The following is a 115,343-nucleotide window of genomic DNA, read 5'->3' as shown; positions in this document are numbered from 1 at the left end:
TCAAATTTCCCCGGGTTTCGCGATGCTTCACCCGGGCTACACGTTCTATTTATGTATGTATCGTTTGAACTTCATCGGTGACATTTCTTCATAGCCTTTGATTGCTACTGCAAATAAATTCGGATCGCCAGTCTCGTAGATACAAACTAAATCATCATCGTCTTTACCTGACTCAGGAATCCCAGGGGATGTTAAGTCAGCTAAAATATCATTGGTTATATCGATTGTATCTTCTTCAGACTCTGCTTCTACCGGTCCAATAGCAAACCCCCAGCTGGAAGAGGTATTGTAATTATTGACTGCATAGCCAATATAATAATTGTAAGCCAGTTGAGAAGCCATTGTGATTCCTACAGCTTGAATGTCACTTAGTTTAGGGCAGACTGATTCATCTGCAAAAGCAGATCCTGTAAGAGCCATCGCAGCTGCAAAAGAAATTAATTTGGTTTTTAAAGACATAGTATAACTCCTTGTTTAATCTAATTATTCCAACTTGATTCCGGGATAAATTTTTTTATCTAAACCGGGTAAATATCAATTTTTACTTATGAGCTTTTAGCAAGTATTGTTTTAATTTCATTGGGCTAATTGCATAATCTCTGACAGCAATAGAATAAACGTAAGGATTACCGGTGTCATACAAACAAATCAATGTGTCATGATCCAGTTCCAAAGGAAATCCAGGAGTTGTCATATTATTTAAAATTTCATTTGAAGCATCTAACGCATCATCTTCTGCATCTGCTTTTACTGGTCCGATAGCAAAGCCCCAGGTAGCTGAATTGAATTGACTGATGGAGAAACCAATGAAATAGTTATTACCAAGCTGTTGAACCTCTGAGATTCCTTCTGCTTGAAGATCACTCAAATCGGGACACGCATTATTTGCTAGGGCAGAACCAGAAAGAATCAACGCTGCTGTAAAAGTAGATAATTTTACTCCTAAAGACATTTACATACTCCTTTGTTTTTTTGTAAAAATCGGCAAAAGAGTATCATTTGATTTACTAATTTACAATGGACAATTTTAGATTTAATAGTATTTATTATGTAAATAATTCGAGACTATTGGGTTGTCTTATTTCTTATATGCCCAATAATAATTTAGTTTTATAGCTTAAAATTGAATCTTTTGAATACTGAGAAAAATCATGGCGTATTTGATGATTTTTACGCAAACTTAAGAAAGAGACTTTTTTATCTGAAGCATGCTTTAAAGATAATGTTTCTTCACGAGGGTTATAAATTTTTAATATAAGTTCATACCATAGTTTGTCTTTTTCCAAGCTCAAGGTTTGGGGCAACGAGACTTTTGCAAATTGAGGGAGAGCTAAATCAGCAATTTGGTGCAAGGCGGTACTAACCATGGCAACCGCAGCGTATTTTGCCTCAAAACTATGGCCTGCGATATGGGGAGTACATATTGTGGATTGATCAATAATACGTGCGTCGATATTCGGTTCATTAAGATATACATCGGTGCAATAGATTAATGGTTTTGAGGAATGGAGAAGTGCTTCTTCATTGACAATTCCACCACGAGCGGCATTAATCATGATACAGCCTGATTTTAATCGATCAAGAAAACTCTGATTAATCAAATCAGCACTAGGATAAGGCTGATTATTATGTAATTCAGCATGAATACACAGCAGATCAACCGAATACAACTCCTCGATAGTGCAACTTTGAAAAGCGGGATCACGTTCTGCTTTGAGTGGATCGTAAGTTAAGATTTCAAAACCAGCTGCTTGCAAACGTACAGCAACTTGAGCTCCTACTTTTCCCAGTCCAATAATGCCTGCTTTATTCCCACGTACAAGTTGTTGTTGTTCCAGAAAGGCAAGACAGGCAACAACATAATCAGCAACAGCTCGTGCATTGGAGCCTTTTGCATCAATTATTTGAATATTTTGGGAATTTAACCAGAGGCGATCAAGATGATCAGTGCCGCTGCTTGCAGTAGCAACGTAGTGCAAACAATGATTTTTTAATAAAAATTGATTTACTTTTAAATTGGCGCGACAAAGAAGAACATCTTGCCCAGAAAGTAATCCTGAGATTTCATTGGGATGATGATATACGGTTAGGTGAAAGGGCATAGGGAAAGCCTGCTCTAATCCTGGCAGAGAGGCATCAGCAAGAATATTCATAGTATTTGTATTGAGAGATTAAATTGCTGGCGTTCATATTCTAAAAATGGCACTGAGTGTAATGAGCCCCAGATTAATTATCGGGGTTAATATCATGCCTAAAACTCCGGTAAATAATAAAAGAATGAGAATAAAAAATCCATAAGGTTCAATTTTAGCATAAGCCATGGCTTGTTTGGGAGGTAAAAGGCTACTGACTACACGACTACCATCCAAAGGTGGAATAGGAAGTAAATTTAATGCAGCCAAAATTAAATTGATAAATACTCCTGCCTGGGACATGGCATAAAGAAAAAGTACAGCCATCGATGTGCGCGGATTAAGTATGAGCGCGATTTTGTTACAAGCAGCCCATAAAAATGCCATGAAAAGATTCGCAAATGGCCCTGCAAGAGTTACCATGATTATATCTCGCCGAGGATGACGAAATCGGTTCGGGCTAATTGGGACAGGTTTTGCATAACCAATAACAAAATTAAATTGTGTTAATATACCAACCAACAAAGGTACAAATACAGTACCCATTGGATCCACATGACGAAGAGGATTCAAACTTAATCGACCCAACATTTTTGCCGTAGTATCGCCACAACGATATGCAACATAAGCATGGGCTGCTTCGTGTAAGGTAATGGCAAATAAAATAGGGATAGCCCAAATACATATTTTTTGGATCAAGGTAAATTCTATCATTAAAAACTGACCGATAATAAAGGTAGTCTGATTCTATCGAATAGTTGTTTCCAATAACAAGTAAAAGGTTACGAAAGTCTTCTCTCCTATTATCAATTTACTTAATTTTTAATTTTAAATGAACATGTTAATCTGTTGATTAAATTGAAATCAGAAAGTTGATTGGTTGGTCTGTGCATGATATATTCTGACCGAAATTTAACGAGTCTAGGAGACAAAATGCCAACATTAAACAAATTAAAGCCCGAGCTTAAAGATGCCTTAGGGAAAATAAACGATTTAGTATCTCGATATGACGCGTTATATGTAAAAAGCCAAAGTGAGTCTCTTAGAGATAATCAAGATGCAACCCAATATGTTGATGACGTTATTAAAAGATATAATGTGATTAAAAAGACATCACCTGGCTCATCAACGTTACAAGATAAAAAAGAATCTTTTTTACCTTTATTGAGAGCGCATGCGGCTGAAGTCTGTATACTCGCTTTTTCTAAGCCGGGCGATCTCGCATCTCGACTCAAAGCATTGGATTTTGAACCCAGTAAAATTGAAGAAATAACTAAGGGATTAGAACAACCAGGAAATGATGATGATTTACTTTCTATTATTGTATCATCAGTAGTAACCAGTGAAACCTTGTTAACATGCTCCGATAGCCATCACCATGGTCATCCTCACGGTCACTGGTAGTTAAATATTGGAGAGTGGCCATGTTGTTGTTAAAGGATTGTGCTATTGATCCAGGCGATATAGTGTTTGTTGTATCAAGTAGTCGCAAACCTTTAGTACGATTAAAGCAGGCCGCTCAATCATTCACAACTGCTGGTAATAAGCACGGGCATATGGAAGTAGTTACAGTCTTTGTTTGCACTGGCAAGAATAAACACGGCATTATCTGCCACAATTATGAGCGACAGCTTTCTTCGTCAATAGATGTATTTATTAAAAATCTTCAAGAAAAGACTGTAGAGGATTTAACAGTCCTGCTTCTCAATTACTGCAGCAAAGAGTTGACATCAGTTCAAATAAAGAAAGCATGTGAAAGTGGTGTTAAATGGATAAAACTTTTGGCTTCCAAAATAACAGGGGATGAGGAGACAGAAGATCTCATCAAACAATTCCTTGTTGCATCGAAAGAAAATAAAAGGAGATTAATTCAATTATTGGTTATGCTTTGGCGTGCTTCAGGACAAGCAGAAACTCTTCCTGCAGTTAATTCAAGTTTGTTGGTTTTTAAACATACTGACAGCAAACAAAGACGACAATTCCTTGAAGCATACCAGGAACAAGTTCGAGTGACTGGAAGGTTGCATGCGCAAAGAAAAAGCCGCACCAGTTTATGGGCTGTACTTAAATCTTTTTTTCAATGGTCAAATAAACAGGATAAAAAAGATAGAGAAAAACGTACCCCTTCTGAGGAAACTTTTTGTTCACATAATGTGATGCAAGTTTTAAATCAAGTTAATCCTAATCTTGTAAATAGAGGAAGACATGTTCTACCCAAATCTTTGGAGGCAGGACTTCGTGAGGCGACAAAAAATATAAGTCAAGTTGAAGATACAGCGAATCAGGAGCAACTCGATGATTTTGAAGCAATGGTTGCAGCTCAAAAACTACCTCCGTTTAAATTACAAATTTTACCCTCATCAGGCAAAGAATTGATGAGCACATTATTAGCAGTGGTAGATAAAGAGATTCAGCGCATTGAGTTTAAATGGTGGTTCAACCAAAAAGATAGGAAAAAAGCATCTGATTTGAAACAACTCCTTTTGCCTTTTCGCGATCCCAAATATCAAAACTATCCCATTGAATTTCAGGTTGATGTCGCTTTAGAGCTTATCGCTACATTACTTCTCGCATTGCAAAGAAAAACAGGGGTCTTGGGCGAATGGTTTCCATCAACTGCTTATGCCAATGTGAGAGCATTTGCTCGTACACAGGGTATTTTTGATGGAGATATCCGCGAAGCAATAGAGAAGCTAAAAAGTAAGCCTGTTATTCAAAACGAGTCTCATGAAGAAGTAGTTGAAGATCTTGAGCCGGTGCCTACTGATCAAATTTATATTTTTTCTGATTGGTCATTTTCCAGTTGGTCAACAAGTAAGCGTGAGTTGATGTTAGCGCATATGATTGAATTGCTTACCGCAGGGCATGCGTTATATACCTGGGAAAATGGACAATTGGTTCAAATGAGCAAAAAGTCCATAAAAAATGCTCTAAATGGGGAAGATTTTGAGGACTTGTTGGCTTCTAAATTAAAACCAGCAACGCGTACTACCGTTCTTTCCCAAGCACAAAAGCAACGATTAGATACAACACAGATTCATTTCCTTGATTATAAAGTCTGCCAAGAGTTAGTAGATGATCATCAACCCATTGAAACACAACTTAATGAGGTAGCACCGATATTCTCGTCCAAACTGGATGAGTATCATTTGAATCAAACGAAACAAGCTATTATTGATGTTGAAATAGCAAATGCTACGCATAATGAAAGAGAACAATTCGCGTTGCAAAATCTAAAAAAGAGTATTATTAACCAAAAAGAAACAAAACAAAAAACGTATCAAAGTGGTATTGATACAAAAGCTTTTGTCGCTCAACCACATTATAGAAAACCCATATTCAAACCAGTTGGTCCACTGACTTTTACTCCGTCTACTAAATATTATCGTGATGAAGTTTATTCTGACCTGGTAATTCATGAAAACCCATCCTCTCCATTCCAATATTTTGAGTTAGTGGGCATGAATGCTACGGAAAACCTGGTTGAGTGTGACTATAAGTTTCATGCTGAGGGAATAACAGATGAGCTGATTGAAAAAAGGAAAGAGGAATCAGATCTTATTCTCTTAAAAGGAAAAAAAAGATTAAGTTTGACAGAAAATTGGCAGGCTTTACCCTCTGTGCACCCTAGTGAAACTATGTTGGACATCGCAAGTAATGGATTAAAAAAGGATGATTTTGAAATAAAGTACTCTAAAAAAAATCATTTGCATTATATTCGCTTAACAAAGCCCACAACAGAGCCTCGAGATGTCTTTATCAATTTATTGTTGCGCATGCCCGAACACTATAGAGCACATCCTGTTTTTAGCACATTAACGGCACAAGATGAGCATCAAGAAATACATTGTTTATTAATGAAATACCTTAAGTTTGGCAGAGATCGTGGCGGATTACGCAACTCCATTGAGGTAACCGTCCATAATGGCAAGGAGTATCTTGATGAGGCGAGAAAGTTAGGTGTTGCAAGTTGCCGTTTAAGAGCGATTGCCTTTAAGGAAGAAATGAGTCGTTTATACCCTGAAGTTCCTGTATCTATTGATATTAATCCGGATCATTGTTTTATTGAAATGGAATTGGATGGTCAATGGCAAAGGTATTGTCTCGGTGGGTATAGGGATACCCCAACTTTGATTGAATCAGTCAAGGAAGATACTGTAAGGTGTCGATTCTTTACCGAAAACACAAAGCAGCAATCTCACGCACCTGTTGAGGAAGTGAGGTTTGTTAACCGTTTTGTGTAGCCAGGGTGCAGCGCAGCGGAACCCGGGGAAACCGATGATAAGTAACCCGGATTCTGTTGCGCTGTACCCTGGCTACAAGGTAGAACAGGGAAATATATAGAAGTAGGGGGCATCATGATTAATCTGTTTGACGCGCATTTACATATTATTGATTACCGCTTCCCCTTGGTTGCAAATCAATCATATTTACCTGATGAATTTACGGTTGTTGATTATTTAAAAATTACAAAACCACTGCACATTCTTGGTGGAGCAGTGGTATCGGGATCTTTTCAAGCATTTGATCAAACCTATTTGGTACATGTGTTACATGTCTTGGGCCCAAATTTTGTTGGGGTGACTCAATTACCTGCTACAGCAAGTAACGAGCAAATTATTAAATTAAATCAGCAAGGAATTCGTGGTATTCGATTTAATCTGAGACGTGGTGGTTCAGAAAAAATTGAACATTTAAGTGACATGGCGCATCGAGTTTATGAGATTGCCAAATGGCATGTAGAATTGTATGTTGATTCTTCTGATCTTTTGGAATTAACCGATTTGATACTCAGTTTACCTGCAGTCAGCATTGACCATCTGGGACTATCAAAAAGCGGACTTCCAGTTTTATTTAAGCTCGTTGAACAAGGGATCAAGGTCAAAGCATCCGGGTTTGGCAGAGTTAATTTTGATGTCACAAGCACTCTAAAAACGATTGCATCGATTAATCCCGATGCATTGATGTTTGGTACGGATCTTCCCTCAACGCGCGCCCCCCAACCTTTTAAGAAAAACGATATTAGCCTTATTTGGGATGTCTTTGATGACCGTATAGCCAATAAAATTTTATTGACAAATGCCGTTGATTTTTATCGTTTACAAATTTAAGTTTTAAAAAAGCCTGAGTGAAGGCCCGCAGCCGTAACCCGGAGACATAGATATAAAACTTCCCGGTTACGGCTGCGCCTTCACTCAGGCTACTTTCTGGAGCTCTTGGCCGTTATATCGAAGCTCGAGAAAATCGAGTTATATCAAAGGATAATAATTTAAAATAATCATAGGACATATAGAATTCACCGTCATCCCCAACAGAGGTGCCCCAAGAGTTTCTTAAGAACAATAGTCCTTTATGTTTCACTCCGTGATTATCTACTGCAACTGCATTATCATCATACCCAGTAATGATCATTTCATGAGCTGCTTCAACATACTCAATATCTGCAATTATCTCTGGTGTTAAGACCCAGGTATCTTTATATATCCATGTTTTATATTTTCCTACTGCTCCTACAGTACCTAAATCAGTACGAGGAAGAAGCACAGCAAAAACTAATCGGTCACCTGTAGATAGAGCTTGCTTCACATCATTTAAGTTTTTTCCTGGGTCGGTTTTTTGAAATACATCAGACCAATTAACGTCTTTGCCAAAGACGAATTCACTTAGCGCACTAAATTTTTCAGGATCCATAAAAGATTCAGGATCATGCTCTGTATATGTTGGGTAGTATTTCATGCCGCCACAACCGAATTTCAGTTGCTTTACTTTATTAACAATTCCATACTGTTCCATCTGGCCAATTACATAACTTGCATAACTTCCATCCCAGCCGCTTAAGCCATAACCGTGTTTTTCCAAATAGCTACCCAACTGCAAATTACACAATTGACTAATATAATCACCTTTAGTCATGGTGGCATCAAGTGCTGCAGTTACTGCAAAAGTGACGCAGGTTCCATGTATTCCTTGATCCAAGACGGGTACATTACCCATACCTAATTTAACATTATTGGGTACAGATAAGGCTGCTGCTTTTGATGAAGCATTAGCAAATTGGTGAGTATGCGCTAAAGCATGTTGGGCGCGGTTGGTCAGAAGGTTTTTTGCTTCGTCAGAAAGATGTACTCGCAGTAATTGAATGCTCTTTTCATCTTTCACAAGATTATCGTGCGACAAATGTGCAGATACTTGCTTTAATGTCTGTTTCAGACTACCAACAACTGAAACGTCTTGGGCATAAGATCCCTTAATTATCATTGCCGCGAAAACAAGTGCTAGCGTTGACTTAACGGAAAATTTTGTTAAATCCATGTTCATTTGTTCCTGTAGCTAAGAATGATGTTGAATTGTTATTCTTCTTGGCCTTATTGTCAACATTGTAAACGATTTGAAATTGATACTTAGATGGCTGATTACACTGGATTTCTTATGATAAACATGTCTTTATTAAGATTTGTTGAATGGTTACAGTAGGCTAAAAATTTCAAAGATTATAGGGAAATGTCATTAAATAGATAAAATTTTTGGAAACTTCCTTCTTTGAGGTATTCAATTTTGTGGATAAAGTAAGAAAAGAGAGGAAAGATAATTTAATTGCTTTTATTATACATGAGTTAGTGGAACTTAAATGGTATGAGCACTTATTATACAATATTCATGCCACAGGATTACGCGCTTTACTGTTGTTATTACCATTCCACGGTATTTACGTGAAAAATGAGGATTTGATCGATGTCGCAATTTGAAAAGTTATTTAATTTTATGAAAAAACCTTGGGTTATTTTTCCCTATGCATTTTTGGTTATTTTAGCCTATTATTTTGTAGACAAGCCTTTGGCAACTTATTTTTACCAGTTGGATCTTAGTGTCAATATTCCTTTTTTGATAATATTGACTGCTTTGGGAAAATGGGTCGCTTATATCATTTTGTTTTTTATTGCTGGATTGTATTTTCGATACATTCAAGTTAATACTGTTTATGAAACTCGATCTTGGTATTTACTAGGTTGTGTATTTTTAGCCAATTTGGTTTGTTTGATTTTAAAAGTTGCGTTGAGTCGTGCTCGACCTGAATTGTTATTTTCCAGTAATGAATTTGGATTTTATTGGTTTAAGTTGAGTTCAAATTATTGGTCGTTGCCTTCAGGACATACGACGACAGTGATTAGTTTAGCAGCAGGATTAGGGATACTTTTTCCTCGATATTTTTATGTGTTACTTGTTGTTGCGCTTTTGGTTGCTGCCTCAAGAATTTTGTTATGCTTTCACTATTTGAGTGATGTGATGAGTGCATTTTATATTAGTCTGTTGGTTATTGGCTTTTATACGGAATACACTAAACGGAAGAATTGGTTCAATAAAATGGATTGTACTATGCGATAACTAGGATTTCAGAAGTTAACGAGTTTTAGCAGTATCGATCCTAAATAGCCAACCTAGGGAGAGGTTATGACTATAGAGACTGAATTAAAAACTCTGGTTAGCATCTATGCCAGTTATGATAAAGAAAAAAATTGTTATACAAGTGATTTGAACAATGAAGCTCTTTTACGACTGGACGCTGATTTTATTAAATTAATTAATAAATTGTTGCTTAAAGATGGTCCGGATAAAACAAAAATAAAAAAGAATTATAAGATTTTATCTTTAAATTTTCATCCGGACCTTATAGGAAAATTCAGTCCGGAAGCAAAATGGATTGAGAGCAATCTGTCTGAAAATCGCAATGATGGGGCTTGTTTTAAAACATTATCGCTATGCTATGGGAAGTTAACTTCACCTCAGGATTTTAAACCAATCAAATTTGATGAAATTACTACGCGAGAAGATCTTAAAAAATGGTTGGAAAACTTAAAAAATACTTCCAGAACATTTACTGAACGTCATTTTTATGCGAGCCTTCTGGGTTTATTTGATCAATCTACCGGGTATTTAGATGAAGTAGGAAAAATAAAACCAAAGGGAATCCGTGCTTTAATTTCATTTCTTCCAATGATTTTTATTAGTTTCAGTACCTTTGTTTTTGTTGAAGAATTATTTGCTGTTTATGCGCTTTATTTTGCTTTATTAAAAGGTGGTCAATTTATGGCGGGCAGTAATTCAACAGAGTTACAAAAGCTTGGTAATACCTTGCAAAAAATCACAATAGTTTCTGCCACAACCACAACTACATTATTAGTTCACTTAATCGAAATGACTTTTTGGGCATCTCGTCAGTGCTATGAACTGAGCTTGCAAATAGGTTCTACACTTTTAACACCATTAATTTGCTCCCCTTCCGAGATGACATCTGGGGATTCTGCAGCAGATGAAAATTTATGCCGTGAATTGATTCTTGCAAGTCAGAGTCAAAGTACCAGCGATAATTTTAAAACACCTGAATTAAAAATGATTGCAGCGCCAATTGAATCCTGTCTGGGAATATTAGAGCAACAATTTTTTAGAAACTGGAGAGCGGGAGGCGGAAAACATCGCTCATTAGATGCATTTTTGCTTAGAATGCGTGTAATCGATAAAGATGATGAATTGAAAGTCGAAGAAAAAGTTGCAAAAGCTTCCGAGGCATTAGAATTAGTTAAAAAAGATCCTGGCGTTTACACTCCAGGAGGAAAAACTGCTTTGGCAGTTGACAGGGCTAAACGTGTGATTAGTCTACTTAAAGATGACTCCGGGATGTCGCTTACCACATTAGGATTTCCTACATAAAGTAGCTTTTAAAGCCAGGTATTCATGTTCAATGTCTAAATTTTAGACGTTATATTCATGGTCTTTACCATTATCAAATTCAGGGTAAAATAGAAATACCCCTTGAATTTGGCAGGGTATCTCTGGCAAGATGCGTTAGTTTTGATTATCCAGTGAGGAATTATGAAAGTTCTCGTGGCAGTGAAGCGTGTAATCGACCCTTATGTCAAAATTCGGGTCAAATCGGATCATTCAGGAGTTGAAACACAAAATATTAAAATGGCAATGAATCCATTTGATGAAATTGCTGTAGAAGAAGCGTTACGTTTACGCGAAAAAAATTGGGCTACAGAAGTGGTAGCAGTAAGCATTGGTGATGAAAGTTATCAGGAAACCTTGCGACATGCTTTGGCCTTAGGAGCTGATAGAGCAATTTTGATTCGCACCCAAGATTCATTAGAAAGCCTTAATATAGCAAAAATCTTAAAAAAGATTATCGATGATGAAAAACCCGATTTAGTATTAATGGGTAAGCAAGCCATTGATGGTGATAATAATCAGACACCCCAGATGTTGGCCTCTTTATTAAATTGGCCTCAGGCAACGTATGCTTCCAAAATCGAAGCAAGCAGCGACTGTCTTCAGGTAACCCGAGAAATTGATGGGGGGCTTGAAACAATTAACGTGCACTTGCCTGCAGTAGTCAGCACGGACTTGCGTTTAAATGAACCACGATACGCCAGCCTTCCCAATATCATGAAAGCAAAAAAGAAACCTTTGGAAAACTTGGAACTGAATAGTCTTGGACTGTCACTTAAAAAACACGTTGAGATATTAAAAGTCACTGAACCTGATGCTCGCAGTGCTGGGGTGAAAGTTGAATCAGTGGCTGAGTTATTGAATAAACTACAGCATGAAGCCAAAGTGCTTTGATAAGGGGACACGTGATGAGCACTTTAGTACTCGTTGAACATGATAACCAAACATTACATCCATCTACTCGTAATGTTTTAGCTGCGGCATTGGAGCTGGGCGGCGAACCGACTTTACTCGTTATAGGAAATCAATGCAAAGCGGTAGCGGAACAAGCCGCAACTCTTGCAGGAGCGCATGCTGTTTGGTGTATTGATAAACCATGTTATGAACATCCATTGGCAGAGCAAATAAGTGATTTAGTTTTCTCATTTGCGCATTCATTTAAAGCCATATTAGTACCTGCAAGTACTTTTGGTAAAAATATCGCACCACGTGTTGCAGCACAATTAGATGTGTCTCAAGTTTCTGATGTGAGCAAGATTATCGATCAAGAGACCTTTGAACATCCAATATATGCTGGTAATGCTATAGAGACTGTACGAGTCCTTGACCCAATAAAGGTTTTGACGATTAGAGTAACGGCTTTTAATCCAGTAACTGCAAGCCAGGCTAGTTGTTGCATTGAACAAATCGATAAAGAATTTATTGCAAAAAGCGGACAATTTGTTAAACATGAGCTAAGTAAGTCTGAACGCCCTGATCTGGGAAGCGCTAAAATTGTTGTTTCTGGGGGAAGAGGACTTCAAAGTGCCGAGAAGTTTAAGTTGATCGAAGAATTAGCTGATGTACTTGGTGCTGCTGTAGGAGCATCCCGTGCTGCCGTAGATGCCGGGTTTGTTCCTAATGATTATCAGGTGGGGCAAACCGGAAGGATAGTTGCACCAATGCTTTATATTGCTGTGGGAATTTCTGGAGCGGTACAGCATTTGGCAGGGATGAAAGACTCCAAGATTATTGTTGCAATTAATAAGGATGAAGATGCCCCTATTTTTCAAATTGCTGACTATGGTTTGGTTGGTGATTTATTTGAACTCGTGCCACAGTTAATAGCACAATTAAAAAACCGTTAGAGGGAGAAAGTATGTTAGTAGGTGTTCCAAAAGAAATTAAACCTCAAGAAAATCGTGTAGGTCTTGTTCCTTCTAGTATTAGGGAAATTATACGAGTAGGTAGCGCTGCTATAGTAGAGAAGGGTGCTGGATTGGGAATTGGGATTTCTGATGATGATTATCGACATGCCGGAGCAGAGGTTGTTGATAGTGCGGATGAAGTATTTTCTAGAGCCGAACTCATTATTAAAGTAAAAGAACCGCAACCCATAGAGTGCAAACGTCTTCGCGAAGGTCAAACTTTATTTACCTATTTGCATTTGGCCCCAGATCCTCACCAAGCACGAATGCTTAAAGAGTCTGGAGTTACTGCTATAGCTTATGAAACGGTAACGGAAGATACTGGTGGTTTGCCTTTATTGGCTCCTATGTCACAAGTTGCTGGGCGTATGTCCATTCAGGCAGGAGCGCATTGCTTAGAGATGGCTCAAGGTGGTAGTGGTGTTTTACTCGGTGGTGTTCCTGGGGTAGCTGCGGCAAATGTCGTGGTCATTGGAGGAGGAGTAGTTGGTACTAATGCAGTACGTATGGCAATGGGTATGGAAGCTCGAGTGACAGTACTTGATCGCTCCTTACAACGTTTAAACGAGTTGGACTTCCAATTTGGTTCTAAGATCAATACGGTTTATTCTACTGCGGATGCCATAGAAAAATATACAGCCAGTGCTGATTTAGTGATTGGTGCGGTATTAGTTCCTGGCGCAGCAGCTCCCAAATTAATGACTCGCGCCATGCTTAAATCAATGCGCCCTGGTTCGGTACTGGTGGATGTAGCTATTGACCAAGGTGGATGTTTCGAAACAAGCCGACCTACAACACATCAAGAGCCTACATATGTTGTCGATAATGTGGTGCACTATTGTGTTGCAAATATGCCGGGCGCTGTGCCAAGAACATCAACCTTTGCTTTGAATAATGCAACCTTACCTTTCATTTTAAGTATCGTAACTAAAGGTGTTAAGCTGGCTTTATTGAATGATAAGCATTTACTTAATGGCTTAAATGTTCATCAGGGTAAAATTACCTTTGATGCAGTTGCCCGTGATTTAGGCTATGAGCATACACCGGCAACAATCGCATTGGCTGGTCGATAAAACTTCATTGTTTGTCTGATTTACTCTATCAATTGTAGCCTGGGTGAAGGCAAAGCCGTAACCCGGGATTGAGAAATCCAGTAACCTGGGGTTTCGCTGTGTGTCCCCCACGCTATAATAAACTTTAGGGACGTTGCCTAGGATTTATTTATAAAAACTCACATTATTTACTATTCGCAATTATTTGAATTTGGATCGATTAGAAATGCAATACTCGAAGTTAGGTAGAGTTGCGTCAGTTTGGAGCGCTTCAGGAGAACCGCATGCTAAAGCATGCTTTGGATTTTTTCTCCAGAGAAAGTCGAACTTCGTAATGTGGAAAGCAGCACCAAATGCTTAGAACTGTTTATGAGTGGATTGGCTGAGAGATCCCAAATTTCTGAAAATGATGTCTGATTCACCTGATTTTTATTTTGATGCAGCGCTCAAAGAGAATTGTAATTTACTTTCTTGGTTACTCGAACAGCTTATGAGAATTGCACCAGGTTATTTAATCAAATTTATTATTAATTGCTTGACTCAGTGTATAAACAAAGCTGCAAATTCAATTACTCTTAAAGATTATTAGTTGGAAACATTGCAATCGTATTTTAAGCTTGTGGCCTGGATAAGGCTTCACCTTTACTCCAGGTTATATTAATTTAAAACAAACTATCTTCGCTCATTGGAATTTGTTGCTGATCATTACTCGCATTAAAGACAGGAGTTGGATCTTCTTCCGCTGGAACTTCTTTATTACGAAAATACTCGATGATGCCATTTTCCTGATTAGGACGCGCCAATAAACCACTGTTTGGATCAATGCGAACTGCAATTACATCCTCAGGTTGTCTCATTTCATTTTCAGGTTTTCCTTTCAAAGCCACTTTCATAAAGTCGATCCATAAAGGCAAAGCGAGTCCCGCAGCATATTCATGTAAGGATTTGGGGTTATCAAAACCTACCCATGTTGTTACAACAAGGTCAGAATTAAACCCAGCAAACCAGGCATCTACTAGATCATTAGTTGTACCGGTCTTACCTGCTATGTCTTGGCGATTAAGTACACGAGCTGCGCGGGCAGTACCATGCTGAATAACATCTTTTAAAGCAGTATATATTAAAAAGTTAAGATCCTCGGGAATAACTCGTGGAGCCAGTGTTGAATGGTCCACACTGTTGTCGCAGTTATTACAAACAACGGTTGGTTTGGCTTGCAATAATATTTTGCCATCTGCGTCAGTAATATGATCAATGAGATAAGGTTCGACCTTATAACCACCATTTGCGAAAACAGCATAAGCAGCAGTCAAGTCCATAGGGCTAATTGATAAACTGCCTAAAGCCAGGGATAGGCCTCTAGGAAGTGTTTTCTTATTAAATCCGAAACGAGCTAGGAAATCGATGGTGTAATTGATACCAATGTCATCAAGGATACGTATAGACACTAGGTTTTTAGATTGAACCAAGGCTTGTTTTAACCGTGTCGGTCCATTGAATTTCAAATTCACATTATGAGGGCGCCATAAATTTGGCTGACTTGGATCATCAACGACAATAGGCGCATCATTAATCAATGTTGCCAAGGTATAACCGTTATTTAAAGCTGCAGCATAGACAAAAGGTTTAAAGCTGGACCCTGGTTGCCTGCTGGATTGAGTTGCCCGGTTAAATTTGCTTTTTTGAAAGTTGAATCCACCAACGAGCACCTCTATGGCACCATTTTTAGGATTAAGTGCTACCATTGCTGATTCAGCTTCAGGAATTTGTGCCAATTCCCAATGATCTTTTATTGAGTGAACATAAATAATATCTCCAACAGCAACAATTTGCATGGCTTTGGATGGAGATTTTCCTACCCAACCATTTTTAAGCGCTGGTCTTGCCCAAGATAAACCGGCCCAAGGGATAAGAATGGTTCGGCCGCTTTGTAATGTAGCTGTTGCCTCTTTGTCACGGACTTCAGTAACAACTGCCGGGAGAAGATGGTTAAGCTCCGGATATTTTTCCAGATTTTTTTGAATTGAGTGCAAGGATTTGCTGTCTTTTTCACCAATTGTGGCAACAGGACCTCGATAACCATGTCGGTGGTCATAAGAGATTAAATTTTTTTCGACTACATCATTGGCTGTATTTTGCAATTTTCCATCAATAGTTGTGTACACTTTATAGCCTTTAGTATACGCATCGGGGCCAAAATTATCGTATAAAGATTGGCGAATCATTTCAGCAACATAAGGTGCTTTTACTTCAATAGGAGTGCCATGATACTTCGCTGTAATTGGTTGGTTTATTGCATTTTGATATTGCTCTTCATCGATGTAATGCTCTTCCAGCAAGCGCTCTAATACATGGTCGCGCCGTTTTTTGGCAGCTAAGGGATTTGCGATGGGGTTTTGAGTTGAAGGTGCTTGAGGAAGGCCCGCAATCATTGCAAGCTCTGCCAGATTTAATTCTTTAAGCGGTTTGCCATAGTAAACCATTGCTGCAGCACCAACACCATAAGCACGATTACCTAAATAGATTCTATTAAGGTAGAGTTCGAGAATTTTTTCCTTACTCAATTCCCTATCTATTTTAATAGCAAGCATAATTTCATTAAATTTGCGTAAAAAGGTTTTTTTACGACTTAAGAAAAAATTACGCGCAACCTGCATGGTAATTGTACTTCCGCCTTGAGATTTTGTTCCCGTTTTAACCATACGAACTGCAGCACGTCCCAGGCCTAAAACATCCACACCAGGATGCTCAAAAAAGCGTTGATCTTCAGTAGCAATCAAAGCATGAATCAGCATGGGTGGTATTTCATCATAAGTAACAGGAATTCGCTTTTTTTCGCCATATTCCTGAATAAGCAAACCTTCTTTGCTGAAAATTTGTAAGGGTACTTGCAATTGTACTGTTTTCAATGAGTCTACGTTGGGGAGTTGGCTTTCAAGATAGAGGTAAAATAGACAGCCCGCCACGATTAAAACAAAAAACAGGCTCATCAGCGCCCATAGACCTTTACGCCAGAAGTATGCCATTTTCATAGAGTCATAATGTTTTAAATGAAATTTGGCGGGTATTATACAGTGATTTTCTGTGCGATTGCGAGTTTTGTGCAAAAAAGAGGGTAACTTTATATTAATTTCGGTGTTTCATTGAATTTTTAAGAGAAAATCCAATGAAACACCGTATCAACCGTATCGTTACTCTATTGACAGATTATATGTGCTCGACTCAGAATCTTCCGGCTTTGGTAAACTTTGTAACGAAGTAAATTGAGTAGATTGCTGTTGAAAAAATCGATTAGCTCCTCCTGGTTGAAGCATATTTAATGCAGCAAGACCTCCATAGTATGGGGTGTAAACAGGGAAACGTCTTCCTCGGGCTTCTGACTTAGCTTCGCATAATTCCTGTTTGGTTTTTTCCAATTCCGCAGTTAATTTTTTATTTTCTTCAATTAACTCCAGTGGCGAGGGGTCTGACTCAGACTTTTGTTTATCTGACGATTTTAATTTTTCTAACTCTGCTTGCAACTCTTCTAATTTTAATTTTTGAGCCGCGTTCTCTAATGTCAAAGCTCCATTTATTGATTGTTGTTCTTCTAATTTTAATTTTTGAGTCTCACTCTCTAATTTCAGGGCTTCTTTTTCTGACTCTTCATTTTCTTCTTTTAATTCGGAGCTTTGATTCTTTAGAAAAATTTGCTGTTCGAAGCAGATGTTTGCAGCAAGTTTTTTGAGTTCACCATTAGTGTCTTCGGCAGTCATATGAAGTACAAAAAGAACTTCTTCGATGAGTAGTTGGCCTGAGTTACAGTATTTGTTACCTACATATCGATCGTTCAATAAACCAGATAATTCCAGAGTTTTAGGATCTTTCGAAGGGACTGGATTTAAAGTGACTGGATACTTAAATCCTTTTTTAATATTTAACAATTGTCGAAAATCAATTAATAATTGAGTTAATTGCTCTTGAAAAGTCTGTAATTCTGCGGGATCGAATGGAGTTTTTCTCTCCAGTTGTTCTTTTAGAAAACGGATTTCATGCAAGAGAAAAGAAAGGAATTCCTCACGACCATGATAACCTTTTGTGCACGCATTGATCCTTCCTTCTAAGTACGGAACAAAATTGGTCTTTGTATCTTGAATTATTTCTATTGCACGGTCATAAGATTTTTTCTTGAGTAACGTTGTTGGTTCATCTGTTGCAACAAGTTTATCTCTAGTGTCGACTTGGCTGTCATGATAACGGACTATAACGGTTGCCAATGCATAAATTAACTCTTCTAACCTAGTCATGAAAATCTCCTTTTTCAATACATAAATGCGAAATCCCCTTACAAGTTGGTCTTTCACTATATTCAATGTTTTTGAGAAGCGCAAGTTGTGGTGGAACTAAAAGGTGAAAATGACAACAGGCAATCACTATGATAAGTTTAATCAGGCAAAAAACATTGTAATTTTTTAAGAGGTTACGTTAACATCAACATATAGCCCTATAGGAGTATTTTTTGAATGCATGGAAGATTCAAAGGAATAGGAAACATGCTCAAATTGTTTCAGCCTAAGCATCGTTCAATTCTCGGAATAGATATTACATCAACAGCAGTTAAAGTCTTGGAAATTTCAGGTCAGGAAGATGCATTTGTTGTTGAAAATTATGGATTTGAGGTATTACCAGCGAATGCAATGGATGGGAACACAATTAAGGATGTTGAAGCGGTTTCTCAGTGCATTAAGAAAGTAATTGACTGCCTGCATACACCATGTAAGCAAGCTGCTTTAGCTGTTCCTGATTCCTCAATAATCAGCAAAGTGATACAAATCAATGAGGGTTTAAATGATGAGGAGATGGAGGAGCTAATTGTTACGGAAGCTGATAAATACATTCCTTATCCAATAGACGAAATTAACCTTGATTTTGAAATTTTGGGGCATTCCGAAAAAAATCCAAGCATGCTAGATGTACTTATTGTTGCATCACGAGCAGAAAATGTGAATCAACGTGTTGAAACTGCGATTCACGCAGGTTTAGAGGCTGTGGTGATTGACGTAGAGTCTTATGCCGTGGAGAGAGCGGCGCAACAACTTGCTAAGGATTTACCTGCATCTGGACAAGATAAAACAATTGCTATTATTGATATTGGTGCCTGCTATACACATTTATTTGTATTACAAGGTATGAAATTGGTTTATTCTAGAGAAGAAAAATTTGGAGGGAAGCAATTAATAGACTCGATTGCTGAGCATTACGAAATGTCTTTGGAGCAAGCTGTCCTTGCTAAAGAAAATGGAGAACTACCTGCAGATTATGAAAAAAAAGTTTTGGAGCCTTTTAAAGAAAATATTTTGTTGCAAATCAAACGTACCTTGCAGTTTTTCTATTCTACAAGCCAGGACGGAGAGGTAGATCATATTTTGTTGTCTGGAGGATTAGCTAAGCTTCCTGGATTGGTAGCTTTGGTTCAGGAGCGATTAGGAATGAGTACCACGATTGCCAATCCTTTTTCGTATATGACTCCAGGAAAAATGGTGAATTTGGATTCTATAAATAATGATGCTCCTGCACTCATGGTGGCCTGTGGTTTGGCATTAAGGGATGTTAAGTGAGACTCTATGACACAAATTAACCTTCTTCCTTGGCGAGAATTAAAGCGGGATCAGGAAAAAAAGCTGTTTACAACTATGCTGCTGGTATGTATTGTGGCCGCTGCATTCATTGTATTTTTAATTAACTCGTACGCCTCAGGCTTGGTGAGTAATCAAGTCACGCGGAATCAAATGCTTCAGAAAGAAATTAATACCATGGACGTGCAAATAAAAGAAATAAAAAATTTGCAAAAAGCCAGAGAAATGATCATTTCCAGAATGTCTGTAGTTCAGCATTTACAATCCACGCGTACATTAATGGTTCATTTATTTGATGAATTGATCAATGTAACCCCTGCCGGGATCTATTTAACCAAGATAGAAGGGAAAAACGATGTTATTACCGTTTCTGGTTATGCTGAATCAAATACTTTTGTTTCCATGTTAATGAGAAACATAGAAAATAATGACTGGCTCCATAATCCTCTTCTTAGTGAAATCAAGAAAGAAGAAAATGAAAAAAAGAAACAGCAATCTGCTGAGAATGAATTTAAATTAACTTTTGTGCTTGCCCCTCAATTCCAGATCGGGATAATGTTATGAATAACATTAACCTGAATGAATTAACTCTGGAAAATGTTGGGCAATGGCCATTACTGGTTAAAATCTGTGTTCTTATGGGAGTGAGCATTTTAATTATTGCTCTGGGTTATTGGCTAATCATACAAGACAATTTTAGTCAATTTAATAAACTAAAAGAGCAGGAGGCTACTTTAAAAGTAGATTTTGAAAACAAGCAACGCCAATTATTTAATTTGCCGGCTTATCGTCTGCAGCTGCAAGTTATGACGGAGCGTTTTACATTAATGCTCAAACAGCTTCCAGAAAAAAATCAGATGCCGGGTTTATTAGAGGATATTTCCAAAACAGGGGTAGCATCGGGCTTGAAGTTTGAGTTGTTTGCGCCGCAACCTGAGGTAGTACATGATTTTTATATTGAGCGACCAATAAAAATCTCAGTAGTAGGAACTTATTTTCAATTAGCAATGTTTATAAGTCGGGTCGCTGAGATGGATCGCATTGTAACCTTACATGACTTTAGTATTGAAGAGGTGTCCTCCAAAGATAACAAAGTGGTTTCGGAGGATGAATTGGTGATGAGCATCACAGCTAAAATATATCGATATCGTACACAATGATAAACCGAAAACAAAGAATTGGTTGTATCTGTTCATTGTCTTTATTACTGGTTGCTTGTTCCGGTAATAATGATGATCTGGTGCGATACATCAAGGAGATAAAACACAGAAAGACCCGAGAGATTGAACCAATCCCTTCCTTTGCGCCTTTACCTACTTTTAAATTTCCTGATAATGGCAACAGGAGACGCAATCCATTTAAGCCTGTAACTCAAAAAAAAGAAGAGGTTGATGTTAATGTTCCTGATAAAAATAGGCCGAAAGAGCCTTTGGAAGCTTATCCTTTAGATGCCTTAAAATTTGTAGGCACTTTAAGGAAAGGAAATGAAATATGGGCATTAATCAAATTACCTAACGGAGACATTACTCATGTGGGAACTGGTAATTATATGGGCCAGAATTATGGCCGTGTTGTATCAATTAAGAATAATTCAATTCAATTAATAGAAACAACACAAACATCAGGAAAGTGGGAAAAACATAAAATCAAGCTTGAATTATATACTGGGAATTAGGAGTAAAAGTGCGGAGAATTGTTGCTTTATTCATTTTAATTAGTATGAGTTTAGGGATGGCTTCTGCCCAGAATAATCCTTTGGTATCAGTCAAGGTAATTCCTTTGCCACAGGGGAAGTTGCGTATAGATTTTGAGTTTGCGCAACCTATAAAGCGAGACCCTGCAAGCTTTGTGACCCAAAATCCGGCACGTATAGTCCTTGATTTTATTGACGCTAATCTGCAGTTACCTTCCAAACAGAAAACAAAAGAAATTAAAGTAGGTTCTCTTGATAAATATACTGTTGTTGCAGTGGGGTCCCGTGTTCGGGCTATATTGGATCTAAACTATCCAGTGCCGTATTTAGGCTCAATTTCTGGAAATGTATATACTCTTATTTTGAATGGCAAAAGTAATGAGTTATTCCACACCCCTAAAGAACTTCTAATCACTCATCGTCCAGTCAGAACAAATTATGAAATCAATCATTTTGATTTTCGAGGAATTGAGAGGCAAGGCGGTCGGGCAATAGTGGATGTTTCCAGTACCAGCGTTCCGATTGAAGTAGAAGAGCATGGTAAATATATTATAGTTAAATTTTTAAATACGAAAGTTCCTCAGAACTTAAGGAAACGTTTTGATGTTTCGGATTTTCGCAGCCCAGTGCAAATCGTTACTTTTCAGCAAAAAGGTAAAAATGCACATATGAGATTAGCGGGTACAGGCGCTTTTGGTCAGTACGTTTATCAAGTTAATAAGCAATTCATGATTGATGTAGTTCCTTTGACGCCAGAAGAGGCACAACAGGAAAAATTGAAAAAGAAGGTTTTTTCTGGAAGAAAAATTTCTTTAAATTTCCAAAATATCAGTATACGTGCTGTATTACAGTTACTGGCTGATTTTACTGGAATTAATATTGTAGTCAGTGATAAAGTTCAGGGTAATATTACCCTTAGATTAAATAATATTCCCTGGGATCAGGCTTTGGATATTATTTTGACAACACAAGGTTTAGCAAAGCGTCAGACAGGGAATGTGATATTGATCGATTATAAAGCTTCTTTTGATAAAGTGGAGGCAGAAGAGCTTAAGACCCAAAGCACTATTCAAAAGCTTGAGCCCATACGTTCAGAGCTTATTCAAATCAATTATGCCAAAGCGACAGATCTTGCGATTTTAATTAAAGATAAACAAAATTCTCTTTTATCGGAGAAAGGTCGCGTAAGTGTTGATACGCGAACAAATACTCTCTGGATTCAAGACAGTGGAACTCGAATAAATGAAGTCAGGGAGTTGATTAAACAGTTGGATGTGCCTGTCAAACAAGTACTTATAGAGGCACGTATTGTCGAAGTGACCAAAGACTTTGCTCAAGATATTGGTATTCGTTGGGGTGTTTCTAAGCCAACTCATTTAAGTGGTACATTGGCTGGTGCTAATCAGTTGGCACAAGGAGTTGCTCCGGCAAATGTCGTACCATTTACAGACAGATTAAACTTGGATTTAGTTGCTGCTCCGGTGACAGGTGTGCCCCCTGCTTCTGTAGGTATCGCATTAGCGCAGCTTGGTGATAATATTTTACTTGATCTTGAACTGTCCGCTTTAGAAAGCGAGGGCCTTGCCGAATTGATATCGAGTCCGAAGCTTATTACAGCAAATCAACAGGCTGCTGTAATTGAATCGGGACAGGAAATCCCCTATCAGGAAGCTACTTCAAGTGGCGCGACAGCAGTAGCATTCAAAAAAGCAGTATTAAGTTTAAATGTAACGCCACAAATTACTCCTGATAGTAAGATACTTATGGAACTGAAAATTAATCAGGATAACGCATTACCTAACCTAACATTTAATGGAGTACCAGTAATTGCAACTAAAGAAATTAAGACGAATGTACTTGTCAGTAATGGACAAACTATAGTACTTGGTGGTATTTATCAGCAAGATAAGAGCAAAACCATTACCAGAGTACCTTTTTTGGGTCAGTTACCGGTAGTTGGGAACTTATTTAAAAATACACAAATTGCCCTTAGAAATGATGAGTTGCTTATTTTTATAACACCAAAAATAATCACAAACTCATTATCGATTACGACAATTGAAGGTAGAAAACCAATTCGTTTTGATGAAAAATAAGATTTATCGGAAATTGAGATGAATTGAAACATTGCGTTTAGGTATAGAGTTTATGGGGCGTGGGATATGATCCTACAGACTTATTTTTTAATGAAGTGATATAATAAAAATGATTAAGAGTAAATAGTTATAAAATATGCTCATTTGTTGTAGAATGATGGGCGGGAATTTCTAACTGCGAAAAATACAGTTAGGATTGAGCCCCAAATATCCCCACTTTGGTAAATTACCATATTTTAGTTTAATGCTAAAATGGGAGGTTATTTGGGACTCGATCTTTAATTAATGACATTTCAGTTAAAGAGGTATGTAATAAAAAATGAGCATAGTTAAAGTACGAAATATTTTTCTCATCGGACCCATGGGTGCAGGTAAAAGCACTATAGGTCGTGCTTTGGCAAAGGAGCTCAAATTAGAATTTTTTGATTCGGATGAAGTGATTGAAGAGCGTGCTGGTGCCGATATATCTTGGATTTTTGATATTGAGGGTGAAGATGGTTTCAGACGCCGTGAACAAAAAGTTATTGAAGAATTAACTCAAAAGACCAATATTGTTTTGGCAACTGGTGGTGGAGTCGTAATCACTCCCGAAAATAGAAATGCATTAGCGGGGCGTGGAACTGTAATCTATCTTAAAACCTCATTACAACAACAATTCGAGAGAACGAAGCGAGATACCAAACGTCCTTTGCTGCAGACTAATGATCTTGAAGGAAGATTGGAATTATTAAGGGATGAGCGCGAGCCATTCTATAATGAGCTGGCTGATGTTAGTTTTGAAACAGATAAATTAACGGTCAAGGCGGTTGCAAATAATATAATAAAATATATTTATGGCGAACTTTGAGGTGTATGAGCAAGTTGATGTCTCTTTAACTGAACATCAATATCCCATTATTATTTGTCGCAATGGTTTGCAAAGCCCGGATTTTTTGCAAGATATTATAACATCTTCACAGATTCTAATTGTTACCAACCAGACAATAGCTCCTCTTTATTTAAAATATGTGCAAGCTGCTTTCGCTAAAACTCAATGTGATGTTTTGATATTAGAAGATGGGGAGTACTATAAAAACCAACAAAGCTTATTTGCTATTTATGATGCATTAATCCAAAACAAACACCATAGAGATACGACACTTATAGCTTTAGGTGGCGGTGTGATTGGTGATCTGACTGGATTTGCAGCATCAACCTATCAACGTGGGGTAAAATTGGTTCAAATTCCTACAACTTTATTAGCACAAATTGATGCTTCTATAGGTGGAAAAACGGGAATTAATCATGCTTTAGGTAAAAATATGATTGGCAGCTTTTATCAACCTCAAGCCGTGATTGTTGATTTGAATACATTAAACACACTTCCAGAAAGAGAGTTTCGTGCCGGTTTGGCAGAAATGATAAAATATGCATTACTTGCTGGAGGCAAGTTTTTCAAATTACTAAGTGATGCGGTTCAACTGGGATTAACCCCCAAAAGTTTGCAGTTGCCCCAATTAATTGCTGAATGTTGCCGTATTAAAGCGCAGTTTGTTGAAGCCGATGAAAAAGAAGCTGGACTGCGGGCCTTACTGAATCTTGGGCATACTTTTGCTCATGCACTGGAAACGTACACACATTATCAACAATGGTTACATGGTGAGGCAGTAGCGATTGGTTTATACTGTGCCGCAGTTTTGTCGCATAAAATGCATTTAGTTGATAAGCAATTGGTGGAACAAATAGAACAAATTCTGCAGCATGCGGGTTTACCACATAAAATTCCAAGAACTATTAATTTAGAAAGACTCAAAGATTTAATGCAAGCGGATAAAAAAATTAAAAATAACTGTTTACGTTTTGTTCTGATTAAAAAGCTCGGTGACTGTTATCTTGAGGCTGGCGTAACAGAGGATTGTTTATATAACGCACTAAATGCGGCTGTAGAGGAGAATAAAAATGAAAGAGGGAGTAATTCAGTCTGAGGTAGCGGCTGTAACTCAACCAAGAGTATTGTTTAAACCCAGATCTTGGCTCGCTAAGATTGATTTCATTAACCATTTAATTCTTTTTAACAATGTGCTTATTACGATTTTATCAGAGAAAAATGGAGGTAAAACTTCTTTTGGTACTTTGCTGCAAAGTAATTTAGATCAACAAATCAAATCTGTTTCTATGACAGTGAAGCCTCCTTGCAATAGAGAAGACATTATTCAGGAAATTGCAAGTCAACTGCATCTTAATTATGATGAAAATACAGATATTAGCTCTTTAGTTGTACAAATTAATGAGCGTAAGGCACATGTGTTGCTATTAATTGATGATGCACAACATTTGCCTGAGTCTCTAATTAAAGAAGCAATGTTAGCAATAAAAAATCAAGAAAGTTTTAGTTTCTTCCATCTTTGCCTCATATCGGATTACTCAATTGTCGCAACACTTAATAATTTAGTCGCTTCGTTTTTTGATAATTTAGTTCATAGCATAGAATTAGGATCATTGAATGAAAACGAAACGAGGACTTATACGTTACAACGTGCTATGGCTGCGCATTTAATCAGTAAACCTTTAACTGATGCTCAGTTTAAGCAGTTTTATCAACTTACCAAAGGGGATGTGGCAAAAATTAATAGTAATTTGGAATCATTTATATTTAAGTGTGCTTCCCAAAAGAAAAAAGAACCACGAAAACTGATAAAAAAATTAGGTATTGCAGCCAGCGTGGCAGTGATTATAGGACTTATTGGTTTTTATTTTACCAGAAATCATGATTTTTCATCTTTCCATCATTTAGTAACGACTCATCCAGTACAAGATAAAAGCACAGAAACTTTGGTAGTGAAGCAGCAAGTGCAGCCTGAAGTATTAGTGAGCCAAATCCCTTCTTGGGAGGATTCTTCAACACGACAATTGGTCTATGCTGCTTTGCCCAAAAAACAAGTTTTGGATGATCTCAATGATGAGATGTCGGGTGATATTGTTGCAATTATTGATAAGGTCGTTGTGATTCCTAAATTACAAATGAAAAATTTAGCGGGGCAAGAGCCTAGAATTCCTGAATCTGAGTTTAAACGGGAAAGTCCAGAATCTGATCTGACGCGAGAATCAAAAACAGTTGAGATTCCAACGGCTAAACAAAATAAAAAAGAACAGTCTTCGAGTTCAAATACAAGCACCCCTCTTTATACCATACAGGTTGCTGCCAGCCATAATAAAAATGATATAGAACGTTTTCAGCAGAATAATAAATTATTTACTCAAAATGCCAAAATAAGACATTTCACTAATGCAAAAGGTGTTTGGTACATACTGACTGTTGGGGAGTTTGAAAGTAGGACTGAAGCACAGCATAATATAACTCAGTTACCAGCAGCTTTAGCTAAGTTACATCCTTGGGTTAGACCCGTATCGAATCTTAGCTAAGTTGCTCTAGGCTTGATTAGCCAATCATAAGGAACGTAGCGCTGCACCCAGGCTACGTTCTACTAGCGTTAAGTGTCGGTATTTAATGACTGCGTTATTTGCTCAATACGTTCTTCTGCGGCTGCATAGACTTGCTTAAAAAGATCAAAAAAGTCAGGAAAAGAAAGTTTTTCCAAAGAATGAGCTGTCACTCCATGAGGGGTACTAACACCCGCTCTTAATTGGGCAAAAGAGCGCCCTGATTTTTTAGCTAATTCTGCAGCACCAAAAACAGATTCTAAGGCAATTTTTTCGGAGAGCTCTTGTGGAATGCCTCTACTGACTGCTGCTTTTTCCAATGCCTCGAGAAAGAGAAAGACATACGCTGGTGCACTACCGATAGGGGCTGTAAGCGTATCAAGCATGGATTCCTTCTCAACCCAAAATGTGCAGCCTAATTCATTAAAAAGGGCCTCAACTAGTAATTTTTGTTCTGATGTTGCAGAAAAATTAGCAAATAAAGCAGATGTTCCTTTGCAAAATTCAGTTGGGGTATTGGTCATAACACGAATAACTCCCAAGTCTTTCTTTTCGAGCCAACGAGTTATGTTATCAATATCAATTACACCCACTAAAGAAACAAAAACAGGTTGTTTTAGTTGTACGGTTGAGCTAATTTCTTGGCATACATTCTGCATAAACTGAGGTTTTACTGCAAGAATAAGGATATCGGCGCTCATGACCGCATGAGTATTGCTTTTGGCTGCCTGCACCCCTAGTTCTTTAACCAAACGTTGTAATTTACTGGGATCTCGAGTGTTCAATATTATTGAACTTGCAGGATGTCCACTTTTAATGAGGCCGCGTGCAACAGCACTTCCTAAATGACCTGCACCGATAATTGAAATGGTTTTATTTTTTAACATATTGTCCTTTATTTTAAATTTCCCTCAAAATATCAAGATGCAAGGGCTTATGTCAAGAACGGATCCAGGTAAGTATATGCAAAATAACTATTTTACATTGAATATCTTATATATCCTGTTACACTAAAAAATTAAAAAAGGATTTAATCCTATATCTGTCATGCCTGCTTTGTACGAAAGGATTTTGATAAAGTCAGTTGGGCATCAATTTATCAATTATTTATGGACAAAGAATAGTAATGATGGGAACAGTGCAGACACAAGAAAAAATCCGTGTAAAATGGCGTGATATTAATGGTTGGAACTATTATTTCTTATTGAAGTTCGCGCTTTTATGGGGTGGATATTTAAATTTCCATTCTTTTGCCAATCTAGTTTTTTTGGCTTTTTTATTATTTCCTTTACCATCAATATTTCTTCATCGCTGCCGTAATTGGATAGCTATTCCTATAGGTATCGCTCTCTTTTATCACGATACGTGGTTACCGGGTTTAAGTACAATTATGAGTCAGGGTACCAATCTTTTTGCTTTCAGTTCTAATTATCTTCTTGAGCTATTAAATCGTTTCATTAATTGGCAATTGATAGGTATGGCTTTCATCCTCTTAGTCGTTTACCTGTTTCTTTCTCAATGGATTCGCATTACTACGCTTACAGTAATTGCTTTAATTTGGTTAAATCTTCTTACTCTAACAGGACCAACTATTAATCTTTTGCCAGTAGAAAGTAAGACCGCTATGACTAACGTACAATCTGGAACAGAGACAAGCGGGTTAGCAGAGTTTAGCAGTAATTTGCCGCCCACTAATGAAAATCTCAATACATACTTGAATCAATTTTATGAACAGCAAAAAGGGTTGCATACCATTTTTCCAAGTTCTCTTTCTGCTGATGCACTGCCTTTTGATATCATGTTTATTCAGGTGTGCTCTCTTGCGTGGGCAGATATAGATGCGGTGCATTTAAGAGATCATCCTATATGGAGTAAATTTGATATTCTCTTTAATCAGTTCAATTCATCTGCTTCATATAGTGGACCTGCTGCAATACGCTTATTACGTGCAAGCTGTGGTGAAACACCCCATACTAGTCTTTATAAGCCTGTAGCTCAAAATTGTTATATTTTGGATAACGTAGCCAAACTTGGTTTTTCTCCCGAGATGATGCTTGACCATGAAGGTGAATTTGGTAATTTTCTCAAAGAGATAAGAGAGTATGGCGGTTTAGATGACGTGCCTTTAATGTCGCGAGCGGGCATACGTCCTGATCTTGTTTCATTTGATGGAAAACTTCTTTCAGATGATGGTCAATTACTGGATAAATGGCTTAAGCAACAGAAGGAGTCAGGAAAAAAGCGTAATGTTACCTATTTTAATGAGATTTCGCTTCATGATGGTAATACATTTATTGGTGAAAATGCGCCCGCACCCTATGAGGCACGGGCAAGAAAACTTTTAGATCAAACAATGAATTTCTTTACCACATTGGAAAATTCAGGCCGTAAAGCAGTTGTAATTTTTATCCCAGAACACGGAGCTAATCTTGTTGGTGATAAATTACAAATGCCAGGGTTACGTGACATTCCTAGTCCAAGCATTACACTTGTACCTGTTGGAATCAAATTTATTGGTTTGAAGGCAAAACCAGATCAAATACAAATAAATGAGCCAAGCAGCTATTTGGCTATATCAGAATTAATTGCGCGTTTAGTAGATGGAAAAATATTTAGTCAGGAAAATGTGAATTTAGATACGCTAACCAAAAATTTACCAAAAACTCCCTTTGTTTCATCCAATGAAGGTGTTACTGTGATGAAATATCAAGATAAATTTTATATTTTATTAAAAGGTGACAATGCTTGGGTTCCTTATCCTCAGTAATTTTCTAAGCGTAGTAATTGTCTTGAAAAAAATTCAAGACAATTACTACGCTTCACCGAGGTTATGATGATCAAAACACTTTATCTAAAATTAGAATAAGGTACTAATGGAACGATTGGCATGTTCATATCTCCTTGCCAGCCTTCAAATGAGTAGCGAAGAAAAAGAGCAGCATGGCTTGGGGTATAGTCTGTTGACTGTTGGATATCTAACCATCCACCGATAACAAAATGTGAACCAAGTCGACGTTCTATCAATGCAAGTACAGAATAACCATAGCCTGTGCCAGGTCCACCCGTTTGGATGAAGTTTTGCGAAGGATCAAAATTTGGAATCAGGTTTGGTAAGGGATAAGCAAGCATGTCTTTGGTAGTGTCGCGTGAATAGGTTATCGAACCACCTAATTCATAAGACCAGTTTGCAGTACGTCGGCGATAATTTATCGGAAGTGAAAATGATATATAAAAATTAGGGCTAAAGTACCCGCCTTGTCCAAGATTATATCCAAATAGATTCTTTTCATAGTGCCAGACCATATTTGTGACTCCAATGGAAAGACGACGGTTCTCTTCATTAATGATTTTGTAATAATAACCATCTAATAAAAGAATACGTGTATTAGATACCACGTTTTTCCCAGTTAGCTTACTGCCAATAATATTAGCCCAGACGCCATGAGCTTCGCCGCGATCGTAACTCAGCGACAAAGTGAGACCTGTAGCAACTACTCCTCCCCATACGATTCCCGTATTGGGATCGACAGTTCCTGAAAAAGAAAGTAGGGAGTTCGTCATAGGACGTTGAGATGCGGTAATTGTCCAACCCACATTTCGTATTTCACCGTTGTAATTGATGCCGCCAATCCAATTTTTTACAGGAAATCCTATAGGTGTTTGTCCAATATCAAACCCCCAGAGGGGGTTTTGCCAGCCGCCATCCCATCCTATACCCTTTGTCGTCTGTTTGATACCAGTTGAACATCCGTTGATAGCACAAGTACCAAAATCATCAAAATAAACTCCATCTATTGGAGAAAAACTTCCAGCACCTAAATTGATCCTGTCCGCTCTAAAAAAAGCACGGCCATTCGAGTATGCCCAATCTGCTTGTGCTATGGTATCCTCGGCACGTAAGTCGGAAATTCCAGCTGAACCCGGCAAACGCCAATAATCTTCATGTACAGTAATGCGCGTTTCTTGTTGCCGATAAAGTAGGGCTGATTCAGAGCGAATACTACGTTTTAGCCAATCATCTTCTATATGATTACGGGTTAACCAGGTATAATAATCGTTGCTGGCAGGCCATACAGAAGTAATATTACTTTTAACCATTGCCTTTTTGTAATCTTCCTGAGCTAATTTAGGCATGCGAAGTTGTGTTTCCAAACGGGCAGCATCGCGAAATATAAGCGCACTATCCTGACTAGGTGCTGCATTAATACTTTCTTTTTTGAGATGGTTGAAAATAGTCAGTGCTTTTTTGGGGCTTCCTACAGCATTCCAGGCATTCGCCAACCTTCTTTGCATGTTAAGATTAAAAGTCAATTTTATCTTTTGCTGCTGTTCCAGCAACTGATGTGCTTCTTTCTTATTTCCCAAAGCGATAAGTGATTCTATAACTCCAAGATTTGCATCAGCATTGAGGGGTTCATGAGTTTTCACATCTTGATAATAATTCAATGCTTTTGCAAATTCGCCATCGAGCAAAGCCCAATCTGCTAAAGTGAGTTTGATAGGTGTGGTTTGTGTTTGACTCATTAAATAAGCTGCTGCGCCTTGTTTATCACCACTGTCGCGTAATTGTTGGGCATGCTGTAAAATCAATTCCGTGGTCAACCGTTGTGCCAATTGACGTATGTCTTCATTCCATTGATTTTGCGGTAAAGTATGAAGATGGGTCAGCGCTTGTTGTAACTGATCCATACTCGATAAATAAAGTGCGTAAGCATATACTTGAGTCGGATTTGTTCTTTGTTTTGCAATCAACCGCTGAAATAAGTCATGTGCCTTTTTTAACTCACCTTCATGATTCAATGCTAAGGCGAAATGATAAGTTAACCAAACATTATCCGGGTCAATTTTTAGTGCTTGCCTGTACTTTTCTATTGCTTGTTTCCATTGGTTTGCTTTTTCAAGACGTTCTGCTTGCTCTTGTAATAAAGCGCTTTCCAAACTACGTTGAGCATCTTTAAATTTGCTTTTTAGATCTTCAGGCAAACTATTGAGGTAATTCAGTGCCTTTTGTAACGATTGACGCTTGTAGATGCCAATGAGCCCAAAGACCGCGGTACCCTTTCCCGGACTAATGATCAATGCTCGTTTAAATGCTTGTTCTGCATTGATAAAATTTTTGCGGGCAAATGCTACTTCTCCTATCCCAACCCAAGCATCATAACTCCTATTATCTAAAAGGAGGGCTTGCTGATATCGTTTTTGCGCCAAATCAATATTACCTGCTTGAAATGCTGTTTCGCCACTGGCAACCCATAATTCTGCAAGCCTATCTTTGAGTGCATAAGACCAATTATCCTGGTTCTTATTATTAGAATAAACGTGATGTGCTTTTAAAAAATTATAAAGCTCTTGCAAATGGTTAAATGCGTTTTGACGCTGAGCGGGTATTCTTGAGACGATGCGCCAATATTCAGTACTTAATTCTGGAGTAGGAAAAATTCCATGAAAAAGAGCATCATATTGAGCTTTAGCTAAATCGAGATGCCCTGACATGGCCATTATTCTTGCTTGTTGCAATTTTAGTTTTGCTTCAGGCTGTGTAAGGAGTACACTCATTTTAGCTTGTTTGTATTCCATTGAATCAGGGGCTTTTTGTTTTAGTTCCTCAAGTAGTTCTTCTGCTAGAATCAGGTTCTTTTGACGTATCGCAAGTCTGATACGTGCTGCAAGAACTTCAGGATCATTAGGGGCTATCAATTGTAAACGCTCAAGAGAGCTTTTTACAAAATCATCTCTATAATAGGTCTCACCCCAAATTACCTGATCCAATAAAATCTGTTTGGGGTTGATATCGATGGCATAAACTTTTAGAGTAATTAAGCTAAACAATAATAATCTGACTATGAACATTAACTAATCCAATTATTCTGTCGAACTATCTCCTTGGAGCTTTCGACTCCGGGTTGATCAAATGAATTTATATTCCAAATTACACCTTGGACAAAAATTTTATGTTCGTATAAAGAAATCAGTGAACCAAGAGTTTTTGGCGAGCATTCAGTCAAAGAGAGAAGATTGATAGGCATTTCTCCGTCAATGTAACTGTGAGGATTTTCTCCGTGATTTCCACCTTTCGTTAATACTTCTTTGTGGGCATGACATATTTTATTAATTACCTTACCATCAAACGTTTTAACACTGATTAAATCAGCAGCTATTTTATGTGTTCCTTGACACAAAAGCTGATAATAACTGTGTTGTGCATGATTACCCAGACCACCCCAGATAATGGGGCCTGTCGCATAATCAACTGTACGACCTTGTCTGGTTATCGATTTACCATTACTTTCCATATCGAGTTGCTGAAGATAGGGAACAAAATACTGTAAGTCTTGAGAGTAAGTCATGACCAGCAAGTTATTAATATTTAAAAAATTAATGTTCCATATACCTAATAATGCCATAAGGACGGGTAAGTTTTTTGCGAAAGGCTCTGTGCAAAAATGCATATCCATCTTGTATGCCCCAACAAGGATTTCTGAAAAATGCTCGAAACCAATGGCGATACAAGAAATTAAATTAATGGCTGAGCAGAAGGAGTAACGCCCTCCAACCCATTCCCAGATAGGGAGAATGGTTTCCAAACCCATTTCTTGAGCTTTTTCAGTATTTGCGGTGACGGCAATAAAATGCTGGTTAAAATGTTGCTCCTGATTTAGCCAAGATAAAGCTTTTTGATAATGAGATAAAGTTTCTGGAGTAGTAAATGACTTCGAGGAAATAATAAATAAGGTAGTTTCTGGGTTTAGTTTTGCAGTACTACGTGAGAACGCGTTTGGATCAATGTCGGAAATAAAATGAAATCCTAATCTGTCTGTTACTAAATCACTTAATGCATTAATACAAAAAAAAGGACCAAGCATAGAGCCTCCGATTCCTATATTCACTACATCAGTAATAGGTTTTCCAGAGTAACCACGCCACTCTCCATTTCTGATTTTTGTGGAAATTAGCTTCATCATATTTCGCACACGAACTATCTCAGGAATAATATTATGTTCATTAACCAATATGACTTTATCTTCTGGAGCACGAAGTGCTGTATGCAAGGCGGGCCGATTTTCTGTATTGTTAATAGGCTTTCCAACCATCATGGCATTAATATGTTCAAGCAGACCACTCTCATGAGCAAGCTCAAGAAGTGAATCTAGAATTTGGGGATTAATATGTTGTTCACTGTAATCCAGAGTAATGCTGTCGCTGGATACACAATAATTTTTTGTTTCCGAATTTTGGTTAATGTATGTTTTTGCGTATTTTTCGAGCTTTTTCCACGAGTTCATTTTCGTTAGATGTTCCATATACATTCTCAATTAATAAATAATCTAAGCTAAAAGCCATTTGGTAAAATTTTTCCCTTCAGTTGGATGCTCCTTCCCTAAATCCACATTCGCTTTAAGAAAACCAAGAACACTTCCGCAATCATAGCGCTGCCCCTCATAGGGAAATGCTAAAATAGTTTCTTCTTTTACCAACCCATTAATTGCATCAGTTAATTGAATTTCTTTATGGTTTTCATGAGGTAATTTCCTGATTTGTGCAAAAATACTTGGGGTTAGGATATAACGTCCCACAATTGCAATATTTGAAGCAGCATTATGAGGTTTAGGTTTCTCCACCAAATGATGTATGCTCAAAAGGTTTTTATCCCAGGGCGCGCCTTGAATAATTCCATAACACTCAGTGAGTTCTTGAGGAATATTTTCTACTGCTACAATGCTATGACCGTATTGCTCATACATTTGGATTAATTGTTGGATAACTGGTGTTGTACTTGTCATTAAGTCATCAGCAAGTATTACAGCAAATGGTTCATTGCAAATGATTTGTTCCACACATAAAACTGCATGTCCTAGACCAAGAGGTTTGGCCTGACGAACATAAAAACACTCCATATCAGCAGGCGTTACCGATTGCACTACAGCTAAAAGTTCATTTTTATCATGAATGCTAAGTTCACTCTCGAGTTGGTAGGCATGATCAAAATGATCTTCAATAGCACGTTTATTGTGGCAAGTCACAAAAATCATTTGGCGTATGCCAGCAGCATAGGCTTCTTCAACTGCGTATTGAATTAAAGGTTTATTTACTACAGTTAACATTTCTTTGGGTGCTGCTTTTGTTGCAGGTAAAAACCGTGTCCCAAGGCCGGCAACAGGAAACACTGCTTTACGTATCGGTGGGAATGGTTCATTCACTGTTAATCTATCCATTTAGTAACAATTAATGTATTGTACAGTTTCTTAAGTATGCACTTAAAAATTTTTGATTTATATAGTTTTTATCAAATTTTTGAAAAGGTTAGGGTAAGTTTCAGTAAGGCTATTATGTATTCTTTAAACTGGTCATATGTGAATGGGCTGCCAAAGTCTACTGCTCGTTTTAAATGCAGCCCAGAAGATTTTCAGGTGAATGAATTTTTTGATAGTCCATTTTCCGGAGAGGGAGAACATATTGTCCTTAGAATAGAAAAAACTGGAGTTACTACAGAAGAAGTGGTTAAGTCTTTAGCAAAATTGCTGAATAAATCTATAAAATCAATTGGTTATGCTGGATTAAAGGATAGACAGGCACGGGCTACTCAATGGCTGAGCATTCATACTCCTGGTGAACAGATTCCGGGGGTTGCACAACTTACGGCGCCCGGTTGGCGCGTTTTGGAATGGTCGCGTCATTATAAGAAATTAAGGCCAGGATTTTTAACTGGTAATCAATTTATTGTATCTTTGCGCGAAATCTCCCATAAAGAAGATTTGCTGGAGCGCATCGAACGCATTAAAAAATATGGTGTTCCTAATTATTTTGGAGAGCAACGATTTGGTCGCAATGCAGGTAATTTACTGAAAGCCGAAAAAATGCTCGTTCAAGGACATAGAGTAAAAGATAGATTCCTACGGGGTATTTATTGTTCTGCGGCACGTTCATGGATTTACAATCTAATTTTATCTCGTCGTGTTATGGAGCAATGCTGGAATTCACCTCTATCTGGCGATGTGATGCAGCTTAAAGGATCAAACAGTATTTTTTCTATTGATCACATTGATCATGAATTACTTCAAAGAATTAGAGATAAAGATATTTCTCCTGCAAGTCCCTTACCTGGAAAAAGCAAGCACAAAATCAAAGACGAAGCATTACAATTGGTTAATGAAATTTATCACGATTGGCAGCCATGGTTGGCAGGTCTGGAGCATTATGGTTTAGAGGAGGATTGGCGTGCTAATATCTTGCATGCAGAACAATTTAACTGTGTTATTAAGAATAATCTGGCTGAGTTATCTTTTAGCCTGCCTGCAGGGGCTTATGCAACTGCGATATTACGTGAGTTAAGTCTTTATCAGAATGGATGATCGACGAATTAATTTTTCACAATAGGAGTTAACTTTAATCATTCCGTCTTCTACATATCAACTATACTTCTTTTAACAGAATGATAGATGAGATGTTTCAATGAGCAGAATAGAATCATTAAAAACAGCAATAAAGCAAAGGAATTTGGCTCAATTTGAAAAGTTACTTTCAAGCCTAGATGAGGAAGATTTTTTAGCATCAGATGAAGAAGGTAATACGCTGGCACATCTAGCTGTAATATATGATCAGCCTGACATTTTAGACGTACTTATCAAAAAAGGAGAGGAACTTGGCAATCCTATTTTCCAAGTCTCCAATGACAATGGATATACTCCTTTAGAATGTTGTTATTTATATTCGTCATCAAAGACAATGCCGTTATTACAATCTAAGTCTAAATTGAGTCCTATATGTAATCAGGTTCTCTTGGGACAGCATAGCAAATTGGAAGCTTTATCTTCAATGAGCTTCCGCCGAGAAGGGATTGGTAAGGTTGCATTATTTGCTAGTGCCTTAGGTGATGTCAAAGCGCTGACAATTCTTTTAAAAATCGCAAGAGATAAAGAAAGTTTGCTTCACCATAAAGCTAAAAATGGATGGTCTGGTGTACATTTCGCCGCATACAATAATCAATTGGAAGCACTTAAATTCTTTCCTGAGGAGTTCGCCGCAGAGGTAACAGACAATCAAGGTAATACTCCGCTAATGGTTGCGGCTGGGAGAGGAAATTTAAAAATTATTGAGTATTTACTTGAAAAAGGTTGTGATCTGCATCGAAAAAATAATATTGGAGAAAATGCAGCTACTCTTGCGGCTGGAAATGGACAATTAGAAATACTCGAGTTTTTGGATAATGCGGGAGCTGATCTGATGGTTGTTAATGACAAGGACGAAAATGCATTGATGTCGGCTGCTCGAAATGGACACTTGGTGTGTGTTTCTTATTTGTTGGGGCGCAGTGTTTCGGTAGACCTGAAAAATAATCAGGGAAAAACAGCTTTTCAACTTGCTTTTGAAGCAAATCAACTTGAGATTGCTAATCTGCTTGTAACTAAAAGTACTTCCACAGAAAAGGATCAGGCTTTATTTGATGCGGTAAAAAGAGGGGATTTGGATGGGTTACGATGGTTAGTCAAACATGGCGCTTCTTTATCGGCAACAAATGAGTCCCAAATGACTCCAATACTATTAGCTGCAAGTTTAGGTAATATAAAATTAATCGATTACTTGCTGAGTATTGATGAGCCTTCTCTTATTCATGATAAGGATAGTGAAGGGGATAACTTATTGTTTGTTGCAATAAAAACACAACAACCTTTACTTGTGAAACACGTAATTGATAGGGGCTATTTTTCAGTAGAAGATAGAAGTGATAAAGGAAGAACCCCTTTATTAGCTGCTGCTGAAGTTAACTCTGGTGGGCTTGTTGAGTTCTTCCACCAAAAAGGCAGTTCATTGGAAGAACAAGATAATGAGGGAAACACTGCTTATCATTTGTTGCTCGCCAAGGGAAATTTTGGAAATGCTATGAACTATATTCATGCTCATAGTCCTGCATTACTCTTGAAAAAAAATAATAAAGGGGAATCTCCCTTACATACAGTAATTAGGCATAAACAAACAGATGAAATAGAGAAAGTACTGGCTTTAGTTGCTTCAGATCCAAAGACAAAAGCTGAATTAATGGAAGCGCGAGATGAACAGGGAAATACACCTTTACTGGAAGCTGTTGCGTATCAACATAGTGAGGCAATGCCTATACTTTTGGCCGCAGGAGCAGATGTTTTAGCCAAAAACGATAAAGCTCAATCGGTCATTACAATCGCGCCATTGAATAGGGTTCCTCAGGAAGCACTTAAACATTTTTTTGAGTCGTATCATATTGATTATAAAGAATATTATTGTCGACGAAGGCTTTACTTCATCTTTGGTGGAGAAAAGTTGAACGAGGTTCTTCAATTTCCTAATGCAGATGTTAAATACGGTTCGGGTTTATTCGATGAAGGGATTGAGGTTCTTAATTCTTATTTAAAGTCTTTTATTCGAGACAAACACCCGGAATATTCCACACAGTTTGAACACTTAACAAGAGCATTAGATAAACTTCAATCTGACTCCACGGTTGAGAATATCTTAAGTCACTTAGATAGAGAGGGGATGGCTTTTCAGGCAACTGGGTTTACTGGTCATGGTGTTCTTGCCACGTTAAAAGATTTGCCAGATGGAAATATGAAGCTCTCACTTGCTGAGCGAGGTGCTCGGGTAGGTGGAGCTCCTTTTTTAAATGATGAAAAGAAGAAATTTGCAGCGATCCGCTCAATTATTGTTCCAAAGGAAAAACGTCAGGAAGTGATTCAGCTTTTATATCAAGCTAAAAATGAACATCAAGCAAAAGGAGTGAGTATCTTATTTAACCAAATACCTGAAGTTGTGGGTGAGCCCTATCAGTTTTCTTCCATTTACCAGAAAAAATTCATGGATATTTGTTTTTACAGTAATCCCAAAACTGGTTTGTATGAACAATTTATTGAGATTCTTGGACCAGAGAATGGAAAGAATTTTTACAAGGAATTTGAACTCTATATGCGCGAACAGGAGCTGGATCGATATAAAGAATTCTGTAAGTTAGCTCATCCAGACGAAAACTTACAAGAAAATCCAATTATTGCTAAAGCACAGGAACTTATTGATAAAAGACATGAAACACTTGCACCTACTACTCAAAAATTCTATACCTAGAATTTTTTTCAATTAGAAACGAGTTCTAAAATAGGATGAGTTGAAGCATAACTAACTGGATAAAATTGATCTTTTTATCAAAGCACGCTATGTTTAAATGGGTAAGTCCATACACAGCTTGTAAGAGTATACTATGAAGAATCAGATATCAGATTCACATGGACTGAAATCTCTTGGGCTTCAGGATGATTTGCTCATGCTGAGCTGGATATATTTAACTCAGTTAACGTATGTAGATATTTCAAAACAAGAAATTATTAAAGAGATAATTGAGCGTTGGAAAATATTGAAAGAGCTGAGTAAAATTGGCTCAAAAAGATAAATAGGACAAGAGAATGCCAGTAATTGCGTTACAAGGAATCCGTGGAGGGATAGGTGTAACCTCTATTGCTGCGGGTCTATGTTGGGCTTTACAGCAATTGAATGAATCAGTATTGGTTATTGATTTTACAGCGGATAACTTATTGCGCTTGCATTTTAATATGCCGTTTGAAAAAGCAGAGGGTTGGGCGCGCTCCTATCATGACAAGGGTGACTGGAGAGAAAGCATTCACACTTACAACAAGCGCTTGAGTTACTTACCTTTCGGGAAAATAACCCAAGCTGAGTGTATTAATTTGAAAAATGAATTCCAGAAAAATCCTGATTTCTGGAAAAAAAATATAGATGACTTAGTCACAAAAAAAAATTATCGTTGGATTTTACTTGATCTGGCATCTGATACCACCTTATTGACTCAACAGGGATTAGATAGAGCAGACGTCGTATTCTTATTGTTAACCCCGGACATCAACTGCCACATTCGTTTGCATCAGCAAAAAATTCCAGCGTGTTATTTTTTAATGAATCATTATTCTGCAGCCAAGTCATTGCAAAAAGATTTATATGAGTTATGGCAGCAGTTGTTAGCAAATTTTTTATTACCCATAGTACTTCATAGTGATGAGGCACTTGCAGAGGCGCTCGCAGATAAAAAACCTATAGGCGAATATCACGCGCATAGTTTAATAGCTCAAGATATAAATGCCTTAGCCGATTGGTGCATGAATAATGATTTTGGAAATAAAAAATGAGTAATGTCATGTACTGCCTCTTGTCGGATAGGGCATATAAAAAAGTTGAAAAGATTTATCGACATTTCCTTCATCATCAAGCATCGATTTTTACTACGACTTGTATTATTTTATTCCAAATAATTGCTTGGACATTTTTACGATTAGAATCACACCGTTGGCAATGGGTACGCGAAAATCATCACGCTTTGTTTCCGCATATTTCAAGAAAAAATCCTCGTCCGGGAGATATGTTTCGATACTTAATTCAAGGCCTATGGCTTATTTTGTTTTATATAGAACAAAAAAGAAGAACCAATTACGGTTTTTTGCAAAGAGGTCTTAATTATTATTACTCATGGATAGAAAAACTCCCGGAAAAGATTGAAGGCAATAAAGTAACAAAACAAACTTCAAAACATTTTAAACAAATAAATAGCATTGTACGCCGTATTCTAATTATCACATTAAGCATTTTTTCAGCTATATTGTTATTGATTTGTATTACCCAGCCATTTCAACCCATAGCACAATTTATTTTTGTAGTCCTGCTATGGGGAATGGCTATGAGTATTCGTAAAGCTCCCGGGCATGTAAGTACTATTATGCTGGTTGTTCTTTCTGTGATTGTTTCATGTCGATATTTATGGTGGAGGTACGCATATACTTTAGTGTGGGATGATGCAGTAAGTGCTGTATTTGGAAGCCTTCTTATCTTTGCTGAGACCTACATTTGGCTGGTTATGATATTAGGATACTTTCAAAGTATCTGGCCCTTACATCGTAAACCAATGCCGCTGCCGGCGGATCATACTACTTGGCCTACTGTAGATATTATGATCACCACTTATAATGAAGCTCTAAGTATATTAAAACCTGGGGTATATTCAGCTTTGGGTTTGGATTGGCCTAAAGAAAAGCTTAATATATATATTCTTGATGATGGCAACCGTCCTGAATTTAAAGCATTTGCTGATGAAGTAGGGGTACACTATATAGCACGCCCTACCCATGAATATGCAAAAGCAGGTAATATTAATTATGCTTTGGAACGTTCACATGGTGAGCTGGTAGCAGTTTTTGATTGCGACTACGTTATTACCCATCCTTTTTTGCAATTAACCGTAGGCTGGTTTTTAAAAGACTCTAATCTCGCAATTTTACAAACGCCACATCATTTTTTCTCACCAGATCCTTTTGAACGCAATTTGAAATCGTTTCGAAAAACACCCAATGAAAGCGCCTTATTTTATGGTGTGGTACAGGATGGAAATGATACATGGAATGCAACTTACTTTTGTGGATCGAGCGGGATTATGCGCCGCTCTGCCTTGGAAAAAATTGGTGGTCTGGCAGTAGAAAGCGTTACCGAGGACGCACATACATCATTGCGACTTCAACGTCTTGGTTATAATTCTGCTTACATTCGAATTCCATTAGCAGCCGGTTTAGCAACTGAAAGTCTTGCAAGTCATGTATCCCAACGTATTCGTTGGGCACGTGGCATGGTACAGATTTTACGTATGGATAATCCCTTGTTCGGTAAAGGGTTAGCCTTTGGACAACGTCTTTGTTATTTTAATGCTATGTTGCATTTTCTTTCTGGAATTCCTCGCTTGATTTTTTTCATTACTCCTGCAGCATTTTTAGTTTTGAATGCCTATGTAGTCTATGCTTCTGGGGTGATGATATTACTTTATGCTATACCTCATATTGTTCATGCAGTTTTGACTAATAATCAGATTCAAGGAAGATTTCGCCATTTTTTATGGAATGAAATCTATGAAACAGTAATGGCCTGGTATATTGCGGTGCCTACAACTATGGCATTAATTAACCCACGCAAGGGAAGATTTAACGTCACACCTAAAGGGGACCTTATTGCAGAAGAGCACGTAGACTGGATAACTGCTCGACCTTATGTAGTGTTACTATGTGTTAATATTGCGGGCTTAATCGCAGCAGGATTTCGTTTGACTGTGGATCCAGCCGCAACAATTATAGCGGTTCTTATTACTGCAACCTGGTCTTTATATAATATAACTATTCTTGGAGGTGCGTTGGGAGTAAGTATCGAAGCAAGACAAAGACGTAGGGCACCTCGTGTGGCTTTTATTATGCCGGCAGCAATTATGCGATCTGACGGTCATGTACATCAATGTATTCTTAGGGATTATTCTGATAGAGGAGTAGGGATACAAATGGAGGAGCAAGACTTGCTGCGCATAGGAGAAGAGATAACTCTTCTCCTCAAACGCGGGCGAGACGAATTTGCTTTCCAAGGAACTATTGCCTATGTGTTTAATCGCAATGCGGGTATTCACTTACACGAATTGTCTCTGAGACAAAATATTGATTTTATTCAGTGTACCTTTGCACGAGCAGACGTTTGGTCATTATGGCAAGAAGAATTTAGTCAGGATAAACCCTTGAAAAGTATGCGTGATGTATTTGCTCTGGATTTGCGTGGCTATTACGATATCATAGAACATACACCGCGTAAAATTCGTAAGTTACTTATAAGTCTTACCAATGCAATTATTTGGATGGGGACATTTTTTCCACATCAACCTAGACTAAAGAGCAATCTCTAGGCTGGATTACCGAAGTTGAAATAAAATTTAAAAACTAATGGATGAGATAATGATAAGAAAAATAATTTGGATTACATTACTGGCTTTTGGATTCCATTTGCACGCTGTTTCTGCTGCTACAACAAATCCCGGCCAGACTGCAAAATCTATATTATCTGTCCCAGCCAACGTTCCAACACGAAAAGTTAAGTTATATTTTAATAATTTAAATCAGCAGCAAGGTAATTTTACTTTAGGTAACTTCACTACAGGAAGAAATATCGAGTTTACTATGCGTAAAGATGAATTGATATTTCAAGCAGTATTACATTTGCAATTTATTCCTTCACCAGCACTTATTCCTTTACTTTCGCAACTTAAAATTTATCTAAATGACGAATTGGTCGATGTGATCGCAATCAGTGCTGAACAATTAGGTAAATTGAGTTCCATAGATATACCTATCGATCCTCGTTTTATCAATGATTTTAATCGCCTTCGTCTTGAGTTTATCGGTCATTATGAAGCGATTTGTGAAAATCCAGCTCACAGTTCAATATGGATGGATATTGACAAGAACAGCTATCTTGAGTTGAATTTTCAAACCTTGCTTTTGAAAAATGATCTCTCAAATTTTCCAATGCCTTTTTTTGACCCACTGGATAACAATCAGTTAAATTTACCCATTATATTTTCTGGACAACCTGATTTGGCGCAACAACGTGCTGCAGCAATTCTGGCGTCATGGTTTGGAAGTAAGGCTCTATGGCGTGGATCAACTTTCCCTGTTTTGTTTAACCAGGTCCCTACAAGAAATGCCATAGTATTTGCAACGAATGCACAAAGGCCTGATTTCATGAAAAATTATAAAGCTGTGACAGCCCCTACAGTCGAAATGATAAGTCATCCAAATAATCCTTATATTAAATTACTGTTGATTTTGGGGCGTGATAATAAGGATTTAGTAACTGCTGTTCAGGGAATAGCACAAGGTAGTGTCCTTTTTCGAGGACCAAGCGTTATTATTAATAATGTAAAAATGTTAGAATCTCGCAAGCCTTATGATGCGCCAAACTGGACCCCTACCGATAAGCCAGTGGCTTTTACAAAATTAAAAGAATTTGACGAGCAACTACAAACAAAAGGGTTTACTCCTTATCCCATCTCACTTAGATTTAATTTACCACCTGATTTGTTTGTACACCAAGGCAGGGGTATTGATTTACGTTTAAAGTATCGTTACTCATTGCCGCCGGCATCAAGTATGTCGCAGCTGCATATTAGCCTGAATAATTCTTTTGTAAAAAGTTATGTTCTGGAGCCTAAGAGAGAGAAATCCTTTGCAGGAAATATGGCAGTAACAAGCAAAGAACTCTATATTCCAACAAAATTAGGGGCACATAATCAATTTACTTTTGATTTTGCATACGGAGCACAAGTTGCAGGAGGAATAAAAAATGAACAATGCATTACTTATCAGGTAATTAATAATTTAGGAGTCATTGATGAAGCTTCAACATTAAATCTCTCCAATTATTATCATTATATTGCAATGCCCGATTTAAATGCATTCATGAGCTCGGGTTTTCCTTTTAGTATTTTTGCTGATCTGTCACAAACGGTGGTTTATATTGATCCACAATCAAAACCTGAAACAGTGACTTCGTTACTTAATGTTGCGGGTAACATTGGCGCAGCAACCGGTTATCCTGTTTTAGCTATGACTTTGACAGATAATTGGTCTCAAATTAAAAATAAAGATGTTGATCTTTTGATTATTGGCACGTTACCTAAAGACCTTCGTGATAATGATGATCTTAATTTACTAATTAATAAAACCCAAGATTGGGTTAAAAAGCCTTTAAATAGAAATGCAATGCCAGATACGCATCGAGTGACTCCGTTCAGTGCAGCTGAAAGTAAAACTACTGTCACAACAATGGGTTCTGTAGCAGCTATTCTCGGTATTCAATCACCATATTACAAAAAACGTAGCATTATTGCTTTATTAGCAGAAAGTCAGCAAGGTTTTGATCTACTCAATAGGGCATTAACTAATAATAAAAATGTTGACAAATTTTTTGGTTCTCTAGCGGTAATCCGTGACTCTGGAATTAACAGTTTTCGGGTAGGTGATAAGTACTATTTAGGATATTTGCCATTTTGGGAACGCTTTTGGTACTCGTTGAAAGAATACCCAATTAGTCTGGCGCTCTTGGCTCTTTTGGCTGCAGTCCTAATTACATTCTTGGTATGGAAGGGCTTGTCATTACTCATTAAACAACGTTTAAAAGGTACACAACAGGATAAGACGTGATTTTTAAATTAAAAAATAAGAAATGCTTATTAATTATAATCCTATTTATTTTGGGTATTAGTCATGTCATGGCAAGTACTCAATGGCCAATTTGGGAGAAATTTAAGCGGTACTACATCAGTAGGGATGGACGAGTCATTGATCCACAACTTCCAGAAAGAAAGACTACTTCTGAAGGACAAAGCTATGGATTATTCTTTGCTTTAGTTGCTCATGATCAGCCTATGTTTGATAAATTATTACGCTGGACTGAAAATAATCTTGCCGCAGGTGATTTGGGAACGCACTTACCTGCATGGGAATGGGGACAAAATTCCCAAAAAAAATGGACTGTTTTAGACAGTAACTCTGCTGCTGATTCTGACTTATGGATTGCTTATGATTTACTAGAAGCAGGACGCTTATGGAACAATAAGCGCTATGACTCTCTTGGTAAAAAGCTTCTTCAAAGCATTCTGAAGGAAGAAGTAGTTCAAATTCCGGGATTTGGACTTATGTTACTTCCAGGAAAATTCGGGTTTAATTTTAAAAACTATTGGCGTCTTAATCCCAGTTATTTACCTCCTCAGTTATTTGCTCGATTTGCTCAATTCAACAATCAATGGAATATTCTTGAGCGAAATAGCAGACGTTTGTTACTAGAAACCTCTCCCAAAGGATTTGCACCGGATTGGGTTATTTGGAAGAAGAATCGTGGCTGGCAACCTGATCTAAAATATCCTAATTTAGGTAGTTATAATGCTATTCGTGTTTATCTTTGGGTAGGAATGTTAGCTCAGGATGCAACCCAATCGGCAGAATTGATAAAACATTTTTTACCTATTATTGGACTGACGCAAAAGTTGGGGACTCCGCCAGAAAAAATTAATATTTTGACTGGTAAAACACAAGGCAAAGGCTCTATTGGTTTTGCCGCTGCACTATTACCATTATTAGCAAATAATCCGTCAGAGCTTGCGGTGCAAAGACAGCGTATTGATGCTGAAGAACTTACTGCAGATAGTTATTACAGCTCCGTACTAAGACTTTTTGGTCAAGGTTGGGATCAAAATCGTTATCGTTTTAATGCCCAAGGTGAATTGATATTACCTTAAGGAATTGATGTCCATAATGAGCCAATTTATGTTGACCCACACCGGGTACTGCAAGTAACTGTTCTAAATTTTGAGGTTTTACTTCAGCCATTGCATGTAAGGTTGCGTCGCTGAAAATCATAAAGGGTGGTTTGTTTTCTTCATCTGCCAGCTCACGTCTTAATGCACGGAGTAATTCGAATAACGGAGTGTTTGTCGTTTCAATTGAGTGTCGTTCTTTGGTTTTCTTTTTACTCCGCTTAAGATCATAACTGGGTAAAGTAAGCGAGATTTTTTCTTCACCTTTGAGTAAAGGAATGGCTTTGGGTGTTAATTTAAGAACATTAAAGTGATTTATGTTCTGCACACAATACTCTTTATGAATGAGTTGCCAGGCTAAGTGCTTCCAATAGTGGGCAGATTTGTCTTTACCAATACCAAAGGTACTTAGTTGTTCATGACCGTATTGTTTTATTTTATCTGAATAACTGCCTCGCAATACGTCTATGGTATGCGTTAAACCATAATTTTGTCGCAATCGATAAACACAGGATAAGAATTTTTGCGCATCTTCTGTTGCATCAGCGGTTATTGGTGGATTTTCGCACACATCACAATATTGACATTCCGTATCACAAATTTCATCAAAATAGCGTAATAAAATTTGGCGACGACAATAGGCTGCTTCAGCAAAAGCAAGCATGTGGTTGAGCTTATTGGTTTCAACCCGTCTTTGCTCATCGAGCGGGTTATTAATGATCCAGGAACGTAGTCTTGTGCTATCCGCTGCATCATAGAGTAAAAGCGCTTGGGCGGGCAATCCATCACGTCCAGCACGCCCTGTTTCTTGGTAGTAGCCTTCAATATTTTTAGGTAAATCATGATGAACAACAAAACGAACATTGGGTTTATCAATTCCCATCCCAAAAGCAATCGTGGCAACAACAATATCAATGCGATCATGCCTGAATAATGTTTGGACTTCTCGGCGTTCTTTATGGGGAAGTCCAGCATGATAGGCTCGAGCTTTGAAACCGATTTCGTGCAGTTTTTTGGCAAGCTTTTCTACACTAGTGCGAGTGCCACAATAAATAATCCCTGATTGTTGTTCTACTGTTTGCAAAAATTGATTCAATTGTTTTACCGCATTGGTTTTAGGGACTACTTTATAATGGATGTTGGGTCTATTGAATGAGGCAATGTATTTTTTTGGCGAATAATTTAATTTATCAACAATGTCTTGGCGTGTTTGTTTGTCAGCAGTTGCAGTTAAAGCAATAATGGGGGTATCAGGGAAATGGTTTTTTAAAATACCTAAAGCAGAATATTCGGGGCGAAAATCGTGCCCCCATTGAGAGATGCAATGGGCTTCATCAATGGCAAAAAGTGCTATATGGCATTCTTTTAAGCGATCCAGGAATGAGGTGCTAATCAGACGTTCAGGAGCGATATACAGTAAATCCAATTCATCATGATGTAATTGCATTAATACGTTTTTTGCCTCTTCACTGGTTAAAGAGGAGTTATAATATGCAGCACGAATTCCTTGTAATTTGAGTGCAGCCACCTGGTCTTCCATTAAAGCAATCAATGGAGAAACAACGATGCCTATTCCTGGTCTTACTATGGCAGGTATTTGATAACATAGAGATTTTCCACCTCCAGTTGGCATTAAAACAAGAACGTCATATCCGGAAATAACATCATGAATGATGTCTTCCTGTGGTGTTCTAAACGAGTCAAAACCAAAATATTCTTTGAGTACGGCAAGTGAGTTATTACGAATTACAGGTGCTGCAAGAGTTTCCATGTGATTATTCTTATTCTTAATTCTTTTCACGAGCAGGAAACTTGCAATCATATCATTATCCTTAAAAAAGCAGTAGCCTTCATTATGAGCGACCTATTGCACTGCATTTTAAAGAATTTTTTGATTTTTTTGACTCACCCTAGTTATGACTATGCCTTTGTCAAAAAAATCAAAAAATTCTAGATGCAGACGCTAGTCATTCTCACTACGAGAGCTATTGTTTTTTTAAAGATTAGGGCTTAGAAATAAAAGCATTATCTTTTATATAAAAGCGCAGCAATTTTTCTGCCCAATCTTTTGCATAATGAACACCAATTCTTGGTTTTTCCACAAGGGTAAACGGATCTTGGTTTTCTGCTTCCGCAATGTATAAAATATCACCGGTTAAATCATGTTGGTTCAATTGCTTATCTATATGCATTGCTTTGGAAAGCAATCCGGGGCCTTGTGTTCGTCCGTGAATGTTTTTAATGGGTTCAACAGCGCGTATCAATATTGCAGAACCTGTGCCCTCAGTTTCTGTAACGACATTGGTGCAGTAATACATTCCATAAATTAAATAGATATAGGCATATCCAGCTGGTCCAAACATGACTTTTGTTCTTTGGGTAAGACCTTTAGATGAATGGGAAGCCAGATCATGTTGTCCTAAATATGCTTCTACCTCGACAATCCTACCTATATATTCAAATCCGGATTGGTTATGGATAAGGTACTTTCCTAAAAGTTCTTTGGCAACCTCAATTGTATCACGCTCATAAAATGTTTTAGGTAATTTTCGAAGCATATCTCTTTCATGGATGATAAAAATTCGTAATAATAATACATTTAAATAGATTTTCTAAGGATGGTTTTTATGGATTTTGAATTCACAGCAGAGCATTTGGCCTTTCGTGAGATGGCAGCTGATTTTGCACGCGAGAAATTGGCTCCTATGGCTGATAATTGGGATGAACATCATTATTTTCCCATGGAGGTTTTACGTGAAGCCGCTGAATTAGGAATGGCTGGGATGATGGCGCGTGAGGATATTGGAGGAGCACAATTAACACGATTAGACTCCGCATTATTATTCGAACAATTAGCAACAGGTTGCGTCAGTACTAGCGCTTATCTTTCCATTCATAATATGGTTACTTCTTTAGTTGATCGATATGCTGATTCTGAGTTACGAATGAAGTGGGGACCTAAATTAATTTCCATGGAAGTGTTCGGTAGTTATTGCTTGACTGAACCTGAATCCGGTTCTGATGCAGCCTCTTTAAAAACTAGAGCCATAAAAGATGGAGACTATTATGTTCTTAATGGTGCCAAATCCTTTATTTCAGGTGGTTCAGTAAGTGATGTTTATTTATGTATGGTTCGTACTGGTGATGAGTCGCATCATGGAATAAGTTGTTTATTGATCGAAAAAAATACACAAGGATTAGGTTTTGGCAAATTAGAAAAAAAATTGGGATGGCATAGTCAACCTACCTGTATGGTGTATTTTGAAAATTGTCGTGTTCCCATTGCTAATCGTGTTGGTGATGAAGGCATGGGATTTAAAATTGCATTGAACGCTTTAAATGGGGGGCGGATAAATATTGCCTCATGCTCATTAGGTGGAGCCCTTGCTTGCTTGCGATTAACTCAGAACTATATGCATGAGCGTAAACAGTTTGGCAAACCACTCACCGAGATGCAAGCATTACGTTTTTATTTTGCAGATATGCTAACAGATTACGAAGCAGCGCGTTTAATGGTTTATCGAGCAGCAAATGCTATGGATAAAAATGATTCTCAAGCTCCTCTTTATTGTGCCATGGCGAAACGTCTGGCTACGGATGTTGCCTTCCGTATTTGTGACAAGGCAATGCAAATCCATGGGGGATATGGTTATTTACGTGATTACCAAATTGAGCGAATATTCAGGGACTTGAGAGTGCACCAAATTCTTGAAGGCACTAATGAAATCATGCGAGAAATTGTAGCGAAAGCAACTTTGGATGAGGAGCACTTTTTGTGTTGATTGAAGTATTTGTAGTTCGTAGCTTGGATGCAGCAAAGCGAAGCCTGGGGGCTGTGGTTATTCATACCCAGTTCCACTTTGTCTGCACCTAGGCTAATAAGGTAGGTTCTTCAATAGAAAAGGAGTAAGATGAAATGAATTTAATTGAACAAGATTTAGATAACCAGGGAATTTTGACTTTAACTTTAAACAGACCCGAAAAGTTAAATGCTTTAAGCTCCGAAGTATTAGATGCTTTAGAAGAATCATTCCATTATGCAAAAATAAATCCAAAAGTTAAGGCGTTAATAATTACGGGTCATGGTAAAGCCTTTTGTGCCGGCGCAGATATTAACCGATTGGCCGAATGTACCGCACAAACTGGGTATGAATTTGCTTGTCGTGGACAAGAGGTCTTCCGTATTTTGGAAACGTTAGGTAAGCCTTCATTAGCAGCAGTGAATGGATTTGCCTTCGGTGGCGGTTGTGAATTGGCTATTTCTGCAACATTAAGAATCGCTTCAGCCAAAGCTCAATTTGGCCAACCGGAAGTAAAACTGGGGGTTATTCCTGGTTATGGAGGCACACAACGATTGGCCCGTTTAATCGGCAAAGGGCGTGCTTTAGAGTTATGTTTGACCGGACGATTTATTAATGCAGAAACTGCATTGCATTGGGGATTGGTGAGTGAAGTTGTCGAGCTGGAAGCTTTGTTGGAACATGGGAAAGTATTACTACGTGGAATTTTGAGCATGGCCCCTCTTGCGGTTGCAAGTGTTATGGAAGTTATTGACCATGGTTATGATTTGTCTTTAACCGAAGCCCTGCATCTGGAAGCAATTCACTTTGCCAAAGTATGTGCTTCTGAAGACAAGCAAGAAGGGGTGACTGCATTTTTGGGCAAACGAGCTGCTGTGTTCGAAGGAAGATAATTATGATTGAGGAAGTACTTTTTAATCAAGAAGGTTCATTGGGAACTATCACATTAAATAGACCCGCCACACTGAATGCACTAACTTTAAATATGATTCTTAATATACAAAGACAGTTAAGTCTTTGGAAAGAAGATGATACTATTCATGCAGTAGTCGTGCGTGCTATTTCAGGAAATGCATTTTGTGCTGGGGGAGATATACGTTCACTTTATCTTGCCGGACAAGTAAATGATGCGGAGCAAATGCAGTTTTTTTGGCACGAATACCGATTAAATCACTTTATTCATCATTTTGGTAAACCTTACATTTCTCTAATTGATGGTATTGTTATGGGAGGAGGAGTAGGGATTTCCATGCACGGAAGTCATCCTATAGCCAGCGAACGGTTCGTATTTGCTATGCCTGAGACGGGTATCGGTTTTTTTCCTGATATTGGTGCAAGCTATTTATTAACACGATGTCCAGGATATTTGGGTACTTATTTGGGCTTGACCGGCAATCGACTGGGTTCACACGATGCAGTGAAGGCTGGATTGGTTAAAAAAATAGTGTCTTCGGAACAAATGCCTGCTTTATATGATGCATTAATGAATGAAGATTTATCAACAGATGCTTTTGAGCGTGTTAATCAATGTTTGCAGCACTTTTCTTTTGTACCCACTACAGAGGAGATCAGTCAAATTAAGCCTTTGATTGATGTCTGTTTTGCGCATCCAACAATTGAAATGATTCGCGAGTCCTTACAAAGTGCCAACAAAGTATGGGCTGAAGCGGTTGATAATACTTTAGCCCAAAAATCTCCTTTGAGCCTTAAAGTTACTCTAGCTCAATTACAAAAGGCAAAGGGGCTTTCTTTAGCACAATGCTTGCAAATCGACTATGACATAGTCAGTCATTTTATGCATGATTATGATTTTTATGAGGGAGTCAGAGCGTTATTGATTGATAAGGATAAAAATCCACAATGGCATCCGGCACGTTTGGATCTGGTTTCAGATGAAATGGTTCAGAAGTACTTCGAGCGTTCTCATCCTGGTTTGGAATGGGTATAATTTTTTTAGGTTTAGAGTAAAACAATTTGGATCGGTGTTGATAAATTTAATTATAGCAATACCGATCTTTTATGAGCCATTCCTGATGGTAAATGACAGAGAAGATATATTTTAAAAGCTAAGTTTAATCATGGGCATAGGTAATTCATCATCAGTTTCAGGAGGAAGATTCATATCATTTACAAAGCGTTCACTTTGTTCTTTTTCTTGCTCTTGTTTTTTTGTGTTATTTTGAATATAAGTTCCGGCGTGATAAATAGTATGACCTAAGGCGGCTGCTCCGGTTGAATAAATTGTGGTTTCAAGAACTGGTTTGAAAAACATCCCAAAACGTGACATCATTTTATCATCCTTTTTAATAGTGTTAAAAACTGCAATGTATGGATTATAATTAAACATCGCAGTTATCTATAATACACCATTTTTGCATATAGCAAACTACTTTATGAAATTAAATAGTTTGCGATGCAATTTTTTCTAAACACTAAGGTAATTTGCTGCCCGTGTTTTTGTCCTTTTCATTGGTTTCTTCTTGAACCTCTTCAATACGAGGAGTTGTTTGTTTGCTCGCAAACATACTGTTCCTGGATTTCCCTGGTGAAGAGGGTTGATACTTTTCTGGAACAACTTTTGCCAGTGGTTCTGAACCCATGGTTTCGCCAACACCAGCAACCAGAGCAAAGATAATTCCTGTTAGGCCCATTCGCATGGGAACTTGTTTTAGCGCCATTGATCCAAAAGATTTTAATGAAGCTCCTGGATTGCTGATGAAGCAATAAAATAACTCTTGGGTTAATTTAATTGCGTTTGCATTGTGCAGACGTCCATCTTTAACCGTAGATTGCACTAGAGTATAATCTTTAAAGGAGGTAAGCGGATACGAGACTACGGCAGCAGTCATACCACTGAGCATTCCAGAGGTGAAGTGAGCCATGTTTTTATCTTGTATCGGTAAGCCTTTTGCTATTCGCTCTTCAACAACACATAAACAAGCAAAATTAACCATTCCTGAGCCGTATCTGGGTATAAAACCTCCCATCATCAATTTCCAGGAATTATTAAGAGTTTTCCATGTAAAATCAGGGGGAAGAAGACCTGGAACTTTTTTCAAGGTGGATAATGATTCGGGTATTTGGGTCACCAAGATATCGCCCAGAGCCATAGCTGCAACATAGCTGTAATTAACGGTGACGTATTTTCTACTTTTTTCTTTACCTGTCTCATGGACCCCGTCTTCTAGAGGTTTGCTGTTGCCCTTAGCTCCGGTAACATAGCCACTTCGAACCAGTGAGCCTGAAAATGAAGCTCCTGTTCCAGCATACATTACTTTTGCTAAACTCCATATTCCTCCTGAATAGGTAGGTATTACAGTATTGTTCTTGGATAAATTAACTAACATTGTTTTTACTGGACTTTGAACACCAACGACACTAACACATGTGGCTAATGTAACAGTTACAAAATTAGCGCCACTCCACAACTGTCGTTGGACTGTTTCCATTGAGGGCATCCATGAGGGTTTTTGCGGCGGTGTTGGTGGAACAGTCATTGGAGTAACAGGCGCTCCAGGTGTGTGTCCCGTTTTAGGAGCTTGAACTAGTCGTTGCTTGACTACATCCATTGGTGTTGTCATCCCTGGCATATTAGCTAGGTTTGGAACCCAAGAAGCGTTGATTAGACTTGGTAAAGTCCATACTGGTGAAGTCATAGGTTTCTGCCCAGTTTTTGGGGTTTGCAGTCGTTGCTTGACTACATCCAGTGGTGTTGTCATCCATGGCATATTAGTCAGGTTTGGAAACCATGGAGATTTGGTCAAATCTGGAAAAGTCCATACTGGTGGTTTGTACCCAGTTTTTTGAGTTTGTAGTTTTTGCTTTACCACGTCAAATGGTGTCATCAACCATGGAGTATTAGAAAGGTTATGCATGCTCCATAGTGAAGTCACAGGTGACTGCCCGGTTTTTGGTGTTTTGGTTTCGTTTTTAGTCTGCATGATAATAATTTAAATTGTTGTCGAATTAGATCTGCATTATAAAGACCAAAAATTAACTTAACCTTAAGAAATATGAGTAATTAGATCAAAAAAAAATCTTGAGGGTTATTTTGTGGGCACGAGGGTGTTCAAATTGAACCAAAACTCCCAGAAAGTTGCTTATTTTATTAAGGAGGCTGATAAAAAAATTTTTTATTTATAGATACTTATATCGAGATGTAGGTATGGATGCAGAATGAAAATCATAATCTGGGAGTAGAGTAAATTTATTTAAAAAGCTATAAATTGTAAAAATTTAACTCTGTACATGACAAAAAAATTTGTCATGTACAGAGAAGATTTAATAATAAAACGGGTTATCAATATAAATTATTTCAACCAATCACTGAGAATATCAATGATTTTTTGCGCTTGTTCTGCGCTGGATATGTTAAATTTGGATTTTTGCCAGTATTGATTATTACGTTTTTGATAACGTCGAATTGAAAATTTAACAGGTCCATAGTCATTATGGGCGTTATCCCAATCCTGATATTTAAACATAATCGTAGTCCAGGCGCCTTTACTTAATACCTTTTTATCCAGCTCTTTAACTGTTTCTGTTCCATTTTCACTAAATGCAATAGTTATTTCATCTATACTTGCAGTCATTTCAAACCGTACCCTCAACAAATAGTTCAAGAAAGCAGTAACCTCATCAATTTGAAATGTAGTTCTGCGCTAAAATTTGAAGAGTTTATCTTATTTCTTTAACTTACCATAGTGTTGAACTATCATTTGCCAAAAAATAGGGAATAGAATGAAATGGAACAATGATACATCCAATCACTTTTGCAGAGCTATTGAATGGATTGCAATTTACCATTAACAAAAGTCATGCTAACGGGAGGTTGGTACTCCCCAGGCTGATAGAGCCAAACTTGAGGTTTTTCAGCTGTTGGTACAATTTCATTGATAAAAGTATTATTTACAATAGAAGGAGAACCACAAGAGTAGTAAACTTTTTGTACTGGATCTCCGGCCTGAATGTTCGTTCCTTGACAAACAGATACTGCATTGCTATCTGATCCATTTAATTTAATAGAGCGTACTTTTTGATTTACAATATTTACTTCAAGTGTGACGCCGCCACTCCCTGTCGGTACATTCCATACTCCGAAAAAAGCGGTTTGAGTTCCCATATTATTATAAATGAGCTGTTGCGCGGGAATTTTTTGCATAACCGGTTGATTTGATTCTTGCTGGCTCACTGGCTGACCACACGCTGCAATTACTTCATCAGGTGTCATTCCTAAATTAACGTATCCGTGGTTTTGTGGACAGTAGTAAGATTGAGTATCAGCAAATAAACTAAAAGGTAAAAGGATTAATCCTAAGCCAGCGCTACTGAGGAACGTCAATTTCATAATTCAATCCTGATAATCCTCTGCTTAAAATTAAGTATAGTCGCTTTTATAATAATCTCCAGGGTAGGTTTGCGTTAATAAATAAAGTAATGATTTTCAATAAAGCAATAATGATAAAAGGTGAAAAATCAAAACCAGAAATATCTGGAATAATCTTTCTACCGAGTTTTAGCAAGGGTTCTGTTAACAAACGCAAGAAGTCAGCAATTGGACCTTGCCATTCTGGATTAATAAAACTCATGATGACACGGATAAGTATGGCAAAAAACAGGAGATTACAAGGTTGGATAATTAAGTCGGCAATTATATAAATGAATATGAATACAATAGGAATTAGTCCATTTAAGACAAGAAGACTAGTACAGATGATTTTTAATAATTCAACCAAAAGCAAGGTGATAATAGCTGGGATATCATATTTTTGTCCTGGTTTATAGGGTTGTTTTGATATCAGTTGAATTGGGTTGACTATAGGGTTAGTTATCCTATAAATAAGTTGGCTTACTGGATTCAGTGCGCTGACGCGTAAATAGCGTAGCGCGATGCGAAGCCATAAACTGAAAATAACAACTGAAAAAAATAAAGAAACAATAAAAAGTGTTACGGCGATAAGACCAGACATATTTTCCCCTATCCTGCATTTATCACAACTGATTTATTTAAGATTATATCGCGTCGCTTTATTTTTGTCGCTCACCAAATAATCCCCGACCCACACGTACTATAGTAGCACCTGCTTTAATTGCAGGAACTAAATCATCACTCATTCCCATAGATAATGTATCCATATTAAGTCCAAATTTCTGATTTAGCGAATACATCAGTTGATTAAGCTGAATAAATAAATCATATTGGGTTTGTGTATCTTGTTGAGGCGGTGGGATAGTCATCAAACCTCTTAACTTGAGGTGAGGAAGTTGACTGGTTGCCAAAGCTAATTCAGCAACAGCTTCAAGAGGAATTCCTGATTTTGTTTTTTCATCTACTAAATTAATTTGTAAACAAATATTGAGCGGGGCTAAATGAGTTGGGCGATATTCATTGAGATATTGGGCGATTTTCAAGCGGCTAACACTGTGAACCCAACTAAATGAAGCGGCAATCCCTTTGGTTTTATTGCTTTGAATAGGGCCAATGAAATGCCAGCATAGAGGCATGTTTTTTAATGCATTTATTTTTTGTTGTGCTTCTTGAAAATAGCTTTCTCCAAAATGGGTAACTCCAAGATGAAATAATTGGCTAATCACCTCAATACTTTGTTGTTTGCTGACAGCAAGTAATAGAACACTCCCTGGCTTTCTATTAAAATTTAGCTCAGATTGATTAATTAATTGTTTTATTTGATATAGATTTTGCTGAAGATTCATGATCATTTAGGTATGTTTGCAAACCTTAACAATAGCAAAAGAAACAATGTTTGCCGAGTATCACTTCGTGAGCTAATCTAGTAGCATCATAATTTTATGGTTTGGACTGGCATTAAGGTTCAGCCTATTATTGTATTAATAATCAGGACGAATTAAGCAATGGATATAGCAGAACTATTAGCGTTTTCAGTAAAAAATAAATCATCAGATTTACATCTTTCCGCAGGATTACCTCCAATGATTCGTGTGGATGGCGATTTGCGCAAAATCAATTTACCTGCCATGGAACATAAAGAGGTGATAAAAATCATCTATGATGTGATGAATGACCGGCAAAGGAAAGAATTTGAAGAATTTTTGGAAGCCGATTTTTCTTTTGAAATAACCAACCTAGCCCGTTTTAGGGTGAATGTCTTTAATCAATTGCGTGGAGCGGCTGCTGTTTTCCGTACTATTCCTTCTGAAATTCTAAGTATGAGTGACTTAGGATTACCGGCTATTTTTGAAGAAATGGCCAGTTATCCTAAAGGGTTGGTGCTCATTACTGGTCCAACAGGATCAGGGAAAAGCACGACTTTGGCTGCCATGATCGATTATATCAACTCAAATCGTTATGATCACATTTTAACTGTGGAGGATCCAATAGAGTTTGTACATCAAAGTAAAAAATGTTTGTTAAATCAACGCGAGGTTCATCGAGATACGCTTAGTTTTAATGCTGCTTTACGTTCCGCCTTACGTGAAGATCCTGATGTGATTTTGGTGGGAGAGTTGCGCGATCTGGAAACGATCCGTTTAGCAATGACTGCCGCGGAAACCGGGCATTTAGTATTTGGTACCTTACATACTAATTCTGCAACAAAAACCATCAATAGAATTATTGATGTGTTTCCCGCCGAGGAAAAAGCTATGGTGCGTTCGATGCTGTCTGAATCACTGCAGGCTGTGGTTGCACAAACTTTATTGAAAAAAAGTGGTGGTGGGCGAGTTGCTGCTTTAGAAATTATGATTTGTACCGGTGCGATCCGAAATTTAATTCGTGAAGATAAAGTGGCTCAAATGTATTCTTCCATCCAAACAGGTCAGGGCAAAGGTATGCAAACTTTGGATCAGCATTTAACTGAACTGGTGAAAAAAAATATTATTTCATCCCATACAGCACGTGATATGGCAATTGATAAATCGTTATTTTAAAGAGCTCTTTCTCCTAAAAAACCTATAGTTACTGGATTATCTAAATTCATTATTGTAATAGCATCATTGGCTGGGTTTTGCAGCTCAGCCAATGTTTTGGGTGCCAGAATATTAAGTTGATGTTAGTACGAGCACTTACGCATTTTTTTGTAATTCAATTAATTGAGGAATACCTATTTCAGCAAGTTCAAGCATGCTGTTTAATTCATCGCGATTAAAATGCTTATCTTCGGCGGTGCCTTGAATTTCGATGAAATGTCCTTCTTCATTCATGACTATATTCATATCGGTTTCGGCAAGTACGTCCTCAGCATAATCCAAGTCAAGTACGGATTGACCTCGATAGAGTCCCACAGAAACTGCAGCAATGTAATGAAATGCAGGCATTTTACGAATTTTTTCTCGCTCTACCATCCAATTTATTGCATCTCTCATCGCGACACAGGCGCCTGTAATAGCTGCTGTTCTTGTACCCCCGTCAGCCTGAATTACATCACAGTCTAAAGTTATTGTATTTTCACCTAGGAATTTTAAATCAACACAGGCCCTTAGCGAGCGGCCAATGAGGCGCTGGATTTCCATGGTTCTGCCGCCTTGCTTACCTTTACTTGCTTCCCGTTCAGTACGACTATGTGTCGCACGCGGAAGCATACCATATTCAGCAGTTACCCAGCCTTGATTTTTTCCTTTAATAAAACGGGGAACTCCGTCGGTTATCGATGCATTACACAATACTTTAGTTTGTCCAAATTCAACAAGAACGGAGCCCTCAGCATGTTTTGTATAGTTTCTGGTTAATTTAACAGGACGTAATTGATTGGCTTCTCGATTACTTGGGCGCATATAGATAATCCTCGATAAAATTAAGAATTATAACGCTTAACTTCCCATGTTGCATCCTAAAGTATGTGTGACATGATAAAAACGCATAATCATCGTTTTTATTATCGATAGATTTATGGTGTATGCGGACAAAAATTATATGTTGACCCTTGATTCGCATCTCCAAACATAGAGTTTTAATTTAGGACAAAAAATTTCTTTGAACTCATATTGACCAATAATAATTCATTTGGTAGCTTGAAATCTAACTTAAAAAAGTATTCATTATGAACAATCGTAGCCATGAAATCAGCGTTGCATTATCTGCAGGTTTTTCTGCAAGCACTCTATTAGTCTGCGATTTAGTTTTTAATATTTCTTCTTTAGTGCTTATTTTCTTACCCTCCTTTCCCTAGGACGGCCATTTGTCATTATCCACGCCTCTCTAGGGAGAGGTGACGCCAAAGCGGGTAATGAATCATTTGACTTAACTATCGGAGAATCATTATGACTCAAGCAAAATTTGAGGCACGTAAAGAAGAGTCGTACCCAAAAGAAAAGAAAAACAATCTAAGTATATTTCAAAGCATTGTCTCAGGAAGTGTTACTGGCGCTTTTGAAGTGTTTGTTGATCATCCATTGTGGTCGATAAAAACACGAATGCAAAAAGGAGATCCTTTTACATTAAGTCCGCAAGTATTGTATCGAGGCATATTGCCGAATGCTGCAAGTATGATCCCAATAACTGCAGTGCAAGTAGGTTTGAATCGTATTTTTCAAAAATGGTTTCTGGGGAATAAGTATGAATTGTCTGATGCTCAAAAACTAACCAGCGCATTCGCTGCCGGGGTTGGTTCATCTTTGATAAGCTGTCCAACTGAAATGATAATGACGCATCAAAAAACAGGCTTTATCTCAACAGGATTAAATCTGGTGAGACAAGGCGGATGGCCTCGTCTTTATACAGGACTGATGGCAACGATGCTGAGGGAAGGGCTGTTTTCTACATTTTTTCTAGTGGTGACTCCCATATTGAAAGTAAGGATAAAAGAGTATTATCCTAATGATTATGCTGCTTCTCTGCTCGCAGGAATGCTGGCAGGAGTGGGCGCAACGCTGACTTCTCAAAAATTTGATGTAGTAAAAACAGCTCAGCAGTCATCAATTACTGTGAACCCAGCCGGTTTTTTCAAAACAGCTCAAAAGCTCCATACAACTCAGGGAGTTTATGGATTTTTTAAAGGAGGTTTTCCTCGAGGTCTACGAGTGATGTCTGCAGTAACGCTTATGAGCTGGATGAATGAACGGATGGATGACCTTTTGTCCCAAAATCAGCAAAAGAAATCAATCTCTTCACCAAATAAGTAATTATAAAATAAGTAATTATTTTATCCCGGGTTAAGTTGTTAACTCGGGATAAAATAGGTGCTTTATATTGGAATTCTCATGAAACCATTGCACCTACATATTTAATTAATTGCCAAAATGATGTAATATTGGTCATTAATGATCATGATCTGATAACAGTTTCAGGCAGATTGTCTCTGTCCAATTGCTTTAAATTGGAGTATATTCGCGCAAGGTGGTTTTATTCATTGGTATCTATATGCTTCAAAGTATGACGGCTTTCTCGCGAGTGCAAAAGCAAATCGAAGAAGGTCATTTTTGTTGGGAAATTAAATCTGTTAACCATCGATATTTAGATGTTTCATTTCGTTTGCCTGAATCATTTCGATTTATAGAGCAACAATTACGTCATTTGCTGCGTGATAAGATCAATCGCGGAAAATTGGAGTGTCAGCTGAAATATCAAGACACAAGTGCTAATAATCAGTCTATGCTTATAAATATAGGCATGGTAAATGCATTAGTGAGTTTAAGTGAGAAACTTGCTGAATCACACCATTTGCCAAATGATTTAGGTGTTAGTCGTGTCTTATCCTGGCCTGGCGTGATGCAGGCAAGTATGCCCGATGTGGAGGTGTTAGGAAAGCATGCACTTTCCTTGTTTCATGAGGCAGTCGAGCAACTAAGGCAAATGCGCACTACAGAAGGGAGCGCATTAAAAGCACATGTGGAAGGGCGATTAAGTGAATTAGGACAAGAGATTAAAAAGGCTCGTTCTATAGTGTTAATGCAAACAGAGCAAGTGAAAAAGAAGTTATTGACTCGATTGCACTCAGTGAGACTTGACGTTCAGGAGTCGCGTGTGGAGCAGGAAATTGCTTTGATTTTGACTCGTATTGATGTGAGCGAGGAATTAGATAGATTACAGACTCATCTTGGTGAAGTGAATCGGACACTAAATTGCGATAAAATAGCAGGAAGGCGTCTTGATTTTTTGATGCAAGAATTAAATAGGGAGGCGAATACGCTAAGCTCCAAGTCTGACTCTGTGGAATTGACTCAGAGTGCAGTGGAAATGAAGGTTTTAATTGAGCAAATGCGTGAGCAAATTCAAAACATTGAGTGAGTATTATTGTGGGTGATTATTCGGGTAATTTATTTATTGTTGCTGCACCTTCTGGGGGAGGTAAAACAAGTTTAGTAAAAAAGTTAATTGAAACTCTTGATGATATTGAGGTATCTATTTCGCATACAACACGAATGATGCGTCCTGGAGAACAGCATGGAGTGGATTACTTTTTTATTGATGAAGAAGAATTTATACACATGATTAATGATTGTGCTTTTTTAGAGCATGCCCGAGTCTTTAATCATTTATATGGAACATCGATGGAGCAGATTACTAACCGTTTGCAAAATAACATTGATGTAATTCTGGATATAGACTGGCAAGGAGCAGAACAGATTAGACGTTCCTTTCCTGATGCGGTGAGTGTCTTTATTGTGCCGCCATCATTGGATGTCTTAAAACAACGATTATTGAAGAGACGGCAAGACAAGGATGAAGTGATTAGTGACCGGATGAAAAAAGCACGGGATGAGTTGAGTCATTATCCTGAGTTTGATTATTTAATCGTTAATGATAATTTTGAAAAAGCAGCGATGGAATTAGGTGCAATTGTGATTGCAAACCGTTTACGTGTTGAGCGGCAGATAAATAAACAGTCAAAATTGCTTTCTTTCCTGTTATCATCGCAGTAAAATATAAGGTTTTGCTACTGGAGAGTGAATTATGGCACGAGTTACTGTTGAAGATTGTTTAGAGAATGTTGCAAATCGATTTGAACTGGTTATGGTGGCCACGAAACGTGCGCGTCAAATTGCAGTTCGAGGAGATCAGCCTATGGTTGAATGGGAAAACGATAAACCTACAGTAGTAGCTTTGCGTGAAATAGCAGAGGGCTTAATTACACCAGAAATTTTGGATAAAGAATAGTTTTTTGGATGGGCCTCTTATTTATAATTCGTTCGATTCACAAGGCTGTGAGCCAGAATAGTAGAATTGTAAACAGAGCCCCATGAAAAAATATTCATGTGGCTTGGGTTAAGTGAAATGAACCTCAAGTTGAGTGACTAAAATTTCCCAGATTCGTTTCACTTCACCCATGCTACGAATCATAAAGGATTGTGATTTATACGGGACACCTTAAATGGGGTGAATTATGGGTATAGGGGTATGGTCATGTTAGATACCAGGGAGTACTGCGTGAGCTACTTTAAGGAGCTCGATGAAGAGCTGAAATGTTATCTTGAGCAGTCGCAAATAGAGAAATGTTACCAAGCTTATCTGGTTGCCGAAAAAGCGCATCAAGGGCAGATGCGGCGTTCTGGAGAGCCTTATATTACTCACCCTGTTGCAGCAGCTTTGATTCTTGCTCGAATGCGTCTGGATTATCAAACAATTATGGCCACTTTGCTTCATGATGTGGTTGAAGATACTTCAGTGAGCAAAGATGATTTAACACTTCAATTCGGTGAAGAAATTACCTCCCTTGTTGATGGTGTTACTAAGCTTACTAAAATCAAATTTGAATCAAAGGCAGAGGCCCAGGCGGAAAATTTCCGTAAAATGGTCTTGGCTATGGTTAAAGATATCCGTGTAATTATTGTTAAACTAGCCGATCGTTTGCATAACATGAAGACTCTAGGTGCAATGCCTTATGCAAAACGCAGACGTATAGCCATAGAAACTCTGGAAATTTATGCCCCGATTGCGAATCGTTTGGGGATGCATTCGATTTATGTGGGTCTAGAGGATTTAGGATTTCAGGCCTTATACCCTATGCGCTTCAGAGCTATTAAATCAGCAGTTGAAAAATCTCGTGGTAATCGACGTGAATTAACCCAGACCATTGAACGTGATTTACAGCTGGCTTTAGCGCAACTCAACATTCCTTATGAACAAGTGTTCGGCAGACAAAAGCATTTATACAGTATTTATAAAAAGATGCGCCAGAAAAAAGCTTCATTTACCGAGATTACTGATGTTTTTGCTTTTCGCGTAATTACTGAAGATATTGATTCCTGTTACCGTATTTTAGGTGCTTTACATTGTACCTATAAACCTGTTCCTCAACGCTTTAAAGACTATATTGGTATACCTAAGGCGAATGGATATCAATCCCTGCATACTACTTTGTTTGGGCCTTTCGGAGTTCCTCTCGAAGTGCAAATTCGTACTCGTGATATGGACAAGGTTGCTGATAATGGAGTGGCTGCGCATTGGATTTATAAATCATCCGGCCTTGAGGTAAATGAAGCTCAGCTGCGTGCAAGAGAATGGGTACAAAGTCTATTGGAAATGCAGCGTAGTACTGGAAGCTCATTAGAGTTTATTGAGAACGTTAAAATCGATTTATTTCCAGATGAAGTATATGTTTTTACTCCTAAAGGCCATATTATGGAATTACCCAAAGGGGCTACGCCGGTTGATTTTGCTTATTCGGTCCACTCGGGAGTGGGTAATAGCTGTGTGGCGGCGAAAGTAAATAGAAAATTAGTGCCGTTAAGTATTCCTTTGTCGAATGGGCAAACGGTTGAGATTATTACAGCACAAGGTGCTCATCCCAACCCGACCTGGTTAAATTTTGTAGTTACCGGAAAAGCGCGCTCTAATATCCGTCATTTCCTAAAAAGTCAACAAAATACGGAGTCAATTAGTTTAGGAAAGCGCCTTCTTGGTCAGTCATTAAACGAACTGTCCAGCGATTATGAAAAAATACCTCCAGAATCCTTACACGCATTATTAAGTGATTTACATTATAAAACGATGGATGATTTGCTCTATGCGATTGGTATAGGCAATCAAATGGCAATGGTAATTGCCAAAAGATTAGTAATAACTCAAGACACTAATGAACTGGATAAAGGAGTTAAAACACGTCCCTTGGCAATTAAAGGAACAGAAGGGATGGTGGTTCATTTTGGTGAGTGTTGTCAACCTATTCCTGGCGATAATATTGTTGGAAAATTCCAACAAGGTCGAGGAATTATTGTTCATAGCAGTGACTGCACTACTTTAAAAAATTCACGAACTAATCCAGAACAGTTTGTTGCCTTACGTTGGGATGAGAAGGTTGAAGGGGAGTACTGGGTTGATATTACAGTTGATGTAGTAAATGAGCGTGGTGTATTGGCTGCTCTAGCAACTGCTATTGCTGAATCAGGATCAAATATAGGTAATATCAATGTGGATCCACGAGATGGACGACATAATGCAGTTACATTTTCAATTAGTGTTATTGACAGAACGCATTTGGCTCGTGTAATGCGTAGGTTACGGACAAATAAAGTGGTGATGCGTCTTTATAGAAAAAAACAAGGGGATAATTAATGCAACCGGTAAATACAAAATTGGCTCCTGAAGCTATTGGAACTTATTCACAAGCCATTAAGTGTGGGGATACAGTTTATCTTTCAGGACAAATACCACTCGATCCCATAACTATGGAACTCTGTAGTGAAGATATTAAATTGCAAATTACCCAGGTTTTGGAAAACTTGTCGGCAGTTTGTGAAGCTGCAGGTGGTAGTTTGGCACATATTGTGAAATTAAATGTTTATCTTACGGATTTGCGCCATTTTTCTTTAATTAATGAAGCAATGAGTCGTTATTTTGTATCACCATATCCAGCAAGAGCGGCGATAGAAGTCTCTGCATTGCCACGTGGTGTTCAGGTTGAGATGGATGGTATAATGGTTTTATCTTCAAAGTAATTTATTGAAAGGTAGCCTGGGTGCATAAAAAAGTTGTAACCCGGGTTTGTTAGGTTTGCAATCTTCAGGGTTTTCAACTCGCTGCACTCAGGCTACATGTTTATAATCAGAGTTTATTTATGAGTATTATTTCCCTTCATAGCGTCTTCCTCAATATTGCGGGTAATCAGTTATTAGATAATGCAGATTGGCAGATCCAACCTCAGGACCGCATTGCTTTGGTTGGACGAAATGGAGCAGGAAAGTCCACTTTGCTTAAACTTTTATTGGGGGATTTAGTTCCTGATAGCGGTCAAATCAATCAGCTTTCTGGATTGCGAGTTGCTGGATTGACACAGGAAGTTCCAATTACTGAAGAAGAATCTGTCTATCACTTTCTAGTGAAAAGTCTTGGTGAAGTAGGAGAAGTTTTATCGCGCTTTAATGAATTATCTCAGTTAGGTGATGTGGATAAATTAGCTTTGTGCCAGCAACAAATGGATAATTTACATGCTTGGGATAAATTACCACAAATTGAGACTATGGCCAGTCGTTTAGGCATAGCCACTAACGAGCGCATGAATAACTTGTCAGGGGGCATGAAACGACGCGTGCTTCTGGGTGCGGCACTCATAGCAACCCCAGATTTATTACTGTTGGATGAACCTACAAACCATTTGGATATTGAAGCAATCGAATGGTTGGAGGCTTACTTAAAGAGTTTCAAAGGGGCTGTACTCTTGGTTACTCATGATAGAGAATTTTTAAGCCAGGTATCCAAGCGGATAGTGGAAATTGATAGAGGAAAACTGTACCAGCATGATTGTAACTATGAAACTTATCTGGACAGAAGGGAATCTATTCGTCTTGGCGAGCAAAAGCAAAACGATTTATTTGATAAAAAACTGGCTGAGGAAGAGGCATGGATCCGTACAGGAATTAAAGCGCGACGAACACGTAATGAAGGACGGGTTCGCGCATTAAAGGCACTGCGTGTGGAATATAAGGCGCGCCGTAATCAATTGGGTAAAGTCAAATCATTCTCTCTCGATGTAACGCGTTCGGGTGCCGTTGTTATCGAAGCAAACCAAGTGAGCTATAACTTGGGAGATAAAACAATTTTACACGATTTTTCCTTACTGCTAACTCGGGGGGATAAGCTTGGAATAATTGGTCCAAATGGATGTGGTAAAACGACTCTCGTCCAGCTATTGCTTGGGGAATTACAACCAGATTCTGGACAAATAAAACTTGGTACATCTTTGAGTGTCGCTTATTTTGATCAATTGCGTCGTCAATTGCATGAAGATCAAACAGTTATGTTTAATGTGGGTGATGGTGCTGATTATGTAACAATTAATGGCAAGCAAAAACATGTTGCCAGTTACTTGCGTGAATTTTTATTTTCACCTGAGCGTTTTAATCAACCGGTTTCAGTACTTTCTGGTGGAGAACGAAACAGATTATTATTAGCTAAACTGTTTGCCAAACCAGTAAATTTGTTAGTAATGGACGAGCCTACTAATGATTTGGATATTGAAACTTTGGAGCTCCTTGAAAGTATGTTAATTGACTATCCTGGAACTTTAATATTAATTAGTCATGATAGAGCATTTATTAATCAAGTCGTTACCAGCGTTCTGGTTTATGAAGAAGCAGGGCAGTTTAATGAATTTGTTGGAGGCTATGATGAATATAAAATGCATAAAAAACAACAACAGCGAGACCAGATAGTAAAAACACCTGTTGTGAAACGAAATCCTGCAATAAACAAATTAAGCTTTAATGAGCAACGTGAACTGGCGCAATTACCACAAAAAATTGAACAGCTAGAAGCAAAAATAGCCGAATTACATTTACAAATGGCTGAGCCCAAATTTTACCAACAAGATGCCCAGCTGATTACAAAGATTAATCAAGGTTTGGCTGACGATGAGGATTTACTAACACGACTTTATACGCGATGGGAAGCATTAGAAAATGTTGAAAAAAGGAACAAATAAATGTTATTAACACTGGCTTTGGTTGTTCTTTTGAGTTCAATTGTAGTTTTCTTTTCAGATGAGTTTATTAAGTCATTTAATAAGATCTTTGCTATCAAAGGAGCTAAATTATTTATACCGTTGTTTGCTGCCTCTTGGTTAGTTTATACGTATAACTTTTGGGTTTTATGGGCAATTTTTTATGTACGTGAACTATTGCATATAGTACAGAATTTTTTAGTGAGTATCATGCCTTTACAGAAGGGGGCGGTTCCAGTTGTACTGGTATTCATGCTGACTTTTCTTTCCGTACTTCCAGTTCTTATTCTTGATATTTTTTCACGAAGAAAAAACTTCAAGGGATATCAGTACCCTTATGTAACAAGTGCACTAATTTGGTTGCTATCTGTTTTTTTGTTAATCATTATATAGTCTTTATGTAAAGAAATGTAATTATTTTGTAAAGATTTGTTGATTTTGTTAATAAAACCTTAAGTTTTCTTTTTTATACTTCTTGTGCCAAGTTTGGAATTTAATAAAAACATAAAGGAGACTAAAGTGGAATTCGGCAGCAAACAACATCATCATGATCGAGTTACTCGTGGTACTACTCATCAGCATGGGCATAAACCGCCATATCATCCCCTCTATCCTCAGATAACGCCCACTCACAATCATGTAGAGGTTCGTACTCCTTCTCGCGGATATAATAGTTATCGACATAATCATCATCATCATAATCACAGTTATTCTTCTACTGGTCGTGGTGGACGTATCTTATTTGTTGGATTCTTTATCCTTTTACCCATTGTGGTTATTGCTGCGATTCTTAGTTCGACTCTTGGCGCGATGAGTCTAACTACGGCATCGCTAACTGCTGCTGGAGCTGGTGCTGCAGGCGCGATGGCTTTTAGTGCATCGATTTTTGGTATCGGTGCGCTTGTACTTTATGGGGCTCTGGGATTAGCTTATTTATATTCCAGTGCTAAAGAATGCTACAGCACTGACAAGAACGTGTTTGATATGATTAAATCACGTGTTGTGAATGAAGATGGACTGAGCTTTAAAGGGATTATGAAATCTGTGGGCTCTGTATTGTGGTCTCCATTTTTACTCATGGGTGGTTTGTCGGGTATGGCAATTAAAGCTGCTGTAAATGTTTGTGCTTCAACCCGTTCGGAGTCGCCTACAGAAGTAAGCATTGAAATGAAAGAATCCTATAAAGGGATGGGCGAGTATGGTTTAGGCTCACAGCCATCTAAGAGCAGTCAACGAGAAGATGAACTGCCTGTTCATACTGATTTGTATCATAAAACTCGAGAAGGCAGTGAAAAAGAGCATCATCTGTTAGACTCTCAAGTTTCTTTTCCTTTATACCCTACACTAATTAGTTCGAATTAGTAGCGGTTTTTGCCGCTGTTTGCGGTGGATTTTTTCAATAGTTTTTTTGGGTTCTTTATTACAGAACCCAAAAACCAAATGAATATTCTAAACAATTAAAATCTTTGAACTTTAATCCTCTATGCATTGTTTACAATAATAAGCAAATAGAGATTTCTCCTTGGCTGTATCCACTTTTTCCTTCCAAAATGGCCTATAATTTGATCAAGATGCTTTTTTGGGGGGGTATTATATGACCTCTAATCGATCGGAAACTCCTAAGCGTACTACAGAAACTGTTACTTCAATGTGGCAAGAGCTAAATGAAGCAGAACAAAAACTTATGGAGGGGCGTCTGCAGCAATGGTTTGCAGATATAGAAAAAGGTAACAACCCCAACAATACTGGAACAACTCCCTATTTAGCCACTCAATTTCTTTCGCGTTTTGGACTAAAGAATGCCTCAGAGGTGTTTTATTTTCTTAAAACTGCCGGAGGGAAAGAAACAGTTACTATGATAGCCCGAGAACTGATGAAAAAAGAGGAGCAAATTCAATTAATTAGAGAACAAAATGAAGAGGCACTACGAAAGCGACAACATACAGTTTTTCTTCTTATGGGATTAATTGCAGAGAGGGAAGCTTTAGCTAAAAATGTAGATCAACTTTTTAGACTCGAAATAGAAAAGCAACTTTCAAAGGAGAAACATACTGAGCATAAAGAAACAATTTCTAGTCATACTCCAATAGAAATTATAGAGGCTATGATCTCCAACTATCTTAAGACCATTCACGCTCTAGATGTAGAACTGAATAAATTGGAAGAGCAATTAAATCAGGTTGAAAAAGAATTGATTGCTATTGAAGAGGAAGAGGAGGAGATGGAAGCCTATCATGAGGAGCTTCATACGCATATCGATATACTGGATAATTACTTGGCACTGCCTATTTTAACTAATCCTCAAGAACATCCTGCTGCTTTTGTTGAACGTAGACGTACTCTTTTGATGCAAGATCTTGAAAGATCTAGAGAACAAGAGGCATTCCATAGAAATACACTATCTGAAGATCCTAAGACTCAGGAAATGACACGAAACCGTATTAGCCGACGCATTAGAACAATTGAGCATGAACTCAATTTTCATCAAGCTCATCTAAGCCAAACTGCCACAAACTATGAGGAATTATTTCGTTTGGCTCTAGAACAAACGCGATCTAGAAGACAAGAGCTTAAATCACAGCACTCTTCTCCAGGACAGTTGGACAGTGAATTAGAAGGTTTACAATTACGTGAACAAGGATTGGTTTCCGCGTTAAAGGTTATGAGAAATAAGAAAATACTCCTTAACGATAAATTGGAACAAGTTTTTGATTTTTCTCAAGCCCGTTTTATTGTTAAACATGAGGAGGCAAAATGCCTTATTCAAAAAAATGATGGCACATATGCTCTTATCCCTAAGGATATGGATCCTAAAAAATTGACTCCGGATCAATGGGAGCAAGCTAAGCGGAATTTTGATCAAGAAAAAGAGCGCATTCAAACTCCCCGCTTTAATTTTATGGAAAAGATACAAGAAAATTTGCAGAAACAAATTCAACGCAAAGAACAACACCTAAGCCTAAGAGAAATATTACAAGTTCAAAGATCAGAAATGCATCGTGCCAGAGAAAAAATGGGAGAAGCTTTAAGTGTTGCTCAAACTCGAAAAACAACATTATTAGGCAATAATCCTCGTTTGCCGCAAAGACCTTCTCCACAACCTGATCCTACAAGCTATACGCAAATGATAGAAAAATTTGAATCTTTGATATTAAAAGCTCCCAAAAAAGAGGATATCGAAAAAGTTCGAGCTGTTGTCAAAACTTCATCAATATCATCTGAGAGCAAAGGAGAGCTTAATAAATTAATTGATGAGGTCATCCCAGGGGAAATTAAGCCGCAACCAGAAAGGCTTAAATGGTTATTCGGCGCCAAACAAACAATAAGGGATACATTGACCAAGCCAGAAGTCGATCCAACTAAAACGATTAAGTAACCCGTTTAACGAAGCGCTTCTTCTGGTAATGTAATTTCTAGATATCCCTATTCAATAGAGATGATGAATGTCTGCATTCCGTGTATAATGACGGCAATTTATTTTCAGGTTGCTCTATGAATAAACAGGATTTTTACTTTGATTTACCTCCAGAATTAATTGCGCAGTATCCTTTGTCTAAGCGCAGTGATTCACGTCTTTTAATTTATAATCGTCAAAAAGGCGAATGTGGCCATTATCAGTTTCGCGAAATAGCTGATTTTTTAAATCCTGGTGATTTACTAGTTATGAATGATTCCAAAGTGATCCCTGCTCGGCTTTATGGTCATAAAAATACTGGCGGAAAAGTTGAGTTATTAGTGGAACGTATTACTGATGAATTCACTTTTCTAGCTCATATTAAAGCCAGTAAAGCTTTAAAGGCCGGGTCAATTATTAAATTAGAGCACAATAAAGAAATCGAAGTCCTTGATAGGAAAGATGATTTATTTATATGTAAAGCGAATATGGACGTTTTGCAACTATTGAATGGAATAGGGCATATTCCATTACCTCCCTACATTACCCGAAATGATGAAATTTTGGATCAGGATCGTTATCAAACAGTCTATGCAAAATACGAAGGCTCTGTTGCAGCGCCTACGGCTGGCTTGCATTTTGATGAATCTGTATTATCCAGCTTACGCTCAAGAGGAGTTGCTGTAGCTTACCTCACTTTGCATGTAGGAGCAGGAACATTTAGACCTGTTCGTTGTGACAATATCAAAGAGCACAAAATGCATAGTGAGCAATTCACAATTAGTCCGGAATTATGTGCCGCTGTACACGCTACAAAGGCAGCCGGAAATCGAGTGATTGCAGTAGGTACAACCACTTTGCGCAGTCTTGAGAGTGCGGCGCAAGATGGAGTATTAACCGCATGCAGCAAAGATACAGACATCTTTATTTACCCTGGATATGAGTTTAAGATTTGCGATGGGTTAATGACTAACTTTCATTTGCCTGAGTCTACCTTGCTCATGCTGGTTTCAGCTTTTATCGGCCACAAACAAGCAATGATGCTTTATCAAGAAGCAATCGAAAAAAGATACAGATTTTTTAGTTATGGTGACACCAGTTTATTGTTGTAATCAGGAGATCAGGAATGTTGGCTGCAATAAAGAGTTTTATACCTGTTTTAACTTCAGAGGCAGGTTTATGTCTTACAACGGCAAATTGGCAAGAAGTAAAAATAACAGCGGCATCCTATTCTTTGGAGCATTTGTTGTATAAGCCAGGCCAGGATTTACTTGAAAAAATATCTGATTTAGCTCTTTATTTGGCCTGTCCTGGGGCACAGGTTATTAATGCAATGTCGCTCATAGCCAATAAGGAAAAAGTTTATATTTTCAAATCCCCTTATGATGGCTCTAGAGTCAAACTTACTGCTGAGAAGTTAATCGAACTTATCCATCACATAAAACCTAATGCAGTCATTTTACCTCAAAATATTCTGCGCGATTTTCCACAAATCTGGGATAATTGGAATGATGCAATTGTTCCATTTATTGATGCTAATGATTTAGAAAAATATGAGGTAGTTACGTCACATGGGGTTTATTTTAATGTTTTGGATGAGCTGAATTGGGAGCAATTAGAGCAATGGTCTCATTTAACACGTTATATTATAGGACGTTTTGATCCTGAGCTAATTAATCGTTTGTATGATAAAGGAATAGAGTTTATTGAGACAGATGAGCCCGCACAAGCAGCGACTCAAGGAAAAGTTTACAGCCAGGAAGGTATTGTGAATTTAACGGATTCAAAAACACGGGTGCAATTTGAAATGATTGATGCAGATTGTGTTTGCCCCACCTGTTCACAACAATTTACGCGAGCTTATCTGCATCATCTATTGCAACACACTCCTCTATTATGTCAGCGATTTTTAATTCAGCATAATGTATTTTATGTACAAAACTTTTGTTCTTTTTGATGGGGGGGTTGAGCCGGGGGCACTACCATTAAATTAAGGAAAAAACTGTTATTCCCGCGAAGGCGGGAACCCAGTTCTAACAAGGTACAGACTTAAGAATAGATTCCCATCTTCGCGGGAACGACAAAAAATCTTTAATTAAATGGCTCGACCCGCCCGGGGGAGGGGATTTTTATAATATTTGACAGTTTTCCCCATACAAGATAGCATTACCAACAATTTGATGGCGCGGGGTGTCGTGATAAACGTCTGAGAAATACCCGTTGAACTTGATCTGGTTCGTACCAGCGTAAGAACGCCTTAGTCTGTATTCATTTGAGCGATTGATTTCCTAGAAAGTCCTTTCTATTGACTATTTTAAGAATCATTAATGAATAGGTTCTCGGAATACAGATCCATATCTTCAATTAGGCCTTCATTCGATATCTTTTGCCATCCTTTATTTTATTAATTAATACAAGGAGTCATGGCATGAGCGCATTATCAACAAGAACAACTTTATTACTTAACTGGTATGCAAACCCTTATCATACCCCAATTTTTGTTGCCCATTTATTAGGGTATTATCAACAAGAAGGCATAAAACTTGCGATTTTGGAACCTGGTGATCCCAGCGATGTAACCGAAATTGTGGGTATGGGACATGTTGATTTTGGAGTCAAGGCCATGATTCATACCTTGGCTGCTCGCGCAAAAGGCTATCCTATTACTTCAATTGGGACTTTGCTGGATGAGCCTCCAACAGGTCTTATTGCCCTTAAATCCAGTGGTATTAGCTCATTTCAGGATATTGTCGGTAAACGAGTAGGTTATATTGGTGAGTTTGGCAAAATAATTATAGATAATTTGGCAAAATTAGCCGGCATTGATCCCAAAAGTTATGAAACAGTGCGCATCGGTATGAATGTTACGGATGCGATTTGCCGCGATATCATTGATACGGGCATTGGTTTTATTAATTTTCAGAAAGTTGAACTAGAACATTTACTTGGTGAAACTGTATTTCTGCGTCTGGATCAGCTTGCAGGTTTAGGCTGCTGTTGCTTTTGTTCCATTCAATTTATTGTGCCGGAACGCATGTTGAAAAATCCTGAGGCAATTAAAGGATTTCTCAAAGCCACACAACGTGGAGCTGCTTTTACCACCGAAAATCCAGATGAAGCTTATGAACTTTTATGTCGTATGAAACCTCAATTGCGTACTCCCATGTATCATAAAATATTCATCCGCAGTTTACCCTTTTTTTCACGCACACTTTTAAATGTGGAGCGTGATTGGAATAAAGTAGGCCGATTTGGGAAACATTTAGAAGTAATTGATGAGACTTTTGCAGTAAATGCTTGTTATACGAATGAGTTACTACCTAAGATACCTTATTCTGATTTGGAACCTATCGCGTGTTGTGTGGGTGAATAAAAAATAATTGTAGCCTTGTGGTGTCACTGCCATTAAGTTAAAGATCTACGTCCCGCGGACAAGCCGCGGGACGTAGCGGGAAATACAATGCCCATCTTGTATGAAAAAAAGCCGCTTTCACCCCAGGCTATTGTTGAGAGATTCTAAAATGAAAAATGCTGCTGTTGTGGGTGCGGGAATAATGGGGTGTTTGTTAGCTTTGCGCTTACAAAACGAAGGATGGCAAGTAACATTATTTGAAGCGGAAACTTCTTTTAATAATTGCAGCAATGCAGCAGCAGGTCTTTTGGCGCCAATGTCTGAGCTTGATAAGGCGGAGCAAGTGATTTTCAATTTGGGAATGGAGTCGGTCGAAACATTATGGACATCCATTCTAAATCAATTATCAGAATCCATATATTTTCGTCAAAAAGGAAGTCTTGTGGTGCACCATCCACAAGATAGAGGCGAATGGCAGCAGTTTAGTGCTAGAATTGTTAGTAAATTAAGCGATTCGTGCTATCAGTTGCTCACTGAAGATGTACTAAGTCAGCTTGAGCCAGAACTTTGTCAATTTAAACGAGCCTATTATTTCCCTAAAGAAGCACAGATTGATAATCAGACTCTGTTGCCAGTACTTAAGAATCATCTTTGCAAGCAGGGTGTTACTTGCCAAGATCATACCTTTGTTTCTTCCGTCTATCCGGGGAGAGTAGAAGCAAGAAAAGAATCGCATCTATTTGATTTTGTTTTTGATTGCCGAGGTTTAGGAGCAAAAACCTCTTTTTCACATCTGCGTGGACTTCGCGGGGAGCTTGTTTGGCTGCATGCACCTGAAGTTCGGTTACAAAGACCTATTCGGTTCTTACACCCCAGGTATACTATTTACATTGTACCGCGTCCCGATTCTCATTATCTTATCGGCGCGAGTGAGTTGGAATCAGAAGACTCCAGTCCGATTTCGGTACGTACAACGCTTGAATTATTAACCGCCGCATATTATGTGCATCGAGGTTTTGCCGAAGCACGAATAATTAAGACGGTGACCCATTGTCGTCCGACTTTAGTACATCATCAGCCCCGCATAAAATATGCGAAGCAATTTATTGCTGTTAACGGTCTTTATCGTCATGGATATTTAATTGCTCCGGCATTAGTAGAGGAAATTCTACGTGGATTAAACAGCAATCAACACGATATTTGTTATCCTGAGCTTTGGGAGGCTTATTTATGATTATTTATGTAAATGATAAACTATTAACGCTTGATACGTCCTGTACGCTGCAGGAAATGCTTGCACAAAGAGAAGGAACTGCGGCGCATGTAGCAATCGCAATTAATAATCAATTTGTTCCTAAATCGATGTTTTCTAGTACCATCTTGTGCGAAGGAGATCGTATCGATCTGATTGTACCGATGCAGGGAGGATAGCTATGTGGTCTTTAGCAGATAAACTTTTAACAAGTCGGTTGCTCTTGGGAACAGCGGGTTATCCATCACTTGAGGTGATGACTCATGCTGTTCAAGCCTCTAAAACCAACGTGATTACTGTATCGTTAAAACGACAAATACCTGGTGATTTTGGCACGAATTTATTTTGGCAAACTATCCAATCTTTGGATTGTTATTTACTTCCCAATACTGCGGGTTGTCGTGATGCACAAACTGCAATAACTACAGCTGAAATGGCACGTGAACTTTTTCAAACCAAATGGATTAAATTAGAAGTAATTGGTGATGATTACAGCCTGCAGCCTGATCCCTTTGAATTGTTGCATGCGGCAACCGAATTGGTAAAACGAGGATTTGAAGTTTTTCCATATTGTACGGATGATTTGGTTTTATGCCAGCGTTTAATTGATTGTGGTTGTCGGATTTTGATGCCGTGGGCAGCTCCTATAGGCTCTGGAAAAGGAGTGCTCAATCCCTTTGCTTTGGAAACTTTACGCCAGAGATTACCGGATGTCACATTAATTGTTGATGCCGGGATTGGCAAGCCATCTCATGCGACTCGTATTTTAGAGTTAGGTTTTGATGCGGTGCTGTTGAATAGTGCGGTTGCTACATCAACTCATCCTATAACTATGGCTGAGGCTTTTTCACATGCGGTCATAGCAGGACGAGGTGCTTTTGAAGCAGGCCTTATGCCTGAGCGAATAACAGCACAATCTTGCACCCCTCTGATTGATACACCATTTTGGCATCAGGAGTCCGCATTATGAGTACTGTCTGGACCAATACTGAAAATGAAGCGGATAGGCAAACTGTTAGAGGGTTGGGCCTTGAACTTCAAGCACAGCAATTTTATGAAGATGTCCAACCTGCTGCTATTAAAATTAATGGGGAAATTTCTTCTGAGGACTTTCAGCTTCTCCATCATTATTCTGGTCCAGTGGTTTTCGATTTTACTTTGTCTTCAGCCCAGCATAGTGATGAAAAGAATTTAAGCGACTCAGGATTTTCTTTTGCAGATGTTTTGGTGCTGAATACGCTTGAAGCCGAGTTTATTTTAAAACGCAAAATTATAACGCATCAATCCGTTCAAGAGGCTGCCCATGAGTTATTAGCTTATGGCCCTCAAAGTATCTTTCTCTTAGGGCGGCATCTACAGAAATCTTCGTGGGAACATGATTATTGGACAAACGGTGTTACTTCATTTTGGCTGACCCAAAATCATTGTTCTAACACAGCAGAGTATCCAGAACTCCGCACGGCTTTCTCCGCAGCAATTACAGCATCATTGGCTCTTGGTTATGTGCTTAAAGATGCACTCATCATAGCAAAAATGTATGTACATCAAGCAGTACGTCGAGCCCAAACCGGTGTGTATTATGGTAATTTTCCGGAAAATGAAATAGATTTGCCTTATCTTTCATCTGAGCCATTATATGGAGCCCCTAAGCCATTTAAACCATGTCATCGAATAGGTCTTTACCCTGTAGTTGATTGTTTTTCCTGGGTGGAAATGTTGTTGAATCTTGGGATAAAAACCATTCAATTGCGAATTAAAGAAAAAACAAAAAATCTTGAAGAGGAGATACGGCGAAGTATTGCTTTGGCGAAAAAACATCACGCCACTTTATTTATTAATGATTACTGGGAAATGGCTTTAAAATGGAATGCAGAAGCAGTGCACTTAGGACAATCAGATCTAGATACTGCAGATATTGATTTAATTAGAAAGCAGGGGCTTTTACTGGGGGTGAGTACTCATTGTTACTACGAAGTTGCACGAGCTCATGCTCTTAATCCTTCATACATTGCAATTGGTCCCATTTTTCCGACAATCAGCAAGAAAATGCCTTTTACAGCGCAAGGTATTGCATCCCTACAACGCTGGAAACGGACTTTAAATTATCCTTTGGTTGCAATAGGTGGAATTAATATTGAGCGCATGCCTGATGTGGTTGCTACAGGGGTTCAAGGTGTAGCGCTTATTTCTGCAATTACTCACGCAAAGGATCCACAAAGTACAACCAAACAACTTTTGAGTTTTATTGACACAAGTCACGTATAAGGAACTCTAATATGACTGTTTTATCGGAGTTAGAACGTTATTCTCAACAAATCAAATTAGGAGAAATTGGCATTCAAGGACAAATAAAACTGCAAAAAGCAAAGGTATTATGCATTGGTGCAGGTGGCATTGGAGCTGCTCTACTTCCTTATCTTGCTGGCGCAGGAGTAGGAACAGTAGGGATTATTGATGGTGATCTCATAGAAGAAAGCAATCTGCATCGACAAGTTCTTTACCAGGAAACGGATGTGGGTAAAACAAAGGCTGATGTTGCAAAAATGAAAATACATGCTTTAAATTCCAGCAATACCATTCACGCTCATGCTTTTCGTTTAACTGCTTGTAATGCAGAAGAAATTATCGCTCAGTACGATCTTGTGGCCGATTGTTCCGACAATTTTTATACGCGTTATCTTGTTCATGATACATGCTATCGTTTAGGAAAACCGTATGTTTATGCAAGTGCTTATCAATTCAAAGGACATTGCTCTTTATTTTATGGGCAAGAGAATCCTTGTTTACATTGTTTGTTTCCGATTATTCCTGACATGAGCGGCGCAAATTGTCAAAATGGAGGTGTTTTAGGTACTCTTCCTGGATTATTGGGACTTTTGCAGGCTACAGAAATTATCAAATGGATTACTACAAGTAGCGCGTCATTACTGAATCGATTGCTTTGTGTTGACTTGCTCACTATGGAAATAAAAAAGATTCAGTTGATTAAAAACGAAGAATGTCAATTTTGTGTTCTTGGTGAAGCCCTAGAGGCTAGTGCTTTTTGTATTCCTTCTGATGAGATGCAGTCTTTTACCATTATGCGGGAAGATTTGTCACATTTTTTGCAAGAAAACCCTGAGCTGCTCTTATTGGATGTACGCACAATGGATGAACACCACTATAAAAATTTAGGTGGAAAATTAATTCCTTTGGCTGAGTTACCTATGCGTCTTGATGAGCTTGATCCTTTAGAGCCTATCCTTATTTATTGTCAGTCAGGTCAAAGAAGTCAGCGAGCTGTAATGTTATTAAGAGAAGCGGGATTTCGCACGGTTTATCATTTGGCTAATGGAATGGATTCATTATCTGGATGATCTCTGGGTGAAGTACATCAATGTAAATGTATAGGATGAGTCATACCTGTTTTAGATTTCATTTTGCACCGCTCTTGAAAATTATAGTCCAAAATAGGGGCTAATATTATCAAAAACTGTTTTAATTTACGCTTGGATTCATTTACCTTAAGAGCAATTCACTATATGATGTCACGCGATTACCAATAGTAGATTAAAGGAGACGATATGAGTTTTTTTATTAGCGATGCTCTGGCAGGAGCGGGGACAGCAGCGCCTCAAGCAGATGGATCTTTTTCGCTCATTATGATCGCCGCTATTTTTGTGTTGTTCTACTTTATGTTGATTAGACCTCAAAACAAAAGAGCAAAAGAACATCGCGAATTAATAAATCGTTTAAAGAAAGGTGATGAGATTGTTACCTCAGGCGGTATGTTAGCTAAAGTAGTGAGTTTAGATGATCAATACATTAAGATCAGTGTCGCAGAAGGTGTAGAGATTAATTTACAAAAAAGTGCGGTAAGTACTGTATTGCCCAAAGGCACTATAAAATCGCTTTAAGAAAGCATAGGGACACGGAAATGCAAAATAAATATCCTCTATGGAAAAACCTAATGCTGATTATTATTGCGGTTGTTGGGTTTATTTATGCCATACCTAACTTATATACAGAAAATCCTGTAGTACAGATTTCATCTGAAACACCTGTGGATTATGATGAATTAAAAAATCAGGTAGAAGATATTTTAAAAAAATATGATCTGCCTTATAAATCGCTCATCACTCAAAATGAAAGAGTTGAGGTTGTTTTTTCATCGACTGACTCACAGCTGTTAGCTCGCGATACCATCAAAAATGCTTTGGGATCTCAATACACTGTAGCACTGAATTTAGCCCCATCTACACCACGTTGGTTGGATTCAATTCGTGCTGCCCCAATGAAACAAGGTCTGGACTTACGGGGTGGAGTGCATTTTCTGTTAGAAGTTGATATAGACAGTGTTATTAGCCGTCGTTATGAAGGAATAATGAAAAATATCAGTCAAGAGTTACGTGAGCTTGGCATTCGATATACAGGTATTCGTTATATAGCAGACAAAGGTGTTAATTTACGCTTCCGTGACAGCGAGTCCCTGGATAATGCTTATTTGGGCTTAAAGGAAAAAATTCCTGATCTCATTTTTGTAAGAAACAAAACAGGCAATGAAATTCTGGTATCGATTTCACCTATCGAATTAAACAAGATGCGCCAAAATACGATTGAGCAAACAATGAGTATTTTACGTAACAGGGTTAATGAGTTAGGTGTTGGCGAAGCAGTCGTGCAACAACAGGGAGCAACTCGTGTTGCTGTTGATTTACCTGGAATTCAAGATGCGGCACGTGCCAAGCAAATTCTTGGCGGGACTGCGACCTTACAATTTTACCTAGTAGATCAGGACAATGATCCGCAAATCGCGAAACAAACAGGCGCTATTCCCGTCAATGATAAATTACTCATGATGGAGGGGCGTCCTATTCTGTTAAAAAGACAAGTGGTACTGAGTGGTGATTCAATTACTTCGGCAGTTTCCAGTTATGATCAGCAATCAGCAACTCCAGCGGTACAAATACAACTTGGCGGGGGCGGTGAAAGTTTGTTTACCAAAGTTACTCGTGAGAATATTGGTAAACGCATGGCCATTGTTTATGTTGAGACAAAAAATACCATCCAAACTGTAAATGGAGAAGAAAAAAGAGTTACTCATAGAGAGGAGCGCGTTATTAGTGCTCCAGTGATCCAAAATGCTTTGGGTAATAATTTCCAGATTACTGGTCTTGCCGACAGTAAAGAAGCAAGTAATTTGGCTTTGTTGCTTCGAGCTGGAGCTTTGCCTGCTGCGATTTATCCAATAGAGGAGCGTACAGTAGGTCCAACTTTAGGTAAAGAAAATATCCGTAGAGGTATTGTTTCTTTGCAAGTTGGTATGGGATTAATTCTAATCTTGATGTTGATTTATTATCGCTTTTTCGGACTCATTGCTAATATTGCCCTGTTGCTTAACCTTGTTTTGCTCTGTGCTTTATTGTCTCTGATTGATGCAACGCTGACTCTTCCGGGTATCGCAGGAATTGTGTTGACGGTAGGTATGGCTGTAGATGCAAACGTACTGATTTATGAGCGCATTCGTGAGGAATTGCGGCATGGATTATCACCTCAAGCGGCAATTAGTGCAGGATATGATCGTGCATTTGCTACGATTCTTGATGCAAATGTGACTACGTTAATCGTAGCAATTATTTTATTCGCTGTGGGTACAGGACCAGTACGTGGATTTGCAGTAACGCTTTCTTTAGGGTTATTAACCTCTATGCTCACAGGTATTACTTACACTCGGGGGATTGTAAATTGGTATTATGGTGGCAGGGTTGTTAAGAAACTGTCTATTGGTATTTAAGGCGAGGCTCAGATGGAATTTTTTAATCCAAATTCAAATGTGGACTTTATGGGGGCTCGCCGTTGGACGGCGATGCTCTCCATATTAATTTTTGTGCTTTCTATAGGCGCTTTAGTGATTTATGGCTTGAAGTGGGGACTTGATTTTACTGGCGGAACTCAAATTGAAGTTTCTTATTCTTCTGCTGCAGATTTACCCTTAATAAGGGAAAGTCTGAGTAAGGCAGGATTTAAAGAAGCTCAGGTTGTGAGTTATGGTACTTCCAAAGATGTATTAATTAGTATCGCTCCTAGAGAAAATAAAGAACAGGCTCGTTTGGTTGATCAAGTCATGAGCGCTCTGCCAGGTGCCGTAAAGCAAAGAGTAGATTTTGTTGGGCCGCAAGTAGGACAAGAATTAGCAACCAAGGGAGCCTTGGCTGTTGTTGTTTCTTTGTTAGCGACGATGATTTATATTGCTATGCGTTTTGAGTACCGGCTTGCAGTCAGTTCTGCTGTTGCGCTGGTGCATGACCCCGTGTTGATATTGGGTATTTTTGCTTTTTTCGGTATGGAATTCGATTTGAAGGCACTGGCAGGTTTGTTGGCAGTAATTGGTTATTCTCTAAATGATACCATCGTGGTTTTTGATAGGGTACGCGAGAATTTTATTAAGGTTCGTCGCGCAAGTTCTATTGAAATTATGAATATTTCAATTAACCAAACTTTATCACGTACTATCATGACCTCTGTACTCACACTTTTTGTAGTACTTGCGCTTTTTATCTACGGCGGCGAAGCCATACGTGGATTTTCTCTGGCATTGATCATTGGTATTTTAATCGGCACTTATTCTTCTATTTATGTTGCTGGAGCTTTAGCTGTAGCTATGGGACTGGATAAAAAGGACTTTATGCCTAACCAGCGCAAAGAAGTTGATAGTCGTCCTTAATCTGTAGCCTGGGCTGCGCCATCCAGGCTTTTTTTATAGTGGCGATTTCCAATATAAATGGAACCATTCAATTTTGATTCAGAAAATGTAACCCTGGGTAGGGCTGGGCCCATTTATACCAGTGAGAATGTTGATTCTGAGTCCACTTCATCATCATATTTTTGAGTTTCCTTTTTTTTCTCTGGCTCTTGTTGCACTTCAGTTGATTCCTGTGTTTTAGCACGAGCTTCTAATTCTTTTTTTAATTCCTCAATTATTTCAGAGGGAATATGCACTGGTTTTTCAGAATCTTTTATTTCTTCTCCTTCAATGCGAATTTCACCTCCATCAGTTATTTCAAGAATTTTTTTGGTACAGCCTGGAGGTAACGCATTCTCAGGAACTAATTGAATAGGAATACCTGCAACTATTATAGCCCCATCAACAATACGTATCCCATCAATTGGAGCAAGTTGAGATGATTTACTGTAGTAACGATTTATTAGAGAACAAATAGACCAGAGTAAATTATATGCTGCATCAAAAGGAAGTCCTACTCCTATCCCGATGCCTTGTCCCAGATATCCTCCTGCTGTACTCATAATATGGGCCAAACTTATTGTGCAAAAAGAAGTGAACAGTTTCGTGGCAATTACTGGCGCCAAAAGAGCAACCCCTGTTGGTCCGGCCGGGCTAAAAACTAATAAAGTACTTCCAACCAACGCTGTTAATTGAACTCTGGGAGATACTGCGGAGGTAGAGTTACTTATTCCTTCCGCTAATACGACGCCCACAGTAGCTCCTGCATAAGCCAATGTCGTGCCGAAGAAGGGTTGGGTGATTGAAATTACAGGAAAATTTGTGAATTGATCTTTAGCCTCTTTTGTACGAGTCATTTCTTTTAAAAACGCTGTGAACTCTTTCCATTCTTTTTCAGAAAATGGTCTGAATCCATTTTTTTCTAACGCGGCATTAGTGTGTTCAAGAGCATTTGGGGTTTTTATGAGTCGCTCTGCAGTCAAAAAACACGTTTCTTTATCTTCATCATCGAGATAATTTTCAGCAGTTATTCCTAAGTTGTCGTCGATAATCCGATATAAGACAGAGTTTCGCTTTGAACTTCCAATTTGAGATTGTACATACAGGCAAGCAGCGAGCATAAATCGTGTTGCAATGTTGTATACTTGACGTTCAGCTGGGGTTTTGATGTCCTCTTCATTAAGCAAATGTATTTTAAGTAGTACTTTCACTTTTTCTAAGAATGAAATTTGCTTGTTCCTACTGACTACATCAGTTCCTCCAAAAAAAATTGGCGTACCTATTATTGACGGTTTTTCGTTCAAATCAACTTTTTTTTCCGCTTCATAAGTTTTACGTAAATTGTCAAATTTTGCGATACATCCTGGCGCAAGAATAAAGTGCATGATATCCCCCTTCCAATGGCATTTTTTATGTGTGATACATGTGTAATTCCTTTTTGCATATTTTATCTTACTTCGTAATTGTATAAATGCAATGTTATTTGATTATTTTTTACTAAATTGCTTCAATATATTGAAGGCTTTAATTTTATTTAGTAATTAACATATTGAAATGATGCATTTTTTCTGGATTATGATACTTTTAACTTAATAATAATTATTATTATAGGTTTTGGGGTGCAAGTAAGGTAGCTTGGGTGATGCGGAGCCATAAGCCAGGCCACTAGCAGATGAACGATATTTTCGGAGTCATGCTTACATCTACCAGACTGTATTTTTACGGGAACAGAGAAGGTGATTGAATTGATAAATGAGATGAAAAAAGTAAGTTTTATCGAAAGGCTGAAACATTTATTTCTACTTCTTCGTGTACCCCACTGGGCGAAAGCAGTCTTTGTGATGCTAGGATTTTGTTACTCACCTATTCCTGGATATTTTATACCTGCTTTACTAGCTTCTTTGGCTTTTTGTCTTATTTCAAGCTCTGTTTATATCTATAATGATATTGAAGACAGAGCTGAGGACAGTTTGCATCCTCATAAACGACATAGGCCGTTAGCAAGTGGAAAAGTTTCTCTATCTGAAGCGATTTTTATGTTGTTTTTGTTGCTGCTTACGGGGCTTACTTTGGGTTGGTTGATTTCTAAAAAACTGGCTATAATTCTCTGCGTTTATTTAGTAATTAATATTGCGTATAACCATCTTTTCAAACTTATCCCTATCATAGATGTACTTTGTATTGCCGCAGGATTTATGTTGCGTGTGTTAGCGGGTACTTTGGGTATTGGTTTACCCATTTCTACTTGGTTAATTATTGCTGTGACGTTACTTAGCCTTTTTATCGCTTTAAACAAAAGACAAATGGAGATGCAATTAGGCTTAAAGCATGCGACACGTAAGGTATTGAAAAAATATAATTCTTTCGTACTTCATTGGCTGATTGTAGCCATAGGCCTTGCCAGTTTCATTACATATGTTTTTTACATCGTTTATGCTCGAGATGAGTCTTTTTATTTTATGCTAACAGTACCTTTTGCAGCAATTGCATTGTGGCGTTTTGCCTGGCTGGCAAGGCAAAACATTGAGAACGATGACCCAGTTATTGTTTTTTTGAGCGATCAATTGTCACGAATTAATCTTTGGTGCTTTGTGATTTTGACCTTTATGGCTTTAGCTCAATGAAAGCTGGTGTGCGTTGGTATGACAGCATTCTCATTTTATTATTTATTTATTTATTTGTTCTTCAGATACAAGCGATTTGGCCATTTACCATCGATGATATGTACATCTCCTTGCGTTATGCGAAACATTGGGCTGATGGAGAGGGTATAGTCTGGAATGTGCATGCACCTCCAGTGGAGGGATATTCCAATTTTAGCTTTGTTGCACTGGGCGCTTTAACAATTCTATTAAAAGGTGACCCTGTCACTGCCTTAAAAATGGCTGGATTAGTAGGACTGTTTTTTACTTGTTACTTCATTTATTTAATTAGCAGATTTTGGTTTTCCAGACGTGAATCACTTCTTCCGTGCGTCGCATTATTATTCTATAAGGGACAGATTATATGGGCAACCAGTGGCTTGGAAACTGCTGTATACGAGTCACTTGTATGTGGCGCTGTGTATTGTAGCCTTAGAGGAATGGGGTACAATCTTTTTCCTGATTCACGTAGAGTTGCAGTGAGTGCTTATTTTGTAGGTGCTGGGATTTTTCTTGCACTGGCTGGAATGACAAGACCAGAAGCTCCTGCATTAATGATTCTCTTTTTTATCCTGATTTGTTGGGATAGGCCTATAAAAGATACACAACGCTACTGGCATGGAGTTGTCCTTTTTTGTTGCACATTAGTGTCGTTGTATGGGCCTTATTTTTTTTGGCGTCTTATATATTTTGGATATTTATTCCCTAATTCTGTTTATTGTAAAGGACTATCTGAGGAGCATACTTTTTCTTTGGATGCCCATTATCTCAAATTAATTTTGCCTTTGGCATCTTTAGCTGTACCTGCCTGTGTTAAGTCCAAAGACAAACGACATTATTTTTTATGGTTACCTAGCCTTATCTATCTGATAATGTTAATCGATTCAGATCCTGTTGTGGCTTTTGAAAATCGACTCTTTTTACCTGTTTTCGCTCTATTCCTTCCTTTGCTTGTACAAAGTATTTACGTGATAGTGCGCTTTTTTAGGAAAAAAATAGATTTTATTTTTACATTGTTGTTTTATTCAAGTTTTTTTATAATTTTGTTTCTTTTTATTCCAGTGATGAGTTTGGCAGATTATCATTATTTTAGTCAAAATCCAGTTAAAGGCGAACAATTACGCAGTAAGGTAGTAGATTGGTTAAACAGTCATGCTTCGGCTGGAGATTGGGTGGTTTTAGCAGATAGCGGGTTAATTCCTTATGCCAGCAACTTAAGCTATATTGACTCGTACTGCTTAAATAATTTAGAAATGGCTCATTATCCTGTGCAACGCAAGTATGAGCAATTTTGTAAGAGTGTTTTGCATAAAAAACCAACAATTATCATTTTAACTTCGCTTATTGAACAAGACGAAGTAATATATACACCGAGTGATGTTTGTTTAAAAGCTGAGTTGAGCAAATATCCTAATTACAAATTAAGTAAAACTTATGTAAGTATTAGTCGCGACTCGATTTATCGCTATGAAATATATGAAAGCTCCCCTATGTCTTCACCAAAAGAGATAAATTTAGATTAGGGTTTACCATGGTTAGAGTCATTTTTTGATGAGATACACTTCAACATAGTGTACTATCTCACTAAGTAAGATAATAAAAATAAGTAAAGGATGAGCTTTGTATGAGACACAAAATGTCAGCGCTGTTGCAAAAATTACATAAAAAAACACCGGTTTTTCTGTGTGATATTTTTGCTATCCCCGCTGCATGGTATGCAGCGTATTGGTTGCGTTATAATATGCAGCCCTTTCCTAAAATATTGACTTCGTCTGATTCTATAGTTGCCTTGACTTTGCTAACAGTGATTCAAGTGTTCTGTTATTTTTATTTCAAGACATACTGTGGCTTGTGGCGCTTTTTTTCATTAAACGATGTAGTTCGAATTTTAAAAGCCACGCTGACTTCTACAGTGTTGGGAATTTCCGTTTTATATGTAACTTCAATACTGCATGGGCTTCCTCGTTCTGTATTTCCATTATATTGCATGATCTTAACTACTATTCTTTGCAGCTGCAGAATGTTGAGAAGAATTTATTGGGATAAGCGAGCCAGAAGTCATAAAGCAACTGAAATTAAACGTGTGCTTATTATTGGTGCAGGTATGGCCGGCGAGGGACTCGCTCGTGATTTAAAACGCTCCAATCGATATAAACCTGTAGGTTTTATTGATGATAATTTAACAAAACGTGGTTTAGAGGTTCATGGGATACCAGTTTTTGGAACTACCAGTAAAATTACCGAGTGTGTTCATAAGTATAAGATTGATCTGATTTTTATCGCGATTCCTTCAGCAAGTTCTTCAGTGATGCGACGAATCGTAACCTGTTGTGAAGAAAGCCAAACTCCATTCAGTACACTTCCCAGTCTTAATGCTTTAGCTTCTGGAAGAGTAGAGGTAAATGCATTAAGACCTGTCAATATAGAAGATTTATTAGGTAGAGATCAGGTTAATTTACAATGGGACCGGCTATCGGCAGGTCTTGCAGGAAAAAGAGTATTGGTTACTGGTGGGGGAGGATCAATTGGATCTGAGTTATGCCGTCAAATTTTAGCTCTTAAACCCAAGAGTTTAGCTATAGTTGAAAACAGTGAATTTAGTTTGTATCAAATAGAACTCGAGCTGAGGCAAAATTTTCCAGACACTCCTTTAGAGCTTAAGTTGATCAGTGTTACTGATGAAGTAGCAATTAATCATCTATTTGCGGATTTATTACCTGAAATCGTATTTCATGCTGCAGCGTATAAGCATGTTCCTCTTTTGCAAGATCAAATACGTATTGCTGTGTTGAACAACGTACTTGGAACTCAGATTGTTGCAAGGGCCAGTGTCTCAGTTAATGTTGAAAAATTTATTTTAATTTCTACTGATAAAGCAGTAAATCCGACCAATATAATGGGGACTACCAAGCGGGTTGCTGAGATTTATTGTCAGAATCTGGATAGAAGAGCTAAGACACAATTCATTACGGTTCGTTTTGGAAATGTTTTAGGCTCAGCAGGAAGTGTTGTTCCATTATTTCAAAAACAATTACAAAGTGGAGGCCCGATCAAAGTAACTCATCCTGAAATGCAACGGTATTTTATGACTATACCTGAAGCATGCCAGTTGATTTTGCAAGCTATGGTTAATGGAAAAGGCGGAGAAATTTTTGTTCTGGATATGGGGGAACCTGTTAAAATCAGCTATTTGGCTGAGCAAATGATTCGCCTGGCTGGGAAAGAGCCCGGGAAAGACATTATGATTGAATACATTGGATTACGCCCAGGAGAGAAATTATTTGAAGAGTTGTTCCATGAGTCAGAGCAATTGGCTTCAACAGAGCATGAAAAATTATTCAAGGCAAAAGTCCGTGAACTTAACTGGGAAGAATTAACCCAAACAATGCGTTTATTAAATACAGCATGTGAAGAAAATCAGGCTGATGAGTTATTTATTCTATTGAAGAGTTTGGTTCCTGAATTAAATACCAACAGTGTGATACCAGTAGCCTAATTACTGTTGCTGTGTATATTGAAAAAGAGGTTTTAAAATGATTGTTTCTTACGATGATTTCGCTAAAGTTGAACTACGTTCAGGTACAGTTGTTAAGGTCGAAGAGTTCCCTCGCACAAAGAAACCTGCATATAAAGTTTGGGTAGATTTCGGTAAGGATATAGGTATATTACAAACTTGTGCTCAAGTTACCGTGCATTATACACCAGAAAGCTTAATAGGACGTTCCGTAGTAGGATGTGTCAATTTGGGTGAAAAAAATATCGCAGGTTTTATTTCTCAATTTTTATTGGTTGGATTTTCTGATGAGAATGGAGCCATATGCCTAATAACTACCGATCCTAAAGTCCCTGATGGACAAAAGTTGCATTAATAAATTAGTGCTGATTGAAGTGCAGCAAAACCAGTTTTTTAAGTCAATCAAATAAGACCTAGGTTTTGCTGCAGCATATCCAGGCTACATAAACTACGCATATTAAACCGGGGGGAAAAGATCCTGAAACTTAACTCGAGATTTCAGGCGTAATGCTTTTTTCCTTTTCTTCGATAAATCAAAAAACTTATAGATAATTATAGGAACAATAAAGCTAACCATACCTATATAGAAAGCAAGCTTATAGGTAGGATCTTTATTTAGTACCAGAAAAAACAAAGCAAAACACATGAGTATGATGGCAAGAATTCCTGTGTAAGGGGAATAGGGCGTAACATAGCGAAGATTCGCAATTGTATATCCAGCTTGATATAATCTATTTCTAAAACGAATTTGTGATGTACATAAGGATATCCATGCCAGAGTTCCAGTAAATCCAGATACTAGAAGCAGAGCGATATAAAGCTGGGTTTGTCCGAAAAAGTAGCCTACCCCTAAAAGAATCCAGATGGTAATCAAGGTTGCAATGATTGCATTTTGAGGTACCGAATTGTGATTGAATTTGGAAAAAGTGTGTGGTGCCATACCATCACGTGCTAATGCATTTAATGCACGGACTGTTCCATAAAACCCTGAGTTAGCACAAGATAAAGTGGCACTTAGGGTCACAAAGCTTGTTACCGCACCTGCCCATTTAAGATTGTAATAATTCAAGGCTTCGGCAAATACAGAATTGGATAAACCGGCTTTTTTCCAGGGGAAAATTAACACCAGACAAAATACGGGAATGATATAGAGGAAAAGAATTCTTAAAGTTACATTTCGAATTGCGTGGGGAATCATACGCGCCGGGTTTTCTGATTCTCCAGCAGCAAGACCAATGATTTCAGACCCCTGATAGTTCACCAGCAAAAGAACCATTGCTGTTAACAAGGACATCGCTCCATTAGGAAGAAGTCCTCCATCACCTAAAATGTATCTGGAGCCAATAATTCCACTGGATTGTGGGCTATGAATTAAACCAAAGAAAATTAAAATAGCTAAAATAACAAAACCTAATAAAGCTAAAATCTTAATCAAAGCCAACCAAAATTCGATTTCACCAAATGTATCCACTTCAGCCAGGTTAATGTAGGTAATAAGTAAACCAAAACAGACAGCCCATATATAACCATTTATTCCAGTAAACATTTCCATAATTATCCCGCCCGCAACGCATTCAGCGGGGATATACGCTACCCAACTGATCCAATAAGACCATCCTACGCCACAGGCAACAGATGGAGATATAAAGTCAGCGGTATAAGTTACAAAGGAGCCCGAAATGGGGATAGCTACAGCAAGTTCTCCCATGCAAAGCATGGTTAGAAAGATGATCAATCCGCCTAGTATATAAGCTAGAAACACAGCAGGGCCTACCAGGTTGATTACCTCGCCTGTGCCTAAAAAATAACCTGATCCGATAATTCCTCCCAAGGCAATGAGTTGCACATGGCGATCTTTCAATCTTCGGCTATAGCCACTGTCTTTTACAAGTTTATCTATTTCCATCTTGCTCTTTTTCACGGGCTGTTTGTTTCTCACAGGTTGTCATACTTTTGGGTGACGCTATGTTATATTCATCTTTAATAATTTAAAACTAAATTTTTCCTATTTATACTAATTTTTTATAAAAACTGGCATAAAAAATTAGCTGGGTGGATATTATAAATTATTTTTTATCTAATTGAACTTATTTTTGCTAATTTAGTGAAAATTATTACAAGAAAAACTTGAGTTGAGGTTAATTAAGAGATTAAATTAATAAAAAGATTGTAATCATCAGTTTTTTGTAAAAAATTAGTTATCTATTTACCTCTAACTGATTAATAATCACAAGCAGTTGCATCATCATTTAACTTAAGTATACTTTCCTATACGCCGCTGTAGCTCAGTCGGTAGAGCAGTTGATTCGTAATCAGAAGGTCCGCAGTTCGATTCTGCGCAGCGGCATAGTAAATTCAATAGGTTACGCTGTATTTGAACTTCACCCAGAGATTTTTGGTACCAATTTTGGTACCATTTTTATAATGTAATTGTTTGTTCTCGCTTTATAATGAATTTATCTAAATTCAATTGCTTCAATGAAATAATGAATCTATAATCGCACCCCGCCACAAATGGTTATTTCGATATAAGGAGATGTTATGAAAGAATTTCATTTTAATAAAATTGAGGCTGATGAAGATAAAGATGAATATATGCCTTGGTAAATAAAGGAGATACGCATATTCTTCTTTATTTGAATCTTTATGAAATTAGTTTTAAACAATGATGTTTTAGCAGTCATTGATGACTTCTTAGGACAATCAGCTTTTGAACAAATTTGGAATTTTATTCAAACTGAAAAATTCAAGTTTGTTCATTCTTCCAAATGGGTAAATGCTTTTAGTCTTGAGGATGGATCCCCCTTATGGGGCAATGTTACTATTTCTCATCCTAGGCCCGAACCTTGTACTACAGAGCAAGTTTACCCTACAAACACAACAATTGATTTGTTTATCAAGGAACTCATTGCTGGATCCGCCGAGTTTTCTCATTTAATAGGTTTCAAAGATAAAGATTGGGACTTTTTCTATTCTAGACCTTACCTTTACCCAAGAGGCTCAGGACTTTCTTGGCATACTGATGGTAAATATAAAATATCAGGTGCCTATGTATATTACTGTCATCCTATTTGGGACATAAATTGGGGAGCCGAATTATTAATTAATCCTACACCCCAACTGGATTTTGATTACCCTGAAGTGACATTAATCGATAATAAGAAGAAAAAAGTAGGATTCCATCTTAATGGCTCTGAGTTAAATAAGTATGCTAGCGATGGAATAGGCTATTATATTGTACCGAAACCTAATAGGTTGGTTATTTTTAAAAACAATATTTTGCACTGTATAAAGAAAGTAGAAAATGCAGCGGGTAATCATGTGAGGGCATCGATCACTGGATTTTTTATGAGTAATGACAAAATACATGAAGCGAAAGAGGCTGAAAAAGAACATTCGATCTTATAATTATTTGTTTTAATCCCGCTAAATTATAGACATTCCCCAATCTTAATATGCTTGGAATTTAAAAATGAACTTAGTGCACGAAGTCTCACCTACACTGGCTCAAGAAAAAGTAAATTTCGTTATTTTACTACCTAATACTGAAGAAGTTACTTTACATAACTTTATACTTAGGGAGGAAGATGTTCCTTATAATGAACAACCCAGCCATTATCAATTTAAAAAATGGTCTGCTTGGTGCTCTGCTCATTTCTCTTCCTATTGCTACTTTATTAAGTATAAAAATGCTCTCTTAAGATGTAAGCAATTTTTGTATGATTTTGGGCCTTTATCAACATTAGATCATGCTGCTTTATACGATCATTGGGTTTGGGAAATGAAGCCCCATGTAGTGAATCAGGAAAATATTTGTTGGCTTGGTTATGATTATTCAAAATCGAAAACGTTAAGTTTTTTGTCCCATGGTACTAATATTGAACTCCGTCTACTTGAAGGTAATTTGAAGGATGAAGAGTTTTTAGAGCTTTGTAAATTATTTTCTCCTCTTCCATCATCAAATGAAGTTTTAAAAAAGAATTTTTTTGAACTATCTTATTGGTCACGTTATAGCAACTGCATGGAAAATGCTTGTATTAATAGAAATGAATATAAACCACCCTCTAGCATATGGAATTTAAGATGGCCAATGCATAATATTCTTAAAGGTGGCAAATCAGACCGCTATATAGAATATTTAAATTTCCTTAATTTAGACTTTATTCCAGATAGCGAAATTATTTATGGTGATAAAAATCAAATAGAAGAAATTCAACTGGTTATGTTTCCGAAGAATGGGAAGAAAAACCAAATTGCATGGTTTCGTGTTTTCAATAAAGATTCTTTTCCAATAAAGAAACCAGCCCTTTCTAGATTGCCTAATATGGATTCATTTAGTGGGTATAGTAGTTTTAATTTAACTGTCTTAAGCCCCCAAAGTGGTATGATTTCGAGCAATATATACATTGCCAGTGTAAATAATTCTTATGGACCACATGATGCACTTTGGTGGGATAATGAAAATGCTTATCTATTACAGATAAGCGCAGGTACTAATGCTTCTATAGATTATTTCAAAGAAATTTTTAGCAATCTGTAAATGAAAAAAATCTAATGCTTGAACTTCTGAATACAATTGGCTTTTAATCTTTCTACTATTTCTGAGAAGAATTATTTTTTAAGCACAAAGTTTAATCAAGGTTCGGGTAAAAATAAAAAGTGAAAATAGTTCGAGTCAAGACTATTCTTTTATTTTTTATTTGTATAACATAGCTATGTCTAAATTCTTTTTTCTATCCCTTATCTGTGGATATCTATTTTTACCAATAATCAATGATTAATCATCGACAAATAAGAACTCTTAATGTGTCTGATTTTTATCGTTTTTAAATCTCTGCAATCTCATTTAAGTTATTCACATTTTCTGTGGATAAGTCTGTTTATAGACTGTCAAATTTCTTGTGGGATTTAGAAGTTAATCCGATGATTCATCATTTACCAAGGTGTTTTTCATATCAATATACAAGTAAAATGAAACGGTACTACACTTTAAAAAAACAGTTGAGAACATGATGTGTGGTCGATTTGCTTATGTGGCGTCTTACGACAAGTTAAAATACCAATTTCATCTATCCAATTCGATTGAAATTACCCCACGATTTAATATTGCGCCGGGGGCTGAGTTGGTATGTCTTGTAGAAACCGAAATTCATGAAATTCAAAGTGTATTATTGCGTTGGGGGCTTATTCCTTCTTGGGTAACGGATAGAAAGAAAATAGGAAGTCTCATTAATGCACGTGCTGAAACTATTTTTGAAAAACCGGCATTTCGCCAGGCGATGAAATCCAAGCGCTGTTTAATGCCCATGAGTGGTTTTTACGAATGGCACCAAAAGGATGGTGTCAAACAACCGTATTTTTTTCAAAAAAAGAACCGTGATTTGCTTGCTGTGGCTGCACTTTGGGATACCTGGCAGTATGAAGGGGAAGTGATACATTCCTGTTGTCTGATTACTACCGATGCCAATCCACTCATGGAGCCAGTACATCATCGGATGCCCGTTATTTTAGATGAAGAGGCTCAAGCCATTTGGTTGAATAACTCTCAATGTGATAAAGCACAATTGATTTCGTTAATGAAACCTTATCCTTATGAGGATTTGGAAGGGTATAGGGTTTCTACTTTAGTGAATAAGGCTGACTTTGACCATCCATTGGCGATGGAGCCATTATCTAAATAAAAAGCATAAAAAAATTTTTCTTAATATTCTCGAGGACTTAATGTTGATTTCGGTTCATGTGACTCTGAGGCGGGATTTACAGCTTATTTTTCCTTGTCTATGATATTTGTACGTAAATCAAAAAAGAATCATCATGTCATTACGAGGCGGAAAAAGAGCAGGGGCAGGGCGTCCTAGGGGTGAGCCTACCAAAGCAGTTCGTCTTCCGGTAGCTCAGCTTCTTGAATTAGAGCAATTAAAGAGTCGACTGGATTCCCAATTGCCAGTATTCGCAAGTAAAATTCAAGCAGGATTTCCATCTCCTGCGGATGATTACATTGAAGGATATCTCGATTTAAATACTAAATTCATTAAACATCCTTCCTCTACGTTTGTGTTACAAGCTACGGGAGATTCTTTGGTGGATGCGGGTATTTTTTCAGGTGACTGGTTGTTAGTCGATAGAAGCATGGAGCCTTCTGATGGGCGTATTGTAATCGCGGCAGTTAATGGCGAACTCACGGTGAAGCGTCTTTCAAAAAAAGGAGGAAAAATACAATTACTTCCAGCTAATCCCAAATTTAAACCCATTGATATTACGCAAGATTGTGAGATGGTGATTTGGGGTGTGGTTACTTTAGTACTTCATGAGCTTGCTTAACATGTTTGCTCTAGTCGACTGCAATAATTTTTACGCCAGTTGCGAGCGTTTATTTCGCCCTGACTTAAGGGATGTTCCCATTGTGGTGTTATCTAATAATGATGGATGTTGCATTGCGCGTTCGAATGAGGCGAAAGCGTTAGGCATAGCAATGGGTGAGCCTTATTTTAAAATTAAAGATTTGTGTAAACGACACGGAGTGAAAGCCTTTTCTTCAAATTACACTCTTTATGGCAACATCAGTCATCGGGTGATGTGCACCATTGAGGAAAACTGGCCACACTTGGAAATTTACTCGATTGATGAAGCGTTTCTTGATTTAAGGAGTTTACCGGTTGAATGCCATGATTCTTTTTGCCAGGGACTACAGAAGAAAATTTTAAAACATACAGGAATACCTACTTCCATAGGCATTGGACTTACTAAAACATTGGCAAAAGTAGCCAATCATTTATGTAAAAAGGTCTTTAAGATTCCGGTATTTAATATCACATCGAATCGTGAGCAATTATTAAAGAAGATTTCAGTAGGGGATGTGTGGGGAGTAGGGCGGCAATGGGAGAATAAACTAATCGCCCGAGGAATTCATACGGCGTATGATTTGGCAACAACCAATGCTCATCTTTTAAAGAGGAGTTTTAATGTTGTGCTAATGCGTACTGCAATGGAGTTGCAAGGAATCACCTGTAATGGTTTAGAGGAAATAGAGCCTAAGCAAAGTATCATGTCGTCGAAAAGTTTTGGGCAGATGCAAACACAATTCTCGTCAATTGCCGAATCTGTAAGTAGTCATTGCGCCAGAGCCGTTGAGAAAATGCGCAACCAGCAATTAGTAGCACAACGCATGTTTGTTTTTGTACATACCAATCGGTTTCGTGAAGATTTGGCACAACACTTTCAATCCGTAGAATTTCGATTTGTTAATCCAACGGATGATTTGCGGTTAATTACCAAAATCGCCAAGCGATGTCTGCAACGTATTTTTAAACCAGGATATTACTATAAAAAAGCAGGTGTATGTCTTGAGGACTTAATTCCTAAAAACCCACGACAGCTGGATATGTTTCATCAGCCAACAGATGAGCAATTACATGATACAGAACAATTGATGAGTGTGTTTGACCAAATTAACCAAAAATTTGGACGAAGCACAATTCGTCTTGCAGCTGAAGGATATTCGAAGCCGTGGGCGATGCGAGCTGAACTTAAATCACCGGCATATACGACTAGATGGAATGAGGTTCCAAAAGTACATTTGTAATACAATAAAATGCGAGAGCTATATCCTGCTCGCTTCTTTAATGTGAAAATCACTCTCGGGGGCACTCTGGCTGAACAAAAAGACGGTTAAAAATAGAGCGTGCGCATTATAATCAGGAAAAGGATTTTCAAAAGCATCTGAAACCCAAGGGAAAAATACATAATCGTAAGCTCCACTTTTTTGTTATTCAAAAACATATGAAGTTGAAAAGCTTTCTCGAATTAAGATTTATCTATGAGAACGACTTGCTGAGTTGTAACTTCAGATTTAAATTTTACTGCTATATTTTGAATAATGGTGATCATAGAATCATTTTTATTAAAAAATAAACCACATAAACTTATTATTAATGTGACGATAGATAAAATTGCAATCCATTTTTTATTAAAACGAAAAGTAAACCTTTCTAGAAGTGTATATAATTTAATTTGGCTATTTTCGTGAAAAAACTGCTTCCCTTCATCTGTTATATGGATTATTCCTGACCCCAAATTAATAATTAAACCAGCTTTTTCTAATTCGTTTCGTGCCCTTTCAATCTTTTTTTTTGCAAAAGATTGTTCTATTTCCATTCTGTGCTTCAGTACAAAAAAGCGATTAAGGTAGTTGTCCTTGTTGTTCTGATGCTCCAATACATATTCTAGAAAAGCCATGTTCAATTTTTTTGTCATTTTTACCTCATTTTTTATAAGTAATAAACATAACTGCTGAGTTTATTACTACGAGCATGGCTTCATTGGGATTTTACATTTTAATGATAGTCAGATTATATAATAACAGTATTAAAAATACATAAAAAAGCTTTTGATAAGAGCCCCCTTAAAGAGGCTCAGTAAGAAGAAAAAACATAAGTTTGTCCATTGACATCCACCGAGCAATAATTACTAATAAAAAGATCACGAGCAAAAGCTTCATAATCAAAATAACATAATAAATTGTCCGGCAATTGATGGGCATAACACTCATCAAATAACTGCTCAGCAAAATCAATCTCTGAATCAAAGCAACCATGGAAATTATCCAGCATAGTTTGCGCTTCATCTATTGAGTAGTAACAAAGAAGGGCTAAGCCCAGCTCTCTGTGTTCTTTAATAAATGATGCGTATTCAACAATATTATCTATTGCCTCATACTCATGAATATTGATGCTGCCGAATCCTTCATAATCGTGTATGGCGTACTCTTCAGCATCAGGTTCAGTGCTGTTATCCAGCATTTCCCAGATTTCTTCCATGATGTCATCTTCGGTTTGTGTAGCATCTATCCAAACACCATGCAAAATGGCGTTGTTATAAGAAGCTAAACAAGCGACATAAATTGAAGGGGTTTCCATGGGATTATCTCCTTATGTGAAAGGGAACAATCCCACACGGGAGTTCGCTCCCGTGGTGGGGTATGATTAAAACAAAACTTCTTCAATCAATAAACAATTTGTTGAGTATCAACTGTTTAACAAAAGAAATCAGGGTTTCCAATTTATACAAACTTAACTCAGCTTGCTGAATATCATAGGTGTTGATTTGAAGTCGGTGACGGTTTAAATCATTCACACAACAATTCAGCTCAAAGAGTAAATGTTCAATTTCAAGTTGTGCTGGTTCCTGTTGTTGCATGGTAGCTCCTTGAAGTAGGGAGATATCCCCAAAGGGAATGCTCATCCCAATTGGGTTATGCAAAAAAAGATCACCGAAACATCGGTTGATTTACCTGGTTATTAATGATGATGTGCTTGAAGCACTCCTCGGGTATAAAACCTTAAAGACATCTCCTGATGGGTTTCCCTGCTAAAACGCTTTGCCATGGAATTAGGGAACAAGATGGCACATCACAAGACCTCGCGGTTTCGTCAGAATTTCGCTGACTCTTCAGTAGTGTTGCTTTCAGGTTATCAGGTCAAACATGAATTTCAAGCATTTTTATTTGCTGGTATTAAATGAATATAATTGAACTATTTATTGTTGAATTACTTATTAGAACCCCAGTTCGGGGTTTTTAAGTACCTAAAATTATTGAAAAGACATGCTGACGAAACTAACATACTAAATTTTCTTTGGTTTCTCAGGCAAAAGGATTTTCAATATGATACAGGAACGTCAGCTGGTAACTATTTTTTGTGAAATAGACGATTTTTGCAAGGAGTTGGATAATAATATTTCACAATCGTTGCTCTCATCTCCAACAAAAGGACGGCGCGGCCCAAATTGCTGTTTATCAATCAGCGAAATCATGACAGTTCAAATTTTGTTTCAAATGATTGGATATCGTAACTTCAAGACATTTTATACAGGTTTTTTGAAGAACTATTGGCTATATTATTTTCCTAATATGCCAGGTTATACCCGATTTGTTGAATTAATATCACGTTCTATTTTCCCGTTAACCCTGTTTACGCAACTCAGATGCGGCAAAAAGACTGGTATCTATTATATTGATTCCAGTTGTCTTCCTGTTTGCCATTTGAAACGTTCAAAGCCACATAAAACATTTGATGCGATTGCTCAGTATGGAAAAACATCTGTTGGTTGGTTCTTTGGGCTAAAAATTCATTTAGTAGTCAATCATCAAGGTGAGTTGATTGCGTTTAAAATCACACAAGGCAACCGCCATGATAGTGCAGCCGCGCAAAGCCTGCTTGAATCACTACGTGGATTGGCTTTTGGAGACAAAGGTTATCTTGGAAAAAAATTGTTCGAAATACTCATGAATAAAGGCTTAAAGCTTATCACTCGGAAACGAAGGAATATGAAGGAATCACTTAAATTAAGCAATTATGAGCAACAGTTACTCAATCAACGCGGCATTATTGAAACAATTTTTAACTGCATGAAACATAAATATCATATTTGGCATACAAGACATCGATCCGTTATTAATGCCCTGTCCCATTTAATGGCAGCTTTAGCTGCATATGCAATCGAACCACTAAAATTATCAGCGGTTAGATTGCTAACTCAGCAGCCTGCTTTGCTTACTGCTTGTTAAGCGAAAAACTCCGAACTGGGGTCACTTCGATTTCTTTAAAGATATAAGAGGAATCAGAAAAATTATTAGAAAGATGATATTCAAAACAATATTCATGGGCAAATCAGATACATAGGATCCTATAGAGTCCGTAAGAAACCAAACAATTATTCCGGATAACAGGGCATTGCGAATAAATTGATTAAATACAGATGGATGAACCAGATGAAACATCATCCATCCCCAGCCAATCATGACTCCACCTAAAACAGCACTGAGAGTCCGGGCCACTGCACTAAACTGGATATCAGATTGAAACCCACTCAGAGCATTAAACAAATAACGCCATAAAAAATCAGTGTCGGGATAACTTGCAAGCAAGCTTATCAGTCCAGTTACCATGGTTAAAACGCAGGCACACCTAAGCCAATAATGGTAGAGATGTTGTTTCATAATAGTTCCATATTGATTAATTTATTTCCATATATTCACATTTTAATTTTATCATATTTTGATTGGAGCTAATAACCTGACGAGTTCCAGCGAGCGTAGCCTGTTTGCTTGCAAACAGGATTTTTCTCCATTCAAGGGCTTAATCCCCGTTTGCAAGCAAACGGGCTACCTTGCTAAGGTTTCTGGATCGGATAAAACAGTAGTAATATCTTGATGAGGAAATAATGATCAGCCCATAAAATCGCTATGCGCTACCGAGCATTTATCACGCATTTTATCATAGGCCAATCGATGATTTTGCAAGACCGATGTATCTTGCGGGTCCCAGTCATCGCGTTTTGTTTCACCTATTATGCACCTCCTTGTTCAAATATCTGAATCGGATTAAATCAAAATTAATTTCTTCTGTCTAACATCTTGTTATTTCTAACTATGAACCATATGGTGATGACTGTCTCGCTCATAAAATTTATACTACTGAAATGCCCCACTTCATCAATATGATGAATGTGTATTTTTACATTTTTATAAAAACGCATCGCTGTAAATTTTGGAAGAAGGAACGCCTGCTAGAAATGCTTTTGTTTTTAAGATTTTGATTGTTTCATTGGGTCCACACACATAAACTTGAACATTCCCCGTATTGTTTAGATGCATCAATAATTGCTGCGTAATATCCGACTCTTGATAACGTCCATTACTCTTTAACACGCAGGGTATGTATTGAAAATTCTGGTAAAACGCCGCTAGAGTTTGCAGTTCTTCAGTGTAATAAATATCATCGTCCTGACAGCCCCCATGGATTAAAGTAATTTTACCTTGATGTTGCTTGCTTAAAGCGACTTTTACGATACCTAATAAAGGCGCTAATCCGGTACCGGTGCCGATTAGAAGTATATCAAATGATGATTGGTTAGCATTGACATAATAGCATTTGCCAAAAGGTCCTCGAATATGGACTATTTCATCAACAGTTGCTTTTTTTTGAAGCCATTGGCTCATCACACCGTCATCTTTTAGCTTGATGTGCAGCTCAATGTATCCTTCTTTAGCTGGCATGTTGGCGATCGAATAGCTTCGAGATATGCCGTCAGGATTTAATAGATTCAGGTATTGCCCAGGGATCCAGTTTTCCAAGTGTTCTGTTAAAAGCTTTACTCTAATGACATTATGAGTGAGGGGAGATAGCTCTGAAATCATGGCTTGTTGCTCACATTCAGCAGCATCTGGGACTTTTAGATGAATGGTGGTCGTTGGTTTGGCCTGACATGCAAGAAAATATCCTTGAGATTTTAATGTATCTGGCAAACCTTCCTGCCATTTTGACTCGATTGAGCTGTCGGTGGTTTTCATTAAACAAGCCTGACAAACTCCTGAACGGCAGGCATGAGGATAATCAACATCATGCCGTAGCAGGCAATCAAGCACAGACTCATCCTCCATTGAATGGAGGACTTGCTCATTATAATGCAGTTCAGTCATAGTATCACCTGTCTAATACATCATCTCGCACACTGTTGGCGATAGCGGCTACTTCCTGAATATCCTTTTCATTTGCTCCTAACTCTTGCAAAGTTGCTCCCAAGTGTTCAATTACAATATCCACATGTGAATCATTCAATCCACGTTTGATTAAATGACGATGGCCTTCGCGCATGTCTTTTCCGCTATAATGATTAGGGCCACCAAAAACCATGGTTAAGAAGCCTTTTTGTTTGAGGATTTGTTGCTCCATATCGACATCATCAAAAAAATTACTGACTCTATCGTCGGTTAATATTTTGCGATAAAAGATATCAACAGCTACATTGACGGCATTTTGGCCACCCAAACGCTCAAATAATGATTTAGACATGGTATACTCCTTAAAGATATATTTGAAATACATCTTATAAAAAGAAATAATACTCGTCAAGAAATGATTTAAAGAGATTACGTATGCAGTTAACCCAGTTTACCGATTACTCATTGAGAGCATTGATATATATTGCATTGAGAAAAGAGTTGTGCACCATTAATGATATTGCCAATGCCTATGCAATTTCATCCAATCATTTGCTAAAAATCATTCACAATTTATCAAAGATGGGAGTTATTAAAACCATTCGAGGCAAAAGCGGTGGTATTACGATGGCTCAACACCCATCAGATATTAACTTGGGCGAGCTGGTAATCAAGCTGGAGCCGAATTTCGATTTAGTGCCCTGTTTTAATAAAGAAAAAGCCACTTGCTGTATCGCGCCTGCTTGCAAGCTAAAACGTATTTTATTTGATGCAAAAGAAAGCTTTTTGGCCGTTTTAAAAGAATATACGCTTGAAGATATTCTAGATAATCAAATGGCCTTGAAAGAGTTGCTTTTTATTGGTGAGAAGAAGACGTAGACAACAGGTTCAATTCCGGTGCCTTCGGCCAGCAATCAAGAAAGGCTTTTAGTACCTTAATGTTAGTCGTATAAATGATGCGTCTAAACTCTTCGGGGTATTTAAAGTATTGAGATAAAGCCTCCCAGTTGTTATTCCAGGACTTCATTACAGCAGGGTATTTTTTACCCCATTTTCTAGTCGTTACAGTGGTGGCCGTAGATGGCGCCGTTTGCACTGTAGATAGATTCGGCTAGACTACTTTTAATCCACACACACACGCACTAATCTATTGAGATTGCAATCTTACCTTTTCTGTTTCCAGTCTCGATTAAATCATGAGCTAACACTATTTCACTTAACTTCATAACACGTTCAATAATAGGCTTTATACCGCCCGCATCGACCACTTTTGCAATTTCAGCAAGCCTTTTCGCGGATTGAGTTGTAAAAACAAAATGGATCTCTGCATTCACTAGCCAGCCACTAATCAAGTTTTGAGGTTCAGACATATCGACAATTGACACTAACCTCCCTGAGGTTTCCAGTAATGAAAGACTATTTTCTATTGTTTTTTGACCCACGGTATCTAGGATAATATCAAAACCAGAGGGATAGTCTTGACGAAGCTCTTCATACAACGACTCTCTGCGATAATCATAACTGACATCAGCTCCTAGCATTTCTACAAAATCTTTGTTATGTAGGCCAGATGTAGTTACAACATGAGCTCCAAAAAACTTTGCAATCTGGATTGCATACACACCGACGCCTCCTGCTCCACCATGAATGAGAACTTTATCACCCGACTTTAGGCGCCCCCTCTCAATCAAACACTCCCATGCGGTACCAGCGGATAACGGTAACGTAGCAGCTTGTTCAAAAGAAATCGTTTCAGGTTTTTTTGCGACTATGGTTGCTTTCTCGACATGATGCGTTGCATAACTACCCTCGTTTTCGAGTAGCCTCGTGACATAGAACACTTCATCTCCAATCTGAAAACCATGGACACCTTTTCCAACCTTCTCAATGATACCTGCACAATCAACTCCGAGCCTAGCTGGTAATGCAATCGAATTGTTGTAGTCCCCCCTTCTGGTTTGTATATCGACAGGGTTTACGGAAGCAGCTTTCACTCTGACAAGAACTTCGTCGTAACCTGGATTGGGCGTTGGCTGATCTATCAGCTTCATCACGCTTGAAGGTCCAAATTGTTCGATTATTACAACTTTCATGTTTTTCTCCTAAATTTAAATTATAATTCGAATTCGATTCCTTTGGGATCACTATGAAACGTGCCGGCTGGACTAATTCTAAAAGTGCCAGCTGTTGCAAAGGTATCTTTCAAAAATATAAAGTGATAAATTTTTCCATCTTTCACTTTGGCAATTATCGATGAAACTTTTTGCCCCTTCGTGATGAGTTCCCGCCCAAGGCAGAATTTTTTGCAACTCCGGAAGAAATAGAAAATCAATTCTTCATATTGATAACTTAATTAAAAGAGAAAAATTTGAAGAGGCGAAACAAAAATGTACCAAAGCTATTGATCAAACAAGATATTAGCCGCATTCGAGATGAGGTAATTGCAAAAGCCGAATTAGAACGCAGTATTAGAGTGAAATTAAAATATACTGCGGAGATGTTAGTCAGTATGTTAAAGGTAAATATCGTAATATTTCAAAACCAATTTCACTGTTGTGTTTGATATGTTTAAATAGCAGCCTTATACGATAATTTCTTTTAGATAAAATTTCAGAAACACTTATAAATGATGGAATTGTTCTAAAAAAACTTTCGCAATTAGCATAAGAATTAAAATTTGTCTTATTTGACATAATATTTTCCGCAAATTAAGTTAGCATTAAAAACTATAATTTACCAGATCTTCGAAATCAACAACCCTTTAAATCGCTCGAGCTCAGCGAAGTTATCTTGTCTCACAGCGAAAAGCATTCAAGAGCGCAATATACAAACTTTCGTTTGTTTACATTTTTATGAAAATCAAATTAAACAATCTTTAATCGATAAAGGATTTCTTCTTAATAAAAAAACTGGTGGGATTGATAAATTGGCTTAAACTCCCGAGGAAATTGCCATGTGGATGACAAAGATTCCTAGATGGTTTCCCGACTGATCGTCCAGCCACGGGGTTAGGGAATGAAGAGGTTTAGCATAAGACGTTGGTTGACGTTTCTCGGGAGTTTCATCAGCTTGTCAGTCATGCTTGATACCAAATTAGCAAAGGCGATAATCGCTTCACATGATCTTTTACAAAGAATTTTTTCCAATCCCGATTGGCGGGATCGGAAAAAATGCTGAAATGTGTTGATTTTACGCGGTTAAATCAAAGTGATTTTTCTGCGTCACTGCAGATAATTTTCAGTGACGCAGCTAACAATCCATACCGCCCCTATATGGTAATGTATCATAGGCAATGGAAGACGAATCCGACCTATAGCATAGCAGCCCCCACCATCAACCGAAGCGCACCTTACTTTATCAAGTAGTTGAAGAGTATTACCCCAAATTTATTAATCATCTGGCCCCTATCCTTTGCGTTGGATGTTGTCTTTCATAACTAAAATGCCCAGCAAAAACATGCTCCCCATTGCCAAGAACTATGATGACAAGGAGTAGTAGAATGATTGTGGTGATGGAACTTCTGGTTAATTGATGCGAGTACGTTTTTTCGATGATAACCGCCATAATATTTAACTGGAGACCATGAGGGACTAACAGGTGGAATTGGCGGATTGTATTGAGAAAAACTATCGCAAGCATGGACAATTTTCCCACCTACCACCGTCATTAACGAATAGATGTCTTTAATATCCTCTTCTGGTACTAAAAAGAAATCTTTAGACAGAACAGCAAAATCTGCTAATTGATTAGAAAGAAAAGATCCCTTTATGTCTTCTTCATTAGAAAACCAGGCACTTCCTTTAGTATAAAGCTCTAATGCTTTTTCTCTGGAAAGGATGTTGTCTTCATTATAAAGTGATTGTCCACCTACTGTTTTTCCTGTAGTTAGCCAATATAAACATAACCATGGGTTATAACTCGAAACTCGAGTCGCATCTGTTCCCATGCCGATTGGAATTCCTGCTTCAATTATTTTGTTAATTGGGGGAGTACGTAAGGTTTTTTCTTTCCCATAGCGTTCACTAAAATACTCTCCTTGAAAAGCCATCCTGTTTTGAATAGCTATACCACCACCGAGTTTTTTTACCCGATCTATTGAATGATCAGAGATAGTCTCTGCATGATCGAAAAACCAATGTAAATTATCAATAGGGATCTCTGAATGGATTTCCTCATAAACAGTTAGAGCTCTAGCAATTGATTCATCGTAAGTTGTATGTAATCTAAAGGGCCATTTATTTTCTGCCAAAAGACGTACAACAGGTTTTAGTTGTTCCTCCATTACAGAAGGTAAGTCAGGTCGCGGTTGCAGAAAGTCTTCAAAATCAGCAGCTGAGAAAACAAGCATTTCACCGGCTCCATTATGACGATAATAGTCATTACCTTGTTGGTATTTCGAAGTTTTTGTCCAATGGGTAAAATCATCTAGTTCATACCCTGCTTTTTGCGTAAATAAATTATAAGCGATTCTTAAGGTTAATTTATTTTCTTTATCGAGCGCTTGGATTATCTCATAATCATCTGGGTAATTTTGAAACCCACCACCCGCATCGATCACACTAGTGACTCCAAGACGGTTTAATTCGCGCATAAAATGTAAGGTTGAGTTAATTTGATCATCACGATTAAGCTTAGGGCCTTGAGCTAATGCAGAATAGAGTATGATGGCGTTAGGATGGGCAATTAACATGCCGGTTGGATTACCTTTTTTATCACGCTGAATCATGGTACCAGGCATTTCTTTAGTATTCTTATCATAACCAATGGCATTCAATGCCGCTCTATTGAGTAAGGCGCGATCGTAGAGATGAAGAACAAAGACAGGAGTGTCTTTTGAAACCGAATTGATTTCATCCAATGTTGGCATTCTCCGCTCTTTAAATTGAAACTCAGTCCAACCACCAACAATTCGAACCCATTGGGGAGCAGGAGTGCGTTCAGCTTGCTCTTTAAGGATAAATAACGCTTCATTAAGTGTTCGAACGCCATCCCAACGTAACTCCATATTAAAATTCAGTCCACCACGAATTAAGTGGATATGAGAATCATTTAATCCTGGAATTACAATTTTTTGCTGCAAATCAACCAGTATCGTCTCGAATGTTTTTAATTTAATAATTTCTGTATCAGAGCCAAATTGAACAAATTTATTATTTTTAATGGCAACAGCAGTTATTTTTTTATTACTAATACCTGAGCCTTTAAAATTTCCGTTGTAATAAATTGTATCCATTGCAAGATTCTCCTTGATTAACCCTGATATAGAATCATTAGCCTACGTTAGTGTTTTGATTAGGCTGAGAGTCGCGTATTTATCTACTCCTTAAGAAATATATTATTTAACCATTTTACCTTTCCATTCACTTCTTGGCTTTTGTTTGTGAAGCATTGTATAAGCATAATCAACGCCCATACCGTAAGCACCACTAAATTCTTTGACAATATTCATGACACCATCATAAGTATCTTTTCTTGCCCAATCACGTTGCCATTCAAGCAGTATTTGCTGCCAAGTTACAGAGACAACTCCAGCCTGTTGCATTCGATTCATAGAGGATTGTTGTGCTATTTCGCTTGTACCACCACAAGCATCCTCAACTACATAAATTTCATAACCATCTTGCATTGCTGAAAAAGCACACATGTTGATGCATACTTCAGTCCACAAGCCTGCAAGAATTAACTTTTTCCTGCCAGTATTATCAACATGTTGCCTCACTAGTTGAGAGTCCCATGAGTTCATGCTGCTACGCTCAATAACATCATTTTTAGGGAATACATCGAGTAACTCTGGCCATATAAAACCACTAAAACTTTCTGTCTCCACAGAGGTAAGAATAGTAGGAACCTGGAATAGTTTTGCTGCGTTAGCCAAGGCTACGGCATTATTCTTCAAAGATTGCCGATCAATACTTACGACACCAAAAGCCATTTGTGGTTGATAATCAATCATTAATAACACGGAGTTTTGGGGGGTCAATAGTTCTATTTTTTTGTCCATAAATATGTTCCTTCTATGATATTTTTTCAACTCATCTGTTTAGTACGTTAAATATAGACCATTGCTCTTATTTTTAATAAAAATAAATGACTATTTTGAGATGATAGAAAATATTCGGATTATAATTTTCTTAGCTTGATGTTTGGGGGTTATAAACGTCCTACCGCAGAATTAAGTGAACGAAGTGGCTTAGCATAGACGCCTAAGCGTTCCGCAGAATTTTCACCTGCTCATAAGTAATGTTTCCTGCGGTAAAAATAAGGTGATATTTCTCGTCATTGCTGGGAATTTGCAGTAGATTTTATAAGGAAAAGCAGAAGGAAAAAAAGATGGTGAATAGAGCCCGCTCTAGATTTTCTCTTTTTGAACATTCTATTATGGAATGAGTTTTGTTGCCTTCTTAATAATTTTATCTGCTAAGAGGTGTGCCATCAGGGCTTGATTGTATTGGAAAGTATCATTGAACCTGTAATCAGCTTTAACTCTTAAATTAAAACATTGCTTCATGAGAACGCCAATATATATTATGGCCTTATCTTTTTGACTCCTATGATTTGGTGGAGTTTGGTTTTCATGATTACTTAAAAGTGTATGTAGGTCAGTATGGCCTATATTTTTTTTATTTTGTGATGGGGGTTTATATCCTGTGGCTTTAGGCGCGATTCTACAGCCTTCTTGGTAGCAGGCATAATAAGAACGATTTGAACATGTCCTAAATTCTACTTCTTCAGTGGCTTTATTCAATAGGCTTTTAGAAAGTATTAAGAGATCGTTGGGTTGGATAGGCATTTTCTTCTTCCTTGCGTTCAAACATAAAAGTCACTTCCTGGCTGCCTTTGTATTTAGACAAACTTCTTAATTCAAAATATTCAGCAAATTCACAATTTAATTTGAAAATGGTTTCTACATTACGGTTAATCAAAAAGGTGTAGCTGTACCAGGAGAGATTTTCATAATCCATTGTTTCCAACCATTTATCTGTTGGTGTTATGACAATGTTATGTTTATCTAATATCTCTTGTGCAACTTCATTGACAGCATTTATGTAATCATGTACCTCACTCTTCATATTAGGAAATGCACCACAGTTTATACCAGTGTCTGAATTCACGAGCGATCCTGCATGTGTCAGATATTAAATAAAGTACAGTTGTGATTTACGGATATGTGTCGTGACTTGATATTTTCAACTGCCCCATCAGTGCCCCATGAGGTCAGTTTTCAGGAGGGGGTAGTTCGTAACTACTTGATTTTATTGGTGGGCCCACTAGGACTTGAACCTAGGACCAACGGATTATGAGTCCGCTGCTCTGACCAACTGAGCTATGGGCCCGGAGAGGGGTCATTTTAAACTTAATTTGTTTAATGTTCTAGTTTTTTTTGTGATTTTTTTAGGAACTCTCAGAATTACCCTCTCCCATTCGGGAGAGGGTAGGGAGGAGTAAAGAGTCACAAATCCTTTTTATCCTTCCTCTTTATTTGAATAATTAGCCTTCATCACCTTCGAGGAAGCTTCTCAGTTTCTCTGAACGAGATGGATGACGCAGTTTGCGAAGCGCTTTAGCTTCGATTTGACGAATTCGCTCACGAGTTACGTCAAATTGTTTGCCTACTTCTTCCAAAGTATGGTCGGTATTCATTTCGATACCAAAACGCATACGAAGTACTTTGGCTTCTCTTGGGGTTAAAGTTTCCAATATTTCCAGAGTTGCCTCGCGAAGACCCTCAGCAGTTGCCATGTCGATTGGTGACTCAATGTTATTGTCTTCAATAAAATCACCTAAGTGCGAATCATCATCATCACCCACTGGAGTTTCCATGGAAATAGGTTCTTTAGCAATTTTTAAGACTTTACGAATCTTGTCTTCGCTCAATTCCATTTTTTCAGCTAATTCTTCGGGTGTGGCTTCACGGCCAGTTTCCTGAAGTATTTGTCTGGAAATTCGATTGAGCTTGTTAATCGTTTCGATCATGTGTACCGGAATACGGATGGTACGCGCTTGATCGGCGATAGAGCGGGTAATTGCTTGTCGAATCCACCAAGTTGCATAGGTGGAGAACTTATAACCGCGACGGTATTCAAATTTATCTACTGCTTTCATCAAACCGATGTTGCCTTCCTGAATTAAATCCAGGAATTGCAAGCCGCGGTTGGTGTATTTTTTTGCGATGGAAATAACCAAACGTAAGTTGGCTTCAACCATTTCTTTTTTGGCGCGACGTGCTTTAGCTTCGCCAATGGACATTTTACGGTTGATGTCTTTAATTTCAGCAATCGTCAAGCCGTATTCGGCTTCGAATGCGATCAATCGAGATTGGATACGCAGAATTTCCTCGGTATGTTCCTGGATACGGTTCATATCGAGTTTTTTACCGTGTTTGCTAATAATGCTATTGAGCCATTCCATGTCTGTTTCTTGGCCTGGGAATGTATCAATGAACAGTTTTCGCGGAATACGTGCTTTTTCAATACAAAGGCGCATAATGCCACGCTCGAATTCTCTGATGTGGTTACGTAGTTGGCGGAAATGACGTGTTAAACGATCAACCTGTCTGGAGGTAAGCTTGAGCTTTAAGAACGACTCAGACATGGTTTCTAACGTTTTCAGTGCCTTAGCGTGGTCTCTTCCCAGCTCTTTTAGTACAGCTATTGCTTCTTCATAGGCCTTGCGTAAGTCATCAAAATAAATTTTTGCTTGTTCTGGGTTTGGACCATCATCGACTTCCCCTATACCACCTTCGCCCTCTTCATCTTCTTCCTCATCAGAAAGAAGCAGATCATCATTTTGTCGATCTTCATCAAGCATGGAGCCAATACTTGCAGCAGGAGCTATTTCATCTTCAACATCAGAAAAGCCGCTAATAATCTCATTTAGACGAATTTCTTGAGCATTGAAACGATCATAATCGTCAAGCACTAACTGGACAGTTTCAGGATAATTAGCCAAAGCTTTAAGTACTTGGTAAATGCCTTCTTCAATGCGTTTCGCGATACGAATCTCGCCTTCACGGGTCAACAGCTCCACTGTACCCATTTCACGCATGTACATACGAACCGGATCGGTTGTACGGCCAGTTTCCTTGTCCACAGAGGCAAGTACCATTGCAGCTTCTTCAATATCTGGAACTTCTTCTGTATTAAGCAGAAGAGCCAGTTCATCATCACCAGGCGGTAATTCAAATACCTTGATGTTCATGCCTTCCAGCATACTGATAATGACATCAAAATGTTCTGTGTCGACTATATTAGGCAGCAAATCATTGATCTGACTGTAAGTCAAATAACCTTGTTCCTTACCTAGGCTAATGACTTTGGTTATCTGTGAGCTTTGCTGTTCTTGATCATGTATGGTCATAGGCACTTCTCTAGGGACAATTGGACATTATCCTAAAAAACAATGGAATCTACAGCATTATTTAGCACTAATTGGATTGCTTGCTTCTTTAGGATTACAAAATCTTATAATTATAAACCGGGAGGCTGCAACATACCAGTAATTTTTCATTGCTTTTTTCTGGATAGCTTCTTTACAAGAGTCTAGCACATTATGGAACACCGCATGAGTTAGGGTTAATACTAATTGCATTGTCCAAACGTAGCCACGCTGGAATTTAGCTAGGTACCAAGTCAAACATGGCGTTCTTTTAACATGTCTTGTAACTTTATTTTTTCCTCTTCATTTAAGCCTTGTTGGCGTGATTTATTAATCAGTTGACGTATGGTTAATTCACGATTTTGTTTTTGTAAAAAAAACATAATATCAATAAATTCCTTGACTAATTCTTGTTCAGGAACTAAATGATCCCAGGCAGCGAGCCTATTTATGGAATCAAAAAAAGGATGATCACGCCATGATTCAATAAGTGTTGCGGTAGTGGCTTGTGAGTTCGTTGCCAGTTGTTGTAACAGTTGCAATAAAATTTCATGTTCTTTAGTGTCCAGTAGCTCGAGATTTATGTGTTGCTGGATCCGCGCATAAATTTCTGGATGTTGTAAGAGCAAGGCCACAGCAACGCGTATTGGTGTACGCGCTATAGTCATCATCTGTTCCTGCTGGTATGGATTAGATTCTTGGGTAACCAGCTGGCTTAAGCGATGCGTTTCGATATGAGTTAAACGAGCAAGATCTCCGATAAGTAATTGCTTGTATGAGCCCTCATTCATTTTTTGTAAAAAAGGTTTGACTAAATTAATTAATTGAGTCTTTCCTGCGGGACGAAGTAAATTGAGGTCTTTGGCTAAGTTATCAAAAAGAAATCGATGCAGTGGGATAGCTTGTTTAAGTTGATTTAAAAAATGGTCTTTGCCTTCATTGCGAACTAAACTGTCTGGGTCATGCCCATCTGGTAAAAACATAAAACTGGCATCGAGTCCCAGATTCAAATGCGGCAAGCTGCTTTCAAGGGCACGCCATGCAGCTTGTTTTCCAGCATTATCACCATCAAAACAAAAAATTAGCGATTTAGTATGTTTCGCAAGAAGTTGAATGTGATAAGTACTGGTTGCAGTTCCTAAGGTAGCTACCGCATTCATAATTCCATGTTGGGCTAATGCAATCACATCCATATAACCTTCAACCACAATAATGTAATCTATTGTTTTTTGCTGGCTTAGAATCTGGTGTAACCCATATAATTCTCTGCTTTTTTGGAAAATGACTGTTTCAGGTGAATTAAGGTATTTAGGTCTTTGTTCTGCGTCAAGGACGCGCCCGCCAAAGCCTATAATGCGTCCATGACGGTCATGAATAGGAAACATGACGCGGTTTCGATATCGGTCATAAATTTTTCCCTCTTCATTTTTAATTAACATCCCGGTTGCAATCAATTCACGTTGATTGCGAGGGAATGCTTTTTCAAGATGATGCCATCCTTCATTCGCATAACCTAATTGATACAGCTTCGCGATTTCTCCACTTAAGCCTCTGCCACGCAAATAATCGATGGCAGGTTTTCCTTCATGTTTTAATTTTTTTTGATAATAAAGACTTACAGAAGACATAAGTTTATAAAGATCCTGTGATGGATTATTTTTTTCAGTTTGTTTGTCTCGAGGAATTGCTAAGCCCAGACGAGTAGCCAGCGTTTCAACCGCATCAACGAATCCCTGATTGAGATAATTCATGATAAAGCTGATGGCATTGCCTGAAGCACCACAGCCAAAGCAGTGATAAAACTGCTTTTTGGCAACGACATTAAATGAAGGAGATTTTTCGTTATGAAAAGGACAGCACGCAATATGGCTGTTCCCTCTTTTTTTCAAGGGAACATAGCTGTCAATTAATTCAACCAGATCCGTTCGGTGGAGAAGATCATCAATGAATGGCTGCGGGATTAAGCCAGACATGTTGATCCTTAACTTAACTTAGCCTTTATTATGGCGCTGACTTGAGCCATATCAGCACGTCCTTGCAAGCTGGGTTTTAAAAGTGCCATCACTTTACCCATATCAGCCATTTTTTCGGCACCAGTCGAAGCAATAGCATCTTGAATCATTTTTTCGATTTCTGCAGCAGATAAAGGTTTAGGCAAGTATTTTTTCAGAACATCCAGTTCATATTGTTCCTGAGCGACTAGATCCTCTCGATTGGCTTTTTCATATTGTGCTATGGATTCTTTGCGTTGTTTACTCATTTTATCCAAAATCACTAACATGCGCTCATCGTCCACTTCGATACGCTCATCTACTTCAACTTGTTTTACTGCAGCAGTGATTAAACGAAGTGTGGATAAAAGTTCTTTATCCTTGGCTCGCATTGCATCTTTAACATCATTATTGAGGCGTTCTTTAATCGTCATTTTTATTCCTTAAAATCTAATGAGCAGCTCGGCCCTTAATCACTGAAAAGCAAAAGGCCACTAAATACGACACCATAATCACTGTGACTATGCGAGGTACATGTGGCCTTGGTAAAAAATACAGGATAGAAAAATCCTATTTACGTCGGCGTTTTCCGCCTTGTTGTTTTGCTGTCATATCACGAGAAATTTTCTTCAGATGACGTTTTACTGCAGCAGCTTGTTTACGCTTACGCTCAGCAGTTGGTTTTTCATAGAATTCACGACGGCGTAATTCGGTTAAAATACCGGCTTTTTCACAAGAGCGCTTGAAACGGCGCAGTGCGTATTCTGGGTTTTCGCCTTCTTTGACGCGAACGGTAGGCATTAAACTAATCCTCTGGTTATTTGATCTTAATAGGTGGGCAATTCTAGTGCTAGTTGAAGCACGCGTCAAGTTTTAAACTATAAATTTTTATTAATTACAAGTGAGAATTAGGCCTGGATAATAAATTAAACGGCCTAAATATATGAATTAATGTTACTACGAGTAGCTGTATACTGCTGCTTCAGACATTGGGTTATCTAATTCACTTTTCATTTTCATCAGTTCACTTTTCATATGAAGGCTGCTGTTTTCATGTATTCTTTCTTCAGCGAAGAAATAGCCAAAGCTGATTACATTAATGATACGTTGTACTACACTCATTTCATAAGGCTTTAAATCTTTCATTTTGGTTTGATCTATAGCCTCCAAAAATGTCGAAATACCCTTGGTGTATGGCTCAAGTGCAGGTTCTATTGCTTGATCAGGTATTGGTAATCTATCTTTGAGTTGCTCAGCAAATTCATTATGAAATGTATTTAGTTGACTTTCCGCCTCTTCCAGTTTTTTTTCCAATTCATTCATTGCACCACTTAACTCCGAATTTGTAAGTTTGGATTTGGAAAGTCGGATTATTTCTAGTAAGGCGTCTACCTTGTTTTTTAACGTAAAGTAATCGGGTTTGCGTGGCTCTTCTTTTAAGTCAAATATTGAGCCATTATTTTTGGCAAGCCGTAACCCAAGCTGTTGTATCGGATCGGTCATCTTACCTAGTTCTGCGTTTGACTCGAGAAGAAGAGCTGTTCCTCGAGTAACTAATGCATCGCATTTTTTTAATAATTCCCATATCCTTTCTATATTTGATGATTCATCTTGTAAAACAGCCCGAATTTCAATAACTAGTTCTTTTCCTTGCTTATCAAACTCTTTGAGACTGATTTTTTCGGATACCAGATTTGGCTCTTCCCATCCAGTAGGAAAAATCCCTTTTTTCGTTTCATCGATGCTTTGTATTTTACTTTTGAGTTCCCTAATCTGATTCTCAAGGAGATGTCTGGTTCTTTCCTCGGGCAGAACGTTATTTTCATAAATACATGCTGAATAACAGGGCAGGATCGCTTCGAGAAAGGATTTGGCAAGATTTCTTTCAGTCTTTACAAACTTTTCTTGTGCTTTATTGTTAGCTTTTTGTCCAGCACTTTCATCTATATTCGCAACAATCTCAATTTTATCTTTTTCCTGGGAAACATTTTTTCCATTGACTAAGCGACAATAGTTATCCACACCAATTGCTTTAATTACCTTATCATTAAGTCGCGATTTATCCGGGGTTAGAAGAAGTTCTGCAACCTTATCAATAATGGGTTTCATGTAGACTTCAATGCTTTTTGTCTCTGCCATCCTGTTGTTGAATTCTTCTCTTGAGATACAGGGAAGTCGTGCCAGTTGATCAAAGATTCTCGATATTTTACCGAAATCACCGAATGAGGCTTGAGCGATCATTTCTTGTGCTCCGTTTTCCTCATGAGGGTCGTAAGGTTTACTTAAATGTAAAATAAACTCGCTGGTAAAGGCTTCTAAAAAAGGCTGATCAATTTTGGTATATGCCATTTTAATGCTCCAAAGAAAATACATTTGGGCTTATAATGCTTATGGTAGCCAAAGCAAATATATCTAAGTCCTGTTCTAGACATATTATACCACAAATCGATTAATTAAAGAGCATTTCATTCGTTGATTTGTTTTTTAAAGACAACAAGGTGCAATGGGACTCGATTAGTGTGTTACAATTCTGGATTTGCTACTACTCTCAGATTAGGTTTTGTATGTTGATTTTGGGCATTGAATCTTCTTGTGATGAAACTGGAATAGCGATTTACGATTCAGATGCTGGTTTGTTGGCGCATGCCTTACATTCGCAAATTGATACACACCGAGTACATGGCGGCGTGGTTCCTGAACTTGCTTCACGTGATCACATTAATTATTTGATTCCTTTGCTTGATAAGGTATTGCAACAAACAGGAATTGATAAAAAAGCATTGGATGGTATTGCCTATACAGCAGGTCCCGGGTTGATTGGTGCTTTACTGGTAGGAGCTTGTTTTGCAAAAAGCCTGGCATACGCATTACAAATTCCTGCTTTGGCCATTCATCACTTGGAAGCGCACCTTTTAGCTGCAAAAATGGAAACTCCATCACTCGAATTCCCCTTTATCGCACTTTTGGCATCTGGTGGTCATTGTCAATTAGTTGAAGTCAAGGATTTAGGAGTATATCGTATCCTTGGAGATACTCTGGATGATGCAGTAGGTGAAGCTTTTGATAAAACCGCTAAACTCATGGGCATACCGTACCCCGGAGGCCCGGTACTTGCAGCTCTTGCCGATCAATGTGAATCGACCCCTTATCGGTTTCCCCGTCCCATGACAGATAGACCCGGCCTGGATTTTAGTTTCAGCGGCTTAAAAACCTTTGCATTAAACACTTGGAATCAAAGCACAAAAGATGAGCGTGCACGTGCTGAAATTGCCAAGGCATTTCAAGAAGCAGTGGTTGAAACCCTAATGATTAAATGCAAACGGGCTGTGCACGAGTCAGGTTGCAAGCAATTGGTCGTTGCGGGCGGAGTAGGGGCAAATAAAGCATTGCGTGTGGGTTTGCGCGAATGGATTCAGGGTATTGGCGGAACAATTTATTTTCCAGCTTTAGAATATTGTACCGATAATGGAGCAATGATTGCTTTTGCTGGATGTTTGCGGATGTTAAGGGGAGAAAAGGATTTAAGTAGTGGGGTAGAAGTTAAGGCAAGATGGCCTTTGGCTTGACTTTTTTTCAATCCCTGAAAATCCTTGTGAAAACGGATTTTTCAGGGATGTCTAGATTTTAGAATCTGTGCTTGTTTTATTTTATTTCTCTTCAGGCTTTTTTGTTTTCGTTTTGGGTGCAGTGGTTTTTTTAGCTCTGGTTTTCTTTTCAGATTCTTCAGCTTTTTTACTGGTTTCTTTCGTAACTTTAACTTCAGGCTCAACCTCTACAGTTTCAGTGATAATCACTTCTTCTATTTCAATTACTGTTTCTTCGGGCATAGTGTCAGGTTTTTTGGGGGGAACAGCGTGCTCTGCTTTGCCCTCCATCATGATATCAAGAACATCTTCCTTTAATTTAATTTTTGGCTCTTTTTTATCAATAAGGCGCACAATGTTCTCGTTATGTTTGTAGACGATTAATAAGGCCATAATGAATATAGGTAGGAAAATATCCAGATGCTGGATAAGTAATAGTGAATAAAATGGAGCAAAACCAATAGCTGTTATAGAGGCTAAAGAGGCATAACGTGAAAACTTGGCGACGATTGACCACGTTGCTACAACTAAAATGCCAACAATGAAATGAAAGCCTAAGAGTGCACCAATTGCTGTAGCAACA

At 37.9% G+C, this 115,343-nt stretch carries 101 protein-coding genes, 2 tRNA genes, 1 pseudogene and 1 riboswitch (1 of these 105 cut by a window edge); of the genes and pseudogenes, 63 read left to right on the top strand and 41 right to left on the bottom strand.

Annotated features, from left to right (window positions below; translation table 11 throughout):
- Positions 1 to 45: 45 nt before the first annotated feature.
- The 4 genes from Ltuc_RS09650 to Ltuc_RS09635 all read right to left on the bottom strand — a co-directional run bounded on the left by Ltuc_RS09650 (position 46) and on the right by Ltuc_RS09635 (position 2,846).
- Positions 46 to 459: a DUF4949 domain-containing protein gene (locus tag Ltuc_RS09650; protein ID WP_058521053.1), complete on the bottom strand. Its 414-nt coding sequence runs from the start codon at positions 457 to 459 to the stop codon at positions 46 to 48.
- Positions 460 to 541: 82 nt separating this feature from the next.
- Complete coding sequence (locus Ltuc_RS09645) at positions 542 to 952, bottom strand: DUF4949 domain-containing protein (RefSeq protein WP_058521052.1); 411 nt, start codon at positions 950 to 952, stop codon at positions 542 to 544.
- 133 nt (positions 953 to 1,085) lie between these two features.
- Positions 1,086 to 2,153, bottom strand: a complete 1,068-nt coding sequence (locus Ltuc_RS09640) for an NAD(P)-dependent oxidoreductase (protein ID WP_058521051.1) — start codon at positions 2,151 to 2,153, stop codon at positions 1,086 to 1,088.
- 33 nt (positions 2,154 to 2,186) lie between these two features.
- A complete protein-coding gene (locus Ltuc_RS09635) occupies positions 2,187 to 2,846 on the bottom strand; it encodes a site-2 protease family protein (protein ID WP_058521050.1) in 660 nt (219 codons plus the stop codon).
- 219 nt (positions 2,847 to 3,065) lie between these two features.
- On the opposite strand from Ltuc_RS09635, the gene Ltuc_RS09630 reads away from it, so the two are divergent.
- The 3 genes from Ltuc_RS09630 to Ltuc_RS09620 all read left to right on the top strand — a co-directional run bounded on the left by Ltuc_RS09630 (position 3,066) and on the right by Ltuc_RS09620 (position 7,243).
- Positions 3,066 to 3,536, top strand: coding sequence for a hypothetical protein (locus Ltuc_RS09630; protein WP_058521049.1), 471 nt, complete (start codon positions 3,066 to 3,068; stop codon positions 3,534 to 3,536).
- A gap of 20 nt (positions 3,537 to 3,556) precedes the next feature.
- Positions 3,557 to 6,376 (top strand): hypothetical protein, encoded by a 2,820-nt coding sequence (locus Ltuc_RS09625; RefSeq protein WP_058521048.1) that lies wholly within the window; start codon positions 3,557 to 3,559, stop codon positions 6,374 to 6,376.
- A gap of 114 nt (positions 6,377 to 6,490) precedes the next feature.
- Entirely contained in the window at positions 6,491 to 7,243 is a 753-nt protein-coding gene (locus Ltuc_RS09620; RefSeq protein ID WP_058521047.1) for an amidohydrolase family protein, read from the top strand.
- A 112-nt stretch (positions 7,244 to 7,355) separates the two neighbouring features.
- Here Ltuc_RS09620 and Ltuc_RS09615 read toward each other — a convergent pair whose 3' ends face one another.
- Positions 7,356 to 8,444 (bottom strand): C1 family peptidase, encoded by a 1,089-nt coding sequence (locus tag Ltuc_RS09615; protein ID WP_058521046.1) that lies wholly within the window; start codon positions 8,442 to 8,444, stop codon positions 7,356 to 7,358.
- 420 nt (positions 8,445 to 8,864) lie between these two features.
- Here Ltuc_RS09615 and Ltuc_RS09605 point away from each other — a divergent pair, with 420 nt between their 5' ends.
- From Ltuc_RS09605 to ald, 5 genes are all read left to right on the top strand, one after another.
- Complete coding sequence (locus Ltuc_RS09605; protein WP_058521044.1) at positions 8,865 to 9,515, top strand: phosphatase PAP2 family protein; 651 nt, start codon at positions 8,865 to 8,867, stop codon at positions 9,513 to 9,515.
- Between the two features lie 66 nt (positions 9,516 to 9,581).
- Complete coding sequence (locus tag Ltuc_RS09600) at positions 9,582 to 10,838, top strand: hypothetical protein (protein ID WP_058521043.1); 1,257 nt, start codon at positions 9,582 to 9,584, stop codon at positions 10,836 to 10,838.
- A 162-nt stretch (positions 10,839 to 11,000) separates the two neighbouring features.
- Positions 11,001 to 11,750 carry an electron transfer flavoprotein subunit beta/FixA family protein gene (locus Ltuc_RS09595; RefSeq protein WP_058521042.1) on the top strand — a complete coding sequence of 250 codons (750 nt, stop codon included), beginning with the start codon at positions 11,001 to 11,003 and terminating at the stop codon, positions 11,748 to 11,750.
- Between the two features lie 14 nt (positions 11,751 to 11,764).
- Positions 11,765 to 12,703, top strand: coding sequence for an electron transfer flavoprotein subunit alpha/FixB family protein (locus Ltuc_RS09590; RefSeq protein WP_058521041.1), 939 nt, complete (start codon positions 11,765 to 11,767; stop codon positions 12,701 to 12,703).
- An 11-nt stretch (positions 12,704 to 12,714) separates the two neighbouring features.
- Entirely contained in the window at positions 12,715 to 13,836 is a 1,122-nt protein-coding gene (ald, locus tag Ltuc_RS09585) for an alanine dehydrogenase (protein WP_058521040.1), read from the top strand.
- Between the two features lie 641 nt (positions 13,837 to 14,477).
- Here ald and Ltuc_RS09575 read toward each other — a convergent pair.
- Positions 14,478 to 16,847, bottom strand: a complete 2,370-nt coding sequence (locus tag Ltuc_RS09575; RefSeq protein WP_058521660.1) for a penicillin-binding protein 1A — start codon at positions 16,845 to 16,847, stop codon at positions 14,478 to 14,480.
- Between the two features lie 159 nt (positions 16,848 to 17,006).
- Positions 17,007 to 18,101 (bottom strand): hypothetical protein, encoded by a 1,095-nt coding sequence (locus Ltuc_RS09570; RefSeq protein WP_058521038.1) that lies wholly within the window; start codon positions 18,099 to 18,101, stop codon positions 17,007 to 17,009.
- Between the two features lie 246 nt (positions 18,102 to 18,347).
- Between Ltuc_RS09570 and Ltuc_RS09565 the strand changes: the two genes are divergently transcribed.
- The 8 genes from Ltuc_RS09565 (at position 18,348) to Ltuc_RS09530 (ending at position 26,621) form a co-directional block, all read left to right on the top strand.
- Positions 18,348 to 19,412 (top strand): pilus assembly protein PilM, encoded by a 1,065-nt coding sequence (locus Ltuc_RS09565; protein ID WP_058521659.1) that lies wholly within the window; start codon positions 18,348 to 18,350, stop codon positions 19,410 to 19,412.
- A 6-nt stretch (positions 19,413 to 19,418) separates the two neighbouring features.
- Positions 19,419 to 19,994 (top strand): PilN domain-containing protein, encoded by a 576-nt coding sequence (locus Ltuc_RS09560; protein ID WP_058521037.1) that lies wholly within the window; start codon positions 19,419 to 19,421, stop codon positions 19,992 to 19,994.
- Positions 19,991 to 20,590, top strand: a complete 600-nt coding sequence (locus Ltuc_RS09555; protein ID WP_058521036.1) for a type IV pilus inner membrane component PilO — start codon at positions 19,991 to 19,993, stop codon at positions 20,588 to 20,590. Before Ltuc_RS09560 ends, Ltuc_RS09555 begins: the two co-directional genes overlap by 4 nt.
- Positions 20,587 to 21,105 carry a pilus assembly protein PilP gene (locus tag Ltuc_RS09550; protein ID WP_058521035.1) on the top strand — a complete coding sequence of 173 codons (519 nt, stop codon included), beginning with the start codon at positions 20,587 to 20,589 and terminating at the stop codon, positions 21,103 to 21,105. The genes Ltuc_RS09555 and Ltuc_RS09550 overlap by 4 nt, the downstream gene beginning before the upstream one ends.
- An 8-nt stretch (positions 21,106 to 21,113) precedes the next feature.
- Complete coding sequence (locus Ltuc_RS09545) at positions 21,114 to 23,219, top strand: type IV pilus secretin PilQ (RefSeq protein ID WP_058521034.1); 2,106 nt, start codon at positions 21,114 to 21,116, stop codon at positions 23,217 to 23,219.
- A 319-nt stretch (positions 23,220 to 23,538) separates the two neighbouring features.
- Positions 23,539 to 24,066, top strand: coding sequence for a shikimate kinase AroK (gene aroK / locus Ltuc_RS09540; protein WP_058476563.1), 528 nt, complete (start codon positions 23,539 to 23,541; stop codon positions 24,064 to 24,066).
- On the top strand, positions 24,053 to 25,183 hold the full coding sequence (aroB, locus tag Ltuc_RS09535) for a 3-dehydroquinate synthase (protein ID WP_058521033.1): 1,131 nt from the start codon (positions 24,053 to 24,055) through the stop codon (positions 25,181 to 25,183). Before aroK ends, aroB begins: the two co-directional genes overlap by 14 nt.
- Complete coding sequence (locus Ltuc_RS09530) at positions 25,158 to 26,621, top strand: SPOR domain-containing protein (RefSeq protein WP_058521032.1); 1,464 nt, start codon at positions 25,158 to 25,160, stop codon at positions 26,619 to 26,621. Before aroB ends, Ltuc_RS09530 begins: the two co-directional genes overlap by 26 nt.
- Before the next feature lie 68 nt (positions 26,622 to 26,689).
- Here the strand turns inward: Ltuc_RS09530 and proC are convergent, their stop codons facing one another.
- Positions 26,690 to 27,526, bottom strand: a complete 837-nt coding sequence (gene proC, locus Ltuc_RS09525; RefSeq protein ID WP_058521031.1) for a pyrroline-5-carboxylate reductase — start codon at positions 27,524 to 27,526, stop codon at positions 26,690 to 26,692.
- 239 nt (positions 27,527 to 27,765) lie between these two features.
- Here proC and bcsG point away from each other — a divergent pair, with 239 nt between their 5' ends.
- Positions 27,766 to 29,406 (top strand): cellulose biosynthesis protein BcsG, encoded by a 1,641-nt coding sequence (gene bcsG, locus Ltuc_RS09520; protein WP_058521030.1) that lies wholly within the window; start codon positions 27,766 to 27,768, stop codon positions 29,404 to 29,406.
- A gap of 80 nt (positions 29,407 to 29,486) precedes the next feature.
- Here bcsG and bcsC read toward each other — a convergent pair whose 3' ends face one another.
- Genes bcsC through galU form a run of 3 tightly spaced genes read right to left on the bottom strand, consistent with a single transcriptional unit; the run spans position 29,487 to position 34,852 of the window.
- The gene (bcsC, locus tag Ltuc_RS09515) at positions 29,487 to 32,489 is read right to left on the bottom strand and encodes a cellulose synthase complex outer membrane protein BcsC (RefSeq protein ID WP_058521029.1); all 3,003 of its coding nucleotides are present in this window, start codon (positions 32,487 to 32,489) and stop codon (positions 29,487 to 29,489) included.
- Positions 32,489 to 33,940: a glucose-6-phosphate isomerase gene (pgi, locus tag Ltuc_RS09510; RefSeq protein ID WP_058521028.1), complete on the bottom strand. Its 1,452-nt coding sequence runs from the start codon at positions 33,938 to 33,940 to the stop codon at positions 32,489 to 32,491. The genes bcsC and pgi overlap by 1 nt, the downstream gene beginning before the upstream one ends.
- A gap of 24 nt (positions 33,941 to 33,964) precedes the next feature.
- The gene (galU, locus tag Ltuc_RS09505) at positions 33,965 to 34,852 is read right to left on the bottom strand and encodes a UTP--glucose-1-phosphate uridylyltransferase GalU (RefSeq protein WP_238584101.1); all 888 of its coding nucleotides are present in this window, start codon (positions 34,850 to 34,852) and stop codon (positions 33,965 to 33,967) included.
- A 114-nt stretch (positions 34,853 to 34,966) separates the two neighbouring features.
- Between galU and truD the strand changes: the two genes are divergently transcribed.
- The 7 genes from truD (at position 34,967) to bcsZ (ending at position 45,765) form a co-directional block, all read left to right on the top strand.
- Positions 34,967 to 35,989 (top strand): tRNA pseudouridine(13) synthase TruD, encoded by a 1,023-nt coding sequence (gene truD / locus Ltuc_RS09500; RefSeq protein WP_058521658.1) that lies wholly within the window; start codon positions 34,967 to 34,969, stop codon positions 35,987 to 35,989.
- A 100-nt stretch (positions 35,990 to 36,089) separates the two neighbouring features.
- Positions 36,090 to 38,729, top strand: a complete 2,640-nt coding sequence (locus Ltuc_RS09495) for an ankyrin repeat domain-containing protein (protein ID WP_058521026.1) — start codon at positions 36,090 to 36,092, stop codon at positions 38,727 to 38,729.
- A gap of 133 nt (positions 38,730 to 38,862) precedes the next feature.
- Positions 38,863 to 39,051 carry a cellulose biosynthesis BcsR family protein gene (locus tag Ltuc_RS09490; protein ID WP_058521025.1) on the top strand — a complete coding sequence of 63 codons (189 nt, stop codon included), beginning with the start codon at positions 38,863 to 38,865 and terminating at the stop codon, positions 39,049 to 39,051.
- Between the two features lie 13 nt (positions 39,052 to 39,064).
- Positions 39,065 to 39,802 (top strand): cellulose biosynthesis protein BcsQ, encoded by a 738-nt coding sequence (bcsQ, locus tag Ltuc_RS09485; RefSeq protein ID WP_058521024.1) that lies wholly within the window; start codon positions 39,065 to 39,067, stop codon positions 39,800 to 39,802.
- Positions 39,799 to 42,375, top strand: a complete 2,577-nt coding sequence (gene bcsA / locus Ltuc_RS09480) for a UDP-forming cellulose synthase catalytic subunit (protein WP_058521023.1) — start codon at positions 39,799 to 39,801, stop codon at positions 42,373 to 42,375. The genes bcsQ and bcsA overlap by 4 nt, the downstream gene beginning before the upstream one ends.
- A gap of 49 nt (positions 42,376 to 42,424) precedes the next feature.
- On the top strand, positions 42,425 to 44,671 hold the full coding sequence (gene bcsB, locus Ltuc_RS09475; protein ID WP_058521022.1) for a cellulose biosynthesis cyclic di-GMP-binding regulatory protein BcsB: 2,247 nt from the start codon (positions 42,425 to 42,427) through the stop codon (positions 44,669 to 44,671).
- Entirely contained in the window at positions 44,668 to 45,765 is a 1,098-nt protein-coding gene (gene bcsZ, locus Ltuc_RS09470; RefSeq protein WP_238584100.1) for a cellulose synthase complex periplasmic endoglucanase BcsZ, read from the top strand. Before bcsB ends, bcsZ begins: the two co-directional genes overlap by 4 nt.
- Here the strand turns inward: bcsZ and recQ are convergent.
- Positions 45,734 to 47,554, bottom strand: a complete 1,821-nt coding sequence (gene recQ, locus Ltuc_RS09465) for a DNA helicase RecQ (protein ID WP_058521656.1) — start codon at positions 47,552 to 47,554, stop codon at positions 45,734 to 45,736. The two genes, bcsZ and recQ, sit on opposite strands and share 32 nt — an antisense overlap.
- Positions 47,555 to 47,786: 232 nt before the next feature.
- On the bottom strand, positions 47,787 to 48,341 hold the full coding sequence (locus tag Ltuc_RS09460; RefSeq protein WP_058521021.1) for a DNA-3-methyladenine glycosylase: 555 nt from the start codon (positions 48,339 to 48,341) through the stop codon (positions 47,787 to 47,789).
- Positions 48,342 to 48,410: 69 nt separating this feature from the next.
- Between Ltuc_RS09460 and Ltuc_RS09455 the strand changes: the two genes are divergently transcribed.
- The 3 genes from Ltuc_RS09455 (at position 48,411) to Ltuc_RS09445 (ending at position 51,531) form a co-directional block, all read left to right on the top strand.
- Positions 48,411 to 49,565: an acyl-CoA dehydrogenase family protein gene (locus tag Ltuc_RS09455; protein WP_058521020.1), complete on the top strand. Its 1,155-nt coding sequence runs from the start codon at positions 48,411 to 48,413 to the stop codon at positions 49,563 to 49,565.
- A 134-nt stretch (positions 49,566 to 49,699) separates the two neighbouring features.
- Entirely contained in the window at positions 49,700 to 50,476 is a 777-nt protein-coding gene (locus Ltuc_RS09450) for an enoyl-CoA hydratase/isomerase family protein (RefSeq protein ID WP_058521019.1), read from the top strand.
- A 2-nt stretch (positions 50,477 to 50,478) separates the two neighbouring features.
- Positions 50,479 to 51,531, top strand: a complete 1,053-nt coding sequence (locus Ltuc_RS09445) for an enoyl-CoA hydratase/isomerase family protein (RefSeq protein WP_058521018.1) — start codon at positions 50,479 to 50,481, stop codon at positions 51,529 to 51,531.
- A 111-nt stretch (positions 51,532 to 51,642) separates the two neighbouring features.
- On the opposite strand, the gene Ltuc_RS09440 is transcribed toward Ltuc_RS09445, so the two are convergent.
- The 6 genes from Ltuc_RS09440 to Ltuc_RS09415 form a co-directional block, all read right to left on the bottom strand.
- Positions 51,643 to 51,873 (bottom strand): hypothetical protein, encoded by a 231-nt coding sequence (locus Ltuc_RS09440; RefSeq protein WP_133138354.1) that lies wholly within the window; start codon positions 51,871 to 51,873, stop codon positions 51,643 to 51,645.
- 142 nt (positions 51,874 to 52,015) lie between these two features.
- Entirely contained in the window at positions 52,016 to 53,458 is a 1,443-nt protein-coding gene (locus tag Ltuc_RS09435; RefSeq protein ID WP_238584099.1) for a hypothetical protein, read from the bottom strand.
- A gap of 435 nt (positions 53,459 to 53,893) precedes the next feature.
- Positions 53,894 to 54,175: a hypothetical protein gene (locus Ltuc_RS09430; protein WP_058521015.1), complete on the bottom strand. Its 282-nt coding sequence runs from the start codon at positions 54,173 to 54,175 to the stop codon at positions 53,894 to 53,896.
- 188 nt (positions 54,176 to 54,363) lie between these two features.
- The gene (locus Ltuc_RS09425) at positions 54,364 to 54,930 is read right to left on the bottom strand and encodes a DUF2845 domain-containing protein (protein WP_058521014.1); all 567 of its coding nucleotides are present in this window, start codon (positions 54,928 to 54,930) and stop codon (positions 54,364 to 54,366) included.
- Between the two features lie 46 nt (positions 54,931 to 54,976).
- Positions 54,977 to 55,552 carry a YggT family protein gene (locus tag Ltuc_RS09420; RefSeq protein WP_058521013.1) on the bottom strand — a complete coding sequence of 192 codons (576 nt, stop codon included), beginning with the start codon at positions 55,550 to 55,552 and terminating at the stop codon, positions 54,977 to 54,979.
- A 58-nt stretch (positions 55,553 to 55,610) separates the two neighbouring features.
- A complete protein-coding gene (locus Ltuc_RS09415; RefSeq protein WP_058521012.1) occupies positions 55,611 to 56,297 on the bottom strand; it encodes a YggS family pyridoxal phosphate-dependent enzyme in 687 nt (228 codons plus the stop codon).
- A gap of 159 nt (positions 56,298 to 56,456) precedes the next feature.
- On the opposite strand from Ltuc_RS09415, the gene Ltuc_RS09410 reads away from it, so the two are divergent.
- Complete coding sequence (locus Ltuc_RS09410) at positions 56,457 to 57,491, top strand: type IV pilus twitching motility protein PilT (protein ID WP_058521011.1); 1,035 nt, start codon at positions 56,457 to 56,459, stop codon at positions 57,489 to 57,491.
- Positions 57,492 to 57,626: 135 nt separating this feature from the next.
- On the opposite strand, the gene rph is transcribed toward Ltuc_RS09410, so the two are convergent.
- Complete coding sequence (gene rph / locus Ltuc_RS09405; protein ID WP_058521010.1) at positions 57,627 to 58,334, bottom strand: ribonuclease PH; 708 nt, start codon at positions 58,332 to 58,334, stop codon at positions 57,627 to 57,629.
- A 266-nt stretch (positions 58,335 to 58,600) separates the two neighbouring features.
- On the opposite strand from rph, the gene Ltuc_RS15795 reads away from it, so the two are divergent.
- The 22 genes from Ltuc_RS15795 to secF all read left to right on the top strand — a co-directional run bounded on the left by Ltuc_RS15795 (position 58,601) and on the right by secF (position 81,137).
- Positions 58,601 to 58,729 (top strand): hypothetical protein, encoded by a 129-nt coding sequence (locus Ltuc_RS15795; RefSeq protein WP_274519406.1) that lies wholly within the window; start codon positions 58,601 to 58,603, stop codon positions 58,727 to 58,729.
- 91 nt (positions 58,730 to 58,820) lie between these two features.
- On the top strand, positions 58,821 to 59,681 hold the full coding sequence (locus tag Ltuc_RS09400; RefSeq protein WP_058521009.1) for an MC/SLC25 family protein: 861 nt from the start codon (positions 58,821 to 58,823) through the stop codon (positions 59,679 to 59,681).
- 238 nt (positions 59,682 to 59,919) lie between these two features.
- Entirely contained in the window at positions 59,920 to 60,786 is an 867-nt protein-coding gene (locus Ltuc_RS09395; protein WP_058521008.1) for a YicC/YloC family endoribonuclease, read from the top strand.
- Positions 60,787 to 60,791: 5 nt separating this feature from the next.
- Complete coding sequence (gmk, locus tag Ltuc_RS09390; protein WP_133138359.1) at positions 60,792 to 61,421, top strand: guanylate kinase; 630 nt, start codon at positions 60,792 to 60,794, stop codon at positions 61,419 to 61,421.
- A gap of 31 nt (positions 61,422 to 61,452) precedes the next feature.
- Positions 61,453 to 61,656: a DNA-directed RNA polymerase subunit omega gene (gene rpoZ, locus Ltuc_RS09385; protein ID WP_058521006.1), complete on the top strand. Its 204-nt coding sequence runs from the start codon at positions 61,453 to 61,455 to the stop codon at positions 61,654 to 61,656.
- Positions 61,657 to 61,926: 270 nt separating this feature from the next.
- Positions 61,927 to 64,053 (top strand): bifunctional GTP diphosphokinase/guanosine-3',5'-bis pyrophosphate 3'-pyrophosphohydrolase, encoded by a 2,127-nt coding sequence (gene spoT / locus Ltuc_RS09380; protein WP_058521655.1) that lies wholly within the window; start codon positions 61,927 to 61,929, stop codon positions 64,051 to 64,053.
- Positions 64,053 to 64,436 carry a RidA family protein gene (locus tag Ltuc_RS09375; RefSeq protein ID WP_058521005.1) on the top strand — a complete coding sequence of 128 codons (384 nt, stop codon included), beginning with the start codon at positions 64,053 to 64,055 and terminating at the stop codon, positions 64,434 to 64,436. The genes spoT and Ltuc_RS09375 overlap by 1 nt, the downstream gene beginning before the upstream one ends.
- A gap of 119 nt (positions 64,437 to 64,555) precedes the next feature.
- Positions 64,556 to 66,418 carry an ATP-binding cassette domain-containing protein gene (locus Ltuc_RS09370; protein ID WP_058521004.1) on the top strand — a complete coding sequence of 621 codons (1,863 nt, stop codon included), beginning with the start codon at positions 64,556 to 64,558 and terminating at the stop codon, positions 66,416 to 66,418.
- Entirely contained in the window at positions 66,419 to 66,829 is a 411-nt protein-coding gene (locus Ltuc_RS09365; RefSeq protein ID WP_058521003.1) for a hypothetical protein, read from the top strand.
- A gap of 126 nt (positions 66,830 to 66,955) precedes the next feature.
- Entirely contained in the window at positions 66,956 to 67,798 is an 843-nt protein-coding gene (locus tag Ltuc_RS15590) for a hypothetical protein (RefSeq protein ID WP_058521002.1), read from the top strand.
- A gap of 232 nt (positions 67,799 to 68,030) precedes the next feature.
- Complete coding sequence (locus Ltuc_RS09355; RefSeq protein WP_058521001.1) at positions 68,031 to 69,812, top strand: hypothetical protein; 1,782 nt, start codon at positions 68,031 to 68,033, stop codon at positions 69,810 to 69,812.
- Between the two features lie 116 nt (positions 69,813 to 69,928).
- Positions 69,929 to 70,942, top strand: a complete 1,014-nt coding sequence (queA, locus tag Ltuc_RS09350) for a tRNA preQ1(34) S-adenosylmethionine ribosyltransferase-isomerase QueA (RefSeq protein WP_058521000.1) — start codon at positions 69,929 to 69,931, stop codon at positions 70,940 to 70,942.
- A 14-nt stretch (positions 70,943 to 70,956) separates the two neighbouring features.
- On the top strand, positions 70,957 to 71,787 hold the full coding sequence (locus Ltuc_RS09345; protein ID WP_058520999.1) for a tRNA-guanine transglycosylase: 831 nt from the start codon (positions 70,957 to 70,959) through the stop codon (positions 71,785 to 71,787).
- A gap of 219 nt (positions 71,788 to 72,006) precedes the next feature.
- A riboswitch (TPP riboswitch) is annotated at positions 72,007 to 72,100 on the top strand.
- A 158-nt stretch (positions 72,101 to 72,258) separates the two neighbouring features.
- Positions 72,259 to 73,203 carry an ABC transporter substrate-binding protein gene (locus Ltuc_RS09340; protein ID WP_058520998.1) on the top strand — a complete coding sequence of 315 codons (945 nt, stop codon included), beginning with the start codon at positions 72,259 to 72,261 and terminating at the stop codon, positions 73,201 to 73,203.
- A 148-nt stretch (positions 73,204 to 73,351) separates the two neighbouring features.
- Positions 73,352 to 74,416 (top strand): FAD-dependent oxidoreductase, encoded by a 1,065-nt coding sequence (locus Ltuc_RS09335; RefSeq protein WP_058520997.1) that lies wholly within the window; start codon positions 73,352 to 73,354, stop codon positions 74,414 to 74,416.
- Positions 74,413 to 74,613 carry a sulfur carrier protein ThiS gene (gene thiS, locus Ltuc_RS09330; protein WP_058520996.1) on the top strand — a complete coding sequence of 67 codons (201 nt, stop codon included), beginning with the start codon at positions 74,413 to 74,415 and terminating at the stop codon, positions 74,611 to 74,613. The genes Ltuc_RS09335 and thiS overlap by 4 nt, the downstream gene beginning before the upstream one ends.
- 2 nt (positions 74,614 to 74,615) lie before the next feature.
- Positions 74,616 to 75,404, top strand: coding sequence for a thiazole synthase (locus Ltuc_RS09325; RefSeq protein WP_058520995.1), 789 nt, complete (start codon positions 74,616 to 74,618; stop codon positions 75,402 to 75,404).
- A complete protein-coding gene (gene thiE / locus Ltuc_RS09320; protein WP_058520994.1) occupies positions 75,401 to 76,699 on the top strand; it encodes a thiamine phosphate synthase in 1,299 nt (432 codons plus the stop codon). Before Ltuc_RS09325 ends, thiE begins: the two co-directional genes overlap by 4 nt.
- Before the next feature lie 11 nt (positions 76,700 to 76,710).
- Positions 76,711 to 77,790, top strand: coding sequence for a HesA/MoeB/ThiF family protein (locus Ltuc_RS09315; protein ID WP_058520993.1), 1,080 nt, complete (start codon positions 76,711 to 76,713; stop codon positions 77,788 to 77,790).
- A gap of 207 nt (positions 77,791 to 77,997) precedes the next feature.
- Entirely contained in the window at positions 77,998 to 78,330 is a 333-nt protein-coding gene (gene yajC, locus Ltuc_RS09310; protein WP_058520992.1) for a preprotein translocase subunit YajC, read from the top strand.
- A 20-nt stretch (positions 78,331 to 78,350) separates the two neighbouring features.
- Complete coding sequence (gene secD / locus Ltuc_RS09305; RefSeq protein WP_058520991.1) at positions 78,351 to 80,207, top strand: protein translocase subunit SecD; 1,857 nt, start codon at positions 78,351 to 78,353, stop codon at positions 80,205 to 80,207.
- 12 nt (positions 80,208 to 80,219) lie between these two features.
- The gene (gene secF / locus Ltuc_RS09300; RefSeq protein WP_058520990.1) at positions 80,220 to 81,137 is read left to right on the top strand and encodes a protein translocase subunit SecF; all 918 of its coding nucleotides are present in this window, start codon (positions 80,220 to 80,222) and stop codon (positions 81,135 to 81,137) included.
- Between the two features lie 113 nt (positions 81,138 to 81,250).
- On the opposite strand, the gene Ltuc_RS09295 is transcribed toward secF, so the two are convergent.
- Entirely contained in the window at positions 81,251 to 82,540 is a 1,290-nt protein-coding gene (locus tag Ltuc_RS09295; RefSeq protein ID WP_058520989.1) for a hypothetical protein, read from the bottom strand.
- A 351-nt stretch (positions 82,541 to 82,891) separates the two neighbouring features.
- Between Ltuc_RS09295 and Ltuc_RS09290 the strand changes: the two genes are divergently transcribed.
- The 4 genes from Ltuc_RS09290 to Ltuc_RS09275 all read left to right on the top strand — a co-directional run bounded on the left by Ltuc_RS09290 (position 82,892) and on the right by Ltuc_RS09275 (position 87,666).
- On the top strand, positions 82,892 to 83,779 hold the full coding sequence (locus Ltuc_RS09290) for a decaprenyl-phosphate phosphoribosyltransferase (protein WP_058520988.1): 888 nt from the start codon (positions 82,892 to 82,894) through the stop codon (positions 83,777 to 83,779).
- A complete protein-coding gene (locus tag Ltuc_RS09285) occupies positions 83,776 to 85,320 on the top strand; it encodes a protein LphB (RefSeq protein ID WP_058520987.1) in 1,545 nt (514 codons plus the stop codon). The genes Ltuc_RS09290 and Ltuc_RS09285 overlap by 4 nt, the downstream gene beginning before the upstream one ends.
- A 101-nt stretch (positions 85,321 to 85,421) precedes the next feature.
- Positions 85,422 to 87,293: a polysaccharide biosynthesis protein gene (locus tag Ltuc_RS09280; protein WP_058520986.1), complete on the top strand. Its 1,872-nt coding sequence runs from the start codon at positions 85,422 to 85,424 to the stop codon at positions 87,291 to 87,293.
- A gap of 37 nt (positions 87,294 to 87,330) precedes the next feature.
- Positions 87,331 to 87,666, top strand: coding sequence for a tRNA-binding protein (locus tag Ltuc_RS09275; RefSeq protein ID WP_058520985.1), 336 nt, complete (start codon positions 87,331 to 87,333; stop codon positions 87,664 to 87,666).
- Positions 87,667 to 87,768: 102 nt separating this feature from the next.
- Here the strand turns inward: Ltuc_RS09275 and Ltuc_RS09270 are convergent, their stop codons facing one another.
- Positions 87,769 to 89,217: an amino acid permease gene (locus Ltuc_RS09270; RefSeq protein ID WP_133138356.1), complete on the bottom strand. Its 1,449-nt coding sequence runs from the start codon at positions 89,215 to 89,217 to the stop codon at positions 87,769 to 87,771.
- A 368-nt stretch (positions 89,218 to 89,585) separates the two neighbouring features.
- Here Ltuc_RS09270 and Ltuc_RS09265 point away from each other — a divergent pair.
- The 6 genes from Ltuc_RS09265 (at position 89,586) to Ltuc_RS09240 (ending at position 94,893) form a co-directional block, all read left to right on the top strand.
- Positions 89,586 to 89,658 (top strand) — tRNA-Thr (locus tag Ltuc_RS09265).
- Positions 89,659 to 89,957: 299 nt separating this feature from the next.
- Positions 89,958 to 90,719 (top strand): 2OG-Fe(II) oxygenase, encoded by a 762-nt coding sequence (locus Ltuc_RS09260; protein ID WP_058520983.1) that lies wholly within the window; start codon positions 89,958 to 89,960, stop codon positions 90,717 to 90,719.
- A gap of 64 nt (positions 90,720 to 90,783) precedes the next feature.
- Complete coding sequence (locus tag Ltuc_RS09255; protein ID WP_058520982.1) at positions 90,784 to 91,851, top strand: hypothetical protein; 1,068 nt, start codon at positions 90,784 to 90,786, stop codon at positions 91,849 to 91,851.
- A gap of 472 nt (positions 91,852 to 92,323) precedes the next feature.
- Positions 92,324 to 92,992 (top strand): SOS response-associated peptidase, encoded by a 669-nt coding sequence (locus tag Ltuc_RS09250; protein WP_058520981.1) that lies wholly within the window; start codon positions 92,324 to 92,326, stop codon positions 92,990 to 92,992.
- A 133-nt stretch (positions 92,993 to 93,125) separates the two neighbouring features.
- The gene (locus Ltuc_RS09245; RefSeq protein ID WP_058520980.1) at positions 93,126 to 93,632 is read left to right on the top strand and encodes a LexA family protein; all 507 of its coding nucleotides are present in this window, start codon (positions 93,126 to 93,128) and stop codon (positions 93,630 to 93,632) included.
- On the top strand, positions 93,619 to 94,893 hold the full coding sequence (locus tag Ltuc_RS09240) for a Y-family DNA polymerase (RefSeq protein ID WP_058520979.1): 1,275 nt from the start codon (positions 93,619 to 93,621) through the stop codon (positions 94,891 to 94,893). The genes Ltuc_RS09245 and Ltuc_RS09240 overlap by 14 nt, the downstream gene beginning before the upstream one ends.
- Positions 94,894 to 95,114: 221 nt before the next feature.
- Here the strand turns inward: Ltuc_RS09240 and Ltuc_RS09235 are convergent, their stop codons facing one another.
- The 3 genes from Ltuc_RS09235 to Ltuc_RS09225 form a co-directional block, all read right to left on the bottom strand.
- Positions 95,115 to 95,564 carry a hypothetical protein gene (locus Ltuc_RS09235; RefSeq protein WP_058520978.1) on the bottom strand — a complete coding sequence of 150 codons (450 nt, stop codon included), beginning with the start codon at positions 95,562 to 95,564 and terminating at the stop codon, positions 95,115 to 95,117.
- A gap of 158 nt (positions 95,565 to 95,722) precedes the next feature.
- Entirely contained in the window at positions 95,723 to 96,226 is a 504-nt protein-coding gene (locus Ltuc_RS09230) for an antirestriction protein ArdA (RefSeq protein WP_058520977.1), read from the bottom strand.
- Positions 96,227 to 96,308: 82 nt separating this feature from the next.
- Positions 96,309 to 96,506: a hypothetical protein gene (locus Ltuc_RS09225; RefSeq protein WP_058520976.1), complete on the bottom strand. Its 198-nt coding sequence runs from the start codon at positions 96,504 to 96,506 to the stop codon at positions 96,309 to 96,311.
- Between the two features lie 466 nt (positions 96,507 to 96,972).
- Between Ltuc_RS09225 and Ltuc_RS09220 the strand changes: the two genes are divergently transcribed.
- Positions 96,973 to 97,875: an IS982 family transposase gene (locus Ltuc_RS09220; RefSeq protein ID WP_058520975.1), complete on the top strand. Its 903-nt coding sequence runs from the start codon at positions 96,973 to 96,975 to the stop codon at positions 97,873 to 97,875.
- Positions 97,876 to 97,896: 21 nt separating this feature from the next.
- Here the strand turns inward: Ltuc_RS09220 and Ltuc_RS09215 are convergent, their stop codons facing one another.
- The 3 genes from Ltuc_RS09215 to Ltuc_RS09205 form a co-directional block, all read right to left on the bottom strand.
- Positions 97,897 to 98,307 carry a hypothetical protein gene (locus Ltuc_RS09215; RefSeq protein ID WP_058520974.1) on the bottom strand — a complete coding sequence of 137 codons (411 nt, stop codon included), beginning with the start codon at positions 98,305 to 98,307 and terminating at the stop codon, positions 97,897 to 97,899.
- A 525-nt stretch (positions 98,308 to 98,832) separates the two neighbouring features.
- Positions 98,833 to 99,789 (bottom strand): FAD-binding oxidoreductase, encoded by a 957-nt coding sequence (locus Ltuc_RS09210; RefSeq protein ID WP_058520973.1) that lies wholly within the window; start codon positions 99,787 to 99,789, stop codon positions 98,833 to 98,835.
- A 4-nt stretch (positions 99,790 to 99,793) separates the two neighbouring features.
- The gene (locus Ltuc_RS09205; RefSeq protein WP_058520972.1) at positions 99,794 to 100,162 is read right to left on the bottom strand and encodes a group I truncated hemoglobin; all 369 of its coding nucleotides are present in this window, start codon (positions 100,160 to 100,162) and stop codon (positions 99,794 to 99,796) included.
- Positions 100,163 to 100,245: 83 nt separating this feature from the next.
- Here Ltuc_RS09205 and Ltuc_RS09200 point away from each other — a divergent pair, with 83 nt between their 5' ends.
- Positions 100,246 to 100,689 (top strand): Rrf2 family transcriptional regulator, encoded by a 444-nt coding sequence (locus Ltuc_RS09200; protein WP_058520971.1) that lies wholly within the window; start codon positions 100,246 to 100,248, stop codon positions 100,687 to 100,689.
- 58 nt (positions 100,690 to 100,747) lie between these two features.
- On the opposite strand, the pseudogene Ltuc_RS15060 reads toward Ltuc_RS09200, so the two are convergent.
- From Ltuc_RS15060 to Ltuc_RS09135, 12 genes and pseudogenes are all read right to left on the bottom strand, one after another.
- Positions 100,748 to 100,864, bottom strand: a pseudogene (locus Ltuc_RS15060) (transposase); the annotation flags it as partial.
- 88 nt (positions 100,865 to 100,952) lie between these two features.
- Positions 100,953 to 101,903, bottom strand: a complete 951-nt coding sequence (locus Ltuc_RS09195) for a zinc-binding dehydrogenase (RefSeq protein WP_058520970.1) — start codon at positions 101,901 to 101,903, stop codon at positions 100,953 to 100,955.
- Positions 101,904 to 103,246: 1,343 nt separating this feature from the next.
- Entirely contained in the window at positions 103,247 to 105,043 is a 1,797-nt protein-coding gene (locus Ltuc_RS09185; RefSeq protein WP_058520968.1) for an amidohydrolase, read from the bottom strand.
- 102 nt (positions 105,044 to 105,145) lie between these two features.
- Positions 105,146 to 105,811 (bottom strand): isochorismatase family protein, encoded by a 666-nt coding sequence (locus Ltuc_RS09180; protein WP_058520967.1) that lies wholly within the window; start codon positions 105,809 to 105,811, stop codon positions 105,146 to 105,148.
- Between the two features lie 375 nt (positions 105,812 to 106,186).
- Complete coding sequence (locus Ltuc_RS09175; protein WP_058520966.1) at positions 106,187 to 106,600, bottom strand: hypothetical protein; 414 nt, start codon at positions 106,598 to 106,600, stop codon at positions 106,187 to 106,189.
- The gene (locus tag Ltuc_RS09170) at positions 106,563 to 106,922 is read right to left on the bottom strand and encodes a hypothetical protein (protein ID WP_058520965.1); all 360 of its coding nucleotides are present in this window, start codon (positions 106,920 to 106,922) and stop codon (positions 106,563 to 106,565) included. Before Ltuc_RS09170 ends, Ltuc_RS09175 begins: the two co-directional genes overlap by 38 nt.
- Positions 106,923 to 107,067: 145 nt before the next feature.
- Positions 107,068 to 107,144 (bottom strand) — tRNA-Ile (locus tag Ltuc_RS09165).
- A 154-nt stretch (positions 107,145 to 107,298) separates the two neighbouring features.
- Positions 107,299 to 109,167, bottom strand: coding sequence for an RNA polymerase sigma factor RpoD (gene rpoD / locus Ltuc_RS09160; protein ID WP_058520964.1), 1,869 nt, complete (start codon positions 109,165 to 109,167; stop codon positions 107,299 to 107,301).
- Between the two features lie 272 nt (positions 109,168 to 109,439).
- Positions 109,440 to 111,158, bottom strand: coding sequence for a DNA primase (gene dnaG, locus Ltuc_RS09150; protein WP_058520962.1), 1,719 nt, complete (start codon positions 111,156 to 111,158; stop codon positions 109,440 to 109,442).
- Between the two features lie 8 nt (positions 111,159 to 111,166).
- Positions 111,167 to 111,610, bottom strand: coding sequence for a GatB/YqeY domain-containing protein (locus Ltuc_RS09145; protein ID WP_058520961.1), 444 nt, complete (start codon positions 111,608 to 111,610; stop codon positions 111,167 to 111,169).
- A 136-nt stretch (positions 111,611 to 111,746) separates the two neighbouring features.
- On the bottom strand, positions 111,747 to 111,977 hold the full coding sequence (gene rpsU, locus Ltuc_RS09140) for a 30S ribosomal protein S21 (protein ID WP_010652681.1): 231 nt from the start codon (positions 111,975 to 111,977) through the stop codon (positions 111,747 to 111,749).
- A gap of 156 nt (positions 111,978 to 112,133) precedes the next feature.
- Positions 112,134 to 113,525 carry a hypothetical protein gene (locus tag Ltuc_RS09135; protein WP_058520960.1) on the bottom strand — a complete coding sequence of 464 codons (1,392 nt, stop codon included), beginning with the start codon at positions 113,523 to 113,525 and terminating at the stop codon, positions 112,134 to 112,136.
- A gap of 215 nt (positions 113,526 to 113,740) precedes the next feature.
- Between Ltuc_RS09135 and tsaD the strand changes: the two genes are divergently transcribed.
- Positions 113,741 to 114,742 (top strand): tRNA (adenosine(37)-N6)-threonylcarbamoyltransferase complex transferase subunit TsaD, encoded by a 1,002-nt coding sequence (gene tsaD / locus Ltuc_RS09130; protein ID WP_058520959.1) that lies wholly within the window; start codon positions 113,741 to 113,743, stop codon positions 114,740 to 114,742.
- An 81-nt stretch (positions 114,743 to 114,823) separates the two neighbouring features.
- Here tsaD and plsY read toward each other — a convergent pair whose 3' ends face one another.
- Positions 114,824 to 115,343 carry the 3' portion of a glycerol-3-phosphate 1-O-acyltransferase PlsY gene (gene plsY / locus Ltuc_RS09125; RefSeq protein WP_058520958.1) on the bottom strand. It continues 317 nt past the right edge of the window, so the window shows 520 of its 837 coding nt (coding positions 318-837); the start codon falls outside the window, past its right edge — the gene reads right to left on this strand; its stop codon occupies positions 114,824 to 114,826.

The sequence above is a fragment of the Legionella tucsonensis genome, assembly GCF_001468035.1.
Classification (GTDB): Bacteria; Pseudomonadota; Gammaproteobacteria; order Legionellales; family Legionellaceae; genus Legionella; species Legionella tucsonensis.
This window is presented reverse-complemented; position numbering and strand designations above follow the sequence as displayed.

Bases quoted from the DNA above. Each gene is read 5' to 3' on its own strand.
- Ltuc_RS09650 (WP_058521053.1), bottom strand. From the start codon at position 459: ATGTCTTTAAAAACCAAATTAATTTCTTTTGCAGCTGCGATGGCTCTT.
- Ltuc_RS09645 (WP_058521052.1), bottom strand. From the start codon at position 952: ATGTCTTTAGGAGTAAAATTATCTACTTTTACAGCAGCGTTGATTCTT.
- Ltuc_RS09640 (WP_058521051.1), bottom strand. From the start codon at position 2,153: ATGAATATTCTTGCTGATGCCTCTCTGCCAGGATTAGAGCAGGCTTTC.
- Ltuc_RS09635 (WP_058521050.1), bottom strand. From the start codon at position 2,846: ATGATAGAATTTACCTTGATCCAAAAAATATGTATTTGGGCTATCCCT.
- Ltuc_RS09630 (WP_058521049.1), top strand. From the start codon at position 3,066: ATGCCAACATTAAACAAATTAAAGCCCGAGCTTAAAGATGCCTTAGGG.
- Ltuc_RS09625 (WP_058521048.1), top strand. From the start codon at position 3,557: ATGTTGTTGTTAAAGGATTGTGCTATTGATCCAGGCGATATAGTGTTT.
- Ltuc_RS09620 (WP_058521047.1), top strand. From the start codon at position 6,491: ATGATTAATCTGTTTGACGCGCATTTACATATTATTGATTACCGCTTC.
- Ltuc_RS09615 (WP_058521046.1), bottom strand. From the start codon at position 8,444: ATGGATTTAACAAAATTTTCCGTTAAGTCAACGCTAGCACTTGTTTTC.
- Ltuc_RS09605 (WP_058521044.1), top strand. From the start codon at position 8,865: ATGTCGCAATTTGAAAAGTTATTTAATTTTATGAAAAAACCTTGGGTT.
- Ltuc_RS09600 (WP_058521043.1), top strand. From the start codon at position 9,582: ATGACTATAGAGACTGAATTAAAAACTCTGGTTAGCATCTATGCCAGT.
- Ltuc_RS09595 (WP_058521042.1), top strand. From the start codon at position 11,001: ATGAAAGTTCTCGTGGCAGTGAAGCGTGTAATCGACCCTTATGTCAAA.
- Ltuc_RS09590 (WP_058521041.1), top strand. From the start codon at position 11,765: ATGAGCACTTTAGTACTCGTTGAACATGATAACCAAACATTACATCCA.
- ald (WP_058521040.1), top strand. From the start codon at position 12,715: ATGTTAGTAGGTGTTCCAAAAGAAATTAAACCTCAAGAAAATCGTGTA.
- Ltuc_RS09575 (WP_058521660.1), bottom strand. From the start codon at position 16,847: ATGAAAATGGCATACTTCTGGCGTAAAGGTCTATGGGCGCTGATGAGC.
- Ltuc_RS09570 (WP_058521038.1), bottom strand. From the start codon at position 18,101: ATGACTAGGTTAGAAGAGTTAATTTATGCATTGGCAACCGTTATAGTC.
- Ltuc_RS09565 (WP_058521659.1), top strand. From the start codon at position 18,348: ATGCTCAAATTGTTTCAGCCTAAGCATCGTTCAATTCTCGGAATAGAT.
- Ltuc_RS09560 (WP_058521037.1), top strand. From the start codon at position 19,419: ATGACACAAATTAACCTTCTTCCTTGGCGAGAATTAAAGCGGGATCAG.
- Ltuc_RS09555 (WP_058521036.1), top strand. From the start codon at position 19,991: ATGAATAACATTAACCTGAATGAATTAACTCTGGAAAATGTTGGGCAA.
- Ltuc_RS09550 (WP_058521035.1), top strand. From the start codon at position 20,587: ATGATAAACCGAAAACAAAGAATTGGTTGTATCTGTTCATTGTCTTTA.
- aroK (WP_058476563.1), top strand. From the start codon at position 23,539: ATGAGCATAGTTAAAGTACGAAATATTTTTCTCATCGGACCCATGGGT.
- aroB (WP_058521033.1), top strand. From the start codon at position 24,053: ATGGCGAACTTTGAGGTGTATGAGCAAGTTGATGTCTCTTTAACTGAA.
- Ltuc_RS09530 (WP_058521032.1), top strand. From the start codon at position 25,158: ATGAAAGAGGGAGTAATTCAGTCTGAGGTAGCGGCTGTAACTCAACCA.
- proC (WP_058521031.1), bottom strand. From the start codon at position 27,526: ATGTTAAAAAATAAAACCATTTCAATTATCGGTGCAGGTCATTTAGGA.
- bcsG (WP_058521030.1), top strand. From the start codon at position 27,766: ATGATGGGAACAGTGCAGACACAAGAAAAAATCCGTGTAAAATGGCGT.
- bcsC (WP_058521029.1), bottom strand. From the start codon at position 32,489: ATGTTCATAGTCAGATTATTATTGTTTAGCTTAATTACTCTAAAAGTT.
- pgi (WP_058521028.1), bottom strand. From the start codon at position 33,940: ATGGAACATCTAACGAAAATGAACTCGTGGAAAAAGCTCGAAAAATAC.
- galU (WP_238584101.1), bottom strand. From the start codon at position 34,852: ATGGATAGATTAACAGTGAATGAACCATTCCCACCGATACGTAAAGCA.
- truD (WP_058521658.1), top strand. From the start codon at position 34,967: ATGTATTCTTTAAACTGGTCATATGTGAATGGGCTGCCAAAGTCTACT.
- Ltuc_RS09495 (WP_058521026.1), top strand. From the start codon at position 36,090: ATGAGCAGAATAGAATCATTAAAAACAGCAATAAAGCAAAGGAATTTG.
- Ltuc_RS09490 (WP_058521025.1), top strand. From the start codon at position 38,863: ATGAAGAATCAGATATCAGATTCACATGGACTGAAATCTCTTGGGCTT.
- bcsQ (WP_058521024.1), top strand. From the start codon at position 39,065: ATGCCAGTAATTGCGTTACAAGGAATCCGTGGAGGGATAGGTGTAACC.
- bcsA (WP_058521023.1), top strand. From the start codon at position 39,799: ATGAGTAATGTCATGTACTGCCTCTTGTCGGATAGGGCATATAAAAAA.
- bcsB (WP_058521022.1), top strand. From the start codon at position 42,425: ATGATAAGAAAAATAATTTGGATTACATTACTGGCTTTTGGATTCCAT.
- recQ (WP_058521656.1), bottom strand. From the start codon at position 47,554: ATGGAAACTCTTGCAGCACCTGTAATTCGTAATAACTCACTTGCCGTA.
- Ltuc_RS09460 (WP_058521021.1), bottom strand. From the start codon at position 48,341: ATGCTTCGAAAATTACCTAAAACATTTTATGAGCGTGATACAATTGAG.
- Ltuc_RS09455 (WP_058521020.1), top strand. From the start codon at position 48,411: ATGGATTTTGAATTCACAGCAGAGCATTTGGCCTTTCGTGAGATGGCA.
- Ltuc_RS09450 (WP_058521019.1), top strand. From the start codon at position 49,700: ATGAATTTAATTGAACAAGATTTAGATAACCAGGGAATTTTGACTTTA.
- Ltuc_RS09445 (WP_058521018.1), top strand. From the start codon at position 50,479: ATGATTGAGGAAGTACTTTTTAATCAAGAAGGTTCATTGGGAACTATC.
- Ltuc_RS09440 (WP_133138354.1), bottom strand. From the start codon at position 51,873: ATGATGTCACGTTTTGGGATGTTTTTCAAACCAGTTCTTGAAACCACA.
- Ltuc_RS09435 (WP_238584099.1), bottom strand. From the start codon at position 53,458: ATGCATAACCTTTCTAATACTCCATGGTTGATGACACCATTTGACGTG.
- Ltuc_RS09430 (WP_058521015.1), bottom strand. From the start codon at position 54,175: ATGACTGCAAGTATAGATGAAATAACTATTGCATTTAGTGAAAATGGA.
- Ltuc_RS09425 (WP_058521014.1), bottom strand. From the start codon at position 54,930: ATGAAATTGACGTTCCTCAGTAGCGCTGGCTTAGGATTAATCCTTTTA.
- Ltuc_RS09420 (WP_058521013.1), bottom strand. From the start codon at position 55,552: ATGTCTGGTCTTATCGCCGTAACACTTTTTATTGTTTCTTTATTTTTT.
- Ltuc_RS09415 (WP_058521012.1), bottom strand. From the start codon at position 56,297: ATGAATCTTCAGCAAAATCTATATCAAATAAAACAATTAATTAATCAA.
- Ltuc_RS09410 (WP_058521011.1), top strand. From the start codon at position 56,457: ATGGATATAGCAGAACTATTAGCGTTTTCAGTAAAAAATAAATCATCA.
- rph (WP_058521010.1), bottom strand. From the start codon at position 58,334: ATGCGCCCAAGTAATCGAGAAGCCAATCAATTACGTCCTGTTAAATTA.
- Ltuc_RS15795 (WP_274519406.1), top strand. From the start codon at position 58,601: ATGAACAATCGTAGCCATGAAATCAGCGTTGCATTATCTGCAGGTTTT.
- Ltuc_RS09400 (WP_058521009.1), top strand. From the start codon at position 58,821: ATGACTCAAGCAAAATTTGAGGCACGTAAAGAAGAGTCGTACCCAAAA.
- Ltuc_RS09395 (WP_058521008.1), top strand. From the start codon at position 59,920: ATGCTTCAAAGTATGACGGCTTTCTCGCGAGTGCAAAAGCAAATCGAA.
- rpoZ (WP_058521006.1), top strand. From the start codon at position 61,453: ATGGCACGAGTTACTGTTGAAGATTGTTTAGAGAATGTTGCAAATCGA.
- Ltuc_RS09375 (WP_058521005.1), top strand. From the start codon at position 64,053: ATGCAACCGGTAAATACAAAATTGGCTCCTGAAGCTATTGGAACTTAT.
- Ltuc_RS09370 (WP_058521004.1), top strand. From the start codon at position 64,556: ATGAGTATTATTTCCCTTCATAGCGTCTTCCTCAATATTGCGGGTAAT.
- Ltuc_RS09365 (WP_058521003.1), top strand. From the start codon at position 66,419: ATGTTATTAACACTGGCTTTGGTTGTTCTTTTGAGTTCAATTGTAGTT.
- Ltuc_RS09355 (WP_058521001.1), top strand. From the start codon at position 68,031: ATGACCTCTAATCGATCGGAAACTCCTAAGCGTACTACAGAAACTGTT.
- queA (WP_058521000.1), top strand. From the start codon at position 69,929: ATGAATAAACAGGATTTTTACTTTGATTTACCTCCAGAATTAATTGCG.
- Ltuc_RS09345 (WP_058520999.1), top strand. From the start codon at position 70,957: ATGTTGGCTGCAATAAAGAGTTTTATACCTGTTTTAACTTCAGAGGCA.
- Ltuc_RS09340 (WP_058520998.1), top strand. From the start codon at position 72,259: ATGAGCGCATTATCAACAAGAACAACTTTATTACTTAACTGGTATGCA.
- Ltuc_RS09335 (WP_058520997.1), top strand. From the start codon at position 73,352: ATGAAAAATGCTGCTGTTGTGGGTGCGGGAATAATGGGGTGTTTGTTA.
- thiS (WP_058520996.1), top strand. From the start codon at position 74,413: ATGATTATTTATGTAAATGATAAACTATTAACGCTTGATACGTCCTGT.
- Ltuc_RS09325 (WP_058520995.1), top strand. From the start codon at position 74,616: ATGTGGTCTTTAGCAGATAAACTTTTAACAAGTCGGTTGCTCTTGGGA.
- thiE (WP_058520994.1), top strand. From the start codon at position 75,401: ATGAGTACTGTCTGGACCAATACTGAAAATGAAGCGGATAGGCAAACT.
- Ltuc_RS09315 (WP_058520993.1), top strand. From the start codon at position 76,711: ATGACTGTTTTATCGGAGTTAGAACGTTATTCTCAACAAATCAAATTA.
- yajC (WP_058520992.1), top strand. From the start codon at position 77,998: ATGAGTTTTTTTATTAGCGATGCTCTGGCAGGAGCGGGGACAGCAGCG.
- secD (WP_058520991.1), top strand. From the start codon at position 78,351: ATGCAAAATAAATATCCTCTATGGAAAAACCTAATGCTGATTATTATT.
- secF (WP_058520990.1), top strand. From the start codon at position 80,220: ATGGAATTTTTTAATCCAAATTCAAATGTGGACTTTATGGGGGCTCGC.
- Ltuc_RS09295 (WP_058520989.1), bottom strand. From the start codon at position 82,540: ATGCACTTTATTCTTGCGCCAGGATGTATCGCAAAATTTGACAATTTA.
- Ltuc_RS09285 (WP_058520987.1), top strand. From the start codon at position 83,776: ATGAAAGCTGGTGTGCGTTGGTATGACAGCATTCTCATTTTATTATTT.
- Ltuc_RS09280 (WP_058520986.1), top strand. From the start codon at position 85,422: ATGAGACACAAAATGTCAGCGCTGTTGCAAAAATTACATAAAAAAACA.
- Ltuc_RS09275 (WP_058520985.1), top strand. From the start codon at position 87,331: ATGATTGTTTCTTACGATGATTTCGCTAAAGTTGAACTACGTTCAGGT.
- Ltuc_RS09270 (WP_133138356.1), bottom strand. From the start codon at position 89,217: ATGGAAATAGATAAACTTGTAAAAGACAGTGGCTATAGCCGAAGATTG.
- Ltuc_RS09260 (WP_058520983.1), top strand. From the start codon at position 89,958: ATGAAATTAGTTTTAAACAATGATGTTTTAGCAGTCATTGATGACTTC.
- Ltuc_RS09255 (WP_058520982.1), top strand. From the start codon at position 90,784: ATGAACTTAGTGCACGAAGTCTCACCTACACTGGCTCAAGAAAAAGTA.
- Ltuc_RS09250 (WP_058520981.1), top strand. From the start codon at position 92,324: ATGTGTGGTCGATTTGCTTATGTGGCGTCTTACGACAAGTTAAAATAC.
- Ltuc_RS09245 (WP_058520980.1), top strand. From the start codon at position 93,126: ATGTCATTACGAGGCGGAAAAAGAGCAGGGGCAGGGCGTCCTAGGGGT.
- Ltuc_RS09240 (WP_058520979.1), top strand. From the start codon at position 93,619: ATGAGCTTGCTTAACATGTTTGCTCTAGTCGACTGCAATAATTTTTAC.
- Ltuc_RS09235 (WP_058520978.1), bottom strand. From the start codon at position 95,564: ATGACAAAAAAATTGAACATGGCTTTTCTAGAATATGTATTGGAGCAT.
- Ltuc_RS09230 (WP_058520977.1), bottom strand. From the start codon at position 96,226: ATGGAAACCCCTTCAATTTATGTCGCTTGTTTAGCTTCTTATAACAAC.
- Ltuc_RS09225 (WP_058520976.1), bottom strand. From the start codon at position 96,506: ATGCAACAACAGGAACCAGCACAACTTGAAATTGAACATTTACTCTTT.
- Ltuc_RS09220 (WP_058520975.1), top strand. From the start codon at position 96,973: ATGATACAGGAACGTCAGCTGGTAACTATTTTTTGTGAAATAGACGAT.
- Ltuc_RS09215 (WP_058520974.1), bottom strand. From the start codon at position 98,307: ATGAAACAACATCTCTACCATTATTGGCTTAGGTGTGCCTGCGTTTTA.
- Ltuc_RS09210 (WP_058520973.1), bottom strand. From the start codon at position 99,789: ATGACTGAACTGCATTATAATGAGCAAGTCCTCCATTCAATGGAGGAT.
- Ltuc_RS09205 (WP_058520972.1), bottom strand. From the start codon at position 100,162: ATGTCTAAATCATTATTTGAGCGTTTGGGTGGCCAAAATGCCGTCAAT.
- Ltuc_RS09200 (WP_058520971.1), top strand. From the start codon at position 100,246: ATGCAGTTAACCCAGTTTACCGATTACTCATTGAGAGCATTGATATAT.
- Ltuc_RS09195 (WP_058520970.1), bottom strand. From the start codon at position 101,903: ATGAAAGTTGTAATAATCGAACAATTTGGACCTTCAAGCGTGATGAAG.
- Ltuc_RS09185 (WP_058520968.1), bottom strand. From the start codon at position 105,043: ATGGATACAATTTATTACAACGGAAATTTTAAAGGCTCAGGTATTAGT.
- Ltuc_RS09180 (WP_058520967.1), bottom strand. From the start codon at position 105,811: ATGGACAAAAAAATAGAACTATTGACCCCCCAAAACTCCGTGTTATTA.
- Ltuc_RS09175 (WP_058520966.1), bottom strand. From the start codon at position 106,600: ATGCCTATCCAACCCAACGATCTCTTAATACTTTCTAAAAGCCTATTG.
- rpoD (WP_058520964.1), bottom strand. From the start codon at position 109,167: ATGACCATACATGATCAAGAACAGCAAAGCTCACAGATAACCAAAGTC.
- dnaG (WP_058520962.1), bottom strand. From the start codon at position 111,158: ATGTCTGGCTTAATCCCGCAGCCATTCATTGATGATCTTCTCCACCGA.
- Ltuc_RS09145 (WP_058520961.1), bottom strand. From the start codon at position 111,610: ATGACGATTAAAGAACGCCTCAATAATGATGTTAAAGATGCAATGCGA.
- rpsU (WP_010652681.1), bottom strand. From the start codon at position 111,977: ATGCCTACCGTTCGCGTCAAAGAAGGCGAAAACCCAGAATACGCACTG.
- Ltuc_RS09135 (WP_058520960.1), bottom strand. From the start codon at position 113,525: ATGGCATATACCAAAATTGATCAGCCTTTTTTAGAAGCCTTTACCAGC.
- tsaD (WP_058520959.1), top strand. From the start codon at position 113,741: ATGTTGATTTTGGGCATTGAATCTTCTTGTGATGAAACTGGAATAGCG.